The sequence below is a fragment of the Niastella populi genome, from assembly GCF_002078015.1.
Taxonomy (GTDB): Bacteria; Bacteroidota; Bacteroidia; order Chitinophagales; family Chitinophagaceae; genus Niastella; species Niastella populi.
In genome coordinates this window covers 1-114,370 of sequence record NZ_LWBP01000187.1, presented here as the reverse complement: position 1 = coordinate 114,370, position 114,370 = coordinate 1, and the positions used below count along the sequence as shown (strand labels likewise).

Sequence of the window (114,370 nt, the reverse complement as noted above, 5' to 3'; positions counted from 1 at the left end):
GCCTGTCCCGATGGTACCGTCGGGGCTTTCGTACCTGTTCTGAGGCAGACCTTATTGGCCACGGCTCTGTGCGCAGGGGCCGTGGCCGGTAAGCGGCGCAGATGCAGTTATGTAATGCGGTTAGTAGTGTGTGTCATCCATTTTTTAACCATTTTAATTATTCTCAATGAATAATATCCTTAACAGGGTGCAAGGTACCACCCCGAAGTTTTTTAAAATACTTCGCAATATTGGCCTTACTCTGGCAGCCGTAAGCGCAGCGGTGTTCGCATCGCCTGTAGCGCTGCCAACCCTCGTTACCGACATAGCCGGTTACCTGGCTGTGGCCGGCAGCGTAATGGGCGCCGTAAGCCAAACGGCGGTGCTCAATGAAGACGAATAGCAGATGGGTATTGTTTGCGAAAGGGTCCCGCTACGGCTTGCCGGGAGCGGGGCTCTTTTTAATGGCGAATTCAACGCGCCTGTTTTTTGCACGCCCGTCGCTTGATGGCTGCCAGGTATTTCCGTTAATTGTAAGCGTAATATCGTCCTGTTGTGAAGATGACTTCTGATTCTGTTTTTAAACTGTACCCTGCCTCGATGAACGGCCGCGTCTCATGGCGGCCGTTTTCTGTAATTGGCAAAACATTCGATGGTCAATTCCATTTTTCGCCAAGCACAAAGGACACCATATAAAATACATCATCGGGTAAAACAGGTTTGCTCATGAAATGTGCGGCGCCGAGGCTTTTTAACCTGGCAGACTCCTTTTCATCCCGGGAAGTTGTATAAATGATCACCGGAACAGCGGCCAGCCGGGGATCTTTTTTAATTTCTATCAGGCACTGCTCTCCGCTCACACCGGGCATTCGCAGGTCGAGAAAAATAAAATCGGGCAGAACATTATCTACATCATTTAAATATGACAGGGCTTCCTGTGCATTAGCCGCTGCAACATATTTAATTGTATCATCAAATTCCGCCGTCGCCTCAAAGAACAACTTCCTGTCATCGGCATCATCGTCAATTAGTAAAATAGTCATTGTATTTCAGTTGAAATAATTGCAATAATGATCTTCTATTTTTTTAAAGGAAGAAGTACATGAAACTCAGTTCCCTCGCCTTCTTTGGAATGCACATAAATTTCACCACTATGGTTTAACACTATCTTTTTACATAAGGCCAGGCCAATACCGGTTCCTTCAAAACGGTCGGTTGCATTCAATCGCTGGAATATCAGAAAGACCTGTTCCATAAATTTCTCATCGATGCCTATCCCGTTATCGGAAAAAATGGTCTCGCAATATGATAATTCGCTATTAAGCAAAGGATGCGTTTTCACTTCCCCGGCCGAAAGCGTTCTGTATGAAATGTGAATTACCGGCGATACATCTGGCCGGGAAAATTTCAGGGCATTTCCCAGCAGATTGTAAAAAAGCTGGTTCATCTGCAACGGCACCGCTTTTATAACCGGGAGTTTATCATGCGTTATAACGGCTTTTTTCTGTTCAATAAGTATATCAAAGTCATTTCTGACATTTTGTAGAATAACGTTCAGGTCTACCTGTTCAAAAACATTGCCATCCAACACCTTTGAAAAATTAAGCACATCGCTGATCAGTCGCGACATGCGCCGTGCTGCCAGGCTGATCTTGTTGATCAGTTCCCTGGCTTCACCCGATATATTTTCACCATATCGTTCATTGAGGAGCGCTGAAAAAGTCCTGATTTTTCGCAAGGGCTCCTGCAGGTCATGGGAGGCAATTGTAGCGAATTGCTCCAGGCTGTCATTCGACTGTTTAAGTTTTATATTGGCTTCTTTTAGCGAAAGGGTGCGCTCCTCTACTTTCACTTCCAGTTCCTCAGAAAAATCAATCAGATCATTCTCTCGGTTCCGGGTATCCGTGATATCTTCAAAAGCCAATAGTATTAGTAATTCAGCATTATCTTTTCGGGCAATGCGGCAGGCATTTACCAACAAGATCCTTTCGCCAATATCTTCAAACTGATGGCTGATCTCAACATCGGCAAAACTGCCGTCTGTTAATAAACTATTTTCAAGGGCCAACCGAAGCGCAGGGATACCCCAATGCCCGTTCCTGATAAGGAAAAAGGATTTTCCTTCCGTGTATTCCGCCGATGTTTTGAACTTCTTATAATATGCCTGATTAGCTGTTCTCACTTTCAGATCTTTATCCAGAACAATGAGGGGCTCGCGAATCGTTGCTATTATGGATTCGGCGTACAACCGGGCAATATTCAATTGCTCATTGCGGTCTAACAATTCCTGGTTCAGGGTAGTCAGCTCTTCATTAGTGCTTTGGATCTCTTCCTTCGACGTTTCCAGTTCCTCATTAAGGCTTTGCAGCTCTTCGCTGCCTGACAACAATTCTTCGTTTGCGCTTTGCAGTTCTTCATTCGCTGCTTCCTGGTCTTGCGTGATGCTTCTGATATCTTCACGCAACCCGGCCAGTTCCTTTTCTAACTGACTGTTCCGTTCGCTTTCGGCCGTACCTTTGCCGGGGGCTTCGGTGAACGACCCTTCCCCGTCATCGCCCGGTATTTTAACCATTGCATCCCTGAAAAGTACCAGGTAATAGCGTTCTATCGTATTCAATAACGGGATAACTTCAAAGGTCACCAATTGTTGTTTCTCTGCAGACGTAAGGGGAATGCCTTTTTTTACTACCGGCTGGCTATCTGTTTTTGCCTTATGCAATGCATTCCGCAGTTCAAAAGCCAATCCCGGTTTAACCATTTTCAACACGTTCAGGCTTGGTTTTCCTGGCGATGGTTCCAGCCATGCGCCCGTTTGTCCCCTGAACTGCACAATCTCCATTTGTTCGTTCACCACTACGCCGGAAGGTGAAAACCTGGTTATAACCACTTCATCGGCATTACGCTGAAAATCGTAGCGACCGGAATCATTTTTACCGGCGTTCGCATTGCCACCAGATACATTTTCTGTTTTACCGGAGGTAAGATGTAAAAACTTTCCGGGAACGCTTTTTCTTTTATAGATCTTTTCACTTTTGCCATAGGGTGCAAACAGTTCCGATGCCGGGGCGGTGGTTTCAGAGTTGCCCAGTAACAAATATCCATTCTCATTCAGCGCATAGTGAAAGGTGGTAAGCGCCCTTTTTTGAAGAAACGCTTCCATATAGATCAGTACGTTCCGGCAGCTGATCAGGCTCATTTTTGCAAAGGGCGGATCTTTCAGGAAATTGTGGCAGGCAAACACACATATATCCCTTATTGACTTATTGACATGATAGCCGCCATTTACTTTCGTAAAATATTTTTCCACCTGGAAGGCGCTTAATCCGCCCATATCTTTTTTCGAGTAAATGCCCATGCGGGCTTTTAAGATCGATTTTTCAGAGATATCCGTGGCAAAGATCTGGATCTTATAGTCTGCAACTTTTTCTCCCAGATATTCGCTCAGGCATATAGCCATTGAATAAGGCTCTTCCCCGGTTGAGCAACCGGCTATCCACATGCGCAACGGGTTGTCAATATCTCTATCCTTCAACAGGTTCGGAAACACCGATTCGGTTAATGCCGTAAAAGCTTTAGAATCGCGGAAAAAACCCGTAACCGGAATAAGGAGATCCTGGTACAGGAGGTCCTGTTCGGCAATATTCTCCCTGAAATAGGTAAGATAATCGGTGATATGCTCAATTTTATTTAAACCCATCCTGCGAATGATGCGCCTGCGAATGGTAGTTTGTTTGTAATAGGTAAAATCATTCCCTTTCCGCACACGTAACAAGGCGATCAATTGACGGAAGGCCTCTTCCCCGGCCGATTTATTATCTTCCTTCTCCTCCTCCAATCCATTTCTGAAGATTTCCGATATCCTGGCCAGGTGCACCGGGATCTCTTCGGGCGTAAGAATAAAATCCACCACCTCTGCATCGATAGCGCTCCGTGGCATACCTGAATAGGTTGCAGACTGCGGTTCCTGCGCAAAGGTAAAACCGCCATGCTCCTTGATCGCCATCTGCCCCAGGGTACCATCGGTTCCGGTTCCTGATAAAACAACACCTATTGCATGGCTCTGATGAACTTCAGACAGGGAAGTGAAAAAAAGATCGATGGGCATATTCTTCTCGCCTTTCGCACCGCGGGGGCTTAATTCAAGCCGGCCGTCATTTGCCGTCAGCAATTTATTCGAAGGGATCACATACACCCGGTTTGGTTCAACCCTTACATTATTGGTTATTTCCTGAACAGGCAATGAGGTTATCTTTTGCAGTATCTCCACCAGCATGCTATCATGCGACGGCTCCAGGTGTTGTACGAAAATGTAGGCAACGCCGGAATCCTCAGGGATGGCTTTGATCAATCTTTTAAAAGCATCCAGCCCGCCTGCAGAGGCGCCAACGCCAACTACCGGGAATAGATTATCGGACTGTTTCCTGTTTTCATCTCTATTGTGCAATTCAGACATGATCTTGTATATGCTTAAATTATAAATGAGAAACATTTCCAAGGTACGTTTATTAACTTTATGGCATCTCCCCACATTTTAATCATCCCCTTCAGGCCCTGCTCACAATGTTCAAAATCAAAAGGGAAGAAAACAGACAGGCTGTCTTCTCCCCTTTATGCATACGAGATTAAAAACCTTAATACGATTGGCTGTTCCCCTTCGTACTCTGTAAATATGCATATGCATTGTGCGAGACGGCCAAACGCGGCAGCCATTGCCACCACACGCCCAGATCAGCTTTAATAATGTTATAATAGAAATCAGGCAGTTGAAGGGATTCTCCTTCAAAATACTTTCTGAAGTTGCGATCCTTAATTAAGTTTTGCCGTACCTGCCGATAAAATTTTATCCTGCCCCAGCCTTCCGAAGAGATAGCCCGCATCACATTCATCCACTTTGCGTTGAACCCTTTCGTATTTATAAGCCGCCGGTAAATAGCCTTTAGCGAAAATGCGTATTCAGTTAAATCGATCACTTTATCGTAAAAGTCGACCCAGTCATAATTTTTTGGCTTCACATTCATGGCCAAATGATTATTCAGAAAATGAAAAGGGAATGGAATTACCCGCTTTGTTTTTTGATATTCGAGATTTAATGGGGCTGCCTCACCAAACGCTGTTAGAAGCGAGAAGCCCGGAAAAGCATTTGGGGAATAATCTATAAAGCGTTTGGTAAGTTCGAATGGTTCAGCCCCCTCATCGCTATCAAGGCCCAGTACAAAGTTTGTTTGCACGTATGGCACATAGCGAAAAATTGTATTAACGTGTTCCGAGATCTGTTTTACTTTTTCAGCGCCTGTAATATGGGAAGACCGTGATTTATTACCCAGTTCGTACCAGGATTCTATACCCGGCAACAATGCTGTAAAGCCATTTGCTTTGAGCTTCTTTAAATGACCCTCTGTCAAAATAGAAAGGCTGCTCTCTGCAATAAAACGAAAACTTTCAGGCGGCGCGGCTGAAGCAATGGCCTGCATGCTCTCTTCAAACCGCACTCCGAAATTCGGATCATGCCATCCTATCATGGGCTTTTTAAACTTTGTAAGCAAAAATTGAAGGTCCGATCTTATGGTTTGAAAATCCAATGCCTGATAAGGCACGGTAGAATCAATACAAAACGGGCATGTATAAGGACAGCCAACACTTCCTAAAATGGGTACGATCTTTATGAACGGGGCTTTCTTTAAAGTAGGTTCAATAAATTTCCAGCGCTCCTGAATGCCACATAAAGCGGCCGGTTGTTTGCCTGCACACAGTTTTTTACCTGCCGGGCGTTGCGGTGTACAATTAGTCAATACCTCTTTTATAATTTCCCGGCTGGTAAAACCCAACACATAATCAAAGTATTGAACAGCATCATCGGGATAACACCGGGCATGCGGACCGCCCAGCACGGTTACTACATTGCGGCTGCGTAAATAATTACTGATTGCATAGGCCAAAAGCGCGGCCTGGGTAAAAGAACTGATAAAGATCAGGTCAACGTTACCCGGAATTTCCCTACTCAAATCTTCACTACCGGTATAACAGATCATTGTAACCTCATGCCCTTCCTGCTCGCACCATGTAGCTATCACCTGCGGCATTATACTGGCCAGGTTGGCATGCATGATCTTTGCCCATAAAGATTTTGAAGGATTTTTACATACGAGGTCAATAATCCCTATTTTAAGAGCTGGCATATGGATATATTTTATGTTACCAGGGCTTCCAGGTCAGCTACAGTACCAAAGGTGATCGAAAATCAGTAATGAATTGTTATAAACTTCTATGGAATAGTTATATTATTCACACATTGTTGTTGTTGAGCTATTTTTTTTAAACAGCCGGTACGCAATGCCACTGTTTAATTTTTCCAACAAAAAGGGCCGGGATAAAAATCCAGCCCTGCATCTATCCAATATCCTATGAAAAACCACAACAAAGATAAAAGCAGATTTTGTCTTCCTGTTATACAGTTCATTAAACATGTTATATAATTCACACATTGAATTATAACACTGACTTTACCGGTTTCCCGGGGCTTTACTTCTCCTGAGACATAACAATAAAGCGATAAATGCACTAATGAGCAGCAAATGGAATGCACCTCCTGCATTATACCCCACGTATCCTACCACCCAACCAATACTTAGAAAAACGCCGGTAAAAAACAGTAGATCCCACATAACTATATTTTTATACTTTACACGCCGATAATTTCCTGTAAAGGTGAGTTCTTATCAATTCATTGTTGTTACATAACTTTTAAATTTAGTTACAGGATTCACATATGCAAAGTGGAGAATTATTCAATTCACATTTCATCCAGCATCGACCGCCGTTTGTCTTTAAGCTGTTTAAAATGTGAGGGGGTAAGACCCGTTACTTTCTTGAACTGAGCCGAAAGATGCGCAACGCTGCTGTAATGCATCCGGTAAGCGATTTCGGTCAGGTTCAACTCATTGTATACGAGTAATTCTTTTACCCGTTCAATTTTGTGAGCGATGAGGAATTTTTCAATGGTGGTGCCCTGAACTTCAGAGAAAAGATTGGCCAGGTAAGTATAATCATAGTGTAGTTGCTGGCTTAAATACTCAGAGAAATTTACCGTCAGGGGGTCTTCCGAATGATGAACTAATTCAATGATAACATTTTTTATCTTCTGTATCAATATACTCTTTTTGTCATCCATTAATTCGAGGCCCGACTTCAATAGCGCTGTCCTCAATTGTTCGTGTTGCCCGGCTGAAATATCTTCAATCACCTCAGCCTCACCTAAAACAACTGAAATATAATGGTACCCAAGTTTATTAAGTTCCTCTTTCACGACCATCACGCAGCGAAGACAAACCATATTTTTAATGTATAATTTCAAGGTTGCGATTTTACTGATTAACAGGATATACAATTCCACTTACATATGAAAACCTGCGGCTTAAAGGCATCCATGCTTAAAATGTACATAATAACCCATTTATTTGTTTTGTTTGGAAATCAATAGGGAATTTATGAAATATTAAAACAATAATCTGTGATTTTCATTTGTTTATCTTGAAAATCTTACCGCTTTCCATGTGTGAATGATATAACTTATTTCTCCAATTATGTAACAGCCATTCCATCTGAAAGCAACAGTTTTGCATTGTATTGTAATTCGGCAATACTATAATTTCATTTTAATGAGCAATGAGAAGTTTGATTCGGCAAATTATCCAAATGCGATGAGTGAACTATCGGCCTTAAAACGGGGAACGGCTGAATCCCCTATCTATTTTAAGGTTGAGATCATTGTATCCTATTTAAAGAACCATAGTCTCGAAACCGCCTGGATCGATGCGAACCCATCCCTTAGCAGAATGATCACATCGGGCTTCTTCAAAACCGCGCATCTGGAATCAATATTCGATTCCGGCCGCAGCAACAAAACTTTTTTGACTGATTATGAACACCATATCACCAAACTTCTGATGGGTCGTTAAAGTGGATATTTTATAAAAAGCTCCGAAATCATGATACTTGACAACAGGCTACCTTTTAAGTATTTATTTAACACTGTCAAATACGAGCTGATCATAGTCTTTATCGTAGGAATTATAACTCACTCCGGCGCTATGGAACTTACCGTATTATTACCTAATATGCCGCTTACCATACCAGCCTTTTTAGGTACGTCAATTTCAGTACTCCTTTCGTTCAAGATGAACCAGTCATATGACAGGTGGTGGGAAGGGAGGAAAACATGGGGAGCGATCACCAATGATTCAAGAAGCCTCGTAATTCAGTTACAAACGTTTTTGGGTTCCGGCCAATCTCATATAATAAACAGGATCGCTTACCTGCAGATTGCCTGGTGTTTTTCACTGGGAAACTCATTGCGGGGAACCCCAAATTCGATCGACGGCTTATCCCGCCTGGTGAACGAAAGCGATCTGAATAAAATTCTAAAACACAGGAATCACGCCCTTGCCATAACGCAATTGATTACAACAGATATAAAAGAATTACGATTGAATAATGCGATAGATATTCATACAAACATTCATCTGCAGGAAACAATTACGCGCCTCACAGACTCGATGGGGAGTGCGGAAAGGATCAGTAATACGGTTTTTCCTTCGACATACCGTTTGATACTGCATTTTTTGATCTATATTTTCGTTATTTCACTCTCCATTTCACTCAAAGGCACCAATAATATTTTTGTATTACCTCTTTTGCTGTTGATCTCCGCAGGCTTTTTCAGTATAGAAAAGATCGCATATCATTTGCAGGACCCGTTCAAAAACCGGCCAAGTGATGTACCGGTAACAGACATTGCCACAACCATTGAAATTAATATCAGGCAATTGTTACGTGAAGAAATAACTCAGGACCATAAGCGGCCACACAATTTTTTTGTAATGTGATCCAAAAGCCGTTCCCAACAGCAGCCGCGTCTTTCTTGCTCACAAAAAGATGTGTGATTCATGTAATTCTTCCCTTAAATCATATAATAATATACCGGTAAAAGAATCTGACCTTTGCTTTATGAAAAAGCTCAGAAATATACCAGGCCGGGAAATGGATACCATATCATCTGTCCTGAATAAGCTAAAGTTAAAAAACCAGGACAATGAATTTGTAATTAACAACGCCGGAGAGTTGAGCCTTAATGGGAAGTCTTATAGTCAGCACGATATTAAGATCATCAAAACTTACCGTTTTGAGGGTGATTCCGACCCTGCAGACCAGGCTATAATATACCTTATAATGTCCAATGATGGTGTAATAGGCTATAGCCTCGATGCGTATGGCGTTTATTCGAACCACAAGAACGACGGGTATGCTGACCTTATTCAAAGAGTAGCAATAAACAACGTAAGTATCAATTTCCATCTTTCATGATAATCTGCTTCTAATTTCCCGGAAAACACTGTTATCACTCCAATGGGCGCCCACCGGCAAAATAGCCCGTTATACTATACGGCAAGGGAGAGATATTACAGACAGGCTACCTGCTGCTCAAAACATTCTGATGTGTGAATCATGTAATTATTCTCTAAGATCATATAATCATACAATAAAAAAAGAATCGGACCTTTGTGATATGAAAAAGTTATTATTGTTATTAACGGGTGGTCTGTTCTTTTGCATGTCGATCTCAGGCCAGATAAACATAGATTCTCTTTCGTTAGTGGCTGAAATAAGCCAGGATCAGTTAAAACTGGGCAAACTTAAAAATCTGCTTGAACAACAGGAAAATAGTAATCTGATTGCATCAGAAAAAGCGCAGAGTTCGGCAAATCAGAATTCAACTGCCGCAGATAACCTAAGTGAAAGCCCCGATAGTAAAAAACTGGCAAGGAAGGCAAAAAACAGAGCCGGAGATGCCAAGAAAGATGCAAGAAGTGCAAGAAAAGAATCGAAAATGCTGAACAGGTTGAACGAAGATATTCTGTTTCTAGAGAATAGAATTGCTGCGAATCAGGTGAAACTAAATAAACACATAGAAGTGGGAACTTACAGGATGGCTAACGACACCATACCTTTTGATAGATCTTTTTGATATATAATTTAACGACAGAGGAATAAATTCGAACGAAGCAACGGGGTTGAATGGGTGCAGTGAGGTTATTATTGATTGGGGGAATAGCATTTCCCCAATCATTCTTTATACATTTTCTCACGGCAATATCAGAACCTGGGAGCGACAGTTTCATTAAATGATTCCCCGGCAAAGCAATTCAGGTTTAGCTGTATATCATGTGTGGATAGTTCGGTCATCAATCACCATCATGTCGGTATCGTTGGCTGCCAATATCCGGGATATGTCGGTCAGTTCCTCTATAACACCCGATATAAATGAGCTGGACCTTTCAAGGCACATTTCACGGCTTTCGTCATCAGTTTTAGCCAATTCTATATACAGTAAAGCCGCTATCAGAACCTGATTCAAATCCTCCTGTATTCTTTGTGCAATACGCGCCCTTTCTTTATCCTGTGCGGCCAGCGCACTGCCTGCTTCTTTTTGTTTTACCTGTTGTTCCTTTACTACCTTCAGTTTATTTTCCAATAGTTGTGATCCGCTTGTTTTGTTGTTTGAACTACGCATATTATTGCTTTTACATAAAGGTGAGAAACATTGTATAGACGTGTGTTATGTTTTCAATCAAACATTTTATATTATTCACACTTTTTTCCTTATTTGGGGCGCTTTAACCCCTTTATATTTAAAAGCAGGGTGTAAAGTACTTATTTCAGGGGCATGCTTATTGAAGCGGCGACAATAAATATAACTCATGAAACGAATCCATATTTTTTTTGTGCAGCTATGGGTTACTTTCAGAACTACCCTCAAAACCTTTATTGCTGAAAACTGCCTTCGCTATAGCGCATCGCTTTCCTATTATACTATCTTTTCACTGGCTCCATTACTTATTATTACCATTTCATTGTTAGGATACTTCTTTGGGAGGCAGGCAATGGAAGGAAGAATATTTTCAGAAATACGCGCACAGGTTGGCGATGTTGCGGCACTGCAGATACAACAAATGATCCGGCACATTGTTACAACAGAAGGTTCATTTATTGCACGGTTGGTGGGAATCTTAATAATGGTAATTGGGGTCGCAGCCGTTTTCACTGAAGTGCAGGACGCTATCAACCACATCTGGAAGCTCAAACCAATTCCAAAACTTAACAGAAAAAAATTCCTTATCAAAAGAATTATATCCCTGGGGATCTTCAGCGTCATTGGCTTTATCCTTGTTTTATCATTAATAATCAATTTACTGATTAATGTTTTGGGTAATTACCTGATCGATCTTTTTGCAAATGCAGGCATCTTTATAGTTTTTGCAATAAACCGGGCGTTTATTATCGCTGTTGTCGCTGTATTGTTTACACTTATGTTCAAATACCTGCCAGACGGGTTCGTAAAATGGAAAGATGCTATAAAAGGAGCTGTATTTACATCCTTTTTCTTTATGATTGGTAAAGCGTTGATAGGTTATTTTCTTGGTCATTTAAATACAACTTCCGCCTATGGAGCTGCAGGAAGCCTGGTTGTTTTGCTGCTTTGGATTTATTATTCCAGTGTCATAATTTACTTTGGCGCAACCTTTACAAAAGTATATGCCTACCTTTATGGAGGGAAAATTATCCCAAGGCCATATGCAGTTTATTTAGAAACAAAAGAGATCATGCCCGGTTAAATTGAGACAAAATGGGCATCGAAACTTAAATTCAGTATATGCCATTTTATTACTATATTTTTTTGGTAATCGTGTTGTCAATTATTTTCCTTGCAATTCGTTCATTGGTTTTAAGGAGAAAAAATATTCCTGTGCAGTTATATGTTAAAGCGCTGCACAATGAGAATAACGGAAATTTCGAGGAAGCCCTGACTACATATGAAAGTGCTTTAAACGAAGTGAAGAAGATCAGGTTTCACAACAGGTTAAAACATAAAATAATAGAAAAAATAAAACTGCTGCATACTTTGATCGAACACAAAAACAGTTTTCGCTTTATCAGGTAAGTGATACAGATAAATACCCATCTGTCTGGAGCCTTCTTATAGAGCCGGTTTAATCACTGGCCGGCAGCGCTAAAACATGCATCTTTCTTTTACATCCCTGCTCCTGTCTATTTTCCCCACCCGCCGATCCAAAAGGGTGGTCTTTTGATAATTCATCCCATAATTAGTACATGTGCCCTGAATAAATCATCAAAAAAGGAGACAACTACCTGCGCCCGTTCATTACCTGCTTTGATCATGCTTTTTATTTGCGTGTATTCCCAACCGTTTGTTCTTTATTCCGCCTGTAGCTGCCTCCCTGATCTCAACACTACTCCTCAACTTATATTATGGTAACAATACCCTGTCTATCACATGTATCACCCCATTGGTGGTGACTATATCGGTTGCCACAATATTGGATGCCGACGGGTTGCCATTACCTTTTACTTTCGGGCCACCGCTCAGGGTGATGGTGACCTTACCTCCGCCCGCAGTAGTGGGCTGCGCTCCTTCTGTAAGGTCTGACGAAAACACCCGCGCACCCACTACATGGTACAGGAGTATCGGCTTCAGTGTATTGGGGTCCGCCGCCTGGATGGATGCAATGGTTGGGAAACCCGCATCGATAAATGCCTGGTTAGTGGGGGCAAATACGGTGAGCGGACCGGCTGCCGTCAGTGCATTGACGATATCACTGCCTGCACGCTGTACTGCAGCTACCAGATAGGTGAAATTGGGATTGGCGGAAGCGGTTTGAACTATGTTTCCGGCCGGGGGCATCAACACCCGGTCTATCACATGTATGACGCCGTTGGTGGCCATTACATCCGCTTTATTGACCTTTACGCCATTGATATATACACCCGTGCTGTTGCTGGTGGCAAATACCTGTTTGCCGCCGAGGGTGGTAATGGCTGCGTTGGGGCCTGCAGGCACATCGGCCGCCATCACTTTCGATCCCAGTACATGGTATTGAAGTACGCCTGTAAGCAGGGAAACGCCATCGGCATCGAGCGCATTGATCTTTGCCTCCGTATCGAGGTCGGGCGTACCATCGCCGTTCAGATCAACCTTTTTGAAGGCCGCATCATCAGGGGCAAATACCGTGAGATTGGCGGTTGTGGCCAATGTATTGGCGAGCCCGGCTTTCACTACGGCAGCCTCCAAAAGTGTCAGCTGCGGATCGTTCACCACAATCTCGGTTATATTTCTTTGTACTGGTTTGTCGTCATCATCCTTGTCGCAACCCGTCATGGCCAATGCACCCACAGATATCGATACAAGTAACAATTTGCTGAATAAACGGTAAGATTTCATAATTGGTCTTTTTTGTATTAGTTAATATGTATTGTTTTGTATAGTTCGCCAGGGATCGGGGAATACCATCACAGTACCTTGGTTTTGCCAAAGCATACATCTTTTTCCGGAACATGCCGGCAGCGATTTGGGGGTGTTGGCCTGGATTATTCGCCCGCCGCCTTTACGGCGCAAGCATCAGGCGAAGTTGTACATGGGGTAATCAGTTTGTCAACCGGTATCTTTGCGGGATTATTTTGTCCAACTAAATTACGAAAAAGTTGAACAAAAAAATAATATCTTTACTGTATTAACAAAAATACTTTTCTCCAAAACGCAGCGTTGCCGTGATGCGCAGGTATGAATGCGGTTCATTAACTTTATACTGCTATGAAACGTCCATGGCAAAATTTTCATTAAGACACACAGGATAATGAAAATTTTGCCATGGTAAGTTCCATCTGGCCAAAACTCAATTATTATTTTCAGATGAAAATGTATCATATATCCGAATTGGAACAACTGTCGGGCATAAAGGCGCCGACCATCAGGGTTTGGGAAAGACGCTATAACCTGATTCAGCCGGGGCGTACCGATACCAATATCAGGATGTACGACGACCGGCAGGTACGTAAACTGCTGAATGTGGTCACTTTGTTGTCAAATGGCTATAAAATATCCAGGATCGCGGAGCTGGACGAGGAAGACCTGCATGCGATGGTACTCGGGCTGCAAGGCAGCACAGTGGAAACCGATGACGCCGCTTCGGCCTTCATCAACGGCCTGGTGTCAGCCATGCTGACATTCGATGAAGCAGATTTTGAAAAGACCTATGCTGCAGCGGTGGAACGGTATGGGATGTTCGAAGCCATGCTGAACGTATTTTATCCGTTACTGGAAAAAATCGGCATCATGTGGTCGACAGAAGATGCGATGCCTGTGCAGGAGCATTTTGCTTCATCGATCATCCGGCGTAAGCTGATGGCCGCTACCGATGCACTGGTGATGAAAAGGAAACGCCGCAAGAAATTCCTGCTATTGCTGCCACCGGGAGAGTGGCATGAGATCGGTTTGCTTTTCGCCAATTATATCATCCGGTCGATGGATGTGGAAACGACCTATCTTGGTCAGAACGTACCCTATGAACAGGTGCCTGCTATCCTCGATAAAACGAATATCTCTCATGTACTGTTGTTTTTTATCAAGCGGCCGGAGGAAACCGATCTTAATAATATCCGCAGAACGATGGGGCTTCCGCGAAACATGCCGCTCCTGATCGCCGGCAGTAAGGAGGTTACAGCCGGTTTGCTACTTAACAATACTACCTTTTTACTTAGATCTCCCAAAGACATCTTAAGCCATCTCTGACCTGTTTAAACCCACAAAAAAGGTTGCCTATCCCGTAACGATCACCGCGGCGATCGTTACGTTTACCGGTAAGTTACAAACCAAATAAAAAGAAAAGGAAAGCCGTCGACGGACAGCTTCCCTTTTGCATTTGATCGCTTCATCAATTCGGATACAGGATCTGGGTGGCCAGCACATCGGCCGACGTAAATCCGTTCCAGTTAAGAACAAATGAGTTCATCACTGAATTGGGATCTGAGGTAGGCGTACCCGCAATGTGGATGCCCGACGTTTGGTTGGTGTGGTGGAAACCAATGGTGTGCCCGAATTCGTGCGTAATGGCAAACAATTTCTGGCTGGCTGGCAGGCTGTTGTAATTGGAATTGATCTCAACGCTTACACCAGGCCGGCCGTTGGAGGCAGGCAGATAAGCCCTGGCAATCCAGTTGGCCGACTGAAACCCCATGAATACCCGGCAATGTGCGGCAGACTGGCTGCTTACGATCGACATACCCAGCCTGGAGGAAGGAACCGCATTCCAGTTATTTACAGCGCCCTGAATAGCAGTTCTCCACGCAGTTGGAACCGCAGGATCGATGTAAATGGTGATGTTGCTGTTGTACGAATTGCTAACGATGTAATTGTGCCGCCGTTGTTCGGTGGTGGCAGTTTTCCAGTCGGCAATCCGTTGTTGCAACTCGGCCCTGGTTAAGATGATGTCCTTTTCCACAATAACCCGGTCGTCTTCGAAAACGATCTGCTTTTGATCAAATCCCTGGCTGGCGAGATAGCTGGTAATTTCCTCTGTGTTCTCCTGGCTGGCAGGCGCTTCGGGCGCCGAAGAGCTTTTAGCGCAGGAAGCAGTAAGCAGTACAACTGCGGCAAGAAAAAGCATCGAATTGGTTTTCAATTCTCTCATGTGACGTGTGATCATACTGTAAGGTTTTAAAATGGTTTATGATACTTTAAATTTAACGATTGTAATGCACAGAACATCCACCATATTTCGCACATTTAAAATCTTTCTTAACTGTTATTTATATATCGGGTGTTAGTAAACGTTAATGTTGAAACATTTCTACCTGCATTATCCCTCTGCTGAAATAATATTAGCACCTGCAACTTATTACACTGGCATCATTTTCGCCGGTATGGGGCCACAATACGGTACCCTTTTTAATAACTTAAACTTTATCTCATGAAACATTTCGTGTATGCAATGGCGATCCTGGCGCTCGCGGCAGGTTGCAAAAAAAATTCAGCATCCGGCGAAGCGCTCTCCTCTCCTTCCCAAAGCGAAGCAGCAGCCAATGCGCGTGCTGCGGCTACCATTCAGTTTAGCGGTTATACGTGGACGGTCAGAAACAGTACCGGAGGCCCCGGCCCCAATGTTTTCAGCGGCAGCAATGCCTGGGTAGATGCCAGCGGAAGATTACACCTGAAGATCACTAAGAACACCGCTACCGGCCAATGGAGCTGTGCAGAGATCTACAGCACGCAAAACTTTGGCTTCGGCACCTACCAATGGCAGGTAGAAGGCGCCATCGATAAATTCGACAAAAACATAGTACTGGGTTTATTCAACTATTCAGGCAGAAATGAGTTCGATGAAATGGATATCGAGTTTGCACGCTGGGGCAACAATGCCTGGCCAAACCTGAACTACACCGTATGGCCTGCTGCCAGTGGTTACAGCACATGGTCGCATACGAAAAACTTCACACTTAGCGGCACTTATACCACGCAGCGCTTTACACGTACTCCCAATTCCGTGGTATTCAAAAGCATGGGCGGTTTCTATAACGATGATACCAACCTGTTTGAAACCGCTACCTGTACGTCACCTGCATCGAGCATCAGTACATTGGCCATGCCCGTTCACATGAACCTGTGGCTGTATGGCGGCAATGCACCTTCCGATGCCAAAGAGGTGGAAGTTATCATTCACAACTTCAGGTATACAGCAGGGTAAAGAGCGACTGGCAATACGGTACCGTATATTGGTCACATTATAATGAAACAGCAGAAAGGGTGCCTGGCCTGAGCCTTGCACCCTTTCTGTTTTTAAGCCATTCCCCCATAGCCCGGGCGCATTTAATAATATTCACCCGGCGGTTATCCGCCAACAGGATATTTCCCTTTACATACAAATTTCTGTCGTTCACCCACAAATTCCATATTGAAAAAACCGATATGAATACCTTTACGCATAAACGGCATTGGTTATAACGTAACGGCGCCGTATAAGCCGCAAACATGGAAAAATAAAAAGATACATTTTCAACAAACCCGGATACCATTAACAATACAACCTGATCTTATGGAAGGATTCATAGGCGAAATTCGTTTATTCGCACCCAATTTTGCTCCTAAGAACTGGGCTTTCTGCAACGGCCAGATCTTAGCCATCAGTCAAAACCAGGCTTTATTTTCCATCCTGGGAACAACATATGGCGGCAACGGCATCAATACATTCGCCCTGCCCGATCTGCGGGGAAGATCGGCTGCTGGGGCAGGTATGGGACCCGGTCTGTCGAATTATGGCCTCGGTGAGTTAACAGGTAATTTTACCAAAACGCTATATGCCAATCAGCTTCCGCCGCATAACCATACCATTACCGGCAGTATCAGTATGCCCACTATCAATCTTCCGGCCGATAGCGAAACACCCACCGGCAATTTTTTTGCCAATGACGGCAGCACAAAGTTCTCCGCACAACACGATGCCGTTACCATGAAACCGGTAAATGTAAACCTGGTTGCCAATGCGGGCGCCGCTGTGCCAGTCAATAACATGATGCCGTACCTGGCCGTCAACTACATTATTTGCATAATGGGCACTTTCCCTTCACGCAACTGATATCACCACTCAAAAATATAATTATGCCATATATCGGAGAGATCCGCATGTTTGCCGGAAACTTCGCCCCGCTTGGCTGGGCATTTTGCAATGGCCAGGAGTTGTCGATAGCATATTACGACGCCCTGTTTACCCTTATAGGCACTACGTATGGCGGCGATGGGCAACAGACCTTTGCCGTGCCCGATCTTCGCGGCCGCGCGCCCATTAGTGCCGGCCAGGGCCCCGGCCTTCCTACTTATGTATTGGGCGAAACAGGTGGAACCGAATCGAACACCCTTACCAGCAACAATATTCCTCACACCCACCTGGTTACAGGTACCGCAGGAATATTTGTTTCAGGTGAGGACGGGCGGCAGGTTTCGCCTGTGAACAATTATCCTGCAGTTAACGGCGACCACATTTATTCAACCATTGCCAACAGCCAGATGGCTGCTGCCGTAGTAAACCTTACTACCGGCAACGCGGGAACGGTTTCACCGTTGCCTGTCGATAATGTTCAACCCTGCCTTGCCATAACATACATCATTTGCCTCGAGGGCATTTTTCCAACAACCAATTAATTACCACCGTCATGGATGAAAATATATTAGCAGAAATAAGATTATTTGCAGGCAATTTTGCGCCCCGCAACTGGGCATTCTGCCATGGGCAGTTGCTTCCGATCTCTCAATATTCGGCTTTGTTTTCCCTGTTGGGAGCTATGTACGGCGGTAATGGTAAATCGACATTTGCCCTGCCCGACCTGAGAGGCCGGCTTGCTATCGGCCAGGGACAGGGGCCGGGGTTAACATCGTACGTACCCGGCGAGAGCGGCGGAACAGAGTTCGTTACGCTTGGGGCCGACAATCTTCCTTTACATAGTCATTCCGTATCGGGAACGGTTTCTATGGAATGTTATGCAGGTGCAGGTAACAGTGATACGCCGCACGATACCTTTCCCGCCATGCTGGAAGGCACAGATATGTATGCAACTGTCACCAACGGCAGTGTGATGCCCGCCATGCAGCATAACCTCACGGTATCGGCAACGGGAGGCACCGAAGCGATAAACAACCTGCAACCCGTTCTGGCATTGAACTATATTATTTGCATGGCAGGTACCTATCCCCCGCGTTCATAAATCAAATACTGAATACCCAATCAAAAAAGAATATGCCGGCTATTGGAATGCTTTTACCGGGTTCAACCTTGTATCCCTCCATAGGAATAGACTTCACCCGGGGCGTTCGTTCCTGTTTTAAATACCACGGAATACACGGCCTGGCGCTGCACCATTTTCCTATCGGATACGGTTTAAATGAAAATGATATTTATAAGCAGGCAGAAAAATTTTTGCTCACCGACGATGTGGATGTAGTGATCGCCTATGCAGATGACCACATTGCCAAAAAACTGCCGCCCCTTTTTGCCGCAGCCGGAAAATTGCTCGTCATCACCAACACAGGAGCGAACTACCCAAATTCATCGACCAGTTTTACCCATACCCTTTACCATTCACTGAACGACAGCCTGTATTCATTTATGACCGGGCGGCTATGCGGCCGGTTACCCGAACATAAACGGGCCGTCATGGCCACATCGTATTATGATGGCGGCTATCAACATTGCCATGCGATGGTAAATGCCCATGAACTGGCCGGTGGTGAAATATGTTTCAACTTTATCAGCCAGTCAAAAAAAGAAACATTCAATATCAGTTCCCTTGCGGCATTCATTAAAAGCCACCCGGCAGTAAATACATTGCTCTGCCTGTATTCAGGCGATATGGCCCATTGTTTTTACGAACAGATAGCCCCCTTGCAACAACAGCACCACCTGCATTTGTTTGGCTCGCCAATGCTGTTCGATACCACACCCGGCGATTTTGCCGGCACTAAACCATTTGTAAAACATATTAAAGGATATACCGGGTGGACGCCAACATTACCCAACTCACAGAACCAGGAATTTACAGCACATTTTAAAAAAGAGTATAACCGGGAAGCCAACCTGTTCGCATTACAGGGATGGGAAACCGCCTTACTGGTAAATAACTATTTACAACAATACGCCGCAGGCGCTTCGGTAATGGAAGCCGTTGCACGGTTACAACAACAACACGTACAAAGCCCGAGGGGCAACCTGTACCTGAATGACAATTATGCAGTAACAGGCCCGGCTTACCTGGTAAGCGCTACGGGCGCGATGAATATAAAGGTGGAAGAAACGGTTGAAGACCCCGGCCAGGCGTGGAAAGAAATGATAGCGCAGGTACCCGGTTCAGCATTTTCAGGCTGGCATAATACGTACCTGTGTATCTAAAATAAAATGCACTAACAAACCTTTATACATGAAAAAGTTCTACAAAATTATAAGCGCCTTTATACCTGTGCTGCTGCTTACGGCAGCCGGCGCCCGGGCGCAGAATAACCTCTCGGCCGGCGATATTGCTTTTGTAAGTTATCAAAGCAAATTAGACCTGACGAATATTGCTTTTGGCGGCACAACGAATTTCGAAGACCGCTTTTCGATCGTGGTATTAAAAAGCGGCGGGCTGGCAGCCGGTACGGTTATTTATTTTACCGACAGGGGCTGGAGCACGAACGCCAACGATTTTATTGCCTCAACAGAGGGTACTATAAAATGGATGGCGCCTGCGGGCGGCGTTGCCTTCGGAACCGAAATATATTTTATCAGCAGCTACGTAGACCCGGTTGTGAGCTGGAACGCATACACTACCGAAGCCGGCACCACTACCATCGGTGTGGTGACAACGGAAAGCGGTGTCAATTATATGGAAGTGGCTACCGCCGGTGACCAGGTACTCGCCTATCAAACCGGGCCTGCACCTGGCCCGGCCGGAACTTTTGATAATACCACCCGCCGTTTTATTGCGGCCATTCATGCCAATGTTGAATCGGGCGTTACAACCTATGCCAACTGGGATGGCGCTTCAGCCATCGGCCCCAATCAAAGCAGTGTGCCACCCGGTTTAAGCAATGGCGTCACCGCCATGTTATTATCACAGGCAACGTTACCCGCAACAACAGGGCCTGCCATAGAGCCCGATAATGGTAAATTAACTACCAACGTTTCCGCATGTAATACGACTGCCTTGTCCACAGCTGTTAATACCAGCAGTAGCTGGACGCTTAATAATAACGCCTTCCCTATCGGCAGCACCTCAGGCCACTCTACATTTACGTTAACTGATCCGGTAACTGTTTTATCGCATCCCGGCAATTCAACAACCTGCAGTGGTTCACAGGTTGTTTTTAATGTAACGGCCTCGGGCGCGGGCACTTTGACCTATCAATGGCAGGAAAGCGCCAATGCCGGTTTTACTTCACCGGTAACCCTTACCAATACAGGCGTATACAGCGGTGTGAATACAGCCAGCCTTACCATATCAAATAACACAGGCCTCGGCGGCCGTTATTACAGGGCGGTTATTACCAATACCTGTGGCGCCGTGAACAGCAATGGCGCGCTGCTTACTGCCAACGCAAGCACCCTGCCAACTACCGGCGTTTCAGCCACCCAGGCTATCACCGCGGGCAACAATGTATTTTTCAGTGGCTGTGCCATTATTGCTAAAATACTTCCTTCGGGCGCCAGTGCGGTTAGCGGCAATGTCACCAGCCGTGTCTGGATCGAAACCTCAGTGCCTTCCTATGGCGGTCAGCCATTTGCTGCCAGGCATTACGAGATCACCCCTGCAACGAACGCTTCGGCCGCAACCGGAACGGTTACGTTGTATTTTACCCAGGCTGAATTCGATGCGTTCAATGCCGCACCCGGCAGTACGCTCAATTTACCTACAGGGCCAGCCGATAACTTAGGTATAACCAATGTGCGCATAGGAAAATATACAGGCAGCAGCAACGACGGAACAGGATTGCCCGGTTCATATACTTCGGGCGCAATGCTTATCGATCCGGCCGACGCCAATGTTGTATGGAATGCAACAGACAGCCGCTGGGAAATAACTTTTGATGTTACCGGCTTCAGTGGATTTATTTTACAAACAGCCACCAGCGTGCTGCCGGTTAATTTAATTTCTTTCAGCGCGCGGTTAGCCAACAGCGATGCGCTGGTACAATGGAAGACAGAAGGCGAAATGCACAACGACTATTTCGAAGTAGAAAGAAGCCCCGATGGACAAACGTTTACAGCCTTTGGCAAAGTAGCCGGCAATAACGGGCATGGTGTTCAGCATTACAGTTTTACCGATAACGATGCCGCCCTGTTACATTCATCACAGGTTTATTACCGCCTGAAAATAGTAAGCACCACAGGCGAAACAGAATACAGCACTATTGTTACGCTGCCCTTACACACATCCGGTTCGCCCATAGTGAACGTGTCGCCCAATCCGTTTACAAGCCAGTTAAAAGTGAGGATCCAAATGCCGGAAGCGGCCCGCGTTGCCATCAGGCTTACCGATATTACCGGACAGTTGCTTACAACCCAATACATGAACGTTCCGAAAGGACAGTCGGTTATTCCGGTTACGGGGGTCAACAACCTTGTTCAGGGTATCTATGTTCTTACGGTGCAATTCAATGCACAGGTTTATACGTATAAAATAGTTAAATAAAAAAACAGGCATTGTTACGCCGGGGCGTGACAATGCCTTCCCTATTAAAGATTAAACACTTACTATGCGTCGTCGCGATTTTCTATATAATACCGGTTTATTGCTCCCTGCGCTGCTGGCATCACCGGCCCTTGCGCTGGCATCACAAAAAACGATAGATACCGAAATGCTTATCATACATGATGAAGCAACAACACCTGCTCCTGTTGCGGATGTATTTGACAATCTCGTGTTAACCGCCCGCCAGATGAATTGCCGCGAGATCATCGACCTCTCTTACACAAAGAACGGTTTTCTTGTTACTACAGCCGGCAACACCACATTTCTTACAAAAAAGATACTGGTTCATACATCGCACCGCATAAATGCGCCGCAGGCCTCAGTAGAGATCAGCACCGGCGGAAAAACTTTCCATCTTGAATATATGTCAGATAAAAAAAAGGTGGCGCCTGAATTCTGGTTCCTGAAAACCCAACAATTTCATGCAAACCGGGTAATGCCTTTTATAAACCGTAACCGGCATGCGGTGCTTTGCCTTTCGGGTTCATGACAAGCCCGCCTATTAAGTATCAAATCATTTATCCTGTTTTATATCAGTTTTCCGGCAACCGAAAATGGCATGGGCCGCGGTTGCCGCTTCGAACCGGGCTTCGAAAAATAAAAAAGTAGTCATTCTGCAAGGTATTCGACTGGCCAGTAAGCGCTTATTATATAAAAGTGTTTCATTTAAGCGTATGTGTGCCAGCTAATACAAATAATAAATTAGTTCGTTACCGTAATTAAGCATATCTTTCGCCATTGACTGTCTATTGTGTAATTCCCACCTCCCTTACTCTTACTAATACACTTTACCTGGTCAATTCTCAGTCTTTAAAAGAAACTATGATATTTTTAAAAGAACACTTACAAAAAAAGCATTACGATTGGGCGATCAAGCTGAATCATTCCACGGAAAACAATGAACCCGACCGGCGTTCTTTTAACCCGCTTAACGGTTACCAGGTGTTGTTTATCATCAACCACTTCGGTAAATCGATTGGCAGGTTAACCGTTACCGATGGGCTGCAGATCGAAGAACTTATTACAACACAACTGCCTTTCGAAACAAAAAGCGAATTGTCGGTTTTTAACTGGTTACGCGGAATTTATTTATATTATAGTAATTGAGCACCGGGGCTGCGGCCTGAATAACATTACCAATAAATAACAATTATGAACATACAAATATTTAATCTGAGTATGAATACAGAGGATCGTGATCTTAGAAGATTATTTTCCTCTTTTGGCAGGGTATCATCGGCCGAGGTAACGAGAGACAAATTGACCGGCCGTTCAAAACGTAATGGAATAATTGAAATGCCTATTGAAATCGAGGCCCGCCAGGCGATCGTATCGCTTAACAAAACATTGTTTGATGGCAACCTGGTTTCGGTAAGTGAATACCTGTTAAAACCAGAATGGTAGTGTGATACCATAACCCTAAGCCCGTAAATCGATTTTACAGGGCTTTATTATTTACAATAGATTTTGAAGATCAATACTTTTCAACAATGTGAAGCAATTCCTTTGCCGGAACCGACCTCACCTGCCCGTCTTTATCTCTAATGACCAGTTCCTCATCCATTTTAGCGCTGGTTACAACAAGCTTTTTCATTGCCTTTCTCATTCCCTCCAAGATCTGCTCAGAGAATTCATCAAGATAGATAGTTTTATCTTCCATAACTTTTGATTGATTTGAAAAGATATTCCAAAGTTCAGCGTTTAATATCAATTTATCTCCGTTCCCTGATCCCTTTGCAATTATATTCTGTTCTATGTCCATGTTGTCGATTACCGCCCAATTATCGACGATTGGCGCATATAAATTCAACAGGTTAGCTATTCCCCTGTAATACCGCCGCTCCACAACGTCATCAGGGATGTAATGTCCGCCCTTTCGCACTCTTTCAGTTACCCGTTGTTTTGCAAAATCCGGCGACATCAACCAAAAGTACAGCAAGGTTATTTTATAACCATTTGCCCTGGCCTTCTTTATTAATGACACATAGCTTCGGGTAGATAAAGTAGTTTCAAAAGCAAGATCTTCTTTTTCCTCCATCAATTGCTGAATGCGCCGAAGCATGATCCTGCCCGCTTCAAAAGCAACACTTTCCACGTTAAGAGGGGAAAGTCCGGCAGCTATGCCGTCTGCGTTTACAAACTCCCTGACCTTTAAAATATCTGGCAGTATGGTAAGGCTGGCTGTGGTTTTTCCTGCGCCATTGCAACCAGCAATTATGTACAATCGGGGCATCTATAATATGATTCTAATCTGTGAATACGTCGCCAGCAACCAATAATCACCTACATATACGGCTTCATCTCATCTTCAATATTCTGTCGCAGCGCCATTAATTTTCTGGCGTAATTCTCCATCTCGACTGCCGCAGGTGTTTCGGGCACCCATTTCGGTACCGATACTGTTTTGCCATTATCATCTACGGCCGCAAATACCATTACACAGTGCGTGGTTTTTATTTTGTCTTTACGCCGCGGGTTACCTGCCTGCACATTGATGGCAATATGCATACTGGAGTTACCGGTATAAATAATAGTAGCGGTAATTTCCACCATATCGCCGATAGAAATGGGCTTGAAGAAACGGATGCCGCCCACGTAGATCGTTACACAATATTGCCCGCTCCAGTTGGCTGCACAGGCATACCCTGCCTGGTCAATCCATTTCATTACCGCGCCTCCATGTACTTTGCCGCCGAAGTTGACATCGGAGGGTTCTGCAAGAAAGCGAAGGGTTACGGTATTACTGATTGTATCCATCATAAATGATCAGGTTTGACAGGCAAAATAAAATAAAACGCCCTGTAAATCTTTATTTACAAGGCGTTTTTATTTGAATTCATAAAATAATATCAAAATGCCCGCTCCCTGAATGGCCTACATGCGGGATGGATCTGTACTTCCCTTCTTAGCCGGCCCGGCGTTCAATACCCTCAGCGCCATAATATGGAGATCAGTCGCCAATAGGAATGGGCGTGTTGATGCCTGTAGCCGCAGCGGTCCCAAAATTCGGTGATCCATCTGCGTTCCAGGTCAATTGCTGCATCCGTGGCGTTCTGGCGCCATTGGTGGTGTTAGGCACGCTGCGTGCATGGTATACAAACCAGTTCGCGGTTCGTAACACCCCGTTGCCATCGGTATAACTGCTGGTAAAAAATCCGTTGTGGCCTGGCCCGTATACCGCATTGGCGTCATTTCTTACGAACACCTGCTTTTTGTTGATCCAGTCGGCTGCAACGGTGGGATTACCGCCGCTTTTCAATTGTATTTGCGCGAGGCAGTAATTGTCGCTGCTGTAACGGCTGGCAGAGTAGATAATAAAGACCGGGCTGCCGGCATCTTTTTGCAGCGCAATGGGGCCTTCGTTAACACCGGCGCCCAATGAGGCGGGTTCATGCCGCTCCCAGGTATTGGTAGGCGCAGATATCTGAACCCGGGGCCCGTTTATCGTCCATGGGTTCGACATAGTGGCCAGGTAAATGTATTGTTTATATTTCGTAGCTACATTTTCCCAACCCGACCATACGAAATAATTTTGGGTACCTATGGTAAGCACCGTACCATCGATAGCCCACTGATCGCTTGAGTCAGATATTTTTCCTTTGAATGTCCAGGTTCCGGTAGTGGGGTCTGCATTGGGATTTTCGAGTACGAACATGCGGTGATTCTCATCATTGCCATTGTCGGCGGCAAAATAAATATACCACTTGCCCGAGAGGAAAAATAATTCGGGCGCCCATAGATTGGATGAATAATTTGTACCGGAAGGCGGCGTAAAAACAAGGGTTTCGGGCATGGCCGCCAGTAACGACATGGAAGGCGTTTTTGTAATGGTGATCCTGTTGCCTTTGGTTGACAGGAAATAGTAAAACCCGTCTTTTTGCGCTACGAACGGATCGGGACGGCTGTTGTTGTTTATAGGATTCTGAAAATAGAGATTACGGAATTCAAAACGGTCCTGTGTGCCCGTTATACTGCTTTTCTGCCTGATCTTGGCGCCGGGCGTATTACTTTCCGGGTCCACAACCATTTTCATGCCCGTGGCCTTGTTGGTAAGGGTGAACACATTGTTACTGCCCGTATAAGCAATAGCCCAGCGTTGTGCATCGGAACCATTATCGGTTCCCTGCCGTAAAATGTCGCCCGAAACGGATGAGGGCGATTGAAGGCATTTGTTACTGGTTACGTTCACCAGCTTATAATAAGTAGCGTCGGTTTTTATGAGTTTCCATTTCTGGCCGTTATTGGGAAACCACCACCATTGCTGGATCTGGGCATTGTCGGCGGTAGTGTTGCCGGTAACTTCAACTACGGGGCCGGTGGGTACGGACGACAAACCACGGATACGGTAAACCGCGCTATCAATCAGCGTGCCCAACGGCGGCGCAGCCTCAACCGACACTTTTCGCTGATCATTTTCCAGTACATTTTGGGGAGCGGCACTATCCGAGATGGATTTCAGGCAGCCAACCGCAAGTAATGCGACGGCGAAACCGGTTGTGATATACAATTCTTCTCTCATAATGCAATCGATAGTTTATTTAGCAGGCAGTAAAATGAAATTATGACAGTTCAAAATAATGAATAGGTATTGCATGATCTGTTCATTTTTTTGTTGATTTGTCTCATGTCATTTTTTCTTCATCCGCAACCTGTTGGTATTGAAAAAATGAAGTCGTTGTCTCATTAATAAATTCTATATTTATAGACTGAATATTTTTATAGAAATTAAGGAGAAAAAGCATATGTCTATAACAAAAGAAGCTGAATTGTCCGGGATGCAAAAAGTGAGTGAAGCGGTTGCATATACATTGAAGGAAATGCGGGATCATGCCCAACCGGGAATGAGCACCAAAGAACTGGACGAGTTCGGGGCTACCGTACTGGCCCGCTTTGGTGCAAAGTCGGCGCCTTACAAAACATACGGTTTTCCGGGTTATACCTGCATCAGTGTTGACAATGAATTTTGTCATGGCGTTCCTTCCGTTAAACGAATTTTAAAAGAAGGCGACCTGATCAATATCGATGTATCAGCCGAACTGAACGGCTTTTGGGCCGATAACGGCGGATCATTCGTATTGGGTAACGACATTCATCAGCATCAGCAACTGGTGAATGCGTCAAAAGAGATCCTGCAAAAAACGATCAGCCATATCAGCGGCGGCGTAAAAATCGCCGACATAGGGCACCTGATGGAAACCGAAGCAAAAAAAAGAGGTTTTAAGGTAATTAAAAACCTGGGCGGCCATGGCGTTGGAAGAGGGTTACACGAAGAACCCACCGAACTGCTTAACTACAGGAACCGGCAGGATATGCGGCGGTTTAAAAAGAATTCGGTTGTAGCTATCGAAACATTTATTTCTACCGCTTCTATATATGCGGTAGACGCTAAAGATGGCTGGACTATGGTGGGCAATAAAGGCGGTTATATGGCGCAGCACGAACATACCCTTGTGGTCACAGACGGCATGCCGCTTATTTTAACAGAAATGAATGAAATATTTAATTAGGGAATATCTTTTAACCGCAGGAAAGGCTGTCTCAAAAAGCAATTTTAGAGGCAGCCTTTTTATTTAGAATATTTTCCTGAAAACAAACCTGCATTTTGCCGATTCACCCATTTTGCATATGTTTGTTAGCGTTATACGGAAAACACGTAACCCGAAAACACCATATCAACCCAATTCATCTTTTCGGGATCCGGACAAACAGACATTCTCCACTGTTAAGAATCGTTCTCCACTGTTAAAAGGTCAATTTCATCAATATACACTTTGCCGTGTAAGTTGATCTTATACGAACATATTTCCTGCAGGCATTCCTGTGGGCTGTAATGTCAGCCTGCCGCCCCTGCATGTACATACGATACCTATTATTAACCTTAAAACTATAAAAATGTAACAACCAGACCTACTATTATTTACACTTTATCAGACGAACATTATTAAACCAACACTGAACTATTATTGTATGAAAAAATTAAATCAAACAACGCTCCTGTGCATGCTAGCCATGCTTATATCCGCTACCGGCTATAGCCAGGTAACACAAACCGAAATGACCTTTCAACCCGATGCCTGCCGTGGTATAGACACAAGGGTTCAAACCGTTAACGGTTCGCCTGCTTATGCCAATACCAACTATGGCTCAACCGATCAGCTGGTGTCCGCCGCCTGGACCTTCTCGGGGCAGGTGGGTTACCTGAGATCACTGATCGATTTCGCCGACCTGCAATACATACCGCAGGGAACCACGGTATCTTATGCTTACCTTTCATTATATGGCGTTCCTTCATCTTCTGCCATTTCATTGGGAAGTTATGGCGCCAATGCCTGTTATGTTCAACGTATAACATCGCCATGGGCCGAAAATACGGTAACATGGAATACACAGCCCTCCACTACAACTACCAACCAGGTTACCTTACCCGGTTCGGGCAGCGTACAATGGAACTATCATGTTATCGATCTGAACATTACCGCCCTGTTACAGGATATCATCAATTTACCGCCTGCACAGCGTTATGGCTTTTGTATCAGGTTGCAAACGGAAAGTTATTACAGATCTATGTTGTTTGCCAGCAGCGACAATGCCGATGCTACCAGACGCCCCAAACTGCGTATCGGCCTTAACTACTGTTCATCTGCAACTGCAAGAACGTTTACACCTCAAGGCGATGTACCTGCCAGCGATATCCCCGATGTGGCCGGTAAAGTGCAAAATGCCAACTCACCGCTGGTAAGAACAAGCTTACAGTCGGGTACAATGAAAGTAGATTACGAATTAAACAATGAAGGGAAGACCGTGTTACAGATCGTAACGGTGAACGGCGCAATATTGCAAACGATAAATGTAGACGGCAGTAAAGGAAAACACACAACAACTATACCTCTTGATAGTGAAGTTTTGAAAAACAGAATGGCGATCCTGGTGGTAAAACAGGGTAATGGCGTTACATCGCATCCGTTCATTATTTCTCAATAAGCAGTATATCAATAAAGCCCCGTTCCGGATAAAACGGAACGGGGCTTTATTTTATTTAAATTACCAATTTTCAACAGCGGGCCAACCGTACAGGAGATCACCCGCCATTTTTATTTTCCAGTTGTTCTATCTTTTTCTCCAAAACGCGCTTTGCCGCTTTTGCCCTGGTAAGCTGCACTGCTTTGCGGTAATGACCGATCGCTTCACCGGGGTCTGTCGTTTCATATAGAAAACCCAATAATTTGTGGTATTGATCGTTACCGGTCAGCTTTAGCTTCGCGGTTTCCATGATAGCTTTCTCATGGCCATATACTTTTGAAATGGCAAAGGCCCTGTTCAATGCCGTTACCGGCGAATACTCAATAAGGATAAGCTGGTTATACAATTGCAGAATATGCGGCCATTTATTTACAGCCGCCGGGTTGGTATGCCAGTAAGCTATCCCGGCCTCGATGTGATACTTCGATGCCTGGTTTCCCTGGCAGGCAAGTACAAAATAGTAGTTGCCTTTTTCAATGAGGTCTTTATCCCATAAGGTGGGGTCCTGTTCGTCAAAAAGAACTATTTCCCCGCTGTTGCCGGTGCGTGCATCAAGCCGTGAACTTTGGTAACACATGAGCGCCAGCAGCGCTTTGGTCTGTACCGTACCGGTTAGCGGGTTTTCTGTAAGCACCAATGTCAGTCGAATCGCTTCTGCGCACAATTCATTCCTGATCAGGTGATCATTGGTTTTCGAAAAATAGCCTTCATTGAATAAAAGATACAGGGTTTTCAGCACCCTATCGAGGCGCTGGCTGATATCGGGCCCACTCAGTGCTTTGATCTGAAAATGGCTGTTACGCAAACTGGTTCTTGCCCGTTGCAGGCGTTTTTTGATGGTCTCGATATTTGTAAGAAATGCATTGGCAATTTCTTCCACCTTAAAACCGCAAAGGATCTGAAGGGCGAGGCAGATCTGGCTCTCCGTTGAATTACCCGGATCACACACCGCAAAGATCATGGCCAGCTGGCTATCGCTGATGTGCTCACCGGCGAACTCAAAACCGGGTTCAGGCGCCGCCTCATCGGGTTTGAGATTGCCCGCTATTTTCGTTTCAAAAAGCGTTACGCGTTTCAGGTGATCTTTGGCGTTGTTTCTGGCAACGGTATACAACCAGGCGGCCGGGTTTTCCGGCACGCCATTGGCGGCCCAGTGTTCCGAGGCCTTCAGAAATGTATCACCAATAATATCTTCAGCGATCTCAATGTGTTTCAAGCCAAAATGACGGCATAATACAGCGATCATCTTCCCGTATTCCTGCCTGAAAAGCTCACTCAGCAGCCCGTTACTATTTAATTGTTTTCCGTTCAGGATCACTTACGTTTTATGACTTCACGCACCTCGATGTTTCCGCCAAGTTTGAAGATGGGGTTTTCTTTAGCCATTTCCACCGCTTCATCGATGGTTTCCGTTCGAACGATAATATAACCCACCAGAAACTCTTTTATTTCAGTATATGGCCCGTCAGTGACCACATCGCCGGGCCGTACGGTTTTAGCGCTTCCCGGAAACGGCGACAGTGTATTGCCCTGGTCAACCAGCTTATTCTGCGCGGCAATACCGGCCAGCCAGTTGAGGCGTTCCTGGATCTGTTCCGCCGTGGGTTTAAAGTCTCCGATGTCTTTCAACCTGAAAATAAACATAAACTCTTTCATACGCTGTAGTTAAATGCTTTGGATTATTTCTTCGTAATTCACGGTAACATGCTGTTCAGCGGTACCCTCCACGCGGTAGGTGCAAACGTCGGTAATGCCTGTATAGGCGCTGAATACCGCTTTTATATAAGATTCTACAAACTCGTATGCTTCAGGCCAATAAGATAATCTTCCGCCTGATGCTACGGCTAAATATACTTTTTTATTCAATAAACACCCCGTTCTGGTGCCATCTGCATTGTAGGTGTAGGTGATCCCCACGCGCACCAACTGGTCGATCCAGGCTTTTAACAGGCCGGAGATGCCAAAATTGTACATGGGCGTACCGATAACGATGATATCGGCCTCCTTCATTTCGTTGAAGATGGTGTCGGCATAGGTGAGCAATTGTTTTCCCTTTGCGTCGATCGTTTCCGGAAGTTTATAGAACTCCCCCACCAGCGCTTCATCTAATAAAGGCGGAGGCGATTTGCTCAGGTCGCGTTCCACCACCGTACCGATCTCATTTTTGCCGATAAGTTTTTGAATGATCGCCGTACCAAGCGCCCGGCTGTAAGATCGCTCACCCCGGCCGCTGGAAATAATGTGTAATGCCCTTTTCATGTTTTTGATCGTTGTTTGCAGTATGACGACCGGGTATCAAAAACGGGGACATGTTGGAGAATTTATTTTTATAACGGGTCAGCCTCAAGGTCGCCGGTTATATTCCTTAGAACCTGGATGCAAAAAAGCCGCTACTGTTAAATAGCGGCTTACCTGCAAAGAAGATATATTATTTAGAAACGATGGCGCGCAGGCGGTCGAGGTTCTGCATTTGTTCGTACCGGATAGGAACTTCTTTTGAAAAACCGGATCTTTTTACAAATGCCCGGCCTTCGATACGCACCAGCGCTTCTTTCTTTTTATAAAGTTCGCTCTGGTTTTTAATTGCGTTGATATTGTCCATTTTAATAGTCACAGGCAGTACGAACTCAGCCCTTTTTCTTACCTGTACACTTTCATTCAATTGAAAACTTCCAAAATATACGTTGTCGACATACACCTCACCCCGGGCGGCAGTCAGCTGAATACCAAAATTGTTGGGGTTATAATAGATCATGTCTGCCCCGGCGGTTGTTTTTAACAACCCTACATCAATAAGCCGAACAGCACCGATATCCCTGAACTCAGGTTCGCTGACCTCCCTTGTGGTTGTACATGCCGAAAAAATTATAACAATTGCTAACAGGAATGTAGTAATAACTCTCATGTTAATGATTTTAACAGTAATAAACGAATGGCTATTATCTGACCTGGAATAATCAGGCCGGTTTAGGTTAACGGTTTCAGAAATAACATTTTAACAATGCTTTGATAACCCTCAGCAATAAAAAAAGCCGCTCCGGGGAACCGGGCGGCGCTGTTTTAACTACTGCTTGCGTATTCTCTGCGAAAAGAATATAAGTTGAAGAGTTTACTGGTTAACAAGTTAACCCGTCAACTCTTCAACTACTACTCACTCCTGTATTCTTCGGAAATCGACATTCGTGATACTGATGCCTGGTGTACTAAAATGGCCGTTTGGCGCATTACAGCCCATTTTGATCACCGTATAAATGGTACCGCCTGCACCAAACACCACATCCACCGTTCTGGTTCCGTTGAAGGCCGTCCAGGTACCCCAGTTGATCAGTCCGAGCTTTTTATTATCGGTATAATCTTTTCCGTCTGCAGGCACTGCCTGTCCAAAATATAACTCCAGCCAGGCATCCTGCGGCGCGCCATAAGATACGTTCATGGTGAACCGGTAGGTTTTATTGGCCACCACCTGCACCGGCTGGTAAATGCCGCCATTAACCGATGCCGTTACCGGTTTGGCAGCCGTGGTTGCCGTATAGGCATTGTTGGCCAGGGTCCACACGATCTTGTTGGTCTGCGCATCGTACCTGCCCCAGAACTGATCGTCGCCTGCATCCATTTTTCCACCCCTGATCAAATTATCGTATGCCGGATCATTTTTGGTTGTGGTTACACTGGCAGGTGTTGCACTATACAATTTGCCGCGTTTATCGAGGGCCTGCATTTTTATGGTGTATGTGCCGGCGAGGGGATAAAAAACGGTATCCGATGTTTTACCCATGGCGGCGCCACTCCCCTTGCCTACATCCCATCTTGTACCAACACAGTCGCCCTTTGTGGTGTTGGTGATAACAAATTTGGTATCGTTGCCGGGTACCGCCGTTACCGTAAATGTGGCAGCGAGGCTATCAACCGGTGCATAATCTTCATAACTGTTATTCGATTCCTTTTTACAACCGAAAACGACAAATACGCCGAGGGCCAAAGGAACCACGAGTTTGTATATTTTGAAATTCATTGATGACTTCATGATCATGATTTTAAGAGTATTAAAACGACGGAAGGCACAAGGCACAAGGCCGAAGGCCGCGACCTGTATTCGCGTTAAGCCTTCAGCCTTCTCACCAGCCTGCATTCTGGTCCCAGCCGGTTTTGGTGATCTCACTTTGCGGAATGGGATACCAGTTCATTTTCGACTGATCGAATACCCTGTCCTCCAGTTTTGACGGCGTATATACAAAATTCGACCCGTTCAGCGTGATGGAAATGCTTCTAACCGGGTTGGCGAAAACACTGCCTCTTTTCCACCGGCGTACATCCCACCAGCGATGTCCTTCAAAACCCAGTTCCACCCTGCGCTCATGCACTATGGCATCAGGCGTTATATCGGTAAGCGCAGGCATGGCGCTGCGGGTTCGCACCCTGTTGATCGCCTGTAAAGCCGTCATACCATAACCCAGCGGATCGCCGGCAGCGCCATAGGCGTTATACATTGCTTCTGCATAGTTCAGTAACACTTCGGCATACCGCATATACAACCACTGGTGCGTGGTAGTGGTGTTATTGAGCAGGTCAACGGTTGGGTTAACGTATTTCGCCAAATAGTAGCCGGTTTTGGTAGCGTTCAGTTTTGGCTGACCGCTGTTACCGCCATAATAAGTTTGAATGGTGGTTGATTTAAACGTGGCGCCATTGGCGATCACTGTTGCGGCCAAACGGGGGTCTCTGTTTACGTACGGATTGGCGGCATGTGTTGTATTGTTCCAGTCGAATGGTGCAGCCGTGGCGCCGCTCTTCACTTCAAACTCATCCACAAAGTTCTGGCTTGGGGTAACGCTGTTGCCGTTGCTGCCTTCAAACACCAAGGGAAAATTGTTTCTTTCTAAACCATTCTGGGCGCCATAGCGTTTGAAAAAAATAGCCTCCACCGAGGTGGCATTGGTTGCGCCGAACACATTGGTATAGGATGCATCGAGGTTAAAGATGTTCATCGCTATTACCTCTTGGGCGGCGGCGGCCGCATCGGCCCAGGTATAGGTTGATCCGGCATCTTTAAACAATGGACTGGCAGCATACAAGATGGCTCGTGACTTAAGCGCTTTGATGGCGCCATTGGTGGCCCGGCCCGATTCGTACCAGCTTGTTGCCGCACTGGTGCGTACACTATCGGGTATAATAACCGCCGCCTGATCGCATAGTGAAACGATGTATTTAAAGCAGTCGTTTACCGGATCCCTGGCGAGGCCCTGCCAGGTACCTGTTTCATTATAATCCAATGACTGATCTATTATTGGAACAGCGCCATATCGCTTTACCAGTTCGAAGTAAAAGAATGCTTTCAGGAAATAACATTCCCCCACCATGAACTGAAGGTTATTTACCGCGCGTTTATAAGCCGTAGAATCGTTATTGACGATACTATTGGAGATCGATGACAGATCTACTTCATGCCTGCGCTTCAGGAACAGGTTGGCCTGGTAAATGCCATTGAAGTAATTGCCCCATACGCCATCGGGGTTATTGAACTGGTTCCATACGCCATAATTGAATGTATGCGAGCGGTTATTTACATTGGTATGGTAGGCATCGTCGGTGGCCGCTTCCATATCCATCCAACCGAAGCCATCGGGCAGATAGCTATATGCATTCCACACGATACCCTGGATGTAATCGTATCTTTTATAGATGAGGTCAACCGGCATATCGGCCGGGATATTTTTCACATCCAGGAAGTCTTTCTTACATGAAGCGAGACTGAATGCCGAAAAAACGATTGCTATGATGATATAAATATTTTTTTTCATCCTGTAACGTTTCAAATGATCGTTCTAAATTTTTACTTTAACACCGGCTGTAACTGTCCGCATCAACGGATAACCCATCGACAGCCTTTCCGGCTCAAGCCCTTCGATCTTTGTGCTGATAAGATTGTTACCGCTCAGATACACCCTGATCACATCGAGCTTTCTCAGGAATCCTTTTGCCGGAAGCGTATAACCCATTTCAACACTCCGTAATTTGATGAAGCCGCCTTTACGCAGCCAGAAATCGGCCTGCTGGTTATTATTGTCGTTCACCAGTGTCGACAATCTTGGGGAAGTTGCCGAACCGGCGGTTTCCGGCGTCCAGGGATTGTTGGAAAAAACCGTGATGTTATTATTGTTGGCCAAAGGATGCGTATAATCAAACGCATCATCGAGCAAACTAACGGTGCGGTTGGTTACCGCCTGAACGAATGCATCAAAATCGAAACCTTTATACTTCAGGCCCACATTAAAGCCCAGGGTGATCTCAGGCAGCTTTGCGAACTGCAGGGGCATTTTATCATAATCGTTGATGATACCGTCTTTGTTCACATCAACATATTTCAGATCGCCGGCACGAACCTGCCCGTAGGTTGATTTTACAACACCGGGCAGCAGGTTGCCGCCGGCATCGAAATCCGCCGCCTGGTAAAAGCCTGCGCCCTGCAATGCCCTGAACTGGTTTATCCGGTAACCTTTCTGGTACAGGTAATCATAAGGCTGTACATCCTCGGCCCTTTTTGTTATTTCATTGCGAGCATAGGAGAAAAATGCGCCGGCATAATATTCAAGATTTGAGGTTGTTTTATCGCGGTACTGCAGCGCCGCTTCCATTCCCCTGTTTATCGCTTCGCCGGTATTGGTGCTTCTGAGGTCGAACCCTGTATAGGCAGGTACACCTACGGGCGCCTCCAGGATTCCGGTGCGTTTTTCCCTGAATACATCGATGGCAGCGGTTAACTTTTTTAACAGTGTTACATCAAGACCGATATTGGCGGTTGTTTTTTCTTCCCAGGTAAAGTTGCTATTGGGATAAGCGCCTTCGGAACGGCCGCCATACGTGGTATTGGTAGTTCCCAATATGATACCACTGCCGGTTATACCCCAGCGTTCATATAAGAAACGGAAGTCTTCATTCGTGCTGGCCGTTACTCCATATGAACCTCTTACTTTCAGAAAGCTGATCACTTTGTTGTTCTTCAGAAAAGCTTCATTACCGGCTACCCAGCCCAGGCCGATAGCAGGGAACAAACCAAACCGGTTCCCTTCCTCAAAATCGCCCGAACCGGCATAAGAGAACGACAGATCGGCTATATACTTTTGATCATAGTCATATGTAACGGCGCCGCGCAAACCCTGTTCTACAACTGAATAGAACTGGCCATCATGATCATAGTTTGAACGGCTTGCCTGTAACAGACCGGTGAAGGTGCTTTTACCAAATGTGCGGTCGTAGTTAAATCCCAACTGCAGGGTATTCCTGTTCCAGTGGTCATTACCGCCATCGGTAATGCCCTGGCTTACATTACCCAATACTTTATACACCACATTGCCGCCGGCATCGAGCACCGGGTTGTCATATGCATCTTTCGATACTTCAACCGAAGGCACGGTAAACCTTTTTTCATACACACCGATGTATAAATTGGTGAACGAAAATCCGCCATGGAATGATAATCCCTTAACAATGGCGTCGAGTTTTTGATTGAAGCTCAGGTTGGTGCCAAGGCTTCTGGTATGCGAACTGTAAATACCGTTCTGTCTTAATAACTGTACGGGGTTAAAATTATATACCGCACTGTTTCCCCATACGCCATTCACATGTTTTACGGGAAATGCAGCGGCCGGTATTCGTAACAGGTTAGAGAAAAGTGAGGAAGCGGTAAAACCGGCGGGGGTATAACGGTCTTCAGTAATGCCCGACACCGTTGCTTTTACCGACAGGTTATTATTCAACTGCACATTTACATTTGCCCGCAGGTTAAGCCTTCTGTATCTGGCATTGGTTCCAAAATCGATATCTATATCATCGGCATTTTTATAAGCGCCACGGAAATCGGTATAACCACCCAACACAAAAAACCTGGCCTTGCTGTTACCGCCACGGAACGACAGGCTGTGGTCCTGTGTGGCGGAACTATTGGTCAACACCTTATCATACCAGTTTACATTGGGATGAAAAGGATCGTCGCCGGCCCTGTAAAAATCAGGGTTATAATATTTAATGGGCAATCCATCGTTCTGTAACGCTTTGTTGTAAGCTGTAACATAACCGTATGCATCCATTACTTCCGGCATGGCTATCGGCCTCAGGTTACCATACCTGCTGTTGACCTCTATTTTAGTTTTGCCGTTTGTGGTGCCTTCTTTGGTGCGAACGCTTAAGATACCGGCGCCGCCATCGAAACCATAGATAGCCAGGGATGCAGCATCTTTCAATAAGGTTACCGATTCAATTTCAAATGGCGACAGGGCCGCCAAAGCATTTAGGTCGACCTGGAACCCATCGAGATAAACACCGATGGCATTACCGGCTACGTTCCAGCTGCTTTGCCCGCGCAGGTATAAAACAGGGTTGTCATAACCGGGCTCACCCGAACCGGTGGCTACCGTAAGGCCCGGTATTCTGCCCTGTAAGGTGTTCAATAAATTACCGGCGTTCGTTCTTGCCAGTTCTTCACCGGTAATGGTAAAGACCGCGCCGGTATTCCGCCAGCTTTGTTCATTTCTTATTCCATGGTCAATGACCGTAACCGGCGATTTCACAGGTACTGTGATCGTATCCCGGTCCGTTTGTGCCGTTGCCGCGGAACCGGAGACCAGGGCCAGGCAGGCAATTAGTTTTATATTTTTACAATTCATTTTTTTCAGGTTATTCGTTCACAAGCATTGTTACCATCCCGGGTTTTGGCCATCCCAGCCTTCGTTACCCAAATACCGCATACTGATCTCGGAGTAAGGGAACGGCACATAGTAATATTTAACCGGGAATGTTCTTGAGCCATAGGAAACAAGGCTCCAGTTCAGGAACGGGTTGGTTGGTTTTGGCGTAACGCCGTTCGTTGATGCGGTTACGGTAAAGCCACGGAAAGCCTGGTTCAACACAAGATGCGCGGTTAACCAGCGGTGCAGATCGTTATACCTGTGATCTTCAAACGCCAGCTCTACCGAGCGCTCGTTCTGGATAGCGGTTCTGAACGCAGCCTGGTCCGGCACCATAGCGGCATCTTTATCGGGCATACCCGCTCTTTGCCTGATGAGGTTTAAATACTGGAACGCTTCGGCTGAGGGACCGGCAAATTCATTCAACGCTTCCGCATAGCTTAAGTAAAATTCAGCCAGCCGGAAAACGGGCCATGCAAAGTGGTTATCGTTGTTGTTATCAACACGCGCAACGAACTTTGAGCATTCAACGGCGCTGCCTGTGCCATCGCCTGCATTGGTATCGTCAACCAGCGCGCCTTTTGCATAGGTACCGTCTGCTGCCGCTTTATAATATGGCAAAAATGCTTTACCGCTATTATACCACTGACCGGCGTATGCAAGGGATGAATAAGCCCGGGGATCGAGGTTCAGCCCTTCGAAGTAAGCTTTGAAATCGGTTCCCGAAGCAGCTGCCGTCCATTGGGTGCCATCTCTTTTCTCATACATTTGCAGGAATTCAACAGGCACATTATTTTTTGCCCCCCAACCCATCTGCCGCACTTTTGAGAAGTTGTACCGGCCCCAGTCGGCCCAGCCATTACGGTTAGGATCGTTCTGGTTATAGGTGTTCACCAGGATCATTTCAGGGTTGCCATAGGCGCCGGTTGTTCCGAATACGTTGTTGCAAACCGCTTCGTAGTCGCCCAAACCGGCATAGTTATCTGTTTTTACAGTTGTAGCCGGTTTCCCGGTATTGTATAGATACACCCCGCCGGCAGCTGCGGCATCGATCACCGCTTTGGCGGCATCGGCCGCTCTTTTCCAGCGGTCTTTACTATAGGAAGGGTAACACAACACGGCATCTCTTTCGTCATTGAAACGCGCGCCGGCCACAGCCGCTTTCATATTGTCAGGCGTATTATACAGGGGGCTTGCTGCATACAACAGGATCCTTGCTTTCAATGCCAGCGCGGCCACACTGGTAATTTTGCCATAGTCGTTCGTTGGCCTTACAGCAGGTAACATAGCGGCAGCCAAATCGCACCATTCAACCAGCGTATCTACTACCGCCTGTACGGAAGAGCGCGGTATAAGGATCCTGCCCTCCCCTGCAAGTACATCCGATACGATGGGGATGCCGCCATACAAACGAAATGCGCTATAGTGCGCCATTGCGCGGCAAAACAGGGCCTGCCCCTTTACATCGGTTTTCCATTCATCGGGCGCATCGGTTACCTTATCGATATTCTTCAGTACGAGATTTGCTTTCCTGATCGATTTATACCATGATGAGAATGCAGTACCGCCGGTATTGCCACGTTGGGTAATGGGCCCTCTGTCGATACTGTACGTGGGCGCCATACCACCGGCTATATAATACTGGTAGTTTAAATTACCTGCAACCCAGGCGGCGCCGGGAAGCAGCAGGTGCACCTGGTCGGTAAGTACATCTTCGCGGCTATCGGCGGAATTGTTCATGGTAAAACCGGTGGGCATACACCAGCCATACATATCCGCAACTGCATACTGCGCCTGCCGTTGTGTGTGAAAGATGGTATCAACGGTTACATCTCCGCCTTTGGGTTTTTCGAGGAACTCCTTTTTACAACCTGTGATGGTGCCGGCCGTAACGATCACGGCCAGGAGCAAAAAAGGAATGTATATTCGTTTCATTGTTTTTTCTTTTTCGGTTCAACAATTAAAATCCAACATTGATACCTGCGTTGTAGGTGCGGGTAAGCGGGTAACCCATAAAGCCCATATTTTCGGGATCGCCCCAGATGCTGTTTTTGCTCCATGTATGCAGGTTGAAACCATTGGCATACACGCGAACATGGCCAAGGCCCGCTTTACTCAGCAAGCCGCGCCGGAAGGTGTAACCCACCTCCACGTTCTTCAAACGCACGTAAGAAGTATTTAAATTGAAGAAAGTGTTTTGATATGCCTGGCGGTTATAGGCCGCAATGGGGAAGCTGATCTTTTCGCCGGCAGCATAACGTTCAGGGGTAAACCGCGCCCAGTCAACCTCAAACAACGCCTCTGTTGTTCCGTTGAAATGCAGGTTGGTGCCGGGCATGGGATTGGCCGCTACGCCGGCAGCGCCCTGGAACAAGACCGACAGATCGAAGCCTTTATAATTAAACCCGAACGAGATGCCATACGTAACCCGGGGAATGCCGGTATATCCCGATCTTTTATAATCACGGTTATCGATAACGCCATCGTAGTTGATATCGGTTATTTTGATATCGCCGGGCTGCAGGGGCACATTACCGAAAGAAAGGTCTTTCTGGTAAACATTTTGTCCGCCCGCATTTTTATATGCTTTTCCATCGGGGCCCTGCGCTAATACAGGTTTTGATAAAATGGGATCGTTATTGGCGTCTACTTCATATAATTCGGCCCATGAAGTATACAAACCATTTGCCTGTAAATAATTGCCCTGCCCTATTGGCCGGCCGGTCAAAGACTGGTATTCAAGCCCGGGAACAATTGCCTCATCACGGAAAATGATCTTGTTGTGGTTATTGGCGATATTTCCTTTTATCCAGAAATTGAAGTTCCTTCCTGCTTTATCGCGGTAAGTGATCTCAAATTCGTTCCCCCGGTTATCTACTTTACCTAAATTATAAGAAGGCAGGGTGGCCGCCACAATGCCGGGCACGGTGCCTTTTTTGGAAAGGATATCTTTTCTGCGTTCATAAAAGTGATCGAAAACAATGTTGATCTTATCTTTCCATAAACTGGCTTCAAAACCGATATTCGCTTTTTGCGCGGTTTCCCAGGTAACATTGTTATTACCTAACCTGCTTTCATAGGCTGCCTGTACGTTGTTACGGTTAGAACCATACTGACCGAAGTAATATCCGTTCATGACCGCCCCGCTGTAGGCCCAAACATCAGGCAGGTACAGGTACCGTTCGCCACCCACTTTATCGTTACCCACCTTACCCAGCGAACCTCTTACTTTCAGGAAAGTAACATAATCGTTCTGTGGCCAGAAATCTTCTTTGGTTGCCACCCAGCCCAGCGAATATGCGGGGAAGAAAGCGAACCTTTTTTCTTCGGGAAAGTTTTCAGAACCGTTATACCCCATGTTGAATTCGGCAAGGTATTTACCCTTGTACGCATAGGTAACACGGGTAACAAGCGTTTGGTAAGCATGCGGCAGGCTGAACTGCAGGCCCGGATCAAATTTCTTGCTGAGGTTGGCCATGGCCAAACCGGTAAATGCATGATCGCCGAAAGTACGGTTATAGTTGAATGCCAATTCTGCATACCACAAACGCCATTTACCCGAATACCAGTTTGCCCACCGTTGAGAGGGCGCTTCATTGTTCATTTGCACCCAGATGGGGTTCAACTTATCGCCATTGGGATTTGGCCGTACCGTATAATATACCGGGAACGACTTACCGCCCGATGTACTGGAGAAATAACTGTCATACGTACCTCTTGCGGTTACCGAAAGCCCTTTGGTAATGAAATCGAGCTTATGTGTAAAACGAAGACCCGAGTTAAGGGTACTGTTGTTATTGATATTATAATCATTACGCATTGCCAGGCTGTACAACGGGTTGAACTGTTCAGGCGTTTTACCCCAGATGAAGGTGAACCGGCCATCGATATAACCCGGGGAGCCCATGGGGTTGGTCCACATCAGGTTCTTTTCATAGTTATACCCGTCATTGTTCATTCCCGAGATCTGAACGAACTGGGTTCCGAGGTCAACGGAGATCTTGAAATTTTCATTTACTTCAAAATCAAAGTTGCCCCTGAAGTTATACCGGTCCTTCCTGTAGTCCATCTCTTTGGAGAAAGGCATATAGTCTGTTCTGAACAAACCGCGCTGGGTTAAATAACCGGCCGAGAGAAAATATTTCATTCCTTTTGTACCACCGGTTACGTTCACATTCGCCTGCGTTTGCGGTGCGCGCTTTTTATAAAGCTGCGACTGCCAGTCCTGGTCGGGGTGGAAATAAGGATCATAATAAGGATTGGGTGAGCCGTCGGACAATGCAGGCGTATGGGCGTTTTGAAAATAAGTAAGGTCTTCATCGCTCCAGGCAGGCACATATCCTGTTTGTCTTTTTTCTACGAATTTCGCCCAGCCATCATCCCTGCCCATTACATCGGCATCATTCGCATGTTGCTGCCAGTAGGTTTGAAACACCTGTTCATTGCGCAGGGTAGCATATTGATAAGAATTCACATAATCGGGCATGCGGGTGAACTGGTTGGCGGCGCTTTGAACGGTGGCGCTTACTTTCGGCGTTCCTTCTTTACCACGTTTTGTATTGATCATGATAACCCCGTTTGCACCCCGCACCCCGAATACGGCGGTGGCGGAAGCATCTTTGAGGATACTGATATTCTCCACTTCATTGGGATCTATGTCGTTGTAGGAATCTCTCACTACCCCGTCGACCATGATCAATGGCGAGGTTTCAGAAGCATAAGTGCCTATACCCCTGATGTACAGGGTTGATGCATCGGCGCCGGGTTTACCGGTGCTTTGCAGTGAGATCAAACCCGGTAAACGCCCGGCCAGCGCATTACTGATATTGGCCACCGGGGATTGTACAATTTCTTTGGCTGAAATGCTGCTGATGGCGGCCGTTACGGAAGCCTTTTTTTGCTGGCCATAAGCCACTACAATTACATCCTCTAATTTTTCGCCATCGTTTTTCCGGAGGGCAATACTGAAAACCGACTTGTTGCCGATCTCCATTTCCTGAACACCATAACCTAAACTGGTTATTGTCAATTTTTTGTAGGCAGCATCGATAGTGAGAGAGAAATTACCATCTTCGTCAGTGACCGTACCAATGGTATTGCTTCCGGTGGTTTTGGCAGCCGCCACGGAAGCTCCTGAAACGGGCGCCCCTTTATCGTCTTTGACGGTACCGCTGATCTTTCTTGTTTGGGCTATACTTTCATGTTGAACTACAAGGGCCAGAATGAATAGTAGCAGCCTGCACAAAAGTTGTCTTTTGCTCATGGGAGTCGCAGTGTTGTTTTGGTTATAAATGAAATTTGTAAGCAGTAAAATTTCGCTATATCATGATCGGGAGAAAAGCATACGCGCTATATAGGCGGCCGGATGATCCCGCGCCCGCGCGGGGAATAGATAATATTGACAAGCATATCGCAATGGGGTTTTGATAAAGGCAATCGTTCGTTAAACAACTGCAATTTTGGAATACATACAGACTTGTCCAAAATATGGGGTACTACAAAACCTCTACAGTTTTAAAAACGAAAATTGAATTTCAATAACTTATAAAATCCGAGTGGGAAAATGTACTACGTCGGTGCTACGTCATGGCGCCAAAAACAACCGATACCCGGGGAGCGTACCATGGAAGCCCGGTTTTTTAGCCAATAGCAGAGAAAGGAAATTAGTGCAATGGAAAAAAATGACAAACCGTTATATGTACTACATGTATGCCGGTCATTAGCCGGCATACATGTAATGAACCGGTCATGATCGTTAATGCTTATACTTACTTAAGATCTTCTTATCGATATAAAAAGTGCCGAATGGAATGAAGCAGGCAAGCAATACCTTCCAGGTTGTTTTCCTGAATTCCCATTGCTGCTCAACCCCAACACTTAACGTATTGAGAATAAAAAGCAGGAACAGGGCGCCGTGAATGGGGCCCAGCAGTTTGGTAAACGTGGGATCATTCGATCCATACTTTAAGGGAACCGCTACAAATACCAGTAAAAGCAGGGACAAGCCTTCCAGCCAGCCGAGAATACGTAACCGCCCGATCTTTGTTTTTAATAATGACTGCATAACTATCTTAAATAAGGTCTGTTTGCAAATGGGGAGAATGGCCAGGGTATGGCAATAAAAATTATGGCCAGCGCAAGGGAGTACCATAAAAGCATTGTCCTGAACTTTTCTTTATCGGTCTTTTTTCTTTTTGCCATGGCCGAGCCGATGGTAACGATAACAATAGCCACCAGCATCAGCGTACTGTGTATGACGCCAAAGAATAAATACGCAAAGCCTTCCCTGGCGCCGTATTTTAAAAAGTATTTGATGAACGGGCTTTGAAAATACAACACCATGCCAATCATCAATTGCAGATGGGCAATGGTTGCCGTTATGTGACGGATGGCGTTATCGCTTTTTGTGAATGCTGCATTGGAGAAATATCCCCGCAGTGCTTTGGATACGGCAATGATCAAACTTATTAAAACAAACCATCTAAAAAAGGAATGTAAATAAATAAGGGACTTGTACATGGATACAAAGCTATAACAAAACATACTAAGTAGTATGTTTTTTGAGAAAAAAAATTATTGCAGCGAATGCAGGTAATCTTTCAGTTGTTTTAACCAGGTAAGGTATACCGACTTGCTATTGTTCAGCCGGCCTACATTTCGTATGCCCCAGTACCCCGACATAATAAATACCGCCACCTGTTCAGGCTTTACATCGGCCCGTATGCTGCCGGCTTTTTTGCCATTCTTTATACATTGCACAATGGCATTCTTCCATTCTTCCGACAGTTCGTTCAACGCCTTGGTGAAGTCGCTGTGCCAGGGCGCCATTTCCTGTGTAAAGTTGGAGGCCGGGCAGCCGTGTTCCACTTTCATGAACTCATTCTTCATGAGAATGCTGTACATCATGTCATAAATTATTTTTACCGGGTCGCCTGATGCATTCAGTGGGTTCATGAACGTATTGGCAAATGAAGGTTTCAGCAACTCATTAATGATCGCCAGGCCCATTTCATCTTTGGTTTTGAAATGATAATAGAACGCGCCTTTTGTTACCTGGGTGGTGGCGAGTATATCGTCGATACTCGTGGTTTGATAGCCTTTTTCGTAGATCAGTTCGAACGACTTTTGCAAAATGCTCAATCGCGTTGCTTCAGACTTTTTCATAAGAGATACTAACCGGTATTTTTTTACAAAGTAAATCACTCTGTGGTATTTCAACAAATGTTCATGCAGGCTAATGGCTATTGCCCCTATCTTTGGTTAACTAAAATACGATTACACCATGAACTTCACCAAACTGGTTCCAAGCATCTTTTATGCAGATATCAAAAGCGGGCTAAAGATCTTTATAGATTGTCTTGAGTTTACCATGGGCCACCAGGAGTTACAAACCGCCAATCCTTTTTGTTTAGTGGAAAAAAACGGGTTGCGGATCTACCTCTTTCAAAATAAGGAGTTAGCCGGTCAGTTTCACCCTGAATTCAGGCTGGAGACAAACGACATTGAAGAAGTTTATAATAAGGTATCGTCAAAGTTCCCTGAGTTACTGCATCCCAATCTTAGCAAAGTAACCTTACGGCCCTGGGGCGCCAAAGAGTTTGCGCTTATCGATGAGCAGTTAGGGATCATTGTTCAGCAATGGTAATTGCCGGTATGTTTATTAACTACTGAGAAGTGAGGCGAACAGTGGGCGGCGGCCCCCATAAACCCAGCGCCGTTGTGGTAAGCACGTTAAAAGGCGCCCTGGTACCGCCCGCTTCACCGGAAAGTTTTGCAAACACCACCTCGCCGATCTTATAATGCCTTATTGCATACGAACAAAGGATGCAGGGTTCAACATTACTATATAATACCGCTCCCCTGAGATCCTGCCCTTTGTTTACTGCATCGAGTATGGCCACCATTTCGGCATGCCTGGTAATGTCTTTCAACTGACGGCTTTTTTCGTATCCCTCCCCTATGACCAGGCCGTCTTTTACGACAATACTGCCAACCGGGCTTTCACCTTCTGCAGCGGCCTTTTCAGCAAGGGCAAAACATTTTTCCATGAATTGTTGATGCGCATTCATGAACGCAAAGTTGAATGATTTTTCACAATTACCCGGTAATAAAAAAGCCCCCGTTGCGCAGGGGCCTTTTATCTCCTATAGCCTACTGTATAATAAATTGCAGGGCCTTCCTTTCGCCTTTGTGCATAATGATCATAGTATATACGCCTGAAGTAAGAGCACTTATCCTGTCGCTAATGGGTTTTGCTACATTTGATAATGCATCTTTAACGCGGGCAATTGTTTGTCCGGCCGCATTGGTCAGCTGCACCCCGATCACTTCACCGGGTTGTATGCCGCCGCCGATCGCTGTGATATTCACCGGCTCGCCCCGTTTAACCGGGTTGGGATATACCTGCCATGTGGCGCTCTCCTGCGCTGCATTCAGGCGAACCGTTTTAACCGGACTGTAAGAAAACTTTCCATCGAGATCAACCTGTTTTATGCGATAATAATAAGTTCCTTCAGTAAAGATGTTTTTATCGGTGAGCGTGTACGTATTTACGGTATTCGATTGTCCTGCCGCCTGCACAGTGCCAATGGTTTTGTATTGTTCGTTCGCTGAGCTTCGCTGTATCTCGAAATGAGAAGTATTGACTTCTTCCGTGGTAGACCAGCTTATTTTCACTTCTTTCTTTTGTATCACCTGGGCGTCGACCGACAACCAGTATAAAGGCAGGGCTACCGGATCGGTTGTAAATATCCAGGCGGCACCGACGCTGAAGGCATCGTAATGGCCGCCCATAATAGCCGTAGAACCATCGGCACTCACTGCAACGGACCTTCCCTGATAGGCAGCCGTCGTATTTCCGTAACCATTCAGCCGCGACCCTGCCTGTGCCCAGTTACCGCCGCTGCGTTTAAACACCCACATGCCGCCGCCAATGACATTTGCATCCTGCCAGCCGCCAACCAGGGCGGTATTACCGTCGGCGCTCAGACTTACACTGTAACCCTGTTGCGGGTTGCTTAAACCGGTGATGGTGCCCACAAGTTTACCGCCTTGCTGTGCCCATACGCCTGCGCTGCGGGTGAACACCCAGGCGGCGCCTTTGTTGTTATTGTCGCTATAGCCACCTATCAACGCGGTATTGCCATCGGCGCTTAATGCCACAGCCGATCCCTGCGCCACATTGCCGGCTACATACCCGGCGCCTGTAAGTTTTGCTCCCTGTTGCGTCCAAACGCCAGCGGCCCGGGTAAATACCCAGGCGGCGCCGATAGCGGTGCCATAGGCCCAGCCATCCATATAACCACCCGTCAAAATTGTATTACCATCACCGCTGATGGCCACGCTATAACCCTGTCCGGCGGTATTCATTACAGCGCCGGTACCAAACAGTTTACTGCCCTGTTGTGTCCAAACCCCGGCATTGCGGGTAAATACCCAGGTGCCGCCCTGGTTGCCGCCACTCTGATAACCGCCTACAACGGCGGTATTGCCATCGGCACTCAATGCCACGCTACAGCCCTGCCAGGAGGTAGCGCCGCCGCCGGTGCCAACCAGTTTGCTGCCCTGCTGCGACCATACGCCAGCGTTGCGGTTAAACACCCACGTGGCGCCCATGCCGCTGTTGTCTTCCACACCGCCCATCAACACGGTATTACCGTCGGCACTTATTGCAACACTATAACCCTGCTTCGCGGCGCCGGTAGCGCCGGTGCCTGCCAATTTTGCTTCCTGCGCCCACACGGTACCGGTGCGTGTAAAGATCCAGGCAGCACCCTGATTGCTGTTATCTGAAGGAGCACCCACTATTGCCGTATTGCCATCGGCACTGATACTTACGCTGTGCCCCTGCTGGCCATTGCCCACATTACCGGCACCTACCAGTTTGTTGTTCTGTTGGGTAAACGTAGAACCGCTTGCCTGCAGCGTAAAAGGATCGCCGGCTGTGGCCGTTCCATCGGCATTGCCAACAACAACACTTCCGGCGGTTGCGCCGGGCATAACGATAGCTACCAGCGTAGTGCCGTCGTTTGAAACAGGAACGGCATTTACGCCGCCGATAGTGAGTGTTTGTAAATTGCTGAAATTTGAACCGGTGATCGTTACCGGTGTTCCTACCGTACCGGTAGTTGGTGTAAAGTTAGTGATAGCCGGCACCTGCGCCTGCAAACGCTGCCAACCGGTAGAAAATAATAAAACGACAAACGTTATCCCGGTTACAACCGGGAGGGAACGGGTTACTTGTTTCATGAACTACAGAAGGTTTGGGTTTAACAGGATAATTTTATTTATCCGGTTTCACAATAGTTTGAACGGGGCGTAAAACTATTGTGTTCCCCATTTCCCTTCCCTTACCGGGTGGTGAACGCCCGATAATTGAATGCCAACTGCCAGATTTTGTATGTGTCGTGGAGCCTGTTACCTCCCTGGCAACTCACTTCAAAACAACTTTCTTCCCCGTCTTAACCGCCTCATAAATAGCGTCGATGATCTTCAGATCACGCACGCCCTCTTCGCCGTCTACCGGCACAATGGGTTGTTTGCCGTCGAGGATGATACCCGCCATTTCATCCATCTGCACCGTCTGGTGCGTCATATGCGGCTGGGTGAGTTCGCCTTTATTCGTTTTCCCTTTAATGGGCCCGTAACCGGTGGCCGGCTGCAGTTCGGCATACCCTTTACTGCCATTGAGGAAAAAGCGATCGAGGTTATTCATATTATACGTAGATAAACAGCTTGCCACCGCACCGCTGGGAAAACCCATTTGGAACTGGATGGTTTCATCAACGCCGGGTTTGAATTTTTCGGGATTGGTCTTTGTTTCCTGCGCCGTAACCCAAACCGGTTCTTCGCCCACCATATAACGCGCACCATTAATTGAGTAAATGCCAATATCCATCATGGCGCCGCCGCCAGCCAGCGCTTTATTCAACCGCCATTGATTGGGGTCGCCGGCAACGAAGCCGCTGAGGCCCTGGAAGAACATGATCTTTCCCAGTTCGCCATCCTTCCGCATGCGAATGATCTCGAGCGTTTTTGGTTCGAAATGCATCCTGTACCCTACCAGCAGTTTTACATTCGCTTTCTTGCAGGCGGCAACCATTTCCTGTCCTTCCTTTGCATTGATGGCCATGGGCTTTTCGCAAATGACATGTTTACCCGCCTTTGCCGCCCTGATAGAAAAATCCTTATGCAGCGAGTTGGGCGTTATTACATATACCACATCTATATCGGGATTGTCTTTTATGCTATCGAAATTCTGGTAATTGTAACAGTTCTTTTCAGGAATACCGTATTTCTGCTGCCAGGCGGTGATCTTGGAAGGCGTGCCGCTAACAATACCGGTTAACCGTGCGCGTTTGCAGTCTTTCATGGCTTCCGCCACGCGGGTGCCATAACTACCTAAACCCAAAATGGCCACCCGCAGGGGCGGTCCGTCATATGTTTCCTTATCCCTGTTTCCATGTAGGAGGCTGGCATCAGCAGGTATCAGCGGGAAAGCAATTACGGAAGCGGCCAGCTGTTGCAAAAAGTTTCGACGCGAACTCATAATGGCAAGTTTTAAATAAATATAAAGACTAATTAGCTAATGTGCTAATTAGCTAATGTGCTAATTAGCTAATGTGCTAATTGAATGTGATAATTTGATATGTGATAATTCGATAATGGGATAATTAGATAATAGTCAATATCCTGTAATTAGCCCGAAGGCCGCGCAAAAGCATTAGCTAATCAGCACATCAGCACATTGGTTAATTATTCTTCCAACCGCTCGTTTTTCTAAAATTACCGCTGTTATACTTTAACTAGAAAAGATCTATACAAATCAGTAGCATTGGTTTATGAACCGGAGCATTCTGCTTGTGCTATGCTGTTTTGCACTTTCCACAACCGCCATGAGTAATTTCGCCGATACAACGGTTGTACGACGATCCTATACCACCCGGCATCTGCAGGCGCCTGTAACGTTAGACGGTATCCCAAACGAAGAAGCATGGAACGCTGTACCCTGGGGCGGTGATTTTATTCAATGGAAACCCAACGAAGGCAAGGCGCCCGCACAACCTACCCGGTTCAAGATCCTGTACGACGAAAAATACCTCTACGTCGCCTATCATTGCATCGATCAGCATCCCGACTCCATTGTAAGACGAATGGAACGCCGCGACCAGTTCCCCGGCGACTGGGTTGAAATAAATATCGACAGCTATCACGACCTGCGCACCGCATTTTCCTTCACCCTGTCGGTATCGGGCGTACGGGGTGATGAATTTGTTTCTAACGACGGTAACAACTGGGACGTGAACTGGAACCCCATCTGGTTCGCCAAAACACATATCGATGAAACCGGGTGGACGGCCGAAGTAAAGATCCCGTTCAGCCAGCTCCGTTATGGAAATGAAGCCGACAAAACCTGGGGCATACAGGTAACGCGCCGTATTTTCAGAAAAGATGAAATGAGCACCTGGCAATATATTCCCCAAAACTCGGGTGTTTGGGTGAGCCGCTTTGGGGAACTGAAGGGGCTTGCAAATATCCCCCTCCACCGCCAGATTGAGATAGCGCCTTATGCAACCCTGCAGGCAGATAAATATAAAAAAGTGAATGGCAACCCTTTTGCCAAAGGGTTCGATACCAAATTAACGGGCGGGCTCGATGGCAAGTTTGCCGTTACCAACGATCTTATTCTCGACTTCACCGTAAATCCCGATTTCGGGCAGGTGGAAGCCGACCCCTCGCAGGTACGGATAGATGGTTTTCAGAACTTCTTTGAAGAACGCCGCCCGTTCTTTATGGAAAGCCGCAACATTTTCGATTACCAGCTTACCGGTTCGGAAGCCGGCGGCGATTATGATTCCGACCTGCTTTTCTATTCCCGGCGGATCGGCAGTTCACCCCATGGTTACCCCACCCTCGGCAGCAATGAATATGTGAAAATGCCGCTCAATACATCTATTCTCGGCGCAGCCAAGTTCAGCGGCAAAACCCGCAAAGGCTGGAGCATAGGAATTCTCGAAAGCATTACCCAAAAGGAAATGGCCACCATCGATAACAATGGCGAGACAAGAAAAGAACTGGTAGAACCGCTCACCAGTTATTTTGTTGGCCGCCTGCAAAAAGACATCAATGGCGGCAAAACGATCTTCGGCGGCATCTTTACCGCGGTAAACCGCGACAACGGACTGCCCGACCTGCACCGCAGCGCTTATTCGGGCGGGCTCGATTTCTTTCATACCTGGAAGAACCGCGTATGGTACATTCGCGGTAACCTGGTGTTCAGCCAGGTACAGGGCAGTAAACAGGCCATTTTCAAAACCCAGACCGCATTTGAACACCTGTTCCAGCGAATCAATGCCAGCGAGGTATCGGTTGACAGTAACCGCACCGCATTGACCGGTACCGGCGGTACCTTCCGCTTCGGTAAGGTAGGCGGCAGATCGGGCCCGCATGGCCGGTTGTTCAAGTTCGAAACCGGTGTTACGCTTCGTTCTCCTGAACTGGAGCTGAATGATATCGGCTTTATGCTTACCTCCAATGAGATCAACCATTTTACCTGGGCCGGTTTGCACTGGCCAAAATCGTTCCTGATCTTTCGCCAGGCGCGGTTGAACTACAACCACTGGTCGCGGTGGGATTACAGCGGCAAATACATTTACCAGGCATTCAACTTCAACTCACACGCCACTTTTAATAATAACTGGCAAACGGGTACCGGCACAACATGGGCCGTGTTCGGTATTTCAAACAATGCATTACGCGGCGCCGGCGCCATTCGCCGCCTGCCGGGGATCTCACATGACGCTTATGTTACCAGCGACATCAGGAAAAAGCTGTACGTGAATTTCAACATCAATAATTTCTGGGGGTTTCAGCACACCATGAGGAACAGCACCACGGAACTGGGGTTGTATTTTCAGCCCATCAATGCCATGCGCATCAGCCTGAGCGCAAACTACACGTACACCTGGCGCAAACAAGACCAGTTCGTAAGCAATGTTAGCGTTGGCAATACCATGCGTACCATTGTGGGCGAAGTAAAGCAGCATACTTTACGTTTCATAGGCCGCATGAGCTATAACATTACCCCCGACCTTACCCTGCAATACTATGGACAACCATATATTTCGCGGCCGCTCTACGATCATTTTGCCTATGTGACCGACCCGATGGCCAAAAAACTACATGACCGTTTTCATGTGTTCGCCAATGGAGAGATCAATGAAGTGAATGGGAAATACCATGTTGATGAACAGGGAGATGGCATTGTAGATTACACCTTTAACAAACCCGATTTCAATTTCGTGCAGTTCAGATCGAACTTTGTGGTACGCTGGGAATATAAACCCGGTTCCGAAATATATCTCGTATGGTCGCAAAGCAATACCCCCGATGCCTCGGCCGACCTCAGGAATGATGTTGCCATTCCGAAGAGTTTGTTCGATAATGCATTCGATAACCAGGCCGCGCGGAACATTTTTTTGGTGAAGATGACTTACCGGTTTTTGAAATGAAAAACAGAGAAATCAGCAAGGGAAATACAAATATCGAATATTGAATCCCGACGAAGCGCGCCTTGCCGGGTCTGACGACGCTGACGAGTATCAGACTCCGTCAGAGATGCCGACCGAAAGCGTCGGCATTTTCAATATCGAATGTTGAAGAGAAAACAGCAACTGCTCCTGTGTTTCGGCTTTGGGCTTTCAGCTTCAGGCTTTCGGCTTAAAAATGCCTTTCATCAGCCGATGGCCCATAAATAGACGGAATAGCGATCCCCTTCATGCGCATATAAACAGTGAGCTGCCCGCGGTGATGGATCAGGTGATTGACCATTTGTTCCAGCTGCGATAATTTGGACGAGCTGTACAGGACGTTGCCGCTGTTCTTCAAACTGAAGGTTTCCTGAAGCGCTTCATCCTGCACACCCGACAATGCATTTCTGGCGCGCTGTACGTTATCATCAAAACGTGTCAACACTTCCTCAGCATTAGCAGGTGCGAACTTTTCATCAGTGGCAAAATCGAGATAGGGTTGCTCGATGAGCACTGCGATCCACCTGGGGATATCAGCTACCAGTAAAGTGAGATAGCCCATTTCCATTGAGGTTTCATGAGGTTTGAACTTATATACTTCCATAGGTATGCGTTCAAGACATTTACGGGTGGCCGTTACTTCAGCTTCCAGTTCCTTCATATAGGTATTGCCAATGGTGATCGGGCTCATGGTATGCTATTTACCCGTTCTGCTGAAAAAGATGTGCCAGAGAAAGCCGAACGCAAAACGCAGAAGGCTGAAGGCAGAACGCTTAACGCGAATACAATCCATGTGCGGCCTTCCATATATTTTGCATACCCGCGAACCTTCGGAAATTAAGGCCCTTCGCCGGTTCGTAATAAACCTTGAGCCTTATGCCTTCAGCCTTACGCCTTAAGCCTTAAGCCTTCAGCCTTCAGCCTTGAGCCTTGAGCCTTGCCTTCAGCCTTATGCCTTCAGCCTTATGCCTTCAGCCTTATGCCTTACGCCTTCAGCCTTGAGCCTTCAGCTTTTTTAAGCAATAGCTCCGTTAAACGCTACAGCTTGCTGATTACCAGCGCGGGCGGCCAGCATTTTCTTTCTTTTTTGATAGAACACATAAGAAGCGGTAAGCAGTGCCAGCGGTAACAGGTTAAACATCCAGTCGGGTTTACCGATCATGAAGATGCTGTAGGTTGCGCCGATAAGATCAAAAGCAAAACCTGCATACGCCCACTCTTTCAACCGGGGAAAACCTGGGGTAAGAAGGGCTACCACACCCAGGAACTTGGCCACGCCAATGAATGGAATAAAATAAACGGGATAGCCTAACTCTTCGTGCATACCTTTTACAGCAAGCGGATGGTTCATAATATCGGGAATAGAAGAACCTAACATCAGGAAAGCTAAAAGCCCTGTAAACACCCAGTAGAAAATATTTGTCTTTTTCATAAAAAACAGTTTAAGCGTTGATGATTTGTTTTTGTTGTTTGTTGAAACAAAACTAGGATCAAATAACAGCTTCAACGGGGTGTGTAAGGGACAATTTAAGGGGTGGTTTGCGACATAAGTTGAAAAGGTGATAGAGTTGATAAAGTTGATAAAGGCCTTTGCTACGCCTTCCTTTATGAACTCTATCAACTCTATCAACTAAAACGGGGCGCCCCTTTAGGAACGCCCCGTATAATATTATACGAGATGCCTGTTAATATAACAATCTAACCTTAATCGTATCCTTCACCTCTTTCAACAACTGCACAGCCGTATTGGAGATCTTTCTGTCGAGGTCAAGCACCACGTACCCGATCTCATCATTTGTTTTCAGGTACTGGCCCAGGATGTTGATCTTGTTATTTGCCAATGTGGTATTGATAGCCGATAACACACCGGGCACATTGCGATGAACATGCAGAATGCGGTGGGCGCCTTCCTGCGGCGGCAGGCTTAATGGCGGCACCGTGTGCGAACCGATGCTTACGCCCATTTCGAGGTACTGGAACAATTTATTGCTCACATCTTCCCCGATGTTCTGCTGCGCTTCTTCCGTTGAACCACCGATGTGCGGGGTAAGGATCACATTGGGCAAACCCTGTAATGGCGTAGTAAATTTATCACCGTTCTTTTCGGGCTCCCAGGGATAAACGTCAACCGCCGCACCGCTCATAGCGCCTTCCTGCAGGGCTTTCGCCAGTGCATCGAGGTCAACCACTTCACCGCGGGCATAATTTATAAGAATAGAACCCTTTTTAAAATTCTTTATCACGTTCTTGTTGATCAGGTTCTTCGTACTGGCAGTTTCGGGCACATGCAGCGTAACGATATCGGCCTCGCTTACAAGGTCTTTCAGCGATTTCTTGGCAACAGCATTGCCTAACGGCAGTTTGGTAATGGTGTCATAGAAGATCACATGCATACCCAACGCTTCGGCCAGCACGCTTACCTGTGTGCCGATATTTCCATACCCCACAATACCCAGCGTTTTGCCACGCATTTCATAACTCCCTTTCGCGTCTTTCAGCCATGTACCTTCATGAGCGGCCTTGTTCTTGTCAATAATGCGCCTGATCAGCAGGATCGACAACCCTATTACCAGCTCTGCTACCGAACGGGTATTGGAATACGGCGCATTGAACACCGCAACACCCTGTTGTTTAGCATATTTAAGATCAACCTGGTTTACACCAATACAAAAACAACCGATTGCCTGTAATTTCTTAGCAGCGTCCAGTACACGCGAAGTGATCTGCGTTTTGGATCTGATACCCAGCAAATGTACGTCCTTCACTTCACGGATCAGGTCTTCTTCACTTAATGCCCCCGTTATCTTTTTAACGGACGTGTAACCATTGTCTTTAAAAAATTTAACAGCCTTGTCACTGATGTTCTCAAGTAGAAGAATGTTTATCTTTTCCTTGGGATAACTCGTAATTTGTTTGTCGGTCATAATGAATCCTACTGCTTTTACGTTATCTTAGTTAAAAGATTGCAAATATAGTTCATAGTTGCAGAAAGTTAGGCATGAAAAATGCATGCATGGGCCTGTAACTGGTGAGTTTTAACTATTTTCGCAAATTACGGAAACCATAAAAACTAGATAGTCCTGGTGAAAAACATAGTCAGGTTATTGCTAACATTACTGATATTGCAGAGTTGTGCGCGCGTTAACAATAAGAAGGTTACCTCAGGCCCATTGAACGAAGGTGATACCTCAACAGCGCCGGCAGCTTTAACGCCCGACGAATTGAACTATTACAGGAGAATGGTAGATAACCACCTGGACTCAACCCTGGGCCGCACCCGCTTCAATGGCAGTGTGCTCGTGGCAAAAAACGGACAAATAGTTTTCGAAGAATACAATGGCTACATCGACCCCCGCACCAAACGCGACTCCATTACGTCCTCCACTCCTTTTCATCTTGCCTCTGTATCAAAGACATTCACCGGAATGGCCATTCTGAGATTGTGGGAAGAAGGCAAACTCAATATCGACGATCCCGTACAAAAATATTTACCCGGTTTTCCGCTGGAAGGCGTTACGATCCGGCTTTTGCTCAATCATCGCAGCGGCATTCCCAAGTATGATCATTACATGGGCGAAATGGGCTGGGACAAACACAAAATGGTTTCCAACCAGGATGTGCTGGATTTTCTTATTGCCAACTACAAAAAAATACCTATTGCCCAACCCAATCGCGGCTTTAGCTATTCCAATACCAATTATGCTTTGCTGGCGCTCATCATCGAAAGCGTGAGCGGGGTCACCTACCCGGTCTATATGAAAAAGACGTTCTTCGATCCGCTTGGAATGAAGGACAGTTATGTGTTCACGCTTGCCGATACAGCCCGTTATACGCCTTCGTTCTATTACAATAACCGCGAATACCGGTTCGAATTCCTCGATGCGGTGTATGGCGATAAAAATATTTACAGCACGGTGCGCGACCTGTTGAAATGGGACCAGGCCCTGCAAAAAGATACTTTCTTTAAAAAGTCTACCCTCGAACAGGCTTATGCCGGCTACAGTTTTGAAAAACCGGGCACCCACAATTACGGGCTTGGCTGGCGCATGTACCTGCTGAAAAATGGCAAAAAACTCGTTTATCATAATGGCTGGTGGCATGGCAACCGCACTTCTTTTTACCGCATGACCGATGAGAACGCCACCATCATCGCACTTTGCAACAACGACTGCCGCTACGTTTACAAGGTTAAGGAGCTGGCCGACATCTTTGGCGATTATATGCAGACCAATAACCGCTACGATGACGATGATCCTGCGCAGCCTGTTGCCCGTGCCGAAAAGCCAAAACGTAAATCTCATTCAACCGCCAGAAAGAAAACCACTCACCGCCGGTCAACTGCCAGAAAGTAGTTAATTTTCAGGATGCAAATTTTTGCTACCGAACAGATCAGGGCCTGGGACGAATACACCATTCGTCATGAGCCAATTTCTTCTGCAGACCTTATGGAGCGCGCCGCCACGGCCTGCTACGATTGGTTATTACAGAATAATTATAAGGGCCGCTCCTTTACCATTTTTTGCGGCAAAGGCAATAATGGCGGCGACGGGCTGGTAATTGCCCGCCTGCTGGCCCAAACCAATCACACGGTAACCGTATGTATCATTGAGTTCGGCCACAAGGGCACCGAAGATTTCCAGGTAAATCTCGCCCGCCTGCATTCCACTACCGCTGCCATCAGGTTCATTCCGGCTGAAGAGAACCTGCACCCCATTCCCGCCGCCGATGTAGTTATTGACGCCCTGTTGGGTTCGGGCATTAACCGCCCGGCCGACGGACTTACCGCCAGCCTCATACAACATATTAATAATAGTGGCAATGAAGTGATCGCCATCGACATCCCCAGCGGGTTGTTCGTTGATCACAGCTCCCGCGGCAATGTGGTGGTTAAAGCCCATAAAACGCTTAGCTTTCAATGTTTTAAACCGGCATTTCTGATGCCCGAGAATGCTGAAAGCATTGGCCGGGTGCAGCTGCTCGATATCGGGTTACACCCTGATTTCCTGAAAATTCAGGATTCGCCCTTCGAACTTATTGACCGGGCCATGGTGAGCCAGATGGTACAATCGCGCAACCCCTTCTCGCATAAGGGCGATTACGGCCATGCCGCCATCGTTGCCGGCAGTTACGGAATGATGGGCGCGGCCGTATTATGCGCCCGGGCCTGTTTGCGCAGCGGCGTGGGCAAACTGACCTGCCATGTTCCGGCATCGGGTTATAACATAATGCAGATCTCGGTTCCCGAGGCCATGTGCAAAACCGGCGAAAACGCCAATTCCGCCGGCGCCGGCGAAACGCATGTATCGCCGGAAATGGACAAATACGATGTTATTGGTATTGGTCCCGGTTTGGGCGCCCATGCCGGTAACAGCCGCCTGTTGTATTCGGTTTTTGAGCAGAACCGCCGGCCGATGGTCATCGATGCCGACGGGTTGAATACCGTTGCCGGTGATAAAACGCTTTTGGGTAAGATCCCGCCACAATCGATCCTCACCCCGCATCCCAAAGAGTTTGAACGGCTGTTTGGCAAAACCGCCAACGATTACGACCGCATACAAACCGCCTTGCAGAAAGCGGCTGAATATAATCTATACCTGGTTTTAAAAGGCAGGTATACATTTATTGCGTCACCCGATGGCAAGGGCTATTTTAACAGCTCCGGCAATGCCGGTATGGCTTCCGGTGGCACCGGCGATGTGCTTACCGGCATTATTACCGGTTTACTGGCCCAAAAGTATCCGCCGCAGCAGGCGGCCATTGCGGGCGTGTTCCTCCACGGCCTGTCGGGCGACCTGGCGGCCGCTTATACCTCCCAGCCATCGCTTATAGCCTCCGACCTGGTAGATTTTCTGGGCCAGGCATACCAGGCACTATAATAAATCGGCTGATTTTCAGTTTATATTATAATCCGTTGTTCTATCCGTTATCGTATGAAACCAGTACCGATGAATTACTTTATTCTAGTACCCTTCATTATTGCCTTATTGGCATTTTGTATCTTTTTCTCCAGGGCCATTCTATTTACCGGTTTAAGAAGACTGAAGCGGTTTACCCTCATTATGTTGTGCGCATTTGGCGCTTTAATCGTATTATATTTTATAAAATATATCAGTGAAACCCGATTGATACCCACAGGGCTCATTGATATCAGTTATGAAGCAAACAACAGGATCGTAAAACTGATCGGGATGGCCGCTTTTGTAGCCATTGCCTTCTATAAAATAAATAAAGAAAAGAACAACTGGTGGCTGACGGCGGTATGGGCGGTAATTGTTGCGCTCAATGCAGCAGAGGTTACCTGGCTGGCCTACCTCTATGTAAACTACCAGGTACCTGAACTGGCGGCCGATACGCCCGCCGTTATAAGAGAGATCGTAGCCCATACCACAAACCCACAGCATTATATAATCAATATGATCTATCCCTGTTGCTGGATACTGATAAGCGCATTGTGCCTGGCAAAGATCAGGAAGGAAAAAAGGAAACTGGTGTTGCATACGTACCCGTCGTACAGTAAAATGTCATCCTTGTAAAATCACTTTACCTGTTCATTTGTTACCGGTTACCCGGGCACTGCAAACGTCATAATAAAAAACAGTACCTTCGCCGCCGTTTTACAATACCCTTATATGAAACTGGAAGAACAATTAAAACAACGCAGCGGCAACCAATGTGAATTATGCAAATCAACTGGTGCATTAAAGATCTATGATGTAACGCCGCAACCCTTTGGCGATGCCAGTGACAGCCTTTTGATCTGTGATACCTGCCGGGCGCAGATAGATAAAAAAGCCGAACTCGATGCCAAACACTGGAGCCTATTATCAGCAACCATGTGGAGCGAAATACCGGGCATACAGGTAGTGTCGTGGCGAATGCTTAACCGCCTGAAACAGGAAAGCTGGGCCAGTGACAACCTCGATATGATGTACCTCGATGATGACCGGCTGGCCTGGGCCAAAGCCAGCGGCGACCATGAGAACGATGCAGCCGTTGAACTGCACAAAGACAGCAACGGCAACCTGCTCCAAAACGGCGATACGGTGGTGCTTACCAAATCGCTCGATGTAAAAGGCTCAACACTCAATGCCAAAATGGGCACAGTTGTAAGAAATATCAGGCTGGTTGAAGATAATACCGAACAGATAGAAGGGAGAATTGAGGGGCAGATGATAGTGATTCTTACTAAGTATGTTAGAAAGCAGAATGGTTAAACAGGAGAAATGAAGAATGAAAAAGGAATACAGAAATACAAAATGTTGAATATCGAAGTGAATACAGTTCCCGGATTCAGATGTGTATTAGCGGCATTTGCGTGAAGCGTGAAGCTGCATTTTGTATTCGCTTTCGGCTTATAGCTTATAGCTTGCGGCTGTATTTTTGTATTCGCTTACAGCTTACAGCTTATAGCTTGCGGCTGTATTTTGTATTCGCTTACAGCTTGCAGCGTGAAGCTTGTAGCTGCATTTTGTATTCGCTATGAGCTGTATTTTTGCTTCATGCATCACAGCGATCCCTTATCAAAACTCGACGCGCCCGCATGGCATGCCTTAACCAGCGCCCAGCAATCCTTTGCTACCGGCTTGGAACATGTTAAACGATATCGCCCCGGCATCTTACCATTTGCAGCCTTCCAGCCCGGTCACGAAAATGAGCTCAGCTCATTGGGCAGCCTGCTTGAACCGGAAGGGATCTTTTATCTTATCGGCGACCTTCCTCCCCTGCCCGATCGTTTCGCCGTGCTTAAAGAATTACCCTGCGCGCAGATGGTACTTCAAAAACCGCTTCCGGTCATAGAAAATACAGCAATCATTTCACGGCTTACCGCCGATGATAAAGAGGCCATGTTCAACCTGATAAACAAAGTGCAGCCGGGCTATTATGAGCCAGACACCTACCAGTTGGGCAGTTATGTTGGCATCTGGCAGCAGCAGCGGTTGGTGGCTATTGCCGGCGAACGCATGCGCCTCGATGGCCTCACCGAAATAAGCGCCATTTGTACCGACCCCGATTATACCGGCCGCAAATATGCACAACAATTGATAGCGATGCTTTGCCAGCTCAATCTTCAACAAGGCATAACCCCCTTTCTGCATGTGCTGGAGACCAATGAACGCGCCATCAGATTATACGAATACATGGGATTTGCCACGCGAAGGACCATCTCTTTCTGGCAAATGAAATACAGTTATTGAGTTGTTCAGTTATTCAGTTATTCAGTTGTTCAGTTATTCAGTTGTTCAGTTCGTAAGCAGATATAAGCCTGTTTATTTATGAATAAATTGTTTCCTGCCCATTAAGTACGGGCCAAATAGTATCTTGCAGCCCTTAATACCCAAACAATGGCACCGAAAATAACCCGGCTTCTTTTCTTCACACTGTTACTGTTACCATTTTTACCACAGGCCCAGGTACATGCACCGGTGGTTGACGATCTGGGTTATCGCGGCGGATCGATAAAAGGTATTAAGATTACGCCCAATGCCCTTCAGTTTATTGCCTTCGGCGACTGGGGACGAAATGGCGAGAACTATCAGAATGAAGTTGCGGCAGGTATGGGTAAGGCGGCGCACGATCTTCATGCATCCTTTGTAATTGCCACAGGCGATAACTTCTATCCATACGGCGTAAACAGCACCCAGGACTATCATTGGATCAGTTCATTCGAATCGATCTACAGAGCGCAGTCGTTGCATGTAAAATGGTACCCGGTACTGGGCAACCACGACTATATTTCCAATCCCGATGCGCAGGTACAATACACCAGCATCAGTTCCCGCTGGACGATGCCCGCGCGGTATTACTTCAAAAAATTCTTTATCAACGGCGATACATCTCAGGGTGTGCTGATCGCCTTTATAGATACCGATCCGCTGGAAAAGAAAATGCGCGGCCAAAAACCCGACTCTATAAAGTATCCTGCCGGCGGCGCAGATGCACAGATCGCCTGGCTCGAAAGCATTTTAAGCGATAATTCGGTAAAATGGAAACTGGTAGTGGGCCATCACCCCGTATATACAGGCGGCTGGCGCAACACCTTCCAGGACACAAAGAATATGCAGAGTTTGCTTGAACCGCTTTTCAAAAAATACAATGTAAACCTATATATCTGCGGGCATGAGCATCACCAGGAGTATTACAAACCCGAAGGCAATACGCATTACATTATCACCGGCGCAGGCTCGGAAGGCAGACCGGCACAAATAAAACCCGAAGGCAGCCGCTGGATCTCATCTGAACAGGGCTTCGCCGCGTTCTCCATCACCCGCGACAATATCCTCGTTCAATTCATCAATTACAAAGACCAGATCATAAAGACACAGGTGATCGGGAAATGAGGAAGGGAATGCGAAAACAGATGAATATTGAATGGCCAATTTTGAATGTCGAAGTGAATACAGGGAAATGAGGAATGAGAAATGAGAAAGGCAATACAAAACAGATGAATATTGAATGGCCAATTTTCAATGTTGAAGTGAATACAGGGAAATGAGAAATGAAAAAGTTACAGGCCCAACAAATATCATATAAACTTATCACCAACTAAGACCTATGACTATGAACTGTGAACAATGAACTGTGAACTATGAACTGTGAAAGTGAGCGCGGCCAAAACACACTGCCCTCTGAACATTCAGCCACTTCCTACTCCATCACATCACAATACAATCATATATAACCGCAGGCCTGCTTTATATAAATTTTCATAAAAGTACCGGTCATTATCGCTAACACATACACGTAGTAGTGCTATCCACTCCTGCTTTACTACCCGGCAGTTTCGGGGCTGCAAGCATGCGTTTACGAAACGCAACTGACGCCCAGGGTAAACCTGTTGCCAACCATTTTGAAGCATACCAGGATGAGAACAGCGATGCCTACAAAAATCGATGGCATCGGGCGCCCGCGCAGCAACCATGTTTGCCATGGCCAATCAACGTTTCAACGCTACCAAAGCCACCAAGGACGCTATCTTTATCTTAACCAAATTTGAAGAAACCGGCGTGTAAGTCGATAAAGACTAGAGCAAAGACGTGGTCAGGATCCCGTTTGGCGATAAAGACCCCGCTTATATTGCAGACGAAGCAGAGAACAAACTGTATGTAGTAATAAAAGGATAAATTCGTTCAGGGCTACGATCTGAACAAATAAACATTTCTGCAACTATCTGGAAAGCTGCTTCATTTTTGGAGCAGCTTTTTTTTTACCCCGTTTGTCATTCGGCCAAAGGCCGGCATCCCGGTAAAAGGGTATTCGGCAAAAAATAACCGTTTTACCAACATATTTAATTGGAAAAGCCTTAACTTATAATCCAAACCCTTTATACATACTTAAATCTGTTTCCGTTTAATGGAAAAAAGTATGCTACCTGCCAACACCCGACCCGGCGATGTCATTTTAGTGTCAATCGAAAAGAGCTCAGGAATTATAAATGCCATCTGGCCCACACAAGCCAGGCTGCATGGAGTGGCCGGCAAACGGTGTATAGGTAAAAAGATCCAGTCCTTCCTTACTCCGGCCTCTAAAATGGTTTATAAAACAGCCATTTCTAAAAAGAATAAATTCAGTGAATCGATCATAAGGCTTGAGCTTTGTTCGAAGAAATTACCGCCTGCATCCTACGCCTGCTCGGTTTGGCATATGCGCAAACAACCGCTAGTACTGGTTATACATAACAAACAGGTTCCTGAAACTTCGGGTACAGCCCTGCCATCGAATGGCAGTGAGCTTATCGAAAAAAGAGAGGCCGAACAAATGGTGCTGGCTGCGAAAAACAAATTCAAACGCATCCTGGAAAAGATAACCATGCCTATTGCTGCGTATGAAATACAGGAGCCCAAACGGTTTGTGTTCATCAATCCCAAATTCACCGAATGGTTTGGTTATACCATTGAAGACATTCCCGATATCGATCACTGGCGAAAGGTTGCCTACAGGGACGACGCGTATTTTATTCGCATGCAAAAAATCTGGCGTGAAGAACTGATAAAAGTGCAGCAGGGAGAGAAACCCGAGTCGCACCCCATAGAGGTAACCATTTATTGTAAAGACGGCAGCACCAAGGATATTGAAATGTCTTTTTCGACCGATAATAACCTTTGTTATATAACTTTTAACGATGTTACGGAAAAGAATTGCGCCACAAGGGCTTTGCGGGCCAGCGAAAAAAAATTCCGGAATATTTCCGAACAATTACCAATTCCCATTTGTGTATTTAGCGACAAAGGTGAAACGCGATTCCTGAACAATGCCTTTGTTGAAACCTTTGGTTACACCAAAGAAGATATTCCCACCCGGCTCGATTGGCTCACAAAAGCTTATCCCGATACAGATTACCGGAACGAGGTGATCGCCAATCCCGAAACAGCAACGAAACGAAACCCTTCGAAAAGCAGAACAAGGCTGGTAATGCAATATGAAGTAAACTGTAAAGACGGTTCAAAGAAGATCATCGAGTTCTTTGTTTCCATCGGCAACAAGAATGAGTATGTGGTTGCCAATGACATTACCGGCAAGGTAAAAGCAGAGGAAGAACTGAAACTGAGCCACCGGCAGCTGAGAGAGCTTTCTTCATACCTCGAGAACATCAGGGAAGAAGAACGAAAACATATTTCGCGCGAAATTCATGATGAACTGGGACAGCAGTTAACCCTGTTAAAGCTCGACCTGTTGCAAATGAGTAAGAAGTTACATCCTGAAGAAAAGGAGATGATAGAAAAAATGAAACAGGCCGATCAGTTGCTGGCAGATACCATGCGATCGGTTCGGAAAATAGCCACCCAGCTCAGGCCCAGCATACTCGATAACCTTGGCCTGGTAAGCGCGCTGGAATGGCAAAGCCGGGAATTTGAAAAGAATTTCGGCATCAAATGCGTTTTTGAAAGCCTGTTGAATGAACCGCAATTCACGGCCAATCAATCCAATGCCCTGTTCCGGATTTACCAGGAAGCGTTGACCAATATTGCCCGCCATGCAGGCGCTACCCGGGTAGATGCCGTATTATCGCAGGAAGATCTCAGAATAGTGCTGGAGATCCGCGACAACGGAAAAGGATTTCGCATGGAAGATATGGCCGGCAAAAAAACGCTGGGTTTGAAAGGAATGCAGGAAAGGACGTTGATGATCGACGGGGATTATCGCATCGAAAGCACACCCGGCCAGGGAACCTATATTCAAATATCCATACCAATCCTAATCACTAACCAGGAAATCAGACAACTGTGACTAAATTTTTAATTGCCGACGATCACAGCCTCATCCGGAAAGGCCTTAGCACTTTATTGCGGGAAGAATTTCCCGGCGCCGAAGTAAGCGAAGTGACCGACTCATCAGCCCTTATCAAAGAAGCCGTGGTACAAAAATGGGACCTGATCATTTCAGATATTTCCATGCCCGGCCGTAACATACTGGAAACCCTCAAACAACTGAAAAAAATACTGCCCGCCACCCCGGTGCTGATCCTCAGCGTACATCCCGAAGATCAATACGTGGTACGGGCGCTGAAAGCCGGCGCTTCCGGATATCTCAACAAGGAAAGCCACCCCGATGAGCTGGTAAAAGCCGTACGGCAATTGCTGCAGGGCAAAAAATACATCAGCGCAGAAGGCGCCGAAAAACTGGCTGCTTCATTTGGCGACGATCCCAATCAACAGCCGCATGAAAAGCTGTCGGAGCGCGAGTTCGACGTATTGAAACGCATTGCTTCGGGTAAAACCGTTTCGGAAATTGCCACCGTGCTGTCACTGAGCGTAAATACCATCAGCACCTACCGTTCGCGCATACTTGAAAAAATGGGGATGCAGAATAATGCGGAATTGACGGTGTATGCGATTGAGAACAAGCTTATTTAGTTGAAAAGTTGATACAGGTGACAGCGTTGATACAGGGTGCCTGTGCGACAGGCTGACTAAAGTTAACACGTTGACAAGTTAACAAGTTGACGAGTTGACTGGTTAACGAGGAGTTGAAAAGGTGATAGAGTTAATACAGTTGATAAAGGAAATACAGAATACAAACAGGCCTTTCGGTATACCGGAAGGCCTGTTTGTTTATAATAGCATTTGCGAAGCATGGGCCAGGCGCAGCGAAGCTTAAAGCCAACTCCCTAACTGAATAACTGAATAACTTCGACGGCGAAGCAAAAGCCTTTATCACCTCTATCAACTCTATCAACTTTTTAACTTGCCTATTCCGGCTACTGAACTACCAGTCACCTCCTCAACTTAAAATAAATGTAGTACTAACAACGACAAAACGTAATCGTCATCCTGACACAAAAACGACAATTGATCCTATTTCCCGGGAACTTTTTTCGATGCACCTTTGCAGTCCAAACAAACAGGCATGAATGAACATCAATCTCTGTATCCTCTTAATTGACGATTCGGCCTTATTCATTCATCGGATCAAAACGCTGCTAATAGAACGTTATAACGGCCATCTGACGATCGCAACAGCCGGTTGCTTTGAAGATGGATTAACGATGTTCGCCCTACAAACGCCACACCTTATTTTCCTTGACATCAACCTGCCAGACAGGAACGGGATCGAATTGCTGGTAAGATTAAGGGAAAAGAACAAGCAGGTAAAGATTGCCATGCTTACCAATAACGACCCTGGGGAATATTATGAAACATGCATGCGCCTTGGAGCTGATTACTATGTGGAGAAGTCTATGGGGTTCGACTCCATTTCAGGCATAACAGACGAGGCCCTTGAAAGCCTTGTAAAACAAAAGTAAACTAGCTATGAACTTGAGTGACGGACGGTCACCTTCGGATCTGCCAAACGGCGGAACTGAACCGGTGTATTATGCAATAATCGACCACGAAGGCCGCATTCATTCGATGAATACGGCCATGAACACCGAGTTTGGCCCGGGAACTCCCAAACAGCTGGATCATTTTCAATCCCTGCTGACAGAAACCGACCGGGAAATATTCACTACCCTGCTGGCAAGCAACAACGACGCCCCTCAATCCTTCCCTATTAATCTGTATACCCAGTCAGACCCAACCAGGCAGATCGTTTATAAATGGTCATTCTTTCAACTCATTTCCGGAAAAGAGGCGAAAGGTTGTATCCTGTGCGCCGGCCACAGCAATGAAAGTGCATTGCAGGCCGAGAACGCATCCATAACAAAACCTTCTGCACCGTTTCCCGAAAACCACGATACCGCCCTGAGCGATATGTTACTCAAGATGCTGGACCACGAGCGGCTGGTGATTGGACAAGAGCTACATGATAATGTGAACCAGCTGCTGTGCTCCGCTAAACTGCACCTCGATCTTGTACAGGTGTATAAAGCAGACAACCAGAAAGCAAAAAGCGTAACAATTCAATTGCTCAAGGAAGCCATAGAAGAGATAAGAAAACTATCGCGTGGCATGGTGTTGCAAAAACTACAAAAAGGTACCCTGCTCGAAAGTGTAAAAACTTTCATTGAAGACGTAAAAACAATCCATAAGATCAATATCATCTTCGGTATTCATCATTTTAAAGAAGAGCTTATTTCGGACCATAAGAAAATAAACATATACCGTATCGTACAGGAACAATTCAGAAATATCATAGAGCACAGCAGAGCAAAGACGGTGGTTATGACCCTCGAAACCGATGATAAACATGCAGAGCTGATCATTGACGACGATGGCATCGGTTTCGACCCTGACCACCAGGTAGACGGGATCGGATTGATAAACATCAGGGAAAGGGTACGACATCTCTATGGTAATTGTGAGATCATCACTTCGCCGGGAAAAGGTTGCCGGCTGCACGTTACGATTCCTATTTGAAAACCAATAAATGCAACGCGAAACGCTGAACGCCAGCGCCGCAACGTTCGACGTTGTAAAGTTTTCAATGCAACATGACCTGCATTGAAATTCCCTGCAAAAGCTACTGATGAACGATCAGTAGCTTTTTGCTTTTAGGCGGAAGGCTAAAGGCTTAACGCCGAACGCTTAATGCGGAATACAAATACAAAACCCCGCCGATGGCAGAGTTCTGAATTTTATATCTTTCTAACCTGTCACCACTTATATACCCTGAAAAACGGGAAGCGGTACTCTATACCTGTTCACATGTTAACTGTATTCCCTTTATCAACTATATCAACTCCATCACCTTTTCAACTACTCGTTAACTAGTCAACTCACCCCTGGCTATTGGAAGCATCTTTCTTTACAACAACTTTTGCGTCGCGGGTATTTTTTTGCACGGCAATTGCGCCAAACAAAGCCAGCAGGAAAGAAAAAGCATAATACCCTTTTTCACTGGGCAGAATGGCTGCATTCCATAAACCAACCACCAGCAATACGATGGCAAGAATGGTACAGAACCAGCTTAAACCATAATAGATATCGGTAACGGGAATTCCCTCGAGCCTGTCACGAACACTTTTTTGAACAGAGATAACAGCAAAAAGACCGAACATTAAAACCGTAAAGTAATATCCTTTTTCATTCAATTGCATTTCAGCACGCCACAAGCCTACCAGGAAGCCAAGCATACCGGCGCCAAGCGCAACCCAGGATGCAGCGATAAAGGCGTTTGAGGGTTTTGGGTTCATTTGTTGTTTTTTAAGGTTAACTGTAACCGGAAAAGTAAAAATAGCAAAATAAAGATATACTCAAAACCTGTAAAATATTCTTAAAAACGCCTGACCTGCGGCTAAAATACCAGAATACATTAAACTGCAAATGGATATACCACATAATAATTCTACCTTTATCCACCACCCTGCCGTATCCCGTTCTCCCTTGATAACAAAGCATCCGCACACCGCATTCATTGTTTGCCATTCAAACGTAACGCTCATGAACAGGTTCATTTCGAAAATAAAGGTCTTGTTGTTTGTCATACTGCTTATTGCATGCCGGGAACGGCAACGGCCAATGCTTGCCAAAGAGATCAGCTCCATCAATCTTAAAACAGGGGATGTTGTCCTATGCGGACCGGAAGATAAAAGCCTCGGTAAAGTATCGTTTATTATTACGGGTAACGACAGTCTTATAAAACAATTCAATTTTGCCGTTGCTCTGCTGCACTCATTTGAATATGACGAAGCGGAAAAAGTGTTTGCAAAGATCATTCAATACGATCAGCATTGCGCTATGGCATACTGGGGTGTGGCCATGTGCAATTTTCATCCGCTATGGACGCCCCCCGAAACACCTGAGCTAACAAAAGGGTTAAAGGCGCTGGAAATTGCCCGGTCAATTGAACCAAAAACTACCCGCGAATCGGATTACATAAACGCCTTACTCGCATATTATGATGATTGGGAAAAGCTCGATCATCGCACCCGCTGTAACCAGTACGAAGAAGCGATGAGAAAATTATCGGAACAATACCCTAACGATAAAGAAGCTACGATCTTTTATGCACTGGCGCTGGATGCAGCCGCCGACCCGGCCGATAAGACCTATGCCAAACAAAAAAAGGCCGGACAAATTCTCAACGGCCTTTATCCCAATGCGCCCTATCACCCCGGCATCATCCATTATATTATTCATACTTACGATTATCCCGAGCTGGCGGAAATGGCATTGCCCGCCGCGCAAAAATATGCATCCGTTGCATCGGCATCGGCCCATGCCCAGCATATGCCATCGCATATTTTCACCCGGCTGGGTTTATGGAATGAAAGCATCCAATCGAACCTTGCATCCATAGCCGCGGCCAAATGTTATGCAGAGAGTTCAGGCATCAAAGGGCATTGGGATGAAGAACTGCATGCGATGGACTATGTAGTGTATGCTTATTTGCAAAAGAAAGACCTGAAACGCGCCAAAGAACAATGGGATTACCTGAATACCTTTAAACAGGTATCGCCGCCGAATTTGAAAGGCGCTTATACATTTGCCGCTATCCCTGCCCGCTATGTGCTCGAGAACAGGTTATGGAAAGAAGCTGCACAACTTACCACAACACCCGCCGGATTTCCCATGCAACAGTTTCCCTGGCAACGCGCCATTATTCATTTTACCCGCGCACTGGGTTTTGTGCATCTAAACAAATTAGACAGCGCTAAAAACGAACTGGCCATTTTGAACCAGTTACGCAATGACCTGCTGAATAAAAAAGAAAGTTACAAAGCCAACCAGGTAGATATCCAGATAAAAGCTACCGAAGGCTGGATAGCTTTGAAAGAAGGCAACCAGGTTGTAGCGCTGGAACGCATGGGCCTGGCGGCAGAGATGGAAGATAAAACCGAAAAACACCCGGTAACACCCGGCGAAGTATTACCCGCCCGCGAACTGCTTGGCGATATGTATCTTGAATTGAAACAGCCTGATAAAGCGCTGGAAGCCTATCAGGCCGACCTGGAGAAACATCCCAACCGGTATAATGGATTACATGGCGCTTCCCGGTCGGCGGCCATGTGCGAACAAAAAGACCTTGCTGATTTTTATTCGAAACAACTGGCGAAGGTGGTAGGGCGTGAATCGTGAATGGCCTCCCGAAACGTGAAACGTGAAAGGGCTCGCGAAATTTCGGATTTATTTACGACCTCGCGCCGCCCCATATTCAAGCCGATTGCCGACGTACGCCGCGCTGAGGTTTGCCGTTTGCCGTTTCACGTTTGCCGATTGCCGATTAAAATTATTTAAGTCTTTCCAATACCCCTTTCCGCTTTACGACATTCTTATAATCCCACTGAATATCCCTGGCTTTTTTCAGCCAGCGTTTCAGATCGGTTTTATTTACCTGTTTCGCTTCGGTATACCGGGCCTCAGCGGCTTTGAAGCTGCCCTCCTTTTGCAAACCATCCTCTTCAAACGACTGCCCGCTCCAGAACAACAGGCGGATGCCTCCCTTTAATTTGCTATATCCAACAACGGGGTTGCCTTCCAGAAACCATACCGGGTGCGCATGCCAGATCTTGTTCTCTGCATCGGGTAAACCCGCATCTATCTCTTTTGCCAGCAGGTCGCAGATCGTTTTTTCCTCCGCTGATTGATTGTTGTTATAAGCCTGTACATCGGGATGCATATAATAAACGTTTAGATTCCTGAAAATTAAGCGTTATTTTTATAAACTAAAAAAGCTGCCCTTGTTGAGCAGCTTTTTTATTATCCGGCAGGAGATTACAATATCTCTTCCAGCTTTTTGATCAACGCCTCGCCCCGTAAATAAGTAGCCACCACCTTTCCCTGCGGATCTATCAGGAAATTCATAGGGATGCTTTGAATACCGTACAGCTTCCTCATATTGTCGCCTTCTTCTTTGGTAAGCGCAGCCACCTGCGTCCAGGTAAGTTTGTCCTTTATAATGGCCGCCACCCAGGCCTTTCGGTCGCCGGGTTTTTCGAGCGATACGCTGATCACCGTGAAGTTTTTCTCTTTAAACCGGTCGTATGCTTTTATCACTGTTGGGTTTTCAGCGCGGCAGGGTATGCACCAGCTTGCCCAGAAATCGAGCAACACATATTTTCCTTTTAAGGAAGATAACCGCACGGGATGACCAAGGGTATCGTTCAATACAAAATCCGCGGCCGGTTTGCCTGGCGCTAACTTGCCGGCTGTTTCAATCAACTCCCCTATTTGTTTACCGAGGATCGTTTTTTTCAATGGTGCTGCAAGTTTGTTATACAATGCAGCCATTGTCTCTTTATCTTCCGACAGCGCCTGGGCCGTGATCTTCTCACGCAGCAAACCCAGCGACACATGCGAGGCCGGGTTGGCTACCAGGAATGCCATTTCCACACTGTCGGCCTCATGTTTGCTTATTTCATTGATGGCTTTCTGTTTTTTTGATGTTATGGAATCGCGTGCTGCCAGCGCATTCAGCATAGCGAGATAAGAATTGCGTTCTTTTTCAACGAAAGGTTTCAGTTTTGCCTGGAACGCCCGGAAATCCTTTTGTGATCTGCCGGGTGCTTTTATAAGGGCCTTTGAGATGGGCAGTCCATCCACAGTCACATCGCCGCCTTCTATAAAGAACTCGCATTTATCCGACATGATCCAGGGAATCGCTTTGCGTTCAACCTTCGAGGTACTGATCGAAAGCGTTGCGCGGGCAGGGTCTTTAACGGTTCCCTCAAACGTAAACATACCATCTTTTATAATGGCTGCCGTATACACTTTCTTTTCCCCATTGAAATAACTCAGGAATACTTTCTCGCCGTTCCTCGAAGTATCTTTCACATTTCCCTTCACCTTAAACGGCGTTTGCGCAAAAAGCGAAAGGGATGCGCCGGTAATAAAACCTGCTGTAATAAAAACCTTAACTGACTTCATCATATTTGTATTGGTTTAACGGAGAATGGCCTTAGTTCACGCCTCTCCAGTTCATGTCTTTTATTTTAATCATGCCGTCCCAGTCGGCCCCTGGTACCGGTGTAATATCCACGGTATTGGGATTGGAGCCTACATTGTACCGGCGCAGCCGGCCTTTGGTTGTACCATTGTAGGTAGCCACGTATAATGAATTGGTTGAAAAATCGATCTGGGTATCGAATTTGAGCATCGTTATTTCATCGGCCGACAGTTCGGGAAACTGGTAGAATTTCTCCAGTCCTTTATTGTAATCGTATGCGTACAACTTGTTGCCAACTGAATAAAAGATGACGGTACGTTTTGAGGAGAACGCGTAGAAATCGGCTTTATCGAAATCGATAGCTATTGGGGAAACAGTATACAGATCGCGTTTTTGCGGTGCGGTACCGGTTGCGTAAAATTTATAGATGTAGTGTGCGCCTGTATTGTCTTTAACGATGGCAAATGAATTACCGTTGGTTGAACCGTTGTCGGTATTCCGCGAATTTTCTCCATATACCAGGGTACGGCCCTGCGATGCCAGGTTCCAGCTGAAAATATCGCCGGCCACATCGGCAGGTGCGGTGGAATTAGCCGCGACGAAATTAGCGTATACCATGAAGCGCTGGTTATCGGTATCGTACCACATCATCGACGGGGAACTGCCATAATTGGCTATTGCATACCAGAAGTAAGGCGCTGCTTTAAGGCGTTTTGAAAAATCAGTGGCCTCCCGGTTTATGGGGTTGGCGTAATAGTCGCCCCCGTTCAATAGTGAATGAGTGGCAAAAATATCGCCATCGGTGGTGATCACTGCACGTCCCCAGGCATTTGTACCGCCGCTTGTGGCTCCGCCCTTATCCCTTACCTGCGGCATTCCCACTACCGGCGTAATGGCCTCCTTATTGGCAATTTCGTTGGTAATACAAATGTTAGCGAATTTTCGTGAAGTATTGCCGCCCATGGTCAACCGGTCGAGAAAGTAAGAACCGCTTTTTGTCATTACCCAAAGCCGCGCAATATTGGGGTTGGTACTGGTACCGCCAAAGAACATACAGCTCATGGGGTCGCGCAGGCCGGGCAAACCGCTACTGCTTAAAATATTCCGGAAGATGATGGTATCTTTTACCATCGAGATCATTTCAGCTTCGGCATTGCCGTTATTATCGGTTCCTATCAGCAGCATGCCGATCGAAAACAGGGTGCTTACGGTTACTTTGGTGTTTGCTTTATAGGTAACGCCGGTTGCTTTATCAACCACCCTTAACCAGAGCGTATAAACGGCGGGCTCCACCACTATGCGGGTATCGAGCACGGCCGATCTTCCAATGGTATCGATGATGGTCGATTCATCCTTGTAAAGGATCCAGTAATACGCAGCGGCAGCAGTATCGAGGTCTTTCTGGCTCATTTGTATTGCAGGGTCAATATGCAGGGTGGTTCCCAGCACGTAGGCATAGCCGGCGGCCAGGCCGCTGATCTTTATTTCGTTGATATCGCGATAGTCATAGTTTCCCTTGTCTTTGTAACAGGCACTCAGGAAAGTTATATACGCGGTTAGTATGATTATGCTGAATCTTTTCATAACTACATTCATTTAAGCATTAAGGATACGGTACGCCAACGGTTGAGGTCCAGGGTACGGAACCCACCCACATCAACCGGCCATCATCTTCCTTCACCGGGGTGCCGGCATTGAACTGCCCGATCAGGTACCGCGTCATTTCCTGTGTAATAAGGCTAACCAATATGCCGGTCATTGTTTCGGTAGAACCAAAGTCGTCATAAGTGAGGTTGAACAGCTTGCACATCAGTTCTATTTTCTTACGGGTAAACCCACCCCACGAACCGGCATCCCTGTTAGTAGTGGGGTTTACGGAACCGCGCCATACTGCAGGCTGTACCATAAAATCGTGCACGAACACTGTATGTATGCTGTTATCAAAAGCCGTATCGGCTGGTGTAAGACTGCCGGTACCCAGCTCGGGAATAGCTTTCCATTTGGGAAAGGCAACGCCAAAATCTTCATTCGCCACCAGCCTGAGGCCGATCTTCTTACTGGCTGTTTGCAGATCGGGCGAGCGCTTTACTACCAACGGCACATAAGCCACCAGCGCATTGGCGGGCACCAGTACCGATTCGGGCAACGGCGCATAATGTACATTCTCCACCGCGGTGGTGCTATCGGGGTTGATTGCTACTTTGAAATGCCGGTCATAGTCTTTAGCTGCCCCGGTGAACATCACTTTTATATTAGCGGTATATTCGGTTACTGAAACGGGCTGTTTTACCAGTTCTACGTAAGAGAACGGGCGGTAAGGCCAACTTGAATATGAAGGCAGTCCCCATTGCTGCGCAAAATAAACGCCTTCCATTCCTTCATACTGCATCATCTCTTTCTTGCAGGAAACCAGCAGCGCCACCATCAACAAATAGTATACTACTTTTTTCATTTGATACACTTTTTAAGATTAAAACCATTGTGGAATTTCTGATTTTGGGATTTTGCGATTTTGAGATTTCATTACATTCAACTGTTTAATTAATTGTAAAATCAAAAATCCCCAAATCTCTACATCATAAATCCTAGTTTCCCCTTACAGAAACTTCACTTACAGGCAACGGCACCACATAACTGGCAAGGGAGATCGTTTTGGTTGGCACCGGGGGTGTGCCGGCCCACACATGGTTAGGCACGGTGCTCATGCTATTGCGCTTATAGTAAAAGAACATTTGCCCTTCCCCTATCGTTTCTTTCCTGAACTCGTTGGTGATATACTCTTTTAATTGTGCGGTGGTGGTGGGGTTCAGGTCAACACAAAACTTTGAGGTACGCAGCATGTTCAGGTATGCCTTGCCCTCATCGAGCGTATTGCTGCATTCCGCCGCCATTAAGATGATCTCCGCCATTCTGATCAACGGCATCATATTAGGACTGGGGTTATAAGGCGCCACCGAAAATTTCACATGGGTAAGAAACGTACCATTGGCATTCCTCAGCGGTATCCATGCTTTTCTGCGGTAGTCCTGCCCATCGTCATACAATGCATCCAGTCGTTGTTCGTCGGCATTGTAATCGTTAAAGCTCAATCTTAAAGGCTGTTGTATTTCGGGAGAAAAATAGGTATTGTAAATATGCTGCCGGTTAAGGGTATACAGGCCGAAGATCACTTCCGACCTGAACATATGATCATAATCGGCATCCGTTGCTTTTGTTGGGTCGGTCGCCGCCGTTTCTCCCAATTTGAAAATGGGTTTGGCGGGGTCTAGTGTTTCTGCCAGCAGTTGTTGCGCTTCCTGCAGGGCTTTGGGTTTATCCTGCATCCACAGGTAAGCCCGTGCCAGCAATGCCCTTACCGCATAATAGTTAAGGCGGTACTGCCGGTAATACAGGTCATTGGCGCCGGCGGGGTTAGCCCCGTGCCGCACCCCTTCAGTGATAATGGGGTCTGCCGCTTTTAATAATGTGGCAGCAGCAGTAAGATCATCGATAACGTGTTGCATTACTGCTGCCGAGCCCAACAGGTCTGATGACGAGGGGCGCGATGCCAGATTATATGGGATACATGGCTTGTCTTTATCTGCCTGCGTATAAATGGGGCCAAAGATGCGCAGCATATCAAAATGCAGCATGGCCCTCAGCGCCAGTGCTTCTCCTTTTACCATTCCGAAATAAGGCCCGGTAAGCACACCATTGCCGTTTTCGCCGCAACGCTCGATGATCACATTGCAGTTAAGGATCAGTTCATAGGCCTTTTTCCACATATTGTCGAATACGATCCTGGGGGTATCTGCCGTATACTCGAAAGTTGCATACTGAATATACCGGTGCGTAGAGGGAGTGATAATATAATTCTGCGCCATTACATCCAGCACCGATACCGTCATGCGGTCGCCATAAATAGCGGGATTGGTTAACTCGATATACACACCGTTCAGCGCATTGAGGTAACCCTGCGTGGTACTGAACAGCTGGTCTTCGGTAAGCCGGTCGCTCGGCTTTACATCGATCCATTTTTTGCAGCTCACCAATAACATGGTGAACAATAAACAACCGGAAAAAATTTTAAGCTTCATGTATTGTCGTTTTGGTTGTATCATGTAAACAATTGCCTATCGAGGTGTGCCACACTTTCCCGGCCGGGATGATGCAGGTGTGGCATACCTTATTTATTAAAAGCGTACCCCTACAGATAATGAAACAGACCGGACAAAAGGATAATCGATACCCCGCTCGTTCTTTACCGTAGAAAGCCTGAAAATATCGTTCATGTAAGCCCGGCAGGTCACAGAAGAAGCGCTTATCCTTTTCAGCCAGCCCGCCGTTGAATTTTCATACCCTATAGAAATGGATTCCCCTGCCAGGATATTGTTATCCTCTACAAAACGTGACGACATGGGGTTCGACCTGCTTTCTGCAATGCTTTTGAACCTGGCATTATCGCCGGGTTGCTGCCAGCGATCGTACAATGCCCGTTTATCCTGGTTCAACCCCAGTCTTTGAAATGGAATGTTCTCCACCTTATCGTACAAGGTTTGCATGAATATTTGTCCGCCCACCCGGTAACGCAGCGCTATGTTGGCTGAAAAACCTTTGTACGAGATGGAAGAACCGATAATTCCTTCAAAATCGGGATCGCTGTTGCCCACCACCACTTCATCGTTATAACTGTGCACGAAGGTGTGGTTGCCGTCTTTTGTAAGGAATACTTCGCGGCCGGTGGAGGGATCGATACCCATGGAGCGAACGGCCCAGAGATCGTTGGGACTGGCGCCATCGTAATAGCGCACCATGTTAACGCCTTTGTTCTTCTCATTGAAATCGGAAAGGGCGTTACCGAAATTTTTGTATTCCGATTTCAACCGGCGTGCATTCACATTCACCATCCAGGTAAGATCCCGTTTTTGTATCACTGTATAACCGGCGGTAAGCGTAGCGCCTTTTTGTTGCAGGCCACCCAGGTTATCGGTAACCGATGTGGCGCCTGAAGAAGAAGGCAGGGTAGCAAATACCAGCAGCGGGTCGGTTGTTTTTATAAAGTAATCGGCGTTTATCCGTAACCGGTTATTAAGGGTTACCAGGTCGATGCCTATGTTGCGGTCAATTGTCTTTTGCCATTTCAGGAAAGGATTGCCGTGGTTGGTGACCAGCACGCCTGCGCCGAAAGGATTCCGGTTCTGGTTATTGTACTGGTATACCCGCGTTGAAATATAATCGCTGAAGTTCTGGTTACCGGGGTTACCGATCGATGCGCGGAAACGCAGGCTGTTCATCCAGTCTAACTTCGGGTTGTCGAAAAACGCTTCGTTATGCACGTTCCAGGCAAGGCCCATTGACCAGATATTGGTGAACTGGCGGTTAGCGCCAAATACGGAAGCCCCGTCTGACCTGATGGTAGCATCGATCAGGTAACGTTGATCGTAGGCATAACCGGTGTTAAGGAAGTAACTGGTGCTGCGGCGTATTGACTCGCGGTTGGTAGGTCGCGTGTCTGCGTAGTCGTAAGCAAAGGCCGCATTGGGAAAATCGTCGCCGGTATAACCCCGCACTTCATAGGAACTGCTAACCGAAGCAACCTGGTTCAACCGCATGCCGGCCACGGCATTCACCATATGTTTGTTGCCGAGCAGTTTTCCATAAGTAAGGGTAAGGTCGCCATCGTAATTGTTCTGCCGTTCGTTCGATTCGCTAAAGCTGCCCTGCCGCAACGGATCGGTGCCGGCAAATTCCGAATTAAAAGGCGACCGGAAGATCTCATTCCGGATAGCGAGGCGGTTGATCCCTACACGCGCACGCGCTCTCAATTCATTCAGCAACCGGTATTCGATCTCGAAATTATTGGTGAAACCCTGCGATTCAGCTCTGTTAACATTCCTGTTCTGCTGATCGTACAACGGGTTATAATAGGTTTCGCTTTGTACCGGCGCCCCAAAAGTGGCCGAATACTGAAATGCCAGGAGCACTTTGTCGATGCCGCCCGCATCGTTGTATTTTCTGAAATAAGGATTGGCGCGGGAAAACCGGGAGAAGGGCACGGTTTCGCGGGTTATATTCACCACATCGAGGCTCAGGGAGTTGGTTGCAGAAAGGCGGCCTTTGCGGTACATCAACCGTACGTTGCCGTTGGTTGTTTTACGGCCCGACCCTTTCATTACACCCTGGTTATCGCCATAGGCCAGCGACACGCCATAGCGCAGGTTGGCGTCGCCGCCTTCGGCAAACAGGGTATGCCGTTGCACCAGCGCCGAACGCAGGGGCTCGTTCATCCAGTAGGTATTTACACCGCGTTTTACTTCTGCCAGCAGTTGATTATATCTTCTGTCTGCCGCGTCAACGATAAAAGAGCCATCGGGTCGGCGTGAACCGAGGAACCCACTCTGCAGCTCGAACTCCAGTTTTTCTTCGGCATTCATGAGATTATAATCGCTGAGGTCGGGTATGCTATAGGTAGTGTTGAGATTATAGTTCAACCGCAGGCGGCCGGGCGTCGGTTTCTTTGTTTCAACCACCACTACCCCATTGGCCGCTTTTGAACCATAAATGGCCGTTGCCGCGGCATCTTTCAACAGGGTAATGCTTTCAATACGGTCCATACTGAAATCGCTGATGATCTGCAGCGTACTTTCGAAACCATCGAGAATAAATAACGGCTGGTTGGGGTTGGTGCCATATTGTTCGGTTAACCCGATCACACTGCTTTTTCCCCTGATCTCAATATCGGGCAGGCGGTTGGGGTCGGAACCGAAAGTTGAATTCTCTATGATAGCAAAGGAAGGATCCAGTGTTTTCAATGCCTGCAGCGGGTTTTGGTTACCCACTACTTTCAGTTCTTTAACGGTAAAAGTGGTTGACGAACCGGTAAAGCTTTCTTTTTTACGTTGGTAAATGCCCGTTACCACCTGGTCTTTCATGGAAGTGATGGCAAGCACCATTTTCACGTTGATATGGTCGCTGCTTTTTACCCGCACTTCCATTTGTTCGTAACCGATAGCAGAAATAACGAGCACCTGGCCGGTTGAAGCGCGAATGGTAAACGCGCCTTTGGCATCGGTAGTGGCGCCCCTGAACACCCCCTTAACCATTACGCTGGCTGCATTGATGGGTTCGCCCGTTTCGGCAGTGACCGTACCTGTAATCACGCGCAGGCTATCGGCAGGCGGCAATGCAGGCTTCGGCGCATCCTGTTCCGGTTTACGGAAAAGCGTAATGGTCTTTCCCTCGATGCGGTAGTTCAGCGGCTGGTCTTTCATTACCACCTGCAGGAACTCGCCGAGCGGCATGTTTTGAACCGAAACCGTTACGGGTTTTGCATTTGCCAGCAGTTGTTTGTTGTAGAAGAAAACGAAACCCGTTTGCTTTTCAACAAGGGTAAACAGGTTTTTCAACGGTACCCCGTTTGCCGACAGGGTTACGTTTTGCGAATAGCTGTTTGCCGAAACGGTTAACGAACAGGCAAAAAGAAGAAAAATAACGATTCTCATAGCTTTTAACATTGAAGCTGTGAGCAGTGGTGAAGCGCCGGCTGATCTGTTAAGGGTAAAAACCCCGGGGAACCGTTGGTTACCGCTTTCAGGTGCGTACGGTTCAGTTAACAAAAAAGGCGCGCCACACTGATCACAAGTAGCAGTTTTGGGCATACTTTTGTTTCAGTTTGGTTGATTAAAAAATACTTACAGCGTGTTTGCGATCGACCCGGCTTTTATGCCGCCCCGATTGCAGTCGGGGCGGTTGTTTTAAGGCTGAACGCTTAAGGCTGAAGGCTTAACGCGAATACATCCTATGTGCGGCGTTCTGCGTTTGGCGTTCTGCGTTCTGCGTTCCGGGTGTTCTACCTTTTCATGGCAATACGTAGGAATAAGGCTAAGGGCTAATTTATTTCTGGTTTTACGTTCTACTGTATTTTGTATTTGCTTTTGGCTTTCAGCTTTAGGCTTTGAGCTGTATTCCGCTTGCAGCTTGAAGCCTGAAGCTTGCAGCTGTATTCTGTATTCGCTTTCAGCTTTCAGCTTTTGGCTTTAGGCTTTCTTACGGCATTACAATCAGCCTGCGGCCTTCTACGCGAAAATGCACTTCCATATCCTGCAGCGATTTCAATAAACCCGACAGGCTTACATCGTTGCTCATTTTACCGCCGAACTTTATATCGGGAATACCTTTTTCGTACACTACTTCTATATCGTACCAGCGCTCGAGTTGGCGCATCACTTCTTCCAGGCTGGCATCTTCGAAATTGAACAGGCCTTTTTTCCAGGCAACGGCTTTATCAACATCTGCATTCGAGATCGTTTTTACCGGCGCATTGGTGATGGTATTGCTGATCTGCGCCTGCTGGCCGGGTTCTAAAATAACAGCATGGCCATCGGCGGCGGCGCTGCCTGATCTTACTTTCAAACTTCCTTCAACCAATGTGGTTTTGATGGCAGTTTCGTTAGCGTAGGCGTTCACATTGAATTCGGTACCCAGTACCTGCAGTTCGGCGCCGTGGGGAATGGTTACGATAAAGGGTTTTGTTTTGTCATGGGCCACTTCGAAATACACCTCGCCTGTTACCTCCACGCGGCGTTCGCCGGTTGCAAACACGGTAGGATACCGCAGCGAACTGGCAGCATTCAACCAGGCCCTGGAGCCATCGGGCAGAATGAGCTGGAACTGGCGGCCCCTCGGTGTTGTAAGGTTATTATATACCGCGGTGGCAGCGCCGGCCGGCATATTGTACGCCAGGGAGCCGTTTTTCAGTACCACCTCGGTGCCGTTCTCGGTAGCAACCACGCCGTTCCCAAGGCTGTCGAGCACTACCTGCCGGCCGTTGGCGAGGGTTAAAATGGCGCCATCGCGACCCGGGAGAATTTCTGCCGGTGTCTCCACCTTAGTAACCGGTGCGGCATTCTCAGGCCTGTACATTTTAAAATACCACCAGGCGCCCGCAACCAATAAAGTAATGGCAGCAACTGCCGTCCACCGGCGCCAGGTATGCAGACGGCGCACAGGGGCAACCGCACGGGCGGCAGTTTGTTGCCTGATCTTCGACCAAATAATAGTTTCGTTGTTCTGCGTTTCTTCCCATTCATACAAAAGCACGAGTTGCCTCAATTGCTCTTCGTCATTAATGGAAGCAAACAGGCGGCTGTTACGTTCAGATCGGGCAAGCCATTCATTCAATTGCTCCTGTTCGGGGCCGGATAAGCTGCCCTGCAGGTGCTTTAATAACAGATCGGAAAGCTGGTCAATGGTTATCATATGTTAACACTACAATTGTGCAGTGCAAACCAACCAGTGGAATATGAAGTTTTTTTTATTTTTTTTAAAGCAGGCAGCGTCAGAGGAAATCTTTGTATCGGAGCACCATCAGCAGCGGAATCAGCAGTACGTCTTTACCCAGTGCGGCCTGCAGCAGCTTCACCGCCGTAACCCGTTGATTGATGACGGTTTGCGGTTTTATCTGCAGCCGTTCCGCAATTGCTGCGGGCTTCAGTCCTTCGCGGTAGGAAAGCAAAAAGATGGCTTTCATGCGCGGGGGCAGTTTATCAACTTCGGCATAAATGCGGCGCACGAGCTGCAGTTGAACCTGCTCTTCGAAGAAATCGCCCTGCTCGCGTTCATTGAGCTGGCGCAGCAGATCGTCGCGGCGGCTGGCTTTCATTTGCCGGTGTTTTAGCAGGTTATAGCATTTATTGCGAACGGTAACGTATAAAAAGGCAGCCACGGCATCGAGGGTGGGAAAACTGTCGTTTTGCTGCCAGAGCTGAACAAAGGATTCAGCGGTAAGGTCCTGTGCCTCCTCGGTTTCTTCAACAAATTTGCGGGCAAACCAGAAAACCCGTCTGTACATGAGCCGGTACACGGTTGTAAAAGCTTCTTCACTACCGGCACGGAACTGTTGCATCAATACAACTTCATCTGGTATTTCATTCTCTGTCAACTCCACTGTGCGGAAAATCCTGTTAAAGGGGTATTACAGGTGCCTGCAAGATAATACAATTTAGAAGAAGGCATCATATATGGCCGGGCCGGATGGCAGGAAAGTGCCATTCAATACCTGAAAGGGCCTGCCCCGCCAGACAGGCCCTTCGAATGATAAAAAGGAACGGATCATTAACGGTCTTTATAACCGTTGTTATCGGGTTTTCCATCGTTATCGGTATCGATACCTGTAACTTTTACAATTACTTTCAAATACCCGGTAGCTCCGCTGGTACCAACATGATCTACCACCAGAATGAGCGCCTGCAATTGCCGGTTGTCCATATTCAGCTTAACCGCAAACACTTTCGCTGTCAGTTTTACCCCACCGGCCGATACGTAATTGCCGCTGAAATTTTTGGCGCCCTGAACAGCAGCGGCCAACTGGCTGTTGGTTGAAATATTATAAAATTCGGCTGCGGTAAGATTGGTGGGTGAGATCTCGCTTTCGTTAATGGCAGACCAGGTAGTAACCGGATTTTCAGTACTGTTCGAGCCCCACATGGCATTTGCCCCGGCCCCGCTTCTTGAATAAGTTGGCGTCATGAGATAATAAGCATCCTGTCCGTCATTGGGCGCCAGGAATATAAGATCGATGCTTTTCGGGTGCGCTTTGGCATCAGTATAATTTCTGGCTTTGCCACCGATGAGGTCCATAAAACATCCCTTTTGCAGGTTATACTGATTGCCTGCTTCCATATAGCTGCTTCCGGGGTTGGTATTGAAGGCTATAACAGGTTCAAATACCTGCACATCGCTCTTCGGTTTATCGTCCTTGTCTTTTTTACAGGAAATAAAGATTACCGCAACCAGCGCAGCTGCCACTAAATGTCGTGTTTTCATGATTGTTTTTTGCAAACCTATCTTACTCGCTCCGCTGTAAAAACCCATAACCGATAAACGACATTTTATATAGATCAACGACAGCAGCAAGGCGGAAAATGCGGAAAATTCGTTATGTTTGAAGTCATTATGTCACTCGCACCTCCCTATAAGTGCATTATAGCCGACGATGATGAAGTGGACAGACTGACAACGCTTTCGTTTGTCAGGAAATATCCCTTTTTAGAGATTGCAGGTGTGTATGCCTCATCCGAAGCGGCGCTGGCTGAAATAAAAAACACGCCGGTACAGGTATTGTTCCTCGATATCGATATGCCCGGCCTGAATGGCCTTGACCTCCGCCGGCAGCTATTACAAACGCCGGCATGTATTTTCATCACTGCTTTTCCCGATTATGCGGTTGAAGGATTTGAACTGGCGGCGCTCGACTTCCTGGTGAAACCGGTAAAAGCGGAACGCTTTGCACACACCATGAACCGGCTGCAGGATTATTTAGAGGTTAAACACAAAGCGGCATTGTTCGAATGCAGTATTGGCGGTGATACCATCTTTATAAAAGAAGGGCATGTGCAAATTAAGATAAAGCTACACGAGATCGTATACCTCGAAGCGTTAAAGGATTATACCCAGGTGGTAACCACCACTAAAAAATACTGCGTGCTTTATACGTTGGGCAACCTGCTAAAAGAAGCTGCCTTTAACTCATTCATCCGTATACACCGTAGTTATGCTGTTCAAAAACATTTTATTGACCGGGTTTCGGTAAACCAGGTATTGTTACATACAGCCATTTCGCTTCCGGTAGGCCGCAGTTACAAAGAAAGCCTCGAAGAACTGATAACGAAAAACTGATCCATGAAAAGGTTTGTGCTTATTTTCCTTATTCTATCGGGGTTCACAACCCACGCCCAGGACCAGGCATATATAGATTCCCTGCTGGTACAACTTGGAAATGCAAAAGAAGACACCTTCAAAACCAGGCTGCTTTTCAGAATAACCGAAAGTTATACGCCAGTCGATCCCAACGAAGCCATGCGGTATGCTGAACTTGGAATGGAACATGCGAAAAAAATGAAATGGAAAAAAGGGATCGCGGCCTTTCATATTTCAATCGGAAACAATTTAAGCAATAAAGGTAATTATGAACAGGCGCTTGAACATTATCAACAGGCGCTGGCGCTTAACATAGAAATTGAAAACAGCAAAGGCAGGGTAACGGCGCTGCTGAATATAGGGGCGGTATACTTTGACCAACGCGATTACACCAGGGCCACGGAACACTATTTTCGATCGCTGAAAATTGCGGAAGTCATCGATGACAGTTCACTCATTGCATTGAACTATGTGAATATTGCCAAAGTATACTTTGGACAAAGTAATTTTTCGAAAGCATTGAATTATGGCAATAAAGCGCTTCAATTGTACGAAACACTACCCGACGAATTGGGCATGGCAACGGCGCTGGAAGTCATTGGCAACATCTATAACGGGCAGAAAGACTTCGAAAAAGCTGAGGAGCGCTACTTAAAGGCATTAAAAATTTATGAAGATGCAGGGAATTTATTGAATATAGCTGTCATGTATTCGCAATTGGGCGTGGCCAGCTCAACCAACTACAGAAAAGCGATAACCTATGAACTGAAAGCACAGGCTATCTGGGATACCTTAAGCCCCGCCTACCCTATTGCCATTACGAATACAGGAAACCTTGGCGTGGCTTATTTAGATATTGCCCGGTATGATACGTTACATAAAGTACAACGTGATCTTTTAATTCCCGATAACAAACAGGCTCTTTTACAAAAAGCCGGAACATATCTCCGCAGGGCGATCGCCCTTGGTAATGAAACCGGTGACAAAGAGAATGCGGCGTATTTCACCGGGGTATTGGCTGAAGCGCATTTTGAAATGGGCAGGTATAAAGAAGCCTATTCGAATTTAAAAACATACCACCACCTGTACGATTCCATTTTTTCGCAGGAAAATAAAAACAACATCGCTGCTATAGAAGGCGAACGCGAACTGGCCATAAAAGATAAGGAGATCGCGATCGGTAAACTGGCACTTGACAACCAAAAAAAACAACGTCTGTTCCTGATAGCCTGTATTTGTTTATTGATTATTATTGGAGCTTTGCTATATCTTCAAAACCGCACCCGCAAAAAGACCAACACCACTTTATTAATGTTGAACAACCGGTTGGATGAAGCCAATAAAATAAAAACAAAATTCTTCAGTATCCTCAGCCATGACCTGCGCAGCCCTGTTTCCAACCTTATCAATTTTTTGCACCTGCAACGGGAAGCGCCCGACCTGGTGGATAAACAAACAGCCGAAACCTATACACAAAAAATTACCGGCGCTGCCGAGCACCTGCTTGAAACCATGGAAGGCCTGCTGCTCTGGTGCAAAGGACAAATGGAGAACTTCAAACCACAAATAAAGAAGGTGCCGGTAAGCGAGTTGTTTGCCGATATCGAAAAACATTTTGGCGCCACGAAGGGCGTGCATCTTTCATTCCATTATTCACCTGACCTGTATGTTAGTACCGATGAGCATTATCTAAAGACCATTATGCGCAATTTAACGGGTAATGCCATAAAGGCCGTTGAGAATAGGAACAATGCTGCCATAGAATGGAAAGCCTGGGAGAAGGATGGCAACAAATACCTGTCTGTAACTGATAATGGCTCCGGCGCTACCCCACAGCAACTGGAAGCATTGTTCAATGAGTCGTCGCCGGTAGGTATAAAGAACGGCCTGGGACTTCATTTGGTAAGGGACCTGGCAAAAACCATTGCCTGCAATATTTCAGTAAATACGGCGCCGGGAAAGGGAACCGCTTTTCAGCTGGCGATGTAAATACCACAACCTGTATAAAACGGCTGGCCCGCCCTTGGTTTCGGCACCCATGTAAACACATACACCTCCCAAACCCGAAATACTAAAATTGCACAAAATTTTGATTTTCAAATCATAATTTACACCAAAGCTTCCATCCCTAATTATAATTGGCCGGCAGGCAACAAATTTGTAACTATGTACATACATTAATGATCATCATGAACTGCAGAACGGTTACGCTCGCTTTTTGCCTGCTGCTTACAGGCAGTACATTATCTTTTGGCCAACAGCAAAATATACCGCCCGACATTTTAACCATGGCGGGCCAGGTAACCACCATGGCCGAAGCACTGATAAAAAAAGGCTTCAATGCCGGCGATGGGTATGGCGAGGTTTGGATCAGGGACTTCAACACGTTTATGGATGTGGCCTGTAAAGTGCACGACAAAACCGCCATCAGGAAAAGCCTTCTCACGTTTATAATGTTTCAGCAGGCCGATGGCGCTATCCTCGACGGGTATGTGCCCAAACCGAAAAACACGGGCGCAGGTTACAATTATTATTATACACCCCTTGCTCCCGAATACGCCGGGCATAAGAATACCGTGGAAACCGACCAGGAAACATCGCTTGTACAGGCTATTGCCAAATACATCGGTAATACCGGCGACAGTTCCATCCTTAAGGAGACCATTGCCGGTAAAACAGTTCAACAACGCCTGGAGCAGGCTTTGCAGTTCCTGATGAAGAAACGTTTCAATGCAAAATATGGATTGCTCTGGGGCGCCACCACAGCCGACTGGGGCGATGTTCAACCTGAACATGACTGGGGCGTTGAATTGAACGCCGATACGCATAAGGCAATTGACATTTACGATAACGCTATGTTTGTGATCGCCATCGACGATTACCTCAAATTCCCGGGCATCGCCAGCAGCAGCCGGCAATACTGGACAAAGACCCGCAACAGGATCAAAAAGAATATTCAAACGCATTTATGGGATGCAGGCAGGCAAAAATACCGGCCGCATATATACCTGAACGGATCCCCCTTTCCCCCATCGTTCAACGAAGCGGAAGTGTATTATCACGGCGGAACAACCGTTGCCATCGAGGCCGGCCTGTTAAACAAAGAACAGGTGGAACAGGCGTATCGTAAAATGCAGGAAAACGTACAAAACGCCAAAGCCGCCACTATCGGGCTCACCTTATACCCGGTTTACCCTGCAGGTTCATTCAAGAACAAAGGCATGGGCCCCTACTCTTACCAAAACGGCGGCGACTGGACCTGGTTCGGCGGAAGAATGGTAACGCAACTGGTGAAATACGACCTGATGGAAGAGGCGCGCATAGCGCTTGAACCCATGCTGACGCGGGTGATCAAAAACAACGGTTTTTACGAATGGTATACCCCGGCCAACGAACCCAAAGGATCTTCCAGCTTCAAAGGCGAAGCCGGTGTGTTGTGGACCGCGATAGCGGCTTTTAAAGAAAAATTTGAGTTCAGGTAGTTATTGAGTTTATTTTCTTCTAATTGTTTTTACAATATCGATCACCTCCTGGTGCCGTGAGCGGTTGTAAGATACGTCGAGGGCGTGTTTGTATGCGCCATTGTCTTTCCAGTACAGGCGGGCATAGGCATCATTGTCACTGGTAAAATAAAGAACGCCGGTGAGCAGATTCCCATTACAAAAAGTTGCTTTTTGATCCAGTTTAATTGAACTTCCTGCCGATCCGTAATTGATAAAGTCGGGGAAAGAAGCCGGTAAGCCGCCGAACCCATAACACTCCATGCTATTGCAATAAATATAACTGAAACGAACCGAGTTGTCGTCCCGTTTTACATCATAAACGATTCCTTCGTAACCCTGTTGTTTGGTCACGGAATAATTATCAGGAAACTGAATGGTGTAATTAGATTTGAGATCGGTTGTGGTCCAGCCGGCATTTTGAGAGGTCAGGATGCAGTTATCATTATTGCTACCGTCAACACTGCGTTTGCACGAAACGATCAACAGCACAAAAAATAAACATTGGATCTTAAACATAGCAAAGGTTTACATGTTGACCCTTTAATAGTTAAGAACGTTGCCTGAACAAAAAGTTTTAACGATCAGGCATTTGGGGGATGGTTACATTTTACATAATTACTATATTCGGGTTCACACACATATACCATGAAAATAGCTACCTATAATGTGAATGGAATAACCAGCCGGTTACCCGTATTGCTTCGCTGGTTAAAAGAAAGCGCACCGGATGTGGCCTGTTTACAGGAACTGAAAGCGCCGCAGGAGAAATTTCCCGAACAGGCAATTGCAGACGCGGGGTATCACGCCATCTGGCATGGACAAAAAAGCTGGAATGGCGTAGCTATACTATCAAAATACGGACAACCACAGGAAACACAAAGAGGGCTCCCCGGCGACCCTGAGGACGTTCATAGCCGTTATATAGAAGCCACTATAAAAGATATAACCATTGGCTGCCTGTATTTGCCCAATGGCAACCCTGCTCCCGGTCCAAAGTTCGATTACAAACTGGCGTGGTTCGAGCGGCTTACGCAACATGCCGCCGGATTATTGAAACAAAACCGCCCCGTTATATTAACCGGTGATTACAATGTGATGCCCACAGAAAAAGACGTATATAAACCCGAACGCTGGGTGAATGATGCGTTGTTCCGTCCGGAAACGCGTGCAGCATTTAAAAAGCTCGTCGATCAGGGCTGGACAGACGCCATCAGGAAATTGTACCCCGACGAGATCATTTATACTTTCTTCGATTATTTCAGAAATGCTTACGAGCGGAATGCCGGACTGCGCATCGATCATTTTTTATTGAATCCTGAGATCGGGGGCCGCTTATTGGCCGCCGGCGTCGACCGCGAGGTACGCGGCTGGGAAAAAACAAGCGATCATTGCCCGGTTTGGATTGAGGTAAAGGAAGGTTAGCAAACAGCCTTATAAACGAAATGGTTCTCCAAAGGCATAAAAGATACGCTTTTAGAGAACCATTTTTATTGAAGCCTCCTAATTTTCCAACTCTTTCACTTCAGTTGTTCTTTCAAGTCCTTTATCGTTACCGATTGACTTTAACAACGTGATCAGTTCGCTGGCGTTGGGCGATGGTCTTTCAGATTTCAGGTATTTTCTTTTGCCGTTGTAGTAAATAATAATGGTAGTTTCAGGTACATCAGCAATACCTACGGGCGTAAACTCGAGGCTGTCGAGGTTACTTTTCTTTAACACCTCTATCAGCCTGTTGTTTTGATCGGCGCTCAATACACCTTTGAAACGGCCGCTATTGGCAGCATCTACTTCGCTTTTAGTTTTATAAAATTCACGGCTAACGTAAATGTTTTTGTTGCTATCGATCTCGAGGTCGATACTGGGACAAGTGCCATTGCAACGGCTCAAATGATAAACGATCTTCGATAATTTAAATTCATCAGCGGTTTTCGTATTGCCGCCAGATTGTGATTTGCAGGAAAAAAGCACCACCGCAGCCATGATCGCCGCGGAAAACGTAAGTCTTTTCATTGTAGTTTTTGTGTTTCAGCAGGTAATTCTACCCAATTTAAAAATCCCGCGAGTATACGGCATTTTAAATGAAACTACAACTTCTCCGCAGATAATTAACTGTTACCACACTCATAAGGAATGAGCTTATATATCACTATAATTGATATATCATTAAAAAATATGAATTTCTTTACTTAGCAAGACCAACAATCGGTATTATGATGGAGTTCATATTCGACACCCTACATATCGCCACTATCGAACTGAACCAGTTAACCCAAAAGGAAACGGAAAATGTTTTTGGCTCAAGGACAGAGCAGCTTAGAAAAAAAGGACTGGTTGACGTAGTTTTTTTCAATGCAGCGGGCCGTGATTACACCACTGACCCCACTGCTGAACAGTTGAATGCAATCGCCTACATAAAAGAAAACCAGCAGGAGATCATCAACAGCCTGTATAACTACACAAAAAACGTTTTGTACCCCGAACACATGCAATTCATCGATGTCGATGAAATTTCATTTCCCATTATCCAGGGGCCGCATGAACTGTACAAGACGCTGGGTATAAGAACAATTTATGTTTTCCCCCAAAACAAAGAAGGTATTGCATACGTAATGGCCGACTTTGAATTCACCGGCGACTTCGAGCACGGAGTGCATATCGCTTTTCATAAATCACGGATCCTGGGTTGGGATGCTGCTCCTAACGACGAAAAAATCAATGAGGACCTGGCGCGCTAAACCCCCTTCGACCGTATGCTAACCCATAACATATACCAACGTACATTTTAGCATATTTATGCATGAGATATATCATACATAGATCGGTTATGCTGCCTGGCGGCGTCTATTGGATGTATTTTAACAAGTGTTTTATTACCTTCAGCCCCATTTGTTAACCCGTTATGCCGCCAAACAATCTGCAACATTTATCCGACATGGAACTCTGGCTGATCATTACTGACGGCAATGTACCGGCCTACAGCGAGTTATATGAACGCTTCTGGGAATCGCTTTTTGAAACAGCTTACTGGCATTTATACGATAAAGCTGCTGCCAAGGATATTGTGCAGGAAGTTTTCGTGTATTGCTGGCAGAAAAAAGAACAAATACAGATCAACGAATCTGTAGCCGCCTACTTTCGCACCGCCGTACGCTTTAAAGTGCTGAACTACCTGAAATCGGAAACAGCCCGCGAAAAATACCAGTTACTGGCGGGCCGCGCCCTGCCCAACATCACCTGCAATACCGGCGAACACATGGCAATGGCCGATCTGCAGGCCAGCTACCGCCGCGAATTGGAGCGCCTTCCCGAAAAAATGCGGGAAGTATTTATTGATAGCCGCGATCATGGCCTATCAATAGATGAGATTGCGCAAAAACGGGCCATTTCGCCGCAAACGGTTAAAAACCAGTTGTCGGCCGCCCTGAAGAAACTGCGCGAAGGGCTGGGCAACTTTTTTATGGAATAATTTTTCTTCCGCATAGTACTCCACCATTTCGAGCATTGTCTAATAAATGTATGAACACATGAACAAGCCAGAACAATCAATAATAACCTCCTTACTGGAAAAGCATGCCCTCGGCATTTGTACACGGGAAGAAATGGCACTGCTGGAACAATGGTATGCCGCATTTCCCGGGGACGAACAGGTATGGCGCAATGATGGGGAGAAAGCGGAAATGAAGGCAGCGTTAAAGGCTGGCATCTTCGATGTAATAGCAGAAAAGAAAGTATATCCCATATCACAAGCCAGGGTAAAACACCCGGGCAGGATCTGGTGGCAGGCAGCAGCGGTGGCGGCGGTTCTGGTAGTGGCTTTTTCGATATATAACATATACGGTCACAAAAAAGAACCGGGTTATGTTATTGTATCGGCCCCGGCAGGCAAAAGCATCGTAAAACAGGCATTACCCGACCACTCAGCCATATGGCTTGAACCGGGTACTACCCTACGGTACCGAAACGACTATGGGAATGGCGGCCGGGTAATTGAACTGGCGGAGGGTATGGCATATTTCGCCGTACAAAAAAATGCCAGTCAACCGTTTCTTGTAAAAACGCCCGGCGGTGTGCAAACAAAGGTGCTCGGCACCGAGTTTACCGTAAAAGCATACGCGCAGTCAAAAGAAGTACAGGTAATGGTTAGTTCCGGCATCGTAGAAGTATCTGACAGCACCGGCGTACTGGGCATCCTAAAAGCCGATCAGCAGCTCAGTTACGGCCAGGAGGCACATAGCACCAAACGAACGGAAGGTAAATTGGAAGACTGGCGTACAGGCGACATTGTTTTAAAGAACGCATCGTTTGCAGAAATAGCCCGCATTTTAGAAAAGCGTTATGGTTTGCACGTAGTATTCAATACCGCCAGCGTGGCCTCCATGCGTTTTACGCTCCGCATCGGCAACAATACAACAGCGGCAGAGCTGCTGGAAACGCTGAAAGACATTAGCGGGCTGGCGTATACGCTCAGCGACAACAGGGTTACCATACACTAACACGAACGGCAAACGGGAAAACCTCAGCGCGGCCTACGTCGGCAATCGGCAATTCGCCTTCGCAAGGCTACGGCGAACAAGTCGGCATCCGAAGCGTAAGCGACCGCGTGCCGCCATAGCTTTAGCGGTGGCGCAAGGCGGGGACAATTGGCAAAATAATTTTGGCGGCGCAAGGGCGTAATGAAAACCGAACAATCGCGAGGCCACTTACCATTGACCATTCACCACTGACCATTCACGATAAACAGCCGTTGCAAATGCGGCCCGGGACACCTATGCCTTTACTTAAACATATTCTATGCGATATTTTTATTCTCTCTTTCTTTTACTAACGATGGGGCTAACGACAAATGCGCAGCAAACGAACCGCCCGGTCAGTATCAGCATTCCCGCCACTTCGCTGGAAACCGCGCTGAAACTGCTCGAGCAGGAAAGCCATGTTCCCATATCCTATGAACTTACCCGTGTAAAGGGTATACGGGTAAAAGCCCGGGTTTACAAAAACGTGCCGCTGCAAACCATTATAAAGGAATTGCTGGAAGGCACACCGCTTGACATCAAAGAAAAAAGCGGTAATATCCTCATCATTGCACGCCCGCGTTCAGGCAAAACGCTCAGCGGTTTTGTGGAAGATGCCGTCAGCGGTGAAAAACTCATCGGGGTATCGCTGGTGGCGCCGCAGTACCAGGCAGGCACCGTCACCAATAATTACGGATTTTACAGTATTACGGTACCGGGCGACTCATTACATATACAAATTTCCTTCACCGGTTATCAGCGGATCGATACGGTGATACAACTAAGCGGCCATACACACATCAACTTCAAAATGCCAATGGCCGGCACGCAACTGGAAGAAGTAACAGTAAGCAGCACCCGTACCGCCCGCATACAGCAAACCTCGCAAATGAGCAGCATCAACCTGCCGGTAACCCAGGTGCGTTCCATGCCCCGTTTACTGGGCGAACCCGATCTGCTAAAGACCCTGCAATTGCTGCCAGGGGTTAAACAGGGTACGGAAGCAACCAGCGCATTACTCGTTCGCGGCGGTACACCCGACCAAAACCTGATACTGCTGGATGGCGCGCCATTATATAACCCCATGCACCTGATGGGCATTTTCTCCACGTTCAATACAAGCGTGTTAAAGGATGTAACATTATACAAAGGCGCGTTTCCCTCGCGCTATGGCGGCAGGCTTTCATCGGTTATAGATATTTCAACAAAGGATGGCAATATGCATGAGCTGCACGGCGACTTTTCCGTCGGTTTGCTTTCCACCCAACTAACGCTGGAAGGCCCCCTGCAAAAAGGGAAAACATCATTTGTTGTGTCGGCCCGCCGCTCCTATCCCGATCTTATAGCAGGCCCCATCGCAAAAAATGCACCGGATGGACCGGAGAAATTCAATCTGTTCTTTTATGATCTCAACGCCAAAATACATCACCAGATCTCCGATAAAGACAAATTGTACCTGTCATTCTATACGGGTAAAGACAAACTCAGGATCCTGGAGCAATACGCGGTTGCTACCGATCCGCCTGTAGATAATTATAATATTTCAGACCTGTATATAAAATGGGGAAATGTAACAGGCACCATGCGATGGAACCACATCTTCACGCCCAGGCTATTTGCCAATACCATGCTCATCGGCAGCAGCTATAAGTTCAATACCGGTTTTTATTCGAAAGACAAGTATGATCAGGATGTGAATACCAACACGCTGAAATTGAACTCCGGCATACAGGATTATGGCATCAAAACGGATCTCGATTACCGCCCCGCACCCGCACATGCGATAAAAACAGGCGCCGCTTACATGTATCGGATCTTTACCCCGGGCACCGTACGTATGAGGCAGACCAGCGGCAATTCGGTAACGTTAGATTCGCTGAACAATAACCGCAATATCAATGCATCGGAAATAGACCTGTATGCGGAAGACGACTGGGAGATCACCCGCCGCCTGAAATTGAATGCGGGTTTGCACTGGAGCGCATTTGCCGTGCAGGGTCAATTTTATAATTCGCTGCAGCCCCGCGCCAGTATGCGTTATTTGCTGCCGGGCGACTGGGGCCTGAAAGCATCCTATACCCGCATGACCCAATACATTCATCTGCTGGCCTACAATTCCATTTCATTGCCGACAGACCTGTGGGTGCCGGCTACAAAAAAAGTGGCGCCGCAACAGGCAGACCAATATGCACTTGGTATTGCCCGCAACCTGTTCCGGAATAAATATGAATTTTCGGTTGAAGTGTATTACAAGAAAATGCACCACGTGATAGAATATAAAGAAGGGGCCGATTACCTCACCAATAGCAAAGGCGATACCTGGCAGGAACAGGTAGCCGCCGGAACCGGCGAATCATATGGCCTGGAAGTATTGCTGCAAAAGAAAACCGGTAAACTTACCGGCTGGCTGGGTTATACCTGGGCCACCGCCAACCGGAATATTCCTGAAGTAAACTATGGCCGTACATTTCCGTACAAATACGACCGCCGCCACGATCTTCATGTGGTGGCCGTTTATAAACCACGAAAAAACATCGAACTCTCCGGTAGCTGGACGTACCAGTCGGCTATGCCCTTCACGATTCCTGTAGCGCGGTACGAAGCAACGGATGGGCCCGTAACATCCGACGCGCCGCCGGTATATTGGGCAACAAATGTAGACTACATCAACAGCCGGAACAATGTAAGGATCCAGCCGTACCACCGCCTCGATCTTGGTATCAGCTTTATTAAACATAAAAAGAATGGCAACATACGCACCTGGAATATCAGCGTGCTGAACGTATACAACAGGATGAACCCGTTCTTCTATTACCTGAAACAATATTCCGCAACCAGCGCCAGTGCGCAGCTCACCGGAACAACCATTGTGCCGCTCCTTCCAGGTTTTTCATATAGCTTAAAATTCTAACCATGCACGCAAGACATTTACTTATTATACTGATCACATTAACGATCACCGGATGCGAAAAGATCTACGACATCCCCATTCCCGAAGAATCGAACAAAATGGTGCTGAACCTGATCATGAACAAAGACAGTATCATGATGGCGCGGGTAACCCTCTCCGGCCGCATGAATGGCCTACAGGACATGCAGGAAATCCCGAACGCAAAAGTAAGGCTGTTTGAAAATGGCACCTTCAAAGAAACGCTTGAACCTTTCAACAGTTCCTTCCGCACATATTATCGCAGCAATACCGTTCCCCGGGCGGGCGCAACCTACCGGGTAACGGCTGCCGCGCCCGGATATCCCGAAGTATCGGGCAGTGACCAGATACCCGATACCGTGCAGGTTGGCGAAATAAAAATGACTGTTGCGCAGATCAACAGCTGGCAGGCCAAAGCAACCGTCAGCGTTCAGTTACACGATGACCCGGCTGTACAGAACTATTATCGTGTTCGGCTATACCTGATCCGCGAGTGGGTAGATGCCAATGGCAATGGCGGCAGGCAGAAAATAGAACAGTATTTTGAAGTGGAAGAAGCCAACCTGTCGCTCTTCACCGATGCAACAAGTAATAATTTTTTCACAACGGATGCATTGTTCAATGGCCGCAGTCCGCGCTTTATCTTCAGGGCCAATACCGACGGTGCGTTTAAAAAGATGCTGGTTGAAATAACCTCACTTAGCCAAAACAGCTACAATTACCTGAACAGCACTTTCATGGCGCAGGAAAAAAATGAAGATGGATTTTCAGAGAAAGTGATCGTATTTAACAACATACAGAATGGCTTCGGCATCGTAGGCGGTGTGGCGCAAAGGGAGTATTTGTTGGTGAGGTAGACGTATTTTCAATAACCTTTTCCCTGGTCATTTATCGAGCCGGGGTTTACCACGCTGATGAAATTCCTTTTAATGCTTAACTATCATAAACCTATTTCCCCGGGTTGAATGTCAGGAACGATACCGAAACCGGAATTTTTGGAAAACTTCATATTATGTTTGAAATTTTTCATTGATTCCGATGGATCAATAGTGTCAAAGTTTAGCTTATCGAGCGTAAACCTGGGAATTGCTATGGATAGGATCGTTTGTTGTTCAAGATGCCCTGTGGTAGAATTTACCAGTTCACTGGTTACATGAATTATTACAATTCAAGTGGTAAAAAGGAAAATATTTCTCTTGCAATTCTAAGTGCGCAGCTACAGATATAATCCTGGTACAATTCATAATATTTTTGAACCGGCATCTTCTTTTTAGATACTTTACCCGAAGCTGTTTGAGATAATATAAAATCCGGAATTACAGTAATACCGTTGGCGGCGAGCGTAACAATTGCATATTTCTTTTGAAAAGCAATATTCAGCCCGCTCCCTAATTCTTTAACATCTTCAAAAGGAGCAAGCTCCTCAATTACCTTTTTGTAAGCTTCGACATCGGCGGCCAGAACGCCTTTTGCAAGGGCTGTATTCTCCTGCCATGCGAGATAATCAAGATTATGCTGCTCCACCTCTTTTTCATATATTTTTTTATCCAGGGCCGGAGCTGCAGCAACCAATGCTTCCAGTTTTTTGATCTTAGATTTTGACGAGCCAAACAACTTGTCAAAAAAGGACGGTTTGTAACTATCTAATTTTTTTGTTGCACTACTTCGATGCTCATCTTTAAGCACTGGCTTTTCAGGCGCCGGATCATTCATTATATTCTGCCAGTTCAATGTTTCACTGGAATCCTTATGTGTAGATGATATTAATTCAATATAATCATTGTATTCCTGAACCGCCCGTTGTCCATTTTCAAATTCCTCCTGCTTTAACATCGCTTTATACTGCTTTGCAGCAAGACTTGCACGACGGTGCTCCTCCCTTTCTATCTTTCTTGCATATGCGACAACAGATCTTACGTTTCCTTTCCAGCCCATATAAAACAGCTTTTAATTAGATTTTATCCTTAACGGATAAGATCACAAATATATTTCGGATCAAAAAACAGGTGCTCTTATGTTCGAGCAACTTTCAAACGAATTAATATACAATACAATTGAGTAAAGAATTAATTTCTTGACCAAAGTCAACACCAGGCAATGTATACAATACGCATTCCCTAAACGCCTTACAATATTTCCGCCAAAATAAATTGGGTTAAAAAACGGTATTATCAATGTGAGTTATGATAGTATACGCGAAGAAATATTTCAAAACTTCTTCAGATCAAACTCAACTTTTGCATTCTTCTGTTTGGTTGAAGAAATAAACACTTCATATCGGTTGCCCGGCGTGGTAATGGCCATCACCGAAGTGTTCGGCGGAATGGAGCCCAGGTTTTCCGCCACCATGATCAGTTCATGATGCGGCGCCGATTCATTTATTTCAATAGTAAGCGAGATAGGTTTTTCGGAAAGCCGCATATGCGATCTTATCAACTTATTATTGTGGTAGATGCTGATGGTATCGCCGTCGATATCACCATTATCATAACAATTGATCTGTATTACGCCCGCCCCGGTTTCAATTTTCTTCACCAATGCATTTTCCCGGTTTTTTAAAACCAATGGCGGCGGAGCTATTATTCCGGGTGGATGTTTTACAATTTCAATTTGTTTGGTAATGGGATCCGGTTTGGGTTTTATTACCGGGGTTGACTGAACTTTCTTTTTCGGTGCAGTTGTAACTTTTGCAACCGGTTTCGGTGTGGTCACGCGTTTGGGCGTTACCTGTTTTTTTTGAGTGGCAACGGGTTTCGGAATAACTTTTACACATTCCCTGAATGTGATATCATCCAGTGCAAAGTCGTTACCACAGCCGCCGGGCGCGTTATCGGCCATGATCAATCGCAAAGTAGATGTAGAAGCAGGAGTTGTAAAATAAGCCAGGTGCTGGCCCCAAACAGGTTCCGGAACCCTCGGCAGATCTTTGGTAACGATCGAAGCAACGGTCTTTCCATCAGGTGTTAGCAACCGGATATTAAGGCTCGGTAATAAGATCGACGGACATTTCCTGGTAGGCCTGCAAAGGTTCATAACCCATAACCCCAGTTCATACGTTGTATTGCTCTTTAACCCGGTAATGGCGATGTCTAAAAATACACCGCCATACGGCGCGGCATTAACCAGTAACATATTACCATTGTTATCACCGGCGGTATGGTCGGCCGTGATGGTATGCCAGTCATCATGAAAACATTCGCTGGTGAAGGAGGCAAAAGCAAAATGCCCGTCGGTTGGACAATAACCATACACCCGCTTGTAGTTGGTAAGCACCCCGCTATTGGGGTCACGCACATTACCCGAACCGAAGTGGATGGTAAACCGGGAAGGTTTAAAAATACAACCGCCTGGTTGAGCTTTCAATTCAAAAGCCAGGAAAAGAAAAAGCAATATAAAGCCAGGCTTCTTCAAGTCACATACACTTTACCATTAATATACCGAAAAAAAAAGAGGATCCCGGCAATGATGGTATGAAAGGTAAAATGGTGGGACGGAGCGGGACAATTGGAAAAGCTCGTTAACCTCGTGCGGGCGTATACAAGGTGGAAGTAATCTATTTCTTCAACCTTGAAACCTTTTTATAAATTTCATTATTGAACGATTCCTTATCTTTTGACAAATGTGATCTTCTGTGACAATTGGGACAAAGCGCTATTGTATTTTCAATAGTATCAGGCCCTCCTAGCGCCATGGGTATCATATGATGTACTTCCAAAAAGGGATATTCATCAGGAAGAAAAAAAGGAGCATCCGATCCACAAGCTTCACATTTACCATTGGCTTTTTCCAACACCCAAGCTCTTACCGCAGGATCTCGATAATAAACGGTAATAGTCGTTTCTGTCTTTTGGGGCTTAGGTTGCCCAGTTGGCCTAACGATTAAATTAATTTTTCTCCTAAGCTGTTTTGTTCTTTGTTTCAATTTATCATCCTCTGGCGTAGGCTCATAATTGTCATCGATAATAAATTTATTCCGTTCCAAAGATCTTAAGATAGATGCGGTGGTATTTGTGCCAATGTTTTTAGCGGGTTTATAACCCTTAATATACGGCAGTCCCAGGTCGTACAAAACATACGAGATATTTTGCATACGAAATTCAAAAGACCCTTCCGATCTTCCTTTTAAAACGCCAGCCAGGGCCTGTTTTCTATGCTCGGATTTTTTATATGGAATCCCGTTCTTTTCCTTTGATAGCATTTCCAAATAAACCTTTACAGAGGCATCCAATTCTGCATCGGTCCAAGTTTCATTCGCCATGATCGCAAATTTGCATTCTCATCTAAACGACAAAAACGAAAATTACTGTCATAGACTAAGAAAAAATACTTATCCATTTTTCAAAAATTACAGGTAATCCATTAATGACAACTTCGGGCGATCCATGGCATAAGTGGTTCCCAACTACGCAATAAATTTCAAAAACATACCAATTTTATTCACCTTTGGCATAACGGCATTAGTTACTTTCAAACTGGTGAAAGCATGGATAAACCAATGTATGTTTTTGAATCTATTTACAAAAAACTGGGACTGCAATTCGTAGATCAGCAGACCATGCAGGAGATCGAAACCGGTAAATACAAGCCCTATATCAAAGTGTTGTATTTGCCTGTCGGCTATACCGTTACGATCGATTTCAGACAATTTGTAACCGACACCCCAAGCCTGTTCTTTATTAACAGCAACCAGCATTTGAGCATCGATAAACCGGGCGCACACGAAGGTTATCTGATCCATTATAACCGGGATTTCTATTGCGTACAGATCCATGATGTGGAAGTAGCTTGTGACGGACTGCTTTTCAACAACCTGCAAAATATGCCGATGACCAGGCTGAACGGGGATAACAGTTCAATCGTTGACAATATATTCAGATCGATAAAGGAAGAATTGAGAACAGTACAGGCGCAGCAGGAAGAGATGCTGCGGATCTACCTGAAACAACTTATCATCTTTGCCACCAGGTTGTGGAGCGCCCAGCAATTAGGTGATCTCACAAATGCACCCGACCCCGATACGGGCTTTTTTCGCCGGTTCAGCCTGCTGGTAGAAACCCACTATAAGGAAAAGCATGCAGTGGCAGACTATGCCGGAATAATGGGAATGGCTCCCAAAACGCTTACACAAAAACTCAGAAGAATGAACCTGGCCCACCCCAATGAAGTGATAAAAGACCGCATCATATTGGAAGCGAAACGCCTGCTCATTCACACCGCCATGAGTGCTAAACAAATAGCATACCACCTCGGGTATGATGATCCCGCCTATTTTAACAGACTGTTCACTTCCAAAACCGGTGAAAACACCTCGGATTTCAGGAAAAAATACAACAAGGGAAAAATGTACAATTAATGTAACCATTTGTGCATTCCCCAGGGGCCTGTATGCGTGTAGCTTTGTGTTATCAATTTAAAACAAACACACAAGGTTATATGAAACGCTATTCCTTAAAACAGGCACTTTTTATTTTTTCACTTCTAATAAACACATTTGTTATGGCACAGCAAAGACAATTTAAAGGCGAAAATGATCCGCAGATCTTTACCGAAACCCGCACTTTTCTTCAGGCACTGAATTCGGGCGACGGCAAACCTTTAGAACAGCTAAGTGTGGCCGACGCCCGCCAGGTGTTGATCGGAGCGCAAAAATCGGTACAGGTTGACTATTCCGGCATTGAAGAAACAGAAAGAGTGATCAGCCAGAATGGCCTCAAAGTAAATATTCATATCACCAGGCCTAAAGGCGCGCAGGAAAATGCGCCGGTATTTATTTTCATCCACGGCGGAGGCTGGGTTTTGGGCGACTACCCTACCCACAGAAGGCTCGTCAGGGACCTGGTAGTTGGTTCCGGAGCGGTAGCGGTATTTCCTGATTATACGCCTTCGCCCGAAGCTAAATTTCCTGTTGCCATCAATGAGATCTACGCTGCAACACAATGGGTGGCGGAGCATGGAAAAGAAATAGGCGTTGATGGTAAAAACCTGGCTGTTGCCGGCAACAGCGTTGGAGGCAACATGGCTGCCGCTACCGCTTTGATGGCAAAGAACAACAAAGGCCCGCATATTAAACTGCAGGTGCTGTTATGGCCCGTTACTGATGCTAACTTTGAAACGACATCGTATAATGAATTCAGCGAAGGCAGGTTCCTTACAAAGAATATGATGAAATGGTTTTGGGACAATTACCTTCCCGACCACGGCAAACGCAACGAGATCTATGCATCCCCGTTACAGGCATCTGTTGAACAATTAAAAGGATTGCCACCAGCCCTGGTACAAACTGCAGAAAATGACGTATTGCGTGATGAAGGAGAAGCCTATGCCCGGAAACTGAATGAAGCAGGTGTACAGGTAACACTCACCAGGTATGCCGGACAAATACATGACTATGGTTTGTTGAACCCCCTGGCCAACGTTCCATCGGTACAAACAGCTTTATTGCAGGCGGCAGCGGTAATTAAGAACGCACTCGCCCACTAATAAAATCAGGCCGGTTCGTTTTGAGCCGGCCTGTTCTTTGCAAAAAAATAAATAAATTAGTATTTCAAACATGGGTTATGAAAGAGCGTTTTAGTGATATATTACATGACAGCAAGCCTGTATTGGTAGATTTTTTTGCAGAATGGTGTGGCCCCTGTAAAGTGCAGGCGCCGGTGCTAAAAGAAGTAAAATCAGATATAGGCGACCAGGTTCGGATCATCAAGATTGATGTAGACCGGTCGCCGGCAGTTGCCCAACAATATTCGGTCAGCGGAGTGCCGACCCTGATCCTGTTCCTAAATGGGCAGCCGGTATGGCGGCAATCAGGCGTTGCTACGAAAAAGCAGCTGGTAGATGTGATACGGCAACATATTTAACAGGCATAATTGTGCAGGAAATCATTTCTACCTTTTTGCACAGCTGCTAAGATCAGTTCCAGTTCATTTTCATTTGTCAACGTATTGCCCTGCACGGAAACACCGTTTGCGGTCAATGACCTGTTATAGCTTTTCGTAGCGTTTCCGGTGTAAGTACGCGGGTTGTCAAAATATTTAACTGTAACCACTGCATATTGTTGCTTTTCGGGGTCAAAAGCCGGATCCCTCAGCGTAAGGATTATTAGTTCAGGTGAAGCTTCGGCAAGGATCATTTCAATGCCTTTGTCCCGGGCCTCGTTGTTACTCATGGCCTGAACAATAACGGCACCCATTCCCGGTACAATTTCTCCGATGCCATAACAATTGTAGGAACAGGAAGCACCCGCGATACCAATTTCTTTTGTTTCCGGATCAATCATAATAATGGACCAGGTTGCAAACGCTTTATAATGTAAAAAGAGCATGACCCCAAAAACAAGAATGGTATTTTTCATGATGCCGGTTGAATGTTTTATCAAATATACAGGGCCCGGAAATGGGATCGCCAAATGAAATGCCATTAGGAAGGAACGCCAGGAAAATCATGTAATTTGTGGTGTAATTCTGAATTATTTATATTTGATCCCCGAAAATGAGAATTCCGGGCAGTAGCGCAGTTCCAGGGAAATCAATGCGACGCAGGCGCATTCAATTTTCCGGATCCCGACCAGTGAGTTGGGACAGGACAAGCGGACAGCCAAAAGAATGTATTTCGGGCAGTAGCGCAGCCCGGTAGCGCACTACGTTCGGGACGTAGGGGTCGCTGGTTCGAATCCAGTCTGCCCGACCATAAAAAATGAACCCTTCAGATCGTTGGATTTGAAGGGTTTTTTAATTTGAATAATTCGTTATTCATTTAATGTTAAAGCTCTATTGCGCTGAATTTGAATGATTTTGCAGGTGTTAGAATCCGTTGGGATTAAATTACTGCTTACGAGCTATTTCTGCAGCACCGTATAATCCTTTATCGCCGTATTTTTCAGTAGCTTCTTTACTGTCTAACATTACCAATTCATAATCATCATCAGCGAGCTTTATCGTCTTTCCTAAAGTGACCTGTTGTCCACCAACAACAAGTAAATGTACTTTACCCAGGAATGTGAAGGAGCCATTTCCTTGAAAATGTTGTTCCCTGAAATCAACGCGGACTTTTCCTTTAAGATATACTTCTTTATTTTTTTCTGACCAATACAATGCAGAAGCTCTGAAGGTGCCCTTTTCTTTTTGAACTGTATTGGGAGTATTTGCTAAATCCAATTGAGGGTTGGCAATCGCAGAATCTCCCGAAAGCTTCGTATCGACCTGGCTATATTTTTCAATTTGATTCTTCATTGAATCTTTCGCAGTTACCTCATTTAATGAACCTGATGATAAAACTAACATCAGGGCCAGGGAATCTAATGGTTTCATTGGTTTTTGTTTTAAGTTTCTTTTTTGTATGACGCTATCTTGCGAAATGGTTGCAGTTTGAGATTGAAAAGGTGTAGGATTTTTTTCAGCAGTGCCTGAACCTGTTTTTTCTATCACCGGTACCTTTTGCGCAGGCTTTTTCATTTGACTTACAACCAATGCAATGATAAGAATGATTGATACGATAGCCGATATAGCTAGAATATAAACATTAGACTTTAAAAAAGAGTGGCGCATAAACGCATTCTGATTACTGAATTGGATCGATTCCAGGGATAACGGCTTCTGAGGTGGAATTGAAAAATCGTCAAAACACTCCCGGAACATTTTATCCATGTTTTCATCTGCATCCCTGGCCAGAAGGAGAACAAGGGCTTTTTTATGCGCTGTCTCATTTTGGTCCCCCTCTACCTTTTGGATAAGTAGTTGTTTTAACTTCTTGCGGGCTCTTGCAAGATGTGATTTTGATGTGCCCTCACTTATTCCGAGCGCTGATCCTATTTGTGCATGGGTAAATTCCTCCAATACATATAGATTGAAAACCAGTCGATGGTGTTCTGGCAATTGGTCAATAGTATCAATCAATTCGGCGGTGGTAAATCTCCCGGATCTGATTGGATGAATATTTTCTTCCATTGGGTTCAGGGGCATAAGATCTGGCATCACATCAACTAAATGCGGGTCTTTTTTTCGATCTCTTAAATATTGCAGCGTATGATTTACAATGATGCGGCGTAACCATGCTTCAAATTTGCCCTTGCCTTTAAATGTCCCGGACTTGTCTATAGCTTTTAGAAACGCATCATGTGCCAAATCTTCCGATAGCTGATAGTTCCTGGTGTAGCGGTAACAGATGCCAATCAGTCTACCAATATTGCTTTGATAGGCTTTTTCCCAAAATTCTTTTGCTGATTTTGTCAATTTCTATTTAGTTTTTAGGATGACGCAAAAAAATCATTTGGTGGCAGTTTTTCCTGTGATCAGGAATTGGGTCAATAAAGGGATGGATAACACATCTCCCATATTGCTGTTCGTTAAGAATACATATCCTACATCAAGCTGTGGAAAGAAAGTAAAATTACAGATGAAACCACTGCTTGTGCTCCCGCTATGGCCATAACTTAATCCCAAAGGGGTCTTTTCAAGTTCAAAGCCTAATCCCCAATCCACCCCATCATTTCGGGTGGATTGAATACTGAGCATTTCATCGTATGTGGCACTTTTAAGTCCTTTTTTATTCCGTAACGCAAGCATAAAATTGCTAAAAGATTTTGCTTCCGTAAATAAACTAAATGCCATCATGGGCTTTTCGATGAACCTGATATTAGAGGGCTTAAGGTCAATGTGGCCATGCGCACCATATTTTTTAATGTGTTCATTACCCTTAAAATAAAAGCCTTTGAGATTTAGTGGAGTCAAAAGCTCTTCATTCAATATTTGGGAAATCTTCTTACCAGTAATATGTTCAATTACTCTTTTCAAATACTCATAACCCTCGCCTGAATATCCAAATTTAGTACCCGGTGTAAATAATAGATTGAAGTGACCTGTACTATCTAGTTGACCCCAGTTGGGCAGTCCACTTTGGTGACAAAGTACATGGCGGGCTGTAATTATTCGGTAACGTTCATCATGCGATACCCTTTCGAAAGGTAATAACTCATACAGTGGCTGATCCAGCTTGAGTATATTTCTTTCAACCAGGCGCATTACTACAAAAGCAAAAACTGATTTGGTAATCGACCCGGCTTCAAAAAGGGTCTTTTCTGTAACCGGCATACCTGATTGTGCATTAGAAACTCCATAAATCTGGCTATAAATGACCTTTCCGTTTTTTATAATGGCAAGAGAAGCTCCGGGAATATCAAAAAATGTCATTTGTTTTTTGATGAAATCATCCACCAGGGTGGCATGTTTCTTAATAAAATAATGAGCTACACCTACCTCTGGCAAAAGATTTACTAAAGCAATCGTATCTAGTTCAAGAACAGGTGCTATGAACTTCTTTCCTGACGGTAAATCAATTGAGATCTTAGAAACCGAGTCATTGATACGAATGTATTCCTCGCCGATCCAGTGAAAATGTTTAGAAGGTGTAAGGGTATAGGAGCCAACTGGTAACCGAAAATGATATTTTCCGGTAGAATCTATGGGGCTTAAATATACCTGTTTGGTTTTAGATATAACCTTTAACTCAGTTGGGTAACCCATAATGCCTGTGTCCCTCCATCGAACCTTGCCCGATATTTCAACAGAATCGACATTTTGAGCCGCTCCCGAACTACATAGTGATACTAGAAAAAGAAACAAGATAAATAGACTTTTGAGTAAACGCATCATATAAAGGTTTAGTGATCTTACAGCGTATGATGCATTATGGGTAAATGGTGGCAGTTATTTAAAGATAAAAATTTAGCTCATTTCTAAGTGTGTGAATATGAGCAAGCGATCTCGTTATCCGGTTCCGGGTAGAGCGGATCGTTGCCTCCCCGCTCCCCCACAGACCCGTGCGAGCAGCTTTCCTGCACACGGTTCCTCCATTTACGGTTTTGCTAAAAGTCGGCTGTGATAGATTTTGGGTTTCACTAATGGTATCCATTCTTCCGTACTGATCAGCGGTGAGATGCTTCCCCCTTGCGGGGTACCCTCTGTTGGATACACAAGCTGTCCGTTATCCAGTATACCAGCTTTGAGCCATTTGTCTATCATCTTTCTGATCACCCCATCTTTTATCCTGCGGTCAAGAAACGCACGCAAACATTGGTGATTAATACTCCCGAAGTAGTTTTGCATATCAGCGTCTATAATGTAGCGCTTGCCTTGCCAACTGACTTGCCGGGTTAATTCTTCCAATGCCTGGTGTTGTGATTTACCTGGTCTGAACCCATGCGAGCTGGGATAGAACATATCCTCATATACCGGTTGCAACACCCTGGTTACTGCCGTTTGCAGCAGCTTATCTTTTACCGTGGGCAAGCCCAGTGGCCGAAGTTTTCCATCACCTTTGGGTATATAGACCCGCCGGATGTTAGGTGCCCGGTAGTTACCGCTTTTAAAGGCTGTTAGTAACTGTGGGATTCTTGTTTCCCGTTGTTTGTGATAATCCATCCATGTTTCTGCATCAACGCCACTGGCTCCCTTTTTGTTCAGGGTATCAAAACTTTCCTGTAGCAGTGGCTCATCGATAAACTCATGCAGGTTCGTCAGGACTTCAGACCGGTATTTCCTGGCCCGCTCTGCTATCTGCATTTCTACTGTTAACATCTTTTCCATGTCTCTGGTACATTTGATGTTTCTAAAATGCAGCTCCGTAAACAGGCATCTCCCTTCCTTACTAAGTGGCTTTCATGGAGCTGATTTCCCACCGTTCTATCAGTACTATGGGGATGCTAAGACTGCCTCCGCCCTTCTCCTTTCCTGCGATTTCTCTTGGTCAGGATACCTCCCGGTATCGCCTTTTCTTATCGCTTGTCAGGGTGGCGACACATACCCTGTAAGCCCGGACTGTTAAGTTTCGGTCAGTCCTTGTTAACCGACTTTCGTTTGGAGGCGGTAGGCTCTCCTGTGTTCCCGTACTACCCCTGTCTGCCTGTGATATGTTCTCAGACCCCGGCCGAATCTTCCCAACTCGTCGTAACGCTGGTTTGATGTTGTCCTAATCTATCTAACAACCAGGACTTCGGCATTTAGGACAGTTTCGAGGCTCAATAGCATACCCTCAGCAGTCGCTGTCTACGCTTCGTGCAGACATCTCTACCTACTACGCAAGACTCGCTTCCGGTGGTTGACTAAACCTTACCGGACAGGATTGGCTACCTGTCGGGTTGTGTTGAAGTGTTTTATCTTTCTAAATCCCCACTTCACGGGCTTTGCACAGCGCGATAGAAATTTGTCCAGTTGTCCCGACTAAAATTTACAAGGCCCTTCAAGTCATTGGATTCGAAGGGCCTTTTTGGTTCGAAGTAGTCTTGTTAAATGCCTTGTTCCAAATGCTCTTTGATATTAGCCATTGCCCTTTAACGCCTTAGTTCATTATCATATTGACTAAATAGGAATTGCAGGTTTTGTTGGAAAACACTAACAGGTGGAATTACACATTTCGCAAATGGAGATGAGGGACAAGAAAAATATAATTATAGGTTAGAGTTGTAAAAATGTTTTTACTTTAAATTCATTAATACTTATTCTTCCTTTACAGCCGATGGCCGGTTGAGCGAACTTAAAGTGGCTTTGCCTCTTTGCCGAAAGAAATCTACCAGCCTTTGCCGCCCATGCGCATTCATTAGTTTGATCACTCTTACTTCTGCAGGGCGTAATAACTTAACGTTAACCGGTCGAAACCCAAACTGAAGATTTCTATTCTGAAACTCTTCATGTTCTATTCCCAGCAGCAAACCTATATTATCATGTTCGTTCAGGCTCCAATCCTCAGGCGCGCCATCCATAGCAATCTGAACTGAAATATACTTATATGTTTCAAATCGCTGGCTTAGATCCGTTACTTTGGGAAGAAGTTTACCAAGTTCATAAACAATGTTTGCCTGCCAGCTTTCATCAATCGGGTCTGGCTTTTCTTCTGTTTCAAAGTATAATTCAAAGCCTAAAGACGTTGCATTATTTTCTTCGAATAACCCTTGCGTACACACCATATAAGTATTCCAGTGGGTTTTCCATAGCTGCAAATATCTGTCGCCGGCACATTGGGGATAGCCGTGATGATTGGGATCCAGATACCGGATCTCGAATTCTTCCATTAATTGTCCAACTGGTTGCCATCTTTTGATGGCAACTGGTTTTGGTGGATTTGCAGCAGCTTTCTCTGCTATTCTTTTTCTGTAGTCACTCCCAGGCATATACCAGGCTACAATTTTACCTTTAAGATTTTCTGGTAAATACTGATCAAAATTGTCCTGTACAGCCTGATCCCAATAATATTTGAATGTATATTCAGTTGGCGTGGAAAAAGAAAATTCAAGAATATTATACTTTTCTTCCCCGTTAATGAACAACATATAGTCTATGACCGGATTTGTCACATCTGAGAATTCTTCGAAAATGGACTTCAGGGAATTATTATTTACATCATACAGGTCCTGAAAGATATCTACTGCACTATCAAGGCTCGGAGATGATATAAACTTAAAGATCCCATGGTGAAAATTCGGCCGATTATTCTGCAAAAATTCGTATAATTTGTAATAAACCAGATCTATATTCATGTTGCAAGTTTAAAGATTCTCTCTTTTGCCCATTGTTTGCTTTATTTAAAAAATATATTTTCTTTGCTCGTTACCTATTATTTGCAGCGCCTTTCTTCTTAAGCATTTTTTTGAAGATTGTGTTTACCGGCAAATTTATAAAAGGACGGCCGGTATAGGCTGTCAGTCCGTTAACGGTAACGCTCAATGGTTTGTACATAGCGCCGGCCGGCACGGTTACCGTTATGGAACCGGCAGTTGAGGTAGTAACACCTGCCCTAACTGCACCGAAGAAAACGATATTATCAGCAGGATTGGTACTGAAATTTGAACCGGTAATGGTTACCGTTGTACCCACAGCTCCTGATACCGGTGAAAAAGAATTAATTTCTGGTTGGGAAAACAATTGTAAAGAATACAAAATCAAGATTGCCAGGAAGCAAAAACGCTTATCGATCTGGGGCATGAGAACGTTTGAATTAAAGGGTTTGGAAAATACTAATGGCTATAAATAAACGAATTTATTAATGATCAGATAGCCTGGGAAAAACTTCAGCAAGATATAATAATATCTCATATGTTTAATCCCTTAAATTTTAGCAAATCTTCGATCCAGGAATTCGACAATTGTCCAGCCGCCCCGACACTAAAAAATGAACCCTTCAGATCGTTGGATTTGAAGGGTTTTTAGTTACAAAGAATTTATACTGCAATTACCTACTGATAGTAATTTATTGTTTCTTAGCCACTTGTATTAGTTCGAACAGAAGGAGCCAAAATGCAAAAAGGTCAGGATATTATAAATCCTAATGCTTTCCGAGGCGAACTGTCGTAACCTCAATCCAATTATTGACAGCAGTTTTAGTTAATATGGCTTTTTCTTTAGTTCATTCGATTCCTCATTCCGTAAAATTGCTGTTTCTATTGTAAACTTCTCGAAGAACGTGATCATAATAAGCTTCTATGATACGATGGATTTAATGCCCAATTAGGCGTAAGATACTTATGTAAGCCAGCTCAAATTCAAGTCCAGATAGCAAAAAAATCGTAAAATTATGATTTAAAACTTAGTGTTGATTATATCCTTATTTACCATGGGAGTACAGTTATTACCATATAGTAATTTGATTGAAATAAATAAGCATTCCGCTGTTCCCATTTTTAAGCAGGTAGCGGAAGGTATTGTCTTTCTAATAAGAAATGGGAAATTAAAACCAGGATATCAATTGCCTGCCAGTCGAGACATGGCCTCAATGCTGAAAATTAACCGTACAACGGTGGTGTCGGCTTATGAAGAGCTCCGACTTGAAGGATGGCTCAACGTTATAGAACGAAAAGGAAACTTTATTGCCCAAGAACTCCCGGTGATACATCCCAAGCCCTTAGAGCCTTTGGCTGCTAAAGGGTCAAAGCAGCAGGAAGATAGTAATTTCTACAAGAAAGTGGCTGCGAGGCAGGTTTCCAAAAGAACATTGAGTCCTCATCAATTGATGATTAATGACGGTTATCCTGATGCGAGGATAGCGCCGTTGGAATCGATTTATGACCGATACAAATTCTTATCTAAAAGAGTTCACCTCCATAGCAGGCTTTTGAATGATAGTGCTGCCGGAAGTATGTCTTTGAGAACCGAATTAGCCCTCTTTCTTGCTAAAACCAGGGCACTCAATATTGAACCCAGACATGTTATGGTTACCCATGGGGCACAACTGGCGATCTTTATAGCGGCGAGCTTGATCCTGCGTCCTGGGAGCACGGTTATCGTCGGTGATTTAAACTACGTTCTTGCCGATCGGCTTTTTGAACAGATGGGTGCGAAACTGATCAAGGTAAAAGTTGATGAAAATGGGATTGATGTTGATGAAATTGAGAACATCTGCAAAAAATCGCCACCTGGTCTTCTATACATTATTCCCCATCACCACCACCCCACAACCGTAACCCTAAGTAAAGAAAGAAGGATAAAACTTTTGGATATTATTCGACAATATCGTCTTCCGGTTATTGAAGACGATTATGATTATGACTTTCATTATGAAAATTCCCCAATACTACCTTTGGCCAGCGCAGACCATAAAGGTTATGTGATTTATATTGGTTCTATCTCGAAGACATTAGCACCTACGATCAGGTTGGGGTACCTAATTGCAGGGGATGATCTCATATGGCAGGCTTCCGTGTTCAAACAAATGGTAGAGATTCGCGGTGATGTGTTGTTTGAAGAATCTATAGCGCATCTTTTTAATACCGGAGAGATGCAGAGACATTTACGGAAATCGGTGAAGTTGTATAAAGAACGGCGGGATATGTTCTGCGACATGCTTAATTCTTGTGTGGGGAATCTTCTTCATTTTAACATGCCGAATGGCGGCATGGCTGTTTGGGCCACGTTCACCCCGGAGTATTCGATACCTGATCTTGCCAGGCGGTTAGCAGAAAAAGGTATTTTCATGAATGATGGTAGCCTATACAGATACAAAGATGACGTCAATGGAATACGGCTCGGATTCGCTTCCCTGAATACAGAAGAAATGCAAAAATTTATCGGGGCACTTAAGGAATGCAGGTGAGTCAGGCCTCCGGCAAAGGTATAGGGAAGCAGGGCGAAAATTATACTGCTGCCCTATACTTGCCGGAGCCTGTCAGGTTTATGAATACTTTTTCCAATCATCAAATCTAATTTCCCCCGGGCAAAAATCTCCGGCAGGCACCAACAACGATCTTGGTATCTCGAAGAACATATATTTATTGTCCTCGTTGGTGACTACTACTTTTTCTTCATGCTTTTCGTCCAGATACTTTTTCACAAATTCATTCATCGGGCCACGATCGGGACCGGCTATCTCAACGATTCCATTTTTCGGTTCCTCCAAAGCAAATTTTACAACAAAGCTTACCACATCTGCAACGGCGATCGGTTGATAGTCGACTGTTGAAACGTGTACCTCTTTGCCTTCACCCTGTACAGCGATTATCGTCGAAATATGTTCATGAAATTGTGTCGAGCGAATGATGGTATAAGGAATGCCAGATGCTGCGATCGTGTCTTCTTGTAGCTTCTTGGCCTGCAAATAACCTATATGTTGAGCAAGGGGAACGCCAACAATAGACAGTATCAGGTGGTGTTTAACGTTGGCAATTTTCTCCGCTGCTACCAGGTTTTTACCCGCGGTACTGAAAAAATGTAAAGCTGTTTCTCCATCCGGGGATTGGGAGTTAGACAAATCTATCACAATGTCTGTTCCCTCCAGTGCTTCTTCGAGGCCCTTCCCAGTTATGATATCAACACCCCTGGTTGGTGATCCAACAATCACCTTGTGACCGGCACTTTCCAATTTTTTACAAACGTCTTTACCGATGAGGCCGGTTCCTCCGATTACTAAAACTTTCATGATTGAAATATTTTTTAAAATACTGAAATGTAAACCGTTATCTTTCTGGATTGTCAGCTTTTATAATGTGTACGGACATCTGTCCATGTCGCATAAGCAGGCTGTAATACCTCCGATAGTATGAACAGTATTTAATTCTTAACAAAGTAAAAGATTAATTAAAATCACATGGTCATCCAGAATTCATTTTCATGGCAGTCCAGACTCTCGGTTGGGCACCATGGGAAAGGATCCGGTTGAATAAGCACATCTCAGACATATAGTATAGATCCCAGGCATGCTATAATTCCTTTTTTAGTTGAACAGCGGGAAATTTCTTATATTAGTTGTCCTCAACACAATTACAAATCACCTATTATGACCCGTTATACTACAGTATTCATTAAGTCATCCATCATAGCTTGTGTCCTACTGATTTTATCTGCAACCGCAATTGCACAAGATGGTACAATTTATCCTTTAACAGCTCCTCCGGAGCCGAATGCCATACGGCTTGGCACTGGTGGCGTCGATAATCAGCCAGCCTCCGAATCCTGGTTCAGACAGTGGGGCGACCCTATGGCACGAAACATTACCGTAGCGACCCTTACACCTTTTCTACCTAAAGCAGGAAAGGGAAATGGGGCGGCGGTGATCGTTTCACCGGGTGGCGGCTTCCGGTGGCTATCGATGGGCAATGAAGGCTGGGAAGTAGCACAGGCACTTGCAGACAAGGGAATTGCCGCCTTTGTATTGAAATATAGGCTTTTTCCGACTCCACCAGCGCTGGATGACTTTACAGCCTGGATGAATCGACCCCGCACAACTCCACCGGCTTCTCCCGATACATCAAATAATGCAACACCACCAAGGCCGCCACAAATGGATTTGTCTAACCAGTTAACAGATGCTGAAGCTGCCTACGCCATGATCGTCAAGCGTTCCAATGAGTGGAGTGTAGATACCAGTAGAATTGGTATGATCGGTTTTTCAGCCGGCGCCGGATTAACGATGCATTCAACACTGCATTCAAAAATTATGAAACTCGCATTCATCGGACCTATTTATGGCGGCATGAATCCTGTAGAAGTGCCAAAGAATGCTCCCCCCATGTTTAATGTTATTGCCACTGACGATTTTCTTTTCGGTGGTCAGATGGGTGTGATACAATCATGGTTCAAAGCAGGCATTCCTGTCGAATTTCACCTCTACCAGAATGGTGGCCATGGTTTCGGCCTGGGAAATCCCAACAGAACAAGTAATCGCTGGTTTGATGCTTTCATTCACTGGCTGGAGGTCAATCAGTTTCTCAAAAAGAAGTCCAGCTAATCTGTCGCGTCAACTCCTACAATACACAAACCATCCGATACAATCGGATATGGTTTTTTGGATAACATAGAGGATTACTTGGATTATTGATCAGTGGTGAGATCGTTCCCCCTTGCGGAGTACCCTCAGTCGGATAAACCAACTGTCCGTTATCCAATACGCCGGCTTTGAGCCATTTGTCGATCATCTTTCTGAATCACGCCATCTTTTATCCTGCTGTCAACAAACTCACGCAAACATTGATGATTAATATTCCCGAAGTAGTTTTGCATGTCAGCGTCTATAATATAGCGCTCTATAAGTAAGGCTGTTTCAAAATTACTTTGAACAGCCATAATAAAGTATTATTTTCCAAAACGAAACTATATTTGTAACGTCTTTATATTTTACCTGAAAAGATGGACCTTCTACGGCTAAAACTGAATAAAGTTCATGATCTATAAACAGACGACACCACATGCTGCACTGGCGGACTCTATTGAATGCTATTGGTCAATAAAAGGCACCGGAAAGGAGATACATGCAGAACGGATCTTTCCGGATGGTTGCCCCGGCCTGGTATTGAACATAGGCGGAAAATGCATTACCGACAACGGCCTGGTAACCATGCAGCCAGGGAGCTCTTATTTGGTGGGGGCCATGACGTCTTATAAAGATACCTATCTGAACGGAGAACATCACCTGATCGGCGTGTGCTTTAAGCCAGGCGCCTTCTCTCAATTTTATAATTATCTGCCGCTGGCGGAAATTACGGGGCAAACTATAGAACTGGAAAAAGCGCTTGCGCCAGACACCAGCAACACGCAAGAACTGTCGTTTGCAGAGTTAAACGCATTTTTTCTCAAACGATTCAACGCACCCAAACACGACCTTTTCACTATTGTAAAATGTATTAAAGAAGCCAGGGGACAAATCACTGTGGATGCACTGGCGAAAAGGAATCACACTACACCCCGACAACTGGAAAGAACTTTTCACAGGCATATCGGCATCACACCTAAAGAGTTTATTAATATTACAAGATTTCAACATGCCTTCTCGGCGGTCGCCAATAATAAAAAGCAAAAAGGCTTATTGGATATTGCCATTGAACATGGATACTGCGATCACGCACATCTAACAAATGATATAAAGCGGTACACCGGTGTGCCTCCTTCCAGTGTGATTTTGTCGCATTTTTCCAAACCAACTCATAGCCCTGATATTACCTTTGCCCAATGAGAAAGATAATTCTGAATTTAGCCACAACATTAGATGGTTTTATCGAAGGAGCCAATGGAGAGTTGGACTGGTGTATACTAGAGGAGGATATGCATTTCGATAGCTTCCTGGAATCCATTGAAACTATCTTCTATGGACGTGTAAGTTATGATCAATGGGGCAATTATCAGCCTGACGCATCTGCACCTCAGATGGAAAAGCAGATCTACTCAGCCATACAGTCCAAGGAAAAATTCGTTTTCTCCAGCCAATCAAGAGTGGATGATAAAGCCACCTTCATTACCACCGACGTAGTAGCCGTAGCAGAAAAAATCAGGAACCAACCCGGAAAAGATATTTGGCTCTATGGAGGCGCCAAACTGATCACCACGTTTATAGAAAACGGCCTGGTGGATAAATATATGGTCTCTATTCATCCAACTGCATTAGGCGCCGGCAAGCCCTTGTTTAATATATCTGCCAGGCTAGACCTGGTACTGGCCGAAACTAAAGTGTACAAATCGGGCGTAGTGCAACTGATTTATACTCCCAATACCAAGCCGTGAAACATAGCTCCGGCCATTTATTGACATTTTGACGGTTAAATTATTCCGTTAATCATAAGTTTAATCTCCCTTGATTCTCAGTGATCGCTGCTTTTGTCTGTAATTACAGGAAAAGTAAGTAATGATGCTGTTTTTCGCAACAGGTTAGAAACAGGCCTTTTTCGCGATTATAGGTCACTCCTTCGGGA

The 114,370-nt window shown here is 45.8% G+C and carries 100 protein-coding genes and 1 tRNA gene; 49 read left to right on the top strand and 52 right to left on the bottom strand.

Features of this window, described 5'->3' with window-relative positions:
- The first annotated feature begins 166 nt into the window (after positions 1–166).
- Positions 167–382 (top strand): hypothetical protein, encoded by a 216-nt coding sequence (locus tag A4R26_RS16870; protein ID WP_081165305.1) that lies wholly within the window; start codon positions 167–169, stop codon positions 380–382.
- 253 nt (positions 383–635) lie between these two features.
- Here the strand turns inward: A4R26_RS16870 and A4R26_RS16865 are convergent, their stop codons facing one another.
- From A4R26_RS16865 to A4R26_RS16850, 5 genes are all read right to left on the bottom strand, one after another.
- Positions 636–1,022, bottom strand: coding sequence for a response regulator (locus A4R26_RS16865; RefSeq protein ID WP_081165302.1), 387 nt, complete (start codon positions 1,020–1,022; stop codon positions 636–638).
- A gap of 35 nt (positions 1,023–1,057) precedes the next feature.
- Positions 1,058–4,468, bottom strand: coding sequence for a chemotaxis protein CheB (locus tag A4R26_RS16860; RefSeq protein ID WP_081165297.1), 3,411 nt, complete (start codon positions 4,466–4,468; stop codon positions 1,058–1,060).
- A gap of 142 nt (positions 4,469–4,610) precedes the next feature.
- A complete protein-coding gene (locus A4R26_RS16855) occupies positions 4,611–6,155 on the bottom strand; it encodes a B12-binding domain-containing radical SAM protein (protein ID WP_081165293.1) in 1,545 nt (514 codons plus the stop codon).
- Positions 6,156–6,479: 324 nt separating this feature from the next.
- Positions 6,480–6,641, bottom strand: coding sequence for a lmo0937 family membrane protein (locus tag A4R26_RS34470; protein ID WP_107685850.1), 162 nt, complete (start codon positions 6,639–6,641; stop codon positions 6,480–6,482).
- 128 nt (positions 6,642–6,769) lie between these two features.
- The gene (locus tag A4R26_RS16850) at positions 6,770–7,330 is read right to left on the bottom strand and encodes a helix-turn-helix domain-containing protein (protein WP_081165288.1); all 561 of its coding nucleotides are present in this window, start codon (positions 7,328–7,330) and stop codon (positions 6,770–6,772) included.
- 304 nt (positions 7,331–7,634) lie between these two features.
- Between A4R26_RS16850 and A4R26_RS16845 the strand changes: the two genes are divergently transcribed.
- From A4R26_RS16845 to A4R26_RS16830, 4 genes are all read left to right on the top strand, one after another.
- Complete coding sequence (locus A4R26_RS16845) at positions 7,635–7,934, top strand: hypothetical protein (RefSeq protein ID WP_081165283.1); 300 nt, start codon at positions 7,635–7,637, stop codon at positions 7,932–7,934.
- Between the two features lie 30 nt (positions 7,935–7,964).
- The gene (locus A4R26_RS16840) at positions 7,965–8,861 is read left to right on the top strand and encodes a bestrophin family protein (protein ID WP_081165278.1); all 897 of its coding nucleotides are present in this window, start codon (positions 7,965–7,967) and stop codon (positions 8,859–8,861) included.
- Between the two features lie 121 nt (positions 8,862–8,982).
- Positions 8,983–9,339, top strand: coding sequence for a hypothetical protein (locus A4R26_RS16835; RefSeq protein ID WP_081165273.1), 357 nt, complete (start codon positions 8,983–8,985; stop codon positions 9,337–9,339).
- 202 nt (positions 9,340–9,541) lie between these two features.
- Positions 9,542–10,000: a hypothetical protein gene (locus A4R26_RS16830; protein WP_081165267.1), complete on the top strand. Its 459-nt coding sequence runs from the start codon at positions 9,542–9,544 to the stop codon at positions 9,998–10,000.
- Between the two features lie 195 nt (positions 10,001–10,195).
- Here the strand turns inward: A4R26_RS16830 and A4R26_RS16825 are convergent, their stop codons facing one another.
- On the bottom strand, positions 10,196–10,546 hold the full coding sequence (locus A4R26_RS16825; protein ID WP_081165263.1) for a sensor histidine kinase: 351 nt from the start codon (positions 10,544–10,546) through the stop codon (positions 10,196–10,198).
- A 187-nt stretch (positions 10,547–10,733) separates the two neighbouring features.
- Here A4R26_RS16825 and A4R26_RS16820 point away from each other — a divergent pair, with 187 nt between their 5' ends.
- Both A4R26_RS16820 and A4R26_RS16815 read left to right on the top strand, forming a co-directional pair.
- Positions 10,734–11,648: a YihY/virulence factor BrkB family protein gene (locus tag A4R26_RS16820; RefSeq protein WP_081165258.1), complete on the top strand. Its 915-nt coding sequence runs from the start codon at positions 10,734–10,736 to the stop codon at positions 11,646–11,648.
- Between the two features lie 131 nt (positions 11,649–11,779).
- Positions 11,780–11,974, top strand: coding sequence for a hypothetical protein (locus A4R26_RS16815; RefSeq protein WP_133054712.1), 195 nt, complete (start codon positions 11,780–11,782; stop codon positions 11,972–11,974).
- A 327-nt stretch (positions 11,975–12,301) separates the two neighbouring features.
- Here A4R26_RS16815 and A4R26_RS16810 read toward each other — a convergent pair whose 3' ends face one another.
- Entirely contained in the window at positions 12,302–13,273 is a 972-nt protein-coding gene (locus A4R26_RS16810) for a fasciclin domain-containing protein (protein WP_081165251.1), read from the bottom strand.
- 426 nt (positions 13,274–13,699) lie between these two features.
- Between A4R26_RS16810 and A4R26_RS16805 the strand changes: the two genes are divergently transcribed.
- Positions 13,700–14,620, top strand: coding sequence for a MerR family transcriptional regulator (locus A4R26_RS16805; protein ID WP_242674934.1), 921 nt, complete (start codon positions 13,700–13,702; stop codon positions 14,618–14,620).
- 142 nt (positions 14,621–14,762) lie between these two features.
- On the opposite strand, the gene A4R26_RS16800 is transcribed toward A4R26_RS16805, so the two are convergent.
- A complete protein-coding gene (locus A4R26_RS16800) occupies positions 14,763–15,533 on the bottom strand; it encodes a M57 family metalloprotease (RefSeq protein ID WP_081165246.1) in 771 nt (256 codons plus the stop codon).
- A gap of 264 nt (positions 15,534–15,797) precedes the next feature.
- Between A4R26_RS16800 and A4R26_RS16795 the strand changes: the two genes are divergently transcribed.
- From A4R26_RS16795 to A4R26_RS16750, 9 genes are all read left to right on the top strand, one after another.
- Complete coding sequence (locus tag A4R26_RS16795) at positions 15,798–16,571, top strand: glycoside hydrolase family 16 protein (RefSeq protein ID WP_081165242.1); 774 nt, start codon at positions 15,798–15,800, stop codon at positions 16,569–16,571.
- A 348-nt stretch (positions 16,572–16,919) separates the two neighbouring features.
- Positions 16,920–17,459, top strand: a complete 540-nt coding sequence (locus A4R26_RS16785) for a phage tail protein (protein WP_081165234.1) — start codon at positions 16,920–16,922, stop codon at positions 17,457–17,459.
- A gap of 23 nt (positions 17,460–17,482) precedes the next feature.
- Complete coding sequence (locus A4R26_RS16780) at positions 17,483–18,022, top strand: phage tail protein (protein ID WP_081165229.1); 540 nt, start codon at positions 17,483–17,485, stop codon at positions 18,020–18,022.
- Positions 18,023–18,033: 11 nt separating this feature from the next.
- Complete coding sequence (locus tag A4R26_RS16775) at positions 18,034–18,582, top strand: phage tail protein (protein WP_081165224.1); 549 nt, start codon at positions 18,034–18,036, stop codon at positions 18,580–18,582.
- A gap of 32 nt (positions 18,583–18,614) precedes the next feature.
- Positions 18,615–19,763 carry an ABC transporter substrate-binding protein gene (locus A4R26_RS16770; RefSeq protein WP_081165220.1) on the top strand — a complete coding sequence of 383 codons (1,149 nt, stop codon included), beginning with the start codon at positions 18,615–18,617 and terminating at the stop codon, positions 19,761–19,763.
- 28 nt (positions 19,764–19,791) lie between these two features.
- Positions 19,792–22,041, top strand: a complete 2,250-nt coding sequence (locus A4R26_RS16765) for a T9SS type A sorting domain-containing protein (protein WP_081165216.1) — start codon at positions 19,792–19,794, stop codon at positions 22,039–22,041.
- Between the two features lie 64 nt (positions 22,042–22,105).
- A complete protein-coding gene (locus A4R26_RS16760; RefSeq protein WP_081165212.1) occupies positions 22,106–22,591 on the top strand; it encodes a hypothetical protein in 486 nt (161 codons plus the stop codon).
- A gap of 332 nt (positions 22,592–22,923) precedes the next feature.
- Entirely contained in the window at positions 22,924–23,208 is a 285-nt protein-coding gene (locus tag A4R26_RS16755; RefSeq protein WP_081165207.1) for a hypothetical protein, read from the top strand.
- A gap of 45 nt (positions 23,209–23,253) precedes the next feature.
- Positions 23,254–23,505: an RNA recognition motif domain-containing protein gene (locus tag A4R26_RS16750; RefSeq protein ID WP_081165203.1), complete on the top strand. Its 252-nt coding sequence runs from the start codon at positions 23,254–23,256 to the stop codon at positions 23,503–23,505.
- A 70-nt stretch (positions 23,506–23,575) separates the two neighbouring features.
- On the opposite strand, the gene A4R26_RS16745 is transcribed toward A4R26_RS16750, so the two are convergent.
- The 3 genes from A4R26_RS16745 to A4R26_RS16735 form a co-directional block, all read right to left on the bottom strand.
- Positions 23,576–24,334 (bottom strand): ATPase, encoded by a 759-nt coding sequence (locus tag A4R26_RS16745; protein WP_081165200.1) that lies wholly within the window; start codon positions 24,332–24,334, stop codon positions 23,576–23,578.
- A gap of 50 nt (positions 24,335–24,384) precedes the next feature.
- Positions 24,385–24,861 carry an acyl-CoA thioesterase gene (locus A4R26_RS16740; protein WP_081165197.1) on the bottom strand — a complete coding sequence of 159 codons (477 nt, stop codon included), beginning with the start codon at positions 24,859–24,861 and terminating at the stop codon, positions 24,385–24,387.
- A 190-nt stretch (positions 24,862–25,051) separates the two neighbouring features.
- Entirely contained in the window at positions 25,052–26,620 is a 1,569-nt protein-coding gene (locus A4R26_RS16735) for a family 43 glycosylhydrolase (protein WP_081165194.1), read from the bottom strand.
- A 223-nt stretch (positions 26,621–26,843) separates the two neighbouring features.
- Here A4R26_RS16735 and map point away from each other — a divergent pair, with 223 nt between their 5' ends.
- Both map and A4R26_RS16725 read left to right on the top strand, forming a co-directional pair.
- On the top strand, positions 26,844–27,608 hold the full coding sequence (map, locus tag A4R26_RS16730) for a type I methionyl aminopeptidase (RefSeq protein WP_081165192.1): 765 nt from the start codon (positions 26,844–26,846) through the stop codon (positions 27,606–27,608).
- Positions 27,609–28,068: 460 nt separating this feature from the next.
- Positions 28,069–29,082, top strand: coding sequence for a DNRLRE domain-containing protein (locus tag A4R26_RS16725; RefSeq protein WP_081165189.1), 1,014 nt, complete (start codon positions 28,069–28,071; stop codon positions 29,080–29,082).
- Positions 29,083–29,179: 97 nt separating this feature from the next.
- Here A4R26_RS16725 and A4R26_RS16720 read toward each other — a convergent pair whose 3' ends face one another.
- The 12 genes from A4R26_RS16720 to A4R26_RS16665 form a co-directional block, all read right to left on the bottom strand.
- Positions 29,180–30,439, bottom strand: a complete 1,260-nt coding sequence (locus A4R26_RS16720; RefSeq protein ID WP_242674932.1) for an RNA polymerase sigma factor — start codon at positions 30,437–30,439, stop codon at positions 29,180–29,182.
- The gene (locus tag A4R26_RS16715; RefSeq protein ID WP_081165184.1) at positions 30,436–30,777 is read right to left on the bottom strand and encodes a YciI family protein; all 342 of its coding nucleotides are present in this window, start codon (positions 30,775–30,777) and stop codon (positions 30,436–30,438) included. The genes A4R26_RS16720 and A4R26_RS16715 overlap by 4 nt, the downstream gene beginning before the upstream one ends.
- A 9-nt stretch (positions 30,778–30,786) precedes the next feature.
- Positions 30,787–31,380 carry an FMN-dependent NADH-azoreductase gene (locus A4R26_RS16710; RefSeq protein WP_081165179.1) on the bottom strand — a complete coding sequence of 198 codons (594 nt, stop codon included), beginning with the start codon at positions 31,378–31,380 and terminating at the stop codon, positions 30,787–30,789.
- 169 nt (positions 31,381–31,549) lie between these two features.
- The gene (locus tag A4R26_RS16705) at positions 31,550–32,026 is read right to left on the bottom strand and encodes an LEA/WHy family protein (protein WP_081165176.1); all 477 of its coding nucleotides are present in this window, start codon (positions 32,024–32,026) and stop codon (positions 31,550–31,552) included.
- 246 nt (positions 32,027–32,272) lie between these two features.
- Positions 32,273–33,145 carry a PKD domain-containing protein gene (locus tag A4R26_RS16700; RefSeq protein ID WP_133054711.1) on the bottom strand — a complete coding sequence of 291 codons (873 nt, stop codon included), beginning with the start codon at positions 33,143–33,145 and terminating at the stop codon, positions 32,273–32,275.
- A gap of 91 nt (positions 33,146–33,236) precedes the next feature.
- On the bottom strand, positions 33,237–34,919 hold the full coding sequence (locus tag A4R26_RS16695; protein WP_081165168.1) for a RagB/SusD family nutrient uptake outer membrane protein: 1,683 nt from the start codon (positions 34,917–34,919) through the stop codon (positions 33,237–33,239).
- 24 nt (positions 34,920–34,943) lie between these two features.
- Positions 34,944–37,781 carry a SusC/RagA family TonB-linked outer membrane protein gene (locus A4R26_RS16690; protein ID WP_081165163.1) on the bottom strand — a complete coding sequence of 946 codons (2,838 nt, stop codon included), beginning with the start codon at positions 37,779–37,781 and terminating at the stop codon, positions 34,944–34,946.
- A gap of 30 nt (positions 37,782–37,811) precedes the next feature.
- Complete coding sequence (locus tag A4R26_RS16685; RefSeq protein WP_081165159.1) at positions 37,812–39,737, bottom strand: RagB/SusD family nutrient uptake outer membrane protein; 1,926 nt, start codon at positions 39,735–39,737, stop codon at positions 37,812–37,814.
- 25 nt (positions 39,738–39,762) lie between these two features.
- On the bottom strand, positions 39,763–43,065 hold the full coding sequence (locus A4R26_RS16680) for a SusC/RagA family TonB-linked outer membrane protein (protein WP_081165155.1): 3,303 nt from the start codon (positions 43,063–43,065) through the stop codon (positions 39,763–39,765).
- Positions 43,066–43,557: 492 nt separating this feature from the next.
- Positions 43,558–43,866 (bottom strand): DUF3817 domain-containing protein, encoded by a 309-nt coding sequence (locus A4R26_RS16675; protein ID WP_081165151.1) that lies wholly within the window; start codon positions 43,864–43,866, stop codon positions 43,558–43,560.
- 2 nt (positions 43,867–43,868) lie between these two features.
- Entirely contained in the window at positions 43,869–44,321 is a 453-nt protein-coding gene (locus A4R26_RS16670; protein WP_081165326.1) for a hypothetical protein, read from the bottom strand.
- Positions 44,322–44,375: 54 nt separating this feature from the next.
- Entirely contained in the window at positions 44,376–44,966 is a 591-nt protein-coding gene (locus A4R26_RS16665; RefSeq protein WP_081165147.1) for a TetR/AcrR family transcriptional regulator, read from the bottom strand.
- A gap of 118 nt (positions 44,967–45,084) precedes the next feature.
- Here A4R26_RS16665 and A4R26_RS16660 point away from each other — a divergent pair, with 118 nt between their 5' ends.
- Positions 45,085–45,447: a VOC family protein gene (locus tag A4R26_RS16660; protein WP_081165143.1), complete on the top strand. Its 363-nt coding sequence runs from the start codon at positions 45,085–45,087 to the stop codon at positions 45,445–45,447.
- 19 nt (positions 45,448–45,466) lie between these two features.
- Here A4R26_RS16660 and A4R26_RS16655 read toward each other — a convergent pair whose 3' ends face one another.
- The 3 genes from A4R26_RS16655 to A4R26_RS16645 all read right to left on the bottom strand — a co-directional run bounded on the left by A4R26_RS16655 (position 45,467) and on the right by A4R26_RS16645 (position 49,350).
- Complete coding sequence (locus A4R26_RS16655; RefSeq protein WP_081165140.1) at positions 45,467–45,871, bottom strand: nucleoside deaminase; 405 nt, start codon at positions 45,869–45,871, stop codon at positions 45,467–45,469.
- Positions 45,872–45,953: 82 nt separating this feature from the next.
- Positions 45,954–48,050 carry an IPT/TIG domain-containing protein gene (locus tag A4R26_RS16650; protein ID WP_081165135.1) on the bottom strand — a complete coding sequence of 699 codons (2,097 nt, stop codon included), beginning with the start codon at positions 48,048–48,050 and terminating at the stop codon, positions 45,954–45,956.
- A 184-nt stretch (positions 48,051–48,234) separates the two neighbouring features.
- Entirely contained in the window at positions 48,235–49,350 is a 1,116-nt protein-coding gene (locus A4R26_RS16645) for a Gfo/Idh/MocA family protein (protein ID WP_081165131.1), read from the bottom strand.
- Between the two features lie 292 nt (positions 49,351–49,642).
- Between A4R26_RS16645 and A4R26_RS16640 the strand changes: the two genes are divergently transcribed.
- A complete protein-coding gene (locus tag A4R26_RS16640; protein WP_081165127.1) occupies positions 49,643–52,312 on the top strand; it encodes a DUF5916 domain-containing protein in 2,670 nt (889 codons plus the stop codon).
- Positions 52,313–52,520: 208 nt separating this feature from the next.
- Here A4R26_RS16640 and A4R26_RS16635 read toward each other — a convergent pair whose 3' ends face one another.
- From A4R26_RS16635 to serA, 3 genes are all read right to left on the bottom strand, one after another.
- Positions 52,521–53,021 (bottom strand): DinB family protein, encoded by a 501-nt coding sequence (locus A4R26_RS16635; RefSeq protein ID WP_081165122.1) that lies wholly within the window; start codon positions 53,019–53,021, stop codon positions 52,521–52,523.
- A 324-nt stretch (positions 53,022–53,345) separates the two neighbouring features.
- Positions 53,346–53,762, bottom strand: coding sequence for a DoxX family protein (locus A4R26_RS16630; protein ID WP_081165322.1), 417 nt, complete (start codon positions 53,760–53,762; stop codon positions 53,346–53,348).
- Positions 53,763–54,015: 253 nt separating this feature from the next.
- On the bottom strand, positions 54,016–55,254 hold the full coding sequence (serA, locus tag A4R26_RS16625) for a phosphoglycerate dehydrogenase (protein WP_081165119.1): 1,239 nt from the start codon (positions 55,252–55,254) through the stop codon (positions 54,016–54,018).
- Between the two features lie 159 nt (positions 55,255–55,413).
- On the opposite strand from serA, the gene A4R26_RS16620 reads away from it, so the two are divergent.
- The 10 genes from A4R26_RS16620 to A4R26_RS16575 all read left to right on the top strand — a co-directional run bounded on the left by A4R26_RS16620 (position 55,414) and on the right by A4R26_RS16575 (position 67,125).
- On the top strand, positions 55,414–56,682 hold the full coding sequence (locus A4R26_RS16620) for a serine hydrolase domain-containing protein (protein WP_133054710.1): 1,269 nt from the start codon (positions 55,414–55,416) through the stop codon (positions 56,680–56,682).
- 12 nt (positions 56,683–56,694) lie between these two features.
- Positions 56,695–58,206 carry an NAD(P)H-hydrate dehydratase gene (locus A4R26_RS16615; RefSeq protein ID WP_081165109.1) on the top strand — a complete coding sequence of 504 codons (1,512 nt, stop codon included), beginning with the start codon at positions 56,695–56,697 and terminating at the stop codon, positions 58,204–58,206.
- 54 nt (positions 58,207–58,260) lie between these two features.
- A complete protein-coding gene (locus A4R26_RS16610; RefSeq protein WP_133054709.1) occupies positions 58,261–58,863 on the top strand; it encodes a hypothetical protein in 603 nt (200 codons plus the stop codon).
- Between the two features lie 96 nt (positions 58,864–58,959).
- Positions 58,960–59,544, top strand: coding sequence for a PhnA domain-containing protein (locus A4R26_RS16605; RefSeq protein WP_081165100.1), 585 nt, complete (start codon positions 58,960–58,962; stop codon positions 59,542–59,544).
- Between the two features lie 285 nt (positions 59,545–59,829).
- Positions 59,830–60,525 (top strand): GNAT family N-acetyltransferase, encoded by a 696-nt coding sequence (locus A4R26_RS16600; RefSeq protein WP_081165096.1) that lies wholly within the window; start codon positions 59,830–59,832, stop codon positions 60,523–60,525.
- Positions 60,526–60,672: 147 nt separating this feature from the next.
- Positions 60,673–61,668, top strand: a complete 996-nt coding sequence (locus tag A4R26_RS16595; RefSeq protein ID WP_081165092.1) for a metallophosphoesterase — start codon at positions 60,673–60,675, stop codon at positions 61,666–61,668.
- Positions 61,669–62,680: 1,012 nt separating this feature from the next.
- Entirely contained in the window at positions 62,681–64,555 is a 1,875-nt protein-coding gene (locus A4R26_RS16590; RefSeq protein WP_081165088.1) for a PAS domain-containing sensor histidine kinase, read from the top strand.
- Complete coding sequence (locus A4R26_RS16585; protein ID WP_081165083.1) at positions 64,552–65,181, top strand: response regulator; 630 nt, start codon at positions 64,552–64,554, stop codon at positions 65,179–65,181. Before A4R26_RS16590 ends, A4R26_RS16585 begins: the two co-directional genes overlap by 4 nt.
- A 497-nt stretch (positions 65,182–65,678) precedes the next feature.
- Positions 65,679–66,071, top strand: coding sequence for a response regulator transcription factor (locus tag A4R26_RS16580; RefSeq protein WP_081165079.1), 393 nt, complete (start codon positions 65,679–65,681; stop codon positions 66,069–66,071).
- Positions 66,072–66,078: 7 nt separating this feature from the next.
- Positions 66,079–67,125, top strand: coding sequence for a sensor histidine kinase (locus tag A4R26_RS16575; protein WP_081165074.1), 1,047 nt, complete (start codon positions 66,079–66,081; stop codon positions 67,123–67,125).
- Between the two features lie 359 nt (positions 67,126–67,484).
- Here A4R26_RS16575 and yiaA read toward each other — a convergent pair whose 3' ends face one another.
- Complete coding sequence (gene yiaA, locus A4R26_RS16570; protein WP_081165069.1) at positions 67,485–67,901, bottom strand: inner membrane protein YiaA; 417 nt, start codon at positions 67,899–67,901, stop codon at positions 67,485–67,487.
- 247 nt (positions 67,902–68,148) lie between these two features.
- On the opposite strand from yiaA, the gene A4R26_RS16560 reads away from it, so the two are divergent.
- Entirely contained in the window at positions 68,149–69,786 is a 1,638-nt protein-coding gene (locus A4R26_RS16560; protein ID WP_081165061.1) for a hypothetical protein, read from the top strand.
- 151 nt (positions 69,787–69,937) lie between these two features.
- Here the strand turns inward: A4R26_RS16560 and A4R26_RS16555 are convergent, their stop codons facing one another.
- The 9 genes from A4R26_RS16555 to A4R26_RS16515 form a co-directional block, all read right to left on the bottom strand.
- Positions 69,938–70,327: a DUF1801 domain-containing protein gene (locus tag A4R26_RS16555; RefSeq protein ID WP_081165057.1), complete on the bottom strand. Its 390-nt coding sequence runs from the start codon at positions 70,325–70,327 to the stop codon at positions 69,938–69,940.
- Between the two features lie 95 nt (positions 70,328–70,422).
- Entirely contained in the window at positions 70,423–71,577 is a 1,155-nt protein-coding gene (locus tag A4R26_RS16550; protein WP_081165053.1) for a TlpA disulfide reductase family protein, read from the bottom strand.
- A gap of 28 nt (positions 71,578–71,605) precedes the next feature.
- Positions 71,606–73,177, bottom strand: coding sequence for a PKD-like family lipoprotein (locus A4R26_RS16545; protein ID WP_165760308.1), 1,572 nt, complete (start codon positions 73,175–73,177; stop codon positions 71,606–71,608).
- A 19-nt stretch (positions 73,178–73,196) separates the two neighbouring features.
- The gene (locus tag A4R26_RS16540; protein ID WP_081165044.1) at positions 73,197–74,045 is read right to left on the bottom strand and encodes a DUF4843 domain-containing protein; all 849 of its coding nucleotides are present in this window, start codon (positions 74,043–74,045) and stop codon (positions 73,197–73,199) included.
- Between the two features lie 133 nt (positions 74,046–74,178).
- On the bottom strand, positions 74,179–75,669 hold the full coding sequence (locus tag A4R26_RS16535) for a RagB/SusD family nutrient uptake outer membrane protein (RefSeq protein WP_165760307.1): 1,491 nt from the start codon (positions 75,667–75,669) through the stop codon (positions 74,179–74,181).
- Between the two features lie 96 nt (positions 75,670–75,765).
- Positions 75,766–79,074 carry a SusC/RagA family TonB-linked outer membrane protein gene (locus A4R26_RS16530; RefSeq protein WP_207625771.1) on the bottom strand — a complete coding sequence of 1,103 codons (3,309 nt, stop codon included), beginning with the start codon at positions 79,072–79,074 and terminating at the stop codon, positions 75,766–75,768.
- Between the two features lie 544 nt (positions 79,075–79,618).
- Complete coding sequence (locus tag A4R26_RS16525) at positions 79,619–80,830, bottom strand: FecR family protein (protein WP_081165034.1); 1,212 nt, start codon at positions 80,828–80,830, stop codon at positions 79,619–79,621.
- A gap of 79 nt (positions 80,831–80,909) precedes the next feature.
- Complete coding sequence (locus A4R26_RS16520) at positions 80,910–81,518, bottom strand: RNA polymerase sigma factor (RefSeq protein ID WP_133054707.1); 609 nt, start codon at positions 81,516–81,518, stop codon at positions 80,910–80,912.
- A 167-nt stretch (positions 81,519–81,685) separates the two neighbouring features.
- The gene (locus tag A4R26_RS16515; protein WP_133054706.1) at positions 81,686–82,396 is read right to left on the bottom strand and encodes a hypothetical protein; all 711 of its coding nucleotides are present in this window, start codon (positions 82,394–82,396) and stop codon (positions 81,686–81,688) included.
- A gap of 114 nt (positions 82,397–82,510) precedes the next feature.
- Here A4R26_RS16515 and A4R26_RS16510 point away from each other — a divergent pair, with 114 nt between their 5' ends.
- The 3 genes from A4R26_RS16510 (at position 82,511) to A4R26_RS16500 (ending at position 86,751) form a co-directional block, all read left to right on the top strand.
- Complete coding sequence (locus tag A4R26_RS16510; RefSeq protein WP_242674931.1) at positions 82,511–83,248, top strand: LytR/AlgR family response regulator transcription factor; 738 nt, start codon at positions 82,511–82,513, stop codon at positions 83,246–83,248.
- Positions 83,249–83,251: 3 nt separating this feature from the next.
- Positions 83,252–85,258: a tetratricopeptide repeat protein gene (locus A4R26_RS16505; RefSeq protein WP_081165016.1), complete on the top strand. Its 2,007-nt coding sequence runs from the start codon at positions 83,252–83,254 to the stop codon at positions 85,256–85,258.
- 200 nt (positions 85,259–85,458) lie between these two features.
- Positions 85,459–86,751, top strand: a complete 1,293-nt coding sequence (locus A4R26_RS16500; RefSeq protein WP_081165313.1) for a GH36-type glycosyl hydrolase domain-containing protein — start codon at positions 85,459–85,461, stop codon at positions 86,749–86,751.
- 9 nt (positions 86,752–86,760) lie between these two features.
- On the opposite strand, the gene A4R26_RS16495 is transcribed toward A4R26_RS16500, so the two are convergent.
- On the bottom strand, positions 86,761–87,288 hold the full coding sequence (locus A4R26_RS16495) for a hypothetical protein (RefSeq protein WP_081165012.1): 528 nt from the start codon (positions 87,286–87,288) through the stop codon (positions 86,761–86,763).
- A gap of 129 nt (positions 87,289–87,417) precedes the next feature.
- On the opposite strand from A4R26_RS16495, the gene xth reads away from it, so the two are divergent.
- Positions 87,418–88,194 carry an exodeoxyribonuclease III gene (xth, locus tag A4R26_RS16490; protein WP_081165007.1) on the top strand — a complete coding sequence of 259 codons (777 nt, stop codon included), beginning with the start codon at positions 87,418–87,420 and terminating at the stop codon, positions 88,192–88,194.
- A gap of 78 nt (positions 88,195–88,272) precedes the next feature.
- Here the strand turns inward: xth and A4R26_RS16485 are convergent, their stop codons facing one another.
- Positions 88,273–88,782 carry a DUF6438 domain-containing protein gene (locus A4R26_RS16485; RefSeq protein ID WP_081165002.1) on the bottom strand — a complete coding sequence of 170 codons (510 nt, stop codon included), beginning with the start codon at positions 88,780–88,782 and terminating at the stop codon, positions 88,273–88,275.
- A gap of 200 nt (positions 88,783–88,982) precedes the next feature.
- On the opposite strand from A4R26_RS16485, the gene A4R26_RS16480 reads away from it, so the two are divergent.
- The 5 genes from A4R26_RS16480 (at position 88,983) to A4R26_RS16460 (ending at position 95,069) form a co-directional block, all read left to right on the top strand.
- On the top strand, positions 88,983–89,507 hold the full coding sequence (locus A4R26_RS16480) for a DUF6985 domain-containing protein (RefSeq protein ID WP_081164998.1): 525 nt from the start codon (positions 88,983–88,985) through the stop codon (positions 89,505–89,507).
- Between the two features lie 197 nt (positions 89,508–89,704).
- Positions 89,705–90,238: an RNA polymerase sigma-70 factor gene (locus A4R26_RS16475; RefSeq protein WP_242674930.1), complete on the top strand. Its 534-nt coding sequence runs from the start codon at positions 89,705–89,707 to the stop codon at positions 90,236–90,238.
- A 58-nt stretch (positions 90,239–90,296) separates the two neighbouring features.
- Positions 90,297–91,265, top strand: a complete 969-nt coding sequence (locus A4R26_RS16470) for a FecR family protein (protein WP_081164989.1) — start codon at positions 90,297–90,299, stop codon at positions 91,263–91,265.
- A 298-nt stretch (positions 91,266–91,563) separates the two neighbouring features.
- The gene (locus tag A4R26_RS16465; RefSeq protein ID WP_081164985.1) at positions 91,564–94,194 is read left to right on the top strand and encodes a TonB-dependent receptor; all 2,631 of its coding nucleotides are present in this window, start codon (positions 91,564–91,566) and stop codon (positions 94,192–94,194) included.
- 2 nt (positions 94,195–94,196) lie between these two features.
- Positions 94,197–95,069, top strand: a complete 873-nt coding sequence (locus tag A4R26_RS16460; RefSeq protein ID WP_081164981.1) for a DUF4249 domain-containing protein — start codon at positions 94,197–94,199, stop codon at positions 95,067–95,069.
- A 304-nt stretch (positions 95,070–95,373) separates the two neighbouring features.
- On the opposite strand, the gene A4R26_RS16455 is transcribed toward A4R26_RS16460, so the two are convergent.
- The 3 genes from A4R26_RS16455 to A4R26_RS16445 all read right to left on the bottom strand — a co-directional run bounded on the left by A4R26_RS16455 (position 95,374) and on the right by A4R26_RS16445 (position 98,470).
- On the bottom strand, positions 95,374–96,147 hold the full coding sequence (locus A4R26_RS16455) for a hypothetical protein (RefSeq protein ID WP_081164976.1): 774 nt from the start codon (positions 96,145–96,147) through the stop codon (positions 95,374–95,376).
- Positions 96,148–96,420: 273 nt separating this feature from the next.
- Positions 96,421–97,623 carry a hypothetical protein gene (locus A4R26_RS16450; protein ID WP_081164971.1) on the bottom strand — a complete coding sequence of 401 codons (1,203 nt, stop codon included), beginning with the start codon at positions 97,621–97,623 and terminating at the stop codon, positions 96,421–96,423.
- A gap of 142 nt (positions 97,624–97,765) precedes the next feature.
- The gene (locus A4R26_RS16445) at positions 97,766–98,470 is read right to left on the bottom strand and encodes an HNH endonuclease (RefSeq protein ID WP_081164966.1); all 705 of its coding nucleotides are present in this window, start codon (positions 98,468–98,470) and stop codon (positions 97,766–97,768) included.
- A 225-nt stretch (positions 98,471–98,695) separates the two neighbouring features.
- On the opposite strand from A4R26_RS16445, the gene A4R26_RS16440 reads away from it, so the two are divergent.
- The 3 genes from A4R26_RS16440 to trxA all read left to right on the top strand — a co-directional run bounded on the left by A4R26_RS16440 (position 98,696) and on the right by trxA (position 101,069).
- Entirely contained in the window at positions 98,696–99,565 is an 870-nt protein-coding gene (locus A4R26_RS16440; protein ID WP_207625770.1) for a helix-turn-helix domain-containing protein, read from the top strand.
- Between the two features lie 143 nt (positions 99,566–99,708).
- Positions 99,709–100,692: an alpha/beta hydrolase gene (locus A4R26_RS16435; RefSeq protein ID WP_107685851.1), complete on the top strand. Its 984-nt coding sequence runs from the start codon at positions 99,709–99,711 to the stop codon at positions 100,690–100,692.
- Positions 100,693–100,769: 77 nt separating this feature from the next.
- Entirely contained in the window at positions 100,770–101,069 is a 300-nt protein-coding gene (gene trxA / locus A4R26_RS16430; RefSeq protein ID WP_081164958.1) for a thioredoxin, read from the top strand.
- Here trxA and A4R26_RS16425 read toward each other — a convergent pair.
- Positions 101,066–101,563: a DUF1028 domain-containing protein gene (locus A4R26_RS16425; protein ID WP_081165310.1), complete on the bottom strand. Its 498-nt coding sequence runs from the start codon at positions 101,561–101,563 to the stop codon at positions 101,066–101,068. The two genes, trxA and A4R26_RS16425, sit on opposite strands and share 4 nt — an antisense overlap.
- Positions 101,564–101,821: 258 nt before the next feature.
- Between A4R26_RS16425 and A4R26_RS16420 the strand changes: the two genes are divergently transcribed.
- Positions 101,822–101,898 (top strand) — tRNA-Pro (locus A4R26_RS16420).
- 134 nt (positions 101,899–102,032) lie between these two features.
- Here the strand turns inward: A4R26_RS16420 and A4R26_RS16415 are convergent.
- From A4R26_RS16415 to A4R26_RS16395, 5 genes are all read right to left on the bottom strand, one after another.
- A complete protein-coding gene (locus tag A4R26_RS16415) occupies positions 102,033–103,439 on the bottom strand; it encodes an RNA polymerase sigma factor (protein WP_081164953.1) in 1,407 nt (468 codons plus the stop codon).
- A 33-nt stretch (positions 103,440–103,472) separates the two neighbouring features.
- Entirely contained in the window at positions 103,473–104,858 is a 1,386-nt protein-coding gene (locus A4R26_RS16410) for a serine hydrolase domain-containing protein (RefSeq protein ID WP_081164948.1), read from the bottom strand.
- A 201-nt stretch (positions 104,859–105,059) separates the two neighbouring features.
- Positions 105,060–105,791, bottom strand: a complete 732-nt coding sequence (locus A4R26_RS16405) for a reverse transcriptase domain-containing protein (RefSeq protein ID WP_242674929.1) — start codon at positions 105,789–105,791, stop codon at positions 105,060–105,062.
- A 908-nt stretch (positions 105,792–106,699) separates the two neighbouring features.
- A complete protein-coding gene (locus A4R26_RS16400) occupies positions 106,700–107,737 on the bottom strand; it encodes a hypothetical protein (RefSeq protein ID WP_081164943.1) in 1,038 nt (345 codons plus the stop codon).
- 70 nt (positions 107,738–107,807) lie between these two features.
- Positions 107,808–108,182 (bottom strand): IPT/TIG domain-containing protein, encoded by a 375-nt coding sequence (locus tag A4R26_RS16395; RefSeq protein WP_081164938.1) that lies wholly within the window; start codon positions 108,180–108,182, stop codon positions 107,808–107,810.
- Positions 108,183–108,810: 628 nt separating this feature from the next.
- Here A4R26_RS16395 and A4R26_RS16390 point away from each other — a divergent pair.
- Positions 108,811–110,286 carry an aminotransferase-like domain-containing protein gene (locus A4R26_RS16390; RefSeq protein WP_081164934.1) on the top strand — a complete coding sequence of 492 codons (1,476 nt, stop codon included), beginning with the start codon at positions 108,811–108,813 and terminating at the stop codon, positions 110,284–110,286.
- 78 nt (positions 110,287–110,364) lie between these two features.
- Here A4R26_RS16390 and A4R26_RS16385 read toward each other — a convergent pair whose 3' ends face one another.
- On the bottom strand, positions 110,365–111,108 hold the full coding sequence (locus tag A4R26_RS16385) for an SDR family oxidoreductase (protein ID WP_081164929.1): 744 nt from the start codon (positions 111,106–111,108) through the stop codon (positions 110,365–110,367).
- Positions 111,109–111,465: 357 nt separating this feature from the next.
- Here A4R26_RS16385 and A4R26_RS16380 point away from each other — a divergent pair, with 357 nt between their 5' ends.
- Positions 111,466–112,416: an alpha/beta hydrolase gene (locus tag A4R26_RS16380; RefSeq protein ID WP_081164924.1), complete on the top strand. Its 951-nt coding sequence runs from the start codon at positions 111,466–111,468 to the stop codon at positions 112,414–112,416.
- A 149-nt stretch (positions 112,417–112,565) separates the two neighbouring features.
- On the opposite strand, the gene A4R26_RS16375 is transcribed toward A4R26_RS16380, so the two are convergent.
- Positions 112,566–112,751 (bottom strand): hypothetical protein, encoded by a 186-nt coding sequence (locus tag A4R26_RS16375; protein WP_207625769.1) that lies wholly within the window; start codon positions 112,749–112,751, stop codon positions 112,566–112,568.
- A gap of 97 nt (positions 112,752–112,848) precedes the next feature.
- Here A4R26_RS16375 and A4R26_RS16370 point away from each other — a divergent pair, with 97 nt between their 5' ends.
- The gene (locus A4R26_RS16370) at positions 112,849–113,637 is read left to right on the top strand and encodes a helix-turn-helix domain-containing protein (RefSeq protein ID WP_081164919.1); all 789 of its coding nucleotides are present in this window, start codon (positions 112,849–112,851) and stop codon (positions 113,635–113,637) included.
- Positions 113,634–114,182, top strand: a complete 549-nt coding sequence (locus A4R26_RS16365; protein ID WP_081164915.1) for a dihydrofolate reductase family protein — start codon at positions 113,634–113,636, stop codon at positions 114,180–114,182. Before A4R26_RS16370 ends, A4R26_RS16365 begins: the two co-directional genes overlap by 4 nt.
- Positions 114,183–114,370 lie beyond the last annotated feature (188 nt).

What these genes read in the sequence shown, in the direction of transcription:
- A4R26_RS16870 (WP_081165305.1), top strand. Translation starts at nt 167, where the DNA reads ATGAATAATATCCTTAACAGGGTGCAAGGTACCACCCCGAAGTTTTTT.
- A4R26_RS16865 (WP_081165302.1), bottom strand. Translation starts at nt 1,022, where the DNA reads ATGACTATTTTACTAATTGACGATGATGCCGATGACAGGAAGTTGTTC.
- A4R26_RS16860 (WP_081165297.1), bottom strand. Translation starts at nt 4,468, where the DNA reads ATGTTTCTCATTTATAATTTAAGCATATACAAGATCATGTCTGAATTG.
- A4R26_RS16855 (WP_081165293.1), bottom strand. Translation starts at nt 6,155, where the DNA reads ATGCCAGCTCTTAAAATAGGGATTATTGACCTCGTATGTAAAAATCCT.
- A4R26_RS34470 (WP_107685850.1), bottom strand. Translation starts at nt 6,641, where the DNA reads ATGTGGGATCTACTGTTTTTTACCGGCGTTTTTCTAAGTATTGGTTGG.
- A4R26_RS16845 (WP_081165283.1), top strand. Translation starts at nt 7,635, where the DNA reads ATGAGCAATGAGAAGTTTGATTCGGCAAATTATCCAAATGCGATGAGT.
- A4R26_RS16840 (WP_081165278.1), top strand. Translation starts at nt 7,965, where the DNA reads ATGATACTTGACAACAGGCTACCTTTTAAGTATTTATTTAACACTGTC.
- A4R26_RS16835 (WP_081165273.1), top strand. Translation starts at nt 8,983, where the DNA reads ATGAAAAAGCTCAGAAATATACCAGGCCGGGAAATGGATACCATATCA.
- A4R26_RS16830 (WP_081165267.1), top strand. Translation starts at nt 9,542, where the DNA reads ATGAAAAAGTTATTATTGTTATTAACGGGTGGTCTGTTCTTTTGCATG.
- A4R26_RS16825 (WP_081165263.1), bottom strand. Translation starts at nt 10,546, where the DNA reads ATGCGTAGTTCAAACAACAAAACAAGCGGATCACAACTATTGGAAAAT.
- A4R26_RS16820 (WP_081165258.1), top strand. Translation starts at nt 10,734, where the DNA reads ATGAAACGAATCCATATTTTTTTTGTGCAGCTATGGGTTACTTTCAGA.
- A4R26_RS16810 (WP_081165251.1), bottom strand. Translation starts at nt 13,273, where the DNA reads ATGAAATCTTACCGTTTATTCAGCAAATTGTTACTTGTATCGATATCT.
- A4R26_RS16805 (WP_242674934.1), top strand. Translation starts at nt 13,700, where the DNA reads ATGGTAAGTTCCATCTGGCCAAAACTCAATTATTATTTTCAGATGAAA.
- A4R26_RS16800 (WP_081165246.1), bottom strand. Translation starts at nt 15,533, where the DNA reads ATGATCACACGTCACATGAGAGAATTGAAAACCAATTCGATGCTTTTT.
- A4R26_RS16795 (WP_081165242.1), top strand. Translation starts at nt 15,798, where the DNA reads ATGAAACATTTCGTGTATGCAATGGCGATCCTGGCGCTCGCGGCAGGT.
- A4R26_RS16785 (WP_081165234.1), top strand. Translation starts at nt 16,920, where the DNA reads ATGGAAGGATTCATAGGCGAAATTCGTTTATTCGCACCCAATTTTGCT.
- A4R26_RS16780 (WP_081165229.1), top strand. Translation starts at nt 17,483, where the DNA reads ATGCCATATATCGGAGAGATCCGCATGTTTGCCGGAAACTTCGCCCCG.
- A4R26_RS16775 (WP_081165224.1), top strand. Translation starts at nt 18,034, where the DNA reads ATGGATGAAAATATATTAGCAGAAATAAGATTATTTGCAGGCAATTTT.
- A4R26_RS16770 (WP_081165220.1), top strand. Translation starts at nt 18,615, where the DNA reads ATGCCGGCTATTGGAATGCTTTTACCGGGTTCAACCTTGTATCCCTCC.
- A4R26_RS16765 (WP_081165216.1), top strand. Translation starts at nt 19,792, where the DNA reads ATGAAAAAGTTCTACAAAATTATAAGCGCCTTTATACCTGTGCTGCTG.
- A4R26_RS16760 (WP_081165212.1), top strand. Translation starts at nt 22,106, where the DNA reads ATGCGTCGTCGCGATTTTCTATATAATACCGGTTTATTGCTCCCTGCG.
- A4R26_RS16755 (WP_081165207.1), top strand. Translation starts at nt 22,924, where the DNA reads ATGATATTTTTAAAAGAACACTTACAAAAAAAGCATTACGATTGGGCG.
- A4R26_RS16750 (WP_081165203.1), top strand. Translation starts at nt 23,254, where the DNA reads ATGAACATACAAATATTTAATCTGAGTATGAATACAGAGGATCGTGAT.
- A4R26_RS16745 (WP_081165200.1), bottom strand. Translation starts at nt 24,334, where the DNA reads ATGCCCCGATTGTACATAATTGCTGGTTGCAATGGCGCAGGAAAAACC.
- A4R26_RS16740 (WP_081165197.1), bottom strand. Translation starts at nt 24,861, where the DNA reads ATGATGGATACAATCAGTAATACCGTAACCCTTCGCTTTCTTGCAGAA.
- A4R26_RS16735 (WP_081165194.1), bottom strand. Translation starts at nt 26,620, where the DNA reads ATGAGAGAAGAATTGTATATCACAACCGGTTTCGCCGTCGCATTACTT.
- map (WP_081165192.1), top strand. Translation starts at nt 26,844, where the DNA reads ATGTCTATAACAAAAGAAGCTGAATTGTCCGGGATGCAAAAAGTGAGT.
- A4R26_RS16725 (WP_081165189.1), top strand. Translation starts at nt 28,069, where the DNA reads ATGAAAAAATTAAATCAAACAACGCTCCTGTGCATGCTAGCCATGCTT.
- A4R26_RS16715 (WP_081165184.1), bottom strand. Translation starts at nt 30,777, where the DNA reads ATGAAAGAGTTTATGTTTATTTTCAGGTTGAAAGACATCGGAGACTTT.
- A4R26_RS16710 (WP_081165179.1), bottom strand. Translation starts at nt 31,380, where the DNA reads ATGAAAAGGGCATTACACATTATTTCCAGCGGCCGGGGTGAGCGATCT.
- A4R26_RS16705 (WP_081165176.1), bottom strand. Translation starts at nt 32,026, where the DNA reads ATGAGAGTTATTACTACATTCCTGTTAGCAATTGTTATAATTTTTTCG.
- A4R26_RS16700 (WP_133054711.1), bottom strand. Translation starts at nt 33,145, where the DNA reads ATGAAGTCATCAATGAATTTCAAAATATACAAACTCGTGGTTCCTTTG.
- A4R26_RS16695 (WP_081165168.1), bottom strand. Translation starts at nt 34,919, where the DNA reads ATGAAAAAAAATATTTATATCATCATAGCAATCGTTTTTTCGGCATTC.
- A4R26_RS16690 (WP_081165163.1), bottom strand. Translation starts at nt 37,781, where the DNA reads ATGAATTGTAAAAATATAAAACTAATTGCCTGCCTGGCCCTGGTCTCC.
- A4R26_RS16685 (WP_081165159.1), bottom strand. Translation starts at nt 39,737, where the DNA reads ATGAAACGAATATACATTCCTTTTTTGCTCCTGGCCGTGATCGTTACG.
- A4R26_RS16680 (WP_081165155.1), bottom strand. Translation starts at nt 43,065, where the DNA reads ATGAGCAAAAGACAACTTTTGTGCAGGCTGCTACTATTCATTCTGGCC.
- A4R26_RS16675 (WP_081165151.1), bottom strand. Translation starts at nt 43,866, where the DNA reads ATGCAGTCATTATTAAAAACAAAGATCGGGCGGTTACGTATTCTCGGC.
- A4R26_RS16670 (WP_081165326.1), bottom strand. Translation starts at nt 44,321, where the DNA reads ATGTACAAGTCCCTTATTTATTTACATTCCTTTTTTAGATGGTTTGTT.
- A4R26_RS16665 (WP_081165147.1), bottom strand. Translation starts at nt 44,966, where the DNA reads ATGAAAAAGTCTGAAGCAACGCGATTGAGCATTTTGCAAAAGTCGTTC.
- A4R26_RS16660 (WP_081165143.1), top strand. Translation starts at nt 45,085, where the DNA reads ATGAACTTCACCAAACTGGTTCCAAGCATCTTTTATGCAGATATCAAA.
- A4R26_RS16655 (WP_081165140.1), bottom strand. Translation starts at nt 45,871, where the DNA reads ATGAATGCGCATCAACAATTCATGGAAAAATGTTTTGCCCTTGCTGAA.
- A4R26_RS16650 (WP_081165135.1), bottom strand. Translation starts at nt 48,050, where the DNA reads ATGAAACAAGTAACCCGTTCCCTCCCGGTTGTAACCGGGATAACGTTT.
- A4R26_RS16645 (WP_081165131.1), bottom strand. Translation starts at nt 49,350, where the DNA reads ATGAGTTCGCGTCGAAACTTTTTGCAACAGCTGGCCGCTTCCGTAATT.
- A4R26_RS16640 (WP_081165127.1), top strand. Translation starts at nt 49,643, where the DNA reads ATGAACCGGAGCATTCTGCTTGTGCTATGCTGTTTTGCACTTTCCACA.
- A4R26_RS16635 (WP_081165122.1), bottom strand. Translation starts at nt 53,021, where the DNA reads ATGAGCCCGATCACCATTGGCAATACCTATATGAAGGAACTGGAAGCT.
- A4R26_RS16630 (WP_081165322.1), bottom strand. Translation starts at nt 53,762, where the DNA reads ATGAAAAAGACAAATATTTTCTACTGGGTGTTTACAGGGCTTTTAGCT.
- serA (WP_081165119.1), bottom strand. Translation starts at nt 55,254, where the DNA reads ATGACCGACAAACAAATTACGAGTTATCCCAAGGAAAAGATAAACATT.
- A4R26_RS16615 (WP_081165109.1), top strand. Translation starts at nt 56,695, where the DNA reads ATGCAAATTTTTGCTACCGAACAGATCAGGGCCTGGGACGAATACACC.
- A4R26_RS16610 (WP_133054709.1), top strand. Translation starts at nt 58,261, where the DNA reads ATGAAACCAGTACCGATGAATTACTTTATTCTAGTACCCTTCATTATT.
- A4R26_RS16605 (WP_081165100.1), top strand. Translation starts at nt 58,960, where the DNA reads ATGAAACTGGAAGAACAATTAAAACAACGCAGCGGCAACCAATGTGAA.
- A4R26_RS16600 (WP_081165096.1), top strand. Translation starts at nt 59,830, where the DNA reads ATGCATCACAGCGATCCCTTATCAAAACTCGACGCGCCCGCATGGCAT.
- A4R26_RS16595 (WP_081165092.1), top strand. Translation starts at nt 60,673, where the DNA reads ATGGCACCGAAAATAACCCGGCTTCTTTTCTTCACACTGTTACTGTTA.
- A4R26_RS16590 (WP_081165088.1), top strand. Translation starts at nt 62,681, where the DNA reads ATGGAAAAAAGTATGCTACCTGCCAACACCCGACCCGGCGATGTCATT.
- A4R26_RS16580 (WP_081165079.1), top strand. Translation starts at nt 65,679, where the DNA reads ATGAACATCAATCTCTGTATCCTCTTAATTGACGATTCGGCCTTATTC.
- A4R26_RS16575 (WP_081165074.1), top strand. Translation starts at nt 66,079, where the DNA reads ATGAACTTGAGTGACGGACGGTCACCTTCGGATCTGCCAAACGGCGGA.
- yiaA (WP_081165069.1), bottom strand. Translation starts at nt 67,901, where the DNA reads ATGAACCCAAAACCCTCAAACGCCTTTATCGCTGCATCCTGGGTTGCG.
- A4R26_RS16560 (WP_081165061.1), top strand. Translation starts at nt 68,149, where the DNA reads ATGAACAGGTTCATTTCGAAAATAAAGGTCTTGTTGTTTGTCATACTG.
- A4R26_RS16555 (WP_081165057.1), bottom strand. Translation starts at nt 70,327, where the DNA reads ATGCATCCCGATGTACAGGCTTATAACAACAATCAATCAGCGGAGGAA.
- A4R26_RS16550 (WP_081165053.1), bottom strand. Translation starts at nt 71,577, where the DNA reads ATGATGAAGTCAGTTAAGGTTTTTATTACAGCAGGTTTTATTACCGGC.
- A4R26_RS16545 (WP_165760308.1), bottom strand. Translation starts at nt 73,177, where the DNA reads ATGAAAAGATTCAGCATAATCATACTAACCGCGTATATAACTTTCCTG.
- A4R26_RS16540 (WP_081165044.1), bottom strand. Translation starts at nt 74,045, where the DNA reads ATGAAAAAAGTAGTATACTATTTGTTGATGGTGGCGCTGCTGGTTTCC.
- A4R26_RS16535 (WP_165760307.1), bottom strand. Translation starts at nt 75,669, where the DNA reads ATGAAGCTTAAAATTTTTTCCGGTTGTTTATTGTTCACCATGTTATTG.
- A4R26_RS16530 (WP_207625771.1), bottom strand. Translation starts at nt 79,074, where the DNA reads ATGAGAATCGTTATTTTTCTTCTTTTTGCCTGTTCGTTAACCGTTTCG.
- A4R26_RS16525 (WP_081165034.1), bottom strand. Translation starts at nt 80,830, where the DNA reads ATGATAACCATTGACCAGCTTTCCGATCTGTTATTAAAGCACCTGCAG.
- A4R26_RS16515 (WP_133054706.1), bottom strand. Translation starts at nt 82,396, where the DNA reads ATGAAAACACGACATTTAGTGGCAGCTGCGCTGGTTGCGGTAATCTTT.
- A4R26_RS16510 (WP_242674931.1), top strand. Translation starts at nt 82,511, where the DNA reads ATGTTTGAAGTCATTATGTCACTCGCACCTCCCTATAAGTGCATTATA.
- A4R26_RS16505 (WP_081165016.1), top strand. Translation starts at nt 83,252, where the DNA reads ATGAAAAGGTTTGTGCTTATTTTCCTTATTCTATCGGGGTTCACAACC.
- A4R26_RS16500 (WP_081165313.1), top strand. Translation starts at nt 85,459, where the DNA reads ATGAACTGCAGAACGGTTACGCTCGCTTTTTGCCTGCTGCTTACAGGC.
- A4R26_RS16495 (WP_081165012.1), bottom strand. Translation starts at nt 87,288, where the DNA reads ATGTTTAAGATCCAATGTTTATTTTTTGTGCTGTTGATCGTTTCGTGC.
- xth (WP_081165007.1), top strand. Translation starts at nt 87,418, where the DNA reads ATGAAAATAGCTACCTATAATGTGAATGGAATAACCAGCCGGTTACCC.
- A4R26_RS16485 (WP_081165002.1), bottom strand. Translation starts at nt 88,782, where the DNA reads ATGAAAAGACTTACGTTTTCCGCGGCGATCATGGCTGCGGTGGTGCTT.
- A4R26_RS16480 (WP_081164998.1), top strand. Translation starts at nt 88,983, where the DNA reads ATGATGGAGTTCATATTCGACACCCTACATATCGCCACTATCGAACTG.
- A4R26_RS16475 (WP_242674930.1), top strand. Translation starts at nt 89,705, where the DNA reads ATGGAACTCTGGCTGATCATTACTGACGGCAATGTACCGGCCTACAGC.
- A4R26_RS16470 (WP_081164989.1), top strand. Translation starts at nt 90,297, where the DNA reads ATGAACAAGCCAGAACAATCAATAATAACCTCCTTACTGGAAAAGCAT.
- A4R26_RS16465 (WP_081164985.1), top strand. Translation starts at nt 91,564, where the DNA reads ATGCGATATTTTTATTCTCTCTTTCTTTTACTAACGATGGGGCTAACG.
- A4R26_RS16460 (WP_081164981.1), top strand. Translation starts at nt 94,197, where the DNA reads ATGCACGCAAGACATTTACTTATTATACTGATCACATTAACGATCACC.
- A4R26_RS16455 (WP_081164976.1), bottom strand. Translation starts at nt 96,147, where the DNA reads ATGGGCTGGAAAGGAAACGTAAGATCTGTTGTCGCATATGCAAGAAAG.
- A4R26_RS16445 (WP_081164966.1), bottom strand. Translation starts at nt 98,470, where the DNA reads ATGGCGAATGAAACTTGGACCGATGCAGAATTGGATGCCTCTGTAAAG.
- A4R26_RS16440 (WP_207625770.1), top strand. Translation starts at nt 98,696, where the DNA reads ATGGATAAACCAATGTATGTTTTTGAATCTATTTACAAAAAACTGGGA.
- A4R26_RS16435 (WP_107685851.1), top strand. Translation starts at nt 99,709, where the DNA reads ATGGCACAGCAAAGACAATTTAAAGGCGAAAATGATCCGCAGATCTTT.
- trxA (WP_081164958.1), top strand. Translation starts at nt 100,770, where the DNA reads ATGAAAGAGCGTTTTAGTGATATATTACATGACAGCAAGCCTGTATTG.
- A4R26_RS16425 (WP_081165310.1), bottom strand. Translation starts at nt 101,563, where the DNA reads ATGAAAAATACCATTCTTGTTTTTGGGGTCATGCTCTTTTTACATTAT.
- A4R26_RS16410 (WP_081164948.1), bottom strand. Translation starts at nt 104,858, where the DNA reads ATGATGCGTTTACTCAAAAGTCTATTTATCTTGTTTCTTTTTCTAGTA.
- A4R26_RS16405 (WP_242674929.1), bottom strand. Translation starts at nt 105,791, where the DNA reads ATGGAAAAGATGTTAACAGTAGAAATGCAGATAGCAGAGCGGGCCAGG.
- A4R26_RS16400 (WP_081164943.1), bottom strand. Translation starts at nt 107,737, where the DNA reads ATGAATATAGATCTGGTTTATTACAAATTATACGAATTTTTGCAGAAT.
- A4R26_RS16395 (WP_081164938.1), bottom strand. Translation starts at nt 108,182, where the DNA reads ATGCCCCAGATCGATAAGCGTTTTTGCTTCCTGGCAATCTTGATTTTG.
- A4R26_RS16390 (WP_081164934.1), top strand. Translation starts at nt 108,811, where the DNA reads ATGGGAGTACAGTTATTACCATATAGTAATTTGATTGAAATAAATAAG.
- A4R26_RS16385 (WP_081164929.1), bottom strand. Translation starts at nt 111,108, where the DNA reads ATGAAAGTTTTAGTAATCGGAGGAACCGGCCTCATCGGTAAAGACGTT.
- A4R26_RS16380 (WP_081164924.1), top strand. Translation starts at nt 111,466, where the DNA reads ATGACCCGTTATACTACAGTATTCATTAAGTCATCCATCATAGCTTGT.
- A4R26_RS16375 (WP_207625769.1), bottom strand. Translation starts at nt 112,751, where the DNA reads ATGGCTGTTCAAAGTAATTTTGAAACAGCCTTACTTATAGAGCGCTAT.
- A4R26_RS16370 (WP_081164919.1), top strand. Translation starts at nt 112,849, where the DNA reads ATGATCTATAAACAGACGACACCACATGCTGCACTGGCGGACTCTATT.
- A4R26_RS16365 (WP_081164915.1), top strand. Translation starts at nt 113,634, where the DNA reads ATGAGAAAGATAATTCTGAATTTAGCCACAACATTAGATGGTTTTATC.